General features: G+C 43.4%; 107 protein-coding genes and 1 tRNA gene (2 of these 108 cut by a window edge). 57 read left to right on the plus strand and 51 right to left on the minus strand.

Going from position 1 to position 115,343, the window contains the following annotated elements; genetic code table 11:
* On the minus strand, positions 1-2,224 hold the 5' portion of the coding sequence (locus ACT3ID_RS08485) for a WD40/YVTN/BNR-like repeat-containing protein (protein WP_491541585.1). Its footprint begins 1,007 nt before the window's first position; only the first 2,224 of its 3,231 coding nucleotides appear in the window; the start codon lies at positions 2,222-2,224; its stop codon lies off the left edge, out of view.
* Positions 2,225-2,452: 228 nt separating this feature from the next.
* Here ACT3ID_RS08485 and ACT3ID_RS08490 point away from each other — a divergent pair, with 228 nt between their 5' ends.
* From ACT3ID_RS08490 to ACT3ID_RS08500, 3 genes are all read left to right on the plus strand, one after another.
* Positions 2,453-5,677, plus strand: a complete 3,225-nt coding sequence (locus tag ACT3ID_RS08490) for a SusC/RagA family TonB-linked outer membrane protein (RefSeq protein ID WP_491541586.1) — start codon at positions 2,453-2,455, stop codon at positions 5,675-5,677.
* A 53-nt stretch (positions 5,678-5,730) separates the two neighbouring features.
* Positions 5,731-7,047, plus strand: coding sequence for a RagB/SusD family nutrient uptake outer membrane protein (locus ACT3ID_RS08495; RefSeq protein WP_491541587.1), 1,317 nt, complete (start codon positions 5,731-5,733; stop codon positions 7,045-7,047).
* A gap of 90 nt (positions 7,048-7,137) precedes the next feature.
* A complete protein-coding gene (locus ACT3ID_RS08500) occupies positions 7,138-10,338 on the plus strand; it encodes a WD40/YVTN/BNR-like repeat-containing protein (protein ID WP_491541588.1) in 3,201 nt (1,066 codons plus the stop codon).
* A 62-nt stretch (positions 10,339-10,400) separates the two neighbouring features.
* Here the strand turns inward: ACT3ID_RS08500 and ACT3ID_RS08505 are convergent, their stop codons facing one another.
* From ACT3ID_RS08505 to ACT3ID_RS08515, 3 genes are all read right to left on the minus strand, one after another.
* Positions 10,401-12,065 (minus strand): M14 family metallopeptidase, encoded by a 1,665-nt coding sequence (locus tag ACT3ID_RS08505; RefSeq protein ID WP_491541589.1) that lies wholly within the window; start codon positions 12,063-12,065, stop codon positions 10,401-10,403.
* Between the two features lie 178 nt (positions 12,066-12,243).
* A complete protein-coding gene (locus tag ACT3ID_RS08510) occupies positions 12,244-14,841 on the minus strand; it encodes a M14 family metallopeptidase (RefSeq protein ID WP_491541590.1) in 2,598 nt (865 codons plus the stop codon).
* 49 nt (positions 14,842-14,890) lie between these two features.
* Positions 14,891-16,150: an amidohydrolase family protein gene (locus tag ACT3ID_RS08515; RefSeq protein ID WP_491541591.1), complete on the minus strand. Its 1,260-nt coding sequence runs from the start codon at positions 16,148-16,150 to the stop codon at positions 14,891-14,893.
* A 181-nt stretch (positions 16,151-16,331) separates the two neighbouring features.
* On the opposite strand from ACT3ID_RS08515, the gene ACT3ID_RS08520 reads away from it, so the two are divergent.
* On the plus strand, positions 16,332-17,558 hold the full coding sequence (locus ACT3ID_RS08520) for an FtsX-like permease family protein (RefSeq protein WP_491541592.1): 1,227 nt from the start codon (positions 16,332-16,334) through the stop codon (positions 17,556-17,558).
* Positions 17,559-17,699: 141 nt separating this feature from the next.
* Here the strand turns inward: ACT3ID_RS08520 and ACT3ID_RS08525 are convergent, their stop codons facing one another.
* From ACT3ID_RS08525 to rpmB, 7 genes are all read right to left on the minus strand, one after another.
* A complete protein-coding gene (locus tag ACT3ID_RS08525; RefSeq protein WP_491541593.1) occupies positions 17,700-18,152 on the minus strand; it encodes a MarR family winged helix-turn-helix transcriptional regulator in 453 nt (150 codons plus the stop codon).
* Between the two features lie 202 nt (positions 18,153-18,354).
* Complete coding sequence (gene tyrS, locus ACT3ID_RS08530; protein WP_491541594.1) at positions 18,355-19,569, minus strand: tyrosine--tRNA ligase; 1,215 nt, start codon at positions 19,567-19,569, stop codon at positions 18,355-18,357.
* A 7-nt stretch (positions 19,570-19,576) separates the two neighbouring features.
* A complete protein-coding gene (locus ACT3ID_RS08535) occupies positions 19,577-20,146 on the minus strand; it encodes a CvpA family protein (protein ID WP_491541595.1) in 570 nt (189 codons plus the stop codon).
* A 13-nt stretch (positions 20,147-20,159) separates the two neighbouring features.
* Complete coding sequence (locus tag ACT3ID_RS08540; RefSeq protein WP_491541596.1) at positions 20,160-20,615, minus strand: GatB/YqeY domain-containing protein; 456 nt, start codon at positions 20,613-20,615, stop codon at positions 20,160-20,162.
* Between the two features lie 116 nt (positions 20,616-20,731).
* Entirely contained in the window at positions 20,732-20,905 is a 174-nt protein-coding gene (locus tag ACT3ID_RS08545; protein WP_491541597.1) for a DUF4295 family protein, read from the minus strand.
* 15 nt (positions 20,906-20,920) lie between these two features.
* Positions 20,921-21,085, minus strand: coding sequence for a 50S ribosomal protein L33 (gene rpmG / locus ACT3ID_RS08550; RefSeq protein ID WP_491541598.1), 165 nt, complete (start codon positions 21,083-21,085; stop codon positions 20,921-20,923).
* 81 nt (positions 21,086-21,166) lie between these two features.
* Complete coding sequence (rpmB, locus tag ACT3ID_RS08555) at positions 21,167-21,412, minus strand: 50S ribosomal protein L28 (RefSeq protein WP_491541599.1); 246 nt, start codon at positions 21,410-21,412, stop codon at positions 21,167-21,169.
* A 289-nt stretch (positions 21,413-21,701) separates the two neighbouring features.
* Here rpmB and gyrB point away from each other — a divergent pair, with 289 nt between their 5' ends.
* Both gyrB and gyrA read left to right on the plus strand, forming a co-directional pair.
* Positions 21,702-23,633, plus strand: a complete 1,932-nt coding sequence (gyrB, locus tag ACT3ID_RS08560; protein WP_491541600.1) for a DNA topoisomerase (ATP-hydrolyzing) subunit B — start codon at positions 21,702-21,704, stop codon at positions 23,631-23,633.
* Positions 23,634-23,750: 117 nt separating this feature from the next.
* Positions 23,751-26,207 (plus strand): DNA gyrase subunit A, encoded by a 2,457-nt coding sequence (gene gyrA, locus ACT3ID_RS08565; protein ID WP_491541601.1) that lies wholly within the window; start codon positions 23,751-23,753, stop codon positions 26,205-26,207.
* Between the two features lie 266 nt (positions 26,208-26,473).
* On the opposite strand, the gene ACT3ID_RS08570 is transcribed toward gyrA, so the two are convergent.
* The 6 genes from ACT3ID_RS08570 to ACT3ID_RS08595 all read right to left on the minus strand — a co-directional run bounded on the left by ACT3ID_RS08570 (position 26,474) and on the right by ACT3ID_RS08595 (position 34,148).
* Positions 26,474-27,262, minus strand: coding sequence for a hypothetical protein (locus tag ACT3ID_RS08570; RefSeq protein WP_491541602.1), 789 nt, complete (start codon positions 27,260-27,262; stop codon positions 26,474-26,476).
* 128 nt (positions 27,263-27,390) lie between these two features.
* Positions 27,391-28,338 carry an L-lactate dehydrogenase gene (locus ACT3ID_RS08575; RefSeq protein WP_491541603.1) on the minus strand — a complete coding sequence of 316 codons (948 nt, stop codon included), beginning with the start codon at positions 28,336-28,338 and terminating at the stop codon, positions 27,391-27,393.
* Positions 28,339-28,353: 15 nt separating this feature from the next.
* Positions 28,354-29,307: a helix-turn-helix transcriptional regulator gene (locus tag ACT3ID_RS08580; RefSeq protein ID WP_491541604.1), complete on the minus strand. Its 954-nt coding sequence runs from the start codon at positions 29,305-29,307 to the stop codon at positions 28,354-28,356.
* A 388-nt stretch (positions 29,308-29,695) separates the two neighbouring features.
* The gene (rsmG, locus tag ACT3ID_RS08585) at positions 29,696-30,310 is read right to left on the minus strand and encodes a 16S rRNA (guanine(527)-N(7))-methyltransferase RsmG (RefSeq protein WP_491541605.1); all 615 of its coding nucleotides are present in this window, start codon (positions 30,308-30,310) and stop codon (positions 29,696-29,698) included.
* A gap of 57 nt (positions 30,311-30,367) precedes the next feature.
* Positions 30,368-32,257, minus strand: a complete 1,890-nt coding sequence (gene mnmG, locus ACT3ID_RS08590) for a tRNA uridine-5-carboxymethylaminomethyl(34) synthesis enzyme MnmG (protein ID WP_491541606.1) — start codon at positions 32,255-32,257, stop codon at positions 30,368-30,370.
* A 172-nt stretch (positions 32,258-32,429) separates the two neighbouring features.
* Positions 32,430-34,148: a SulP family inorganic anion transporter gene (locus ACT3ID_RS08595; protein ID WP_491541607.1), complete on the minus strand. Its 1,719-nt coding sequence runs from the start codon at positions 34,146-34,148 to the stop codon at positions 32,430-32,432.
* A 100-nt stretch (positions 34,149-34,248) separates the two neighbouring features.
* On the opposite strand from ACT3ID_RS08595, the gene ACT3ID_RS08600 reads away from it, so the two are divergent.
* Together ACT3ID_RS08600 and ACT3ID_RS08605 are read left to right on the plus strand one after the other, a co-directional pair.
* Complete coding sequence (locus tag ACT3ID_RS08600; RefSeq protein WP_491541608.1) at positions 34,249-34,713, plus strand: sugar phosphate nucleotidyltransferase; 465 nt, start codon at positions 34,249-34,251, stop codon at positions 34,711-34,713.
* A gap of 7 nt (positions 34,714-34,720) precedes the next feature.
* Positions 34,721-35,059, plus strand: coding sequence for a sugar phosphate nucleotidyltransferase (locus ACT3ID_RS08605; RefSeq protein ID WP_491541609.1), 339 nt, complete (start codon positions 34,721-34,723; stop codon positions 35,057-35,059).
* A 38-nt stretch (positions 35,060-35,097) separates the two neighbouring features.
* On the opposite strand, the gene ACT3ID_RS08610 is transcribed toward ACT3ID_RS08605, so the two are convergent.
* Entirely contained in the window at positions 35,098-35,418 is a 321-nt protein-coding gene (locus tag ACT3ID_RS08610) for a hypothetical protein (protein ID WP_491541610.1), read from the minus strand.
* Between the two features lie 138 nt (positions 35,419-35,556).
* Positions 35,557-36,468, minus strand: coding sequence for a c-type cytochrome (locus ACT3ID_RS08615; RefSeq protein ID WP_491541611.1), 912 nt, complete (start codon positions 36,466-36,468; stop codon positions 35,557-35,559).
* A 131-nt stretch (positions 36,469-36,599) separates the two neighbouring features.
* Between ACT3ID_RS08615 and ACT3ID_RS08620 the strand changes: the two genes are divergently transcribed.
* The 3 genes from ACT3ID_RS08620 to ACT3ID_RS08630 all read left to right on the plus strand — a co-directional run bounded on the left by ACT3ID_RS08620 (position 36,600) and on the right by ACT3ID_RS08630 (position 38,954).
* Positions 36,600-37,217 carry a hypothetical protein gene (locus ACT3ID_RS08620; RefSeq protein WP_491541612.1) on the plus strand — a complete coding sequence of 206 codons (618 nt, stop codon included), beginning with the start codon at positions 36,600-36,602 and terminating at the stop codon, positions 37,215-37,217.
* Between the two features lie 52 nt (positions 37,218-37,269).
* Positions 37,270-37,878 carry a hypothetical protein gene (locus tag ACT3ID_RS08625; RefSeq protein ID WP_491541613.1) on the plus strand — a complete coding sequence of 203 codons (609 nt, stop codon included), beginning with the start codon at positions 37,270-37,272 and terminating at the stop codon, positions 37,876-37,878.
* Positions 37,879-37,949: 71 nt separating this feature from the next.
* On the plus strand, positions 37,950-38,954 hold the full coding sequence (locus ACT3ID_RS08630) for an amidohydrolase family protein (RefSeq protein ID WP_491541614.1): 1,005 nt from the start codon (positions 37,950-37,952) through the stop codon (positions 38,952-38,954).
* Between the two features lie 27 nt (positions 38,955-38,981).
* Here the strand turns inward: ACT3ID_RS08630 and ACT3ID_RS08635 are convergent, their stop codons facing one another.
* From ACT3ID_RS08635 to ACT3ID_RS08650, 4 genes are all read right to left on the minus strand, one after another.
* On the minus strand, positions 38,982-39,989 hold the full coding sequence (locus ACT3ID_RS08635; protein WP_491541615.1) for a cytochrome d ubiquinol oxidase subunit II: 1,008 nt from the start codon (positions 39,987-39,989) through the stop codon (positions 38,982-38,984).
* A gap of 36 nt (positions 39,990-40,025) precedes the next feature.
* Entirely contained in the window at positions 40,026-41,345 is a 1,320-nt protein-coding gene (locus ACT3ID_RS08640) for a cytochrome ubiquinol oxidase subunit I (RefSeq protein ID WP_491541616.1), read from the minus strand.
* 1,181 nt (positions 41,346-42,526) lie between these two features.
* Positions 42,527-43,018 carry a VOC family protein gene (locus tag ACT3ID_RS08645; protein ID WP_491541912.1) on the minus strand — a complete coding sequence of 164 codons (492 nt, stop codon included), beginning with the start codon at positions 43,016-43,018 and terminating at the stop codon, positions 42,527-42,529.
* Positions 43,019-43,022: 4 nt separating this feature from the next.
* A complete protein-coding gene (locus tag ACT3ID_RS08650; RefSeq protein WP_491541617.1) occupies positions 43,023-43,877 on the minus strand; it encodes an SDR family oxidoreductase in 855 nt (284 codons plus the stop codon).
* A 299-nt stretch (positions 43,878-44,176) separates the two neighbouring features.
* Here ACT3ID_RS08650 and ACT3ID_RS08655 point away from each other — a divergent pair, with 299 nt between their 5' ends.
* The 21 genes from ACT3ID_RS08655 to ACT3ID_RS08755 all read left to right on the plus strand — a co-directional run bounded on the left by ACT3ID_RS08655 (position 44,177) and on the right by ACT3ID_RS08755 (position 61,061).
* On the plus strand, positions 44,177-45,652 hold the full coding sequence (locus ACT3ID_RS08655) for a flavin monoamine oxidase family protein (protein WP_491541618.1): 1,476 nt from the start codon (positions 44,177-44,179) through the stop codon (positions 45,650-45,652).
* A 229-nt stretch (positions 45,653-45,881) separates the two neighbouring features.
* Complete coding sequence (locus ACT3ID_RS08660; RefSeq protein ID WP_491541619.1) at positions 45,882-46,394, plus strand: ComEA family DNA-binding protein; 513 nt, start codon at positions 45,882-45,884, stop codon at positions 46,392-46,394.
* A 4-nt stretch (positions 46,395-46,398) separates the two neighbouring features.
* Positions 46,399-46,830, plus strand: a complete 432-nt coding sequence (locus tag ACT3ID_RS08665; RefSeq protein ID WP_491541620.1) for a hypothetical protein — start codon at positions 46,399-46,401, stop codon at positions 46,828-46,830.
* Between the two features lie 235 nt (positions 46,831-47,065).
* Positions 47,066-47,554, plus strand: a complete 489-nt coding sequence (locus ACT3ID_RS08670; protein WP_491541621.1) for a MarR family winged helix-turn-helix transcriptional regulator — start codon at positions 47,066-47,068, stop codon at positions 47,552-47,554.
* 14 nt (positions 47,555-47,568) lie between these two features.
* Positions 47,569-48,483, plus strand: coding sequence for an AraC family transcriptional regulator (locus tag ACT3ID_RS08675; protein WP_491541622.1), 915 nt, complete (start codon positions 47,569-47,571; stop codon positions 48,481-48,483).
* An 83-nt stretch (positions 48,484-48,566) separates the two neighbouring features.
* Positions 48,567-49,211 carry a hypothetical protein gene (locus ACT3ID_RS08680; RefSeq protein ID WP_491541623.1) on the plus strand — a complete coding sequence of 215 codons (645 nt, stop codon included), beginning with the start codon at positions 48,567-48,569 and terminating at the stop codon, positions 49,209-49,211.
* A 34-nt stretch (positions 49,212-49,245) separates the two neighbouring features.
* Positions 49,246-49,455, plus strand: a complete 210-nt coding sequence (locus ACT3ID_RS08685) for a DoxX family protein (protein WP_491541624.1) — start codon at positions 49,246-49,248, stop codon at positions 49,453-49,455.
* Positions 49,456-49,458: 3 nt separating this feature from the next.
* The gene (locus tag ACT3ID_RS08690; RefSeq protein ID WP_491541625.1) at positions 49,459-49,653 is read left to right on the plus strand and encodes a hypothetical protein; all 195 of its coding nucleotides are present in this window, start codon (positions 49,459-49,461) and stop codon (positions 49,651-49,653) included.
* Positions 49,654-49,684: 31 nt separating this feature from the next.
* A complete protein-coding gene (gene wrbA, locus ACT3ID_RS08695) occupies positions 49,685-50,329 on the plus strand; it encodes an NAD(P)H:quinone oxidoreductase (RefSeq protein WP_491541626.1) in 645 nt (214 codons plus the stop codon).
* Between the two features lie 84 nt (positions 50,330-50,413).
* Positions 50,414-51,316, plus strand: a complete 903-nt coding sequence (locus ACT3ID_RS08700; RefSeq protein WP_491541627.1) for a DsbA family protein — start codon at positions 50,414-50,416, stop codon at positions 51,314-51,316.
* 84 nt (positions 51,317-51,400) lie between these two features.
* A complete protein-coding gene (locus ACT3ID_RS08705) occupies positions 51,401-52,717 on the plus strand; it encodes a GAF domain-containing SpoIIE family protein phosphatase (protein ID WP_491541628.1) in 1,317 nt (438 codons plus the stop codon).
* 73 nt (positions 52,718-52,790) lie between these two features.
* The gene (locus ACT3ID_RS08710; protein WP_491541629.1) at positions 52,791-53,174 is read left to right on the plus strand and encodes a hypothetical protein; all 384 of its coding nucleotides are present in this window, start codon (positions 52,791-52,793) and stop codon (positions 53,172-53,174) included.
* Between the two features lie 28 nt (positions 53,175-53,202).
* A complete protein-coding gene (arsN2, locus tag ACT3ID_RS08715; protein WP_491541630.1) occupies positions 53,203-53,652 on the plus strand; it encodes an arsenic resistance N-acetyltransferase ArsN2 in 450 nt (149 codons plus the stop codon).
* A 52-nt stretch (positions 53,653-53,704) separates the two neighbouring features.
* On the plus strand, positions 53,705-53,959 hold the full coding sequence (locus ACT3ID_RS08720) for a thioredoxin family protein (protein ID WP_491541631.1): 255 nt from the start codon (positions 53,705-53,707) through the stop codon (positions 53,957-53,959).
* Between the two features lie 11 nt (positions 53,960-53,970).
* Positions 53,971-54,945 carry a permease gene (locus ACT3ID_RS08725; RefSeq protein WP_491541632.1) on the plus strand — a complete coding sequence of 325 codons (975 nt, stop codon included), beginning with the start codon at positions 53,971-53,973 and terminating at the stop codon, positions 54,943-54,945.
* Between the two features lie 75 nt (positions 54,946-55,020).
* The gene (locus tag ACT3ID_RS08730; protein WP_491541633.1) at positions 55,021-55,560 is read left to right on the plus strand and encodes a sigma-70 family RNA polymerase sigma factor; all 540 of its coding nucleotides are present in this window, start codon (positions 55,021-55,023) and stop codon (positions 55,558-55,560) included.
* A gap of 144 nt (positions 55,561-55,704) precedes the next feature.
* Entirely contained in the window at positions 55,705-56,514 is an 810-nt protein-coding gene (locus tag ACT3ID_RS08735) for a CheR family methyltransferase (protein ID WP_491541634.1), read from the plus strand.
* Between the two features lie 232 nt (positions 56,515-56,746).
* Positions 56,747-58,147: an FAD-binding oxidoreductase gene (locus tag ACT3ID_RS08740; protein ID WP_491541635.1), complete on the plus strand. Its 1,401-nt coding sequence runs from the start codon at positions 56,747-56,749 to the stop codon at positions 58,145-58,147.
* 956 nt (positions 58,148-59,103) lie between these two features.
* Entirely contained in the window at positions 59,104-59,721 is a 618-nt protein-coding gene (locus tag ACT3ID_RS08745; RefSeq protein WP_491541636.1) for a type IV toxin-antitoxin system AbiEi family antitoxin domain-containing protein, read from the plus strand.
* Positions 59,714-60,628 (plus strand): nucleotidyl transferase AbiEii/AbiGii toxin family protein, encoded by a 915-nt coding sequence (locus ACT3ID_RS08750; protein WP_491541637.1) that lies wholly within the window; start codon positions 59,714-59,716, stop codon positions 60,626-60,628. The genes ACT3ID_RS08745 and ACT3ID_RS08750 overlap by 8 nt, the downstream gene beginning before the upstream one ends.
* A 109-nt stretch (positions 60,629-60,737) precedes the next feature.
* Positions 60,738-61,061: a hypothetical protein gene (locus tag ACT3ID_RS08755; protein WP_491541638.1), complete on the plus strand. Its 324-nt coding sequence runs from the start codon at positions 60,738-60,740 to the stop codon at positions 61,059-61,061.
* A gap of 264 nt (positions 61,062-61,325) precedes the next feature.
* Here ACT3ID_RS08755 and ACT3ID_RS08760 read toward each other — a convergent pair.
* A tRNA-Asp gene (locus ACT3ID_RS08760) sits at positions 61,326-61,399 on the minus strand.
* 221 nt (positions 61,400-61,620) lie between these two features.
* On the opposite strand from ACT3ID_RS08760, the gene apaG reads away from it, so the two are divergent.
* Positions 61,621-62,013, plus strand: a complete 393-nt coding sequence (gene apaG, locus ACT3ID_RS08765; RefSeq protein ID WP_491541639.1) for a Co2+/Mg2+ efflux protein ApaG — start codon at positions 61,621-61,623, stop codon at positions 62,011-62,013.
* 93 nt (positions 62,014-62,106) lie between these two features.
* Here apaG and ACT3ID_RS08770 read toward each other — a convergent pair whose 3' ends face one another.
* The gene (locus ACT3ID_RS08770) at positions 62,107-62,595 is read right to left on the minus strand and encodes a glutathione peroxidase (protein ID WP_491541640.1); all 489 of its coding nucleotides are present in this window, start codon (positions 62,593-62,595) and stop codon (positions 62,107-62,109) included.
* A gap of 147 nt (positions 62,596-62,742) precedes the next feature.
* On the opposite strand from ACT3ID_RS08770, the gene ACT3ID_RS08775 reads away from it, so the two are divergent.
* The 3 genes from ACT3ID_RS08775 to ACT3ID_RS08785 are packed head-to-tail and all read left to right on the plus strand — an operon-like array spanning position 62,743 to position 64,546.
* Positions 62,743-63,477 carry a hypothetical protein gene (locus tag ACT3ID_RS08775; protein ID WP_491541641.1) on the plus strand — a complete coding sequence of 245 codons (735 nt, stop codon included), beginning with the start codon at positions 62,743-62,745 and terminating at the stop codon, positions 63,475-63,477.
* Between the two features lie 5 nt (positions 63,478-63,482).
* Positions 63,483-63,788, plus strand: a complete 306-nt coding sequence (locus ACT3ID_RS08780; protein WP_491541642.1) for a hypothetical protein — start codon at positions 63,483-63,485, stop codon at positions 63,786-63,788.
* 32 nt (positions 63,789-63,820) lie between these two features.
* The gene (locus ACT3ID_RS08785) at positions 63,821-64,546 is read left to right on the plus strand and encodes an MBL fold metallo-hydrolase (protein ID WP_491541643.1); all 726 of its coding nucleotides are present in this window, start codon (positions 63,821-63,823) and stop codon (positions 64,544-64,546) included.
* A gap of 107 nt (positions 64,547-64,653) precedes the next feature.
* Here ACT3ID_RS08785 and ACT3ID_RS08790 read toward each other — a convergent pair whose 3' ends face one another.
* Positions 64,654-65,739 (minus strand): mannose-1-phosphate guanylyltransferase, encoded by a 1,086-nt coding sequence (locus tag ACT3ID_RS08790; RefSeq protein WP_491541644.1) that lies wholly within the window; start codon positions 65,737-65,739, stop codon positions 64,654-64,656.
* A gap of 227 nt (positions 65,740-65,966) precedes the next feature.
* On the opposite strand from ACT3ID_RS08790, the gene ACT3ID_RS08795 reads away from it, so the two are divergent.
* Together ACT3ID_RS08795 and ACT3ID_RS08800 are read left to right on the plus strand one after the other, a co-directional pair.
* Positions 65,967-67,265: an LVIVD repeat-containing protein gene (locus ACT3ID_RS08795; protein WP_491541645.1), complete on the plus strand. Its 1,299-nt coding sequence runs from the start codon at positions 65,967-65,969 to the stop codon at positions 67,263-67,265.
* 1 nt (position 67,266) lies between these two features.
* A complete protein-coding gene (locus ACT3ID_RS08800) occupies positions 67,267-68,001 on the plus strand; it encodes a hypothetical protein (protein ID WP_491541646.1) in 735 nt (244 codons plus the stop codon).
* Positions 68,002-68,005: 4 nt separating this feature from the next.
* On the opposite strand, the gene ACT3ID_RS08805 is transcribed toward ACT3ID_RS08800, so the two are convergent.
* The 8 genes from ACT3ID_RS08805 to ACT3ID_RS08840 form a co-directional block, all read right to left on the minus strand.
* On the minus strand, positions 68,006-68,248 hold the full coding sequence (locus ACT3ID_RS08805) for a tetratricopeptide repeat protein (RefSeq protein WP_491541647.1): 243 nt from the start codon (positions 68,246-68,248) through the stop codon (positions 68,006-68,008).
* 255 nt (positions 68,249-68,503) lie between these two features.
* Entirely contained in the window at positions 68,504-69,601 is a 1,098-nt protein-coding gene (locus tag ACT3ID_RS08810; RefSeq protein WP_491541648.1) for a sensor histidine kinase, read from the minus strand.
* A complete protein-coding gene (locus tag ACT3ID_RS08815; RefSeq protein WP_491541649.1) occupies positions 69,601-70,284 on the minus strand; it encodes a response regulator transcription factor in 684 nt (227 codons plus the stop codon). Before ACT3ID_RS08815 ends, ACT3ID_RS08810 begins: the two co-directional genes overlap by 1 nt.
* A 310-nt stretch (positions 70,285-70,594) precedes the next feature.
* Positions 70,595-71,197: a Holliday junction branch migration protein RuvA gene (ruvA, locus tag ACT3ID_RS08820; protein WP_491541650.1), complete on the minus strand. Its 603-nt coding sequence runs from the start codon at positions 71,195-71,197 to the stop codon at positions 70,595-70,597.
* A 214-nt stretch (positions 71,198-71,411) separates the two neighbouring features.
* Positions 71,412-71,990: a crossover junction endodeoxyribonuclease RuvC gene (ruvC, locus tag ACT3ID_RS08825; protein WP_491541651.1), complete on the minus strand. Its 579-nt coding sequence runs from the start codon at positions 71,988-71,990 to the stop codon at positions 71,412-71,414.
* Between the two features lie 126 nt (positions 71,991-72,116).
* Positions 72,117-72,596 carry an ankyrin repeat domain-containing protein gene (locus ACT3ID_RS08830; RefSeq protein WP_491541652.1) on the minus strand — a complete coding sequence of 160 codons (480 nt, stop codon included), beginning with the start codon at positions 72,594-72,596 and terminating at the stop codon, positions 72,117-72,119.
* A gap of 617 nt (positions 72,597-73,213) precedes the next feature.
* The gene (locus ACT3ID_RS08835; protein ID WP_491541913.1) at positions 73,214-74,617 is read right to left on the minus strand and encodes an alanine/glycine:cation symporter family protein; all 1,404 of its coding nucleotides are present in this window, start codon (positions 74,615-74,617) and stop codon (positions 73,214-73,216) included.
* Positions 74,618-74,665: 48 nt separating this feature from the next.
* Entirely contained in the window at positions 74,666-75,133 is a 468-nt protein-coding gene (locus tag ACT3ID_RS08840) for a DinB family protein (protein WP_491541653.1), read from the minus strand.
* 148 nt (positions 75,134-75,281) lie between these two features.
* Between ACT3ID_RS08840 and ACT3ID_RS08845 the strand changes: the two genes are divergently transcribed.
* On the plus strand, positions 75,282-76,046 hold the full coding sequence (locus ACT3ID_RS08845; RefSeq protein WP_491541654.1) for a type III pantothenate kinase: 765 nt from the start codon (positions 75,282-75,284) through the stop codon (positions 76,044-76,046).
* Between the two features lie 232 nt (positions 76,047-76,278).
* Here the strand turns inward: ACT3ID_RS08845 and ACT3ID_RS08850 are convergent, their stop codons facing one another.
* On the minus strand, positions 76,279-76,953 hold the full coding sequence (locus ACT3ID_RS08850) for a MarC family NAAT transporter (protein WP_491541655.1): 675 nt from the start codon (positions 76,951-76,953) through the stop codon (positions 76,279-76,281).
* 118 nt (positions 76,954-77,071) lie between these two features.
* Here ACT3ID_RS08850 and ACT3ID_RS08855 point away from each other — a divergent pair, with 118 nt between their 5' ends.
* The 3 genes from ACT3ID_RS08855 to ACT3ID_RS08865 all read left to right on the plus strand — a co-directional run bounded on the left by ACT3ID_RS08855 (position 77,072) and on the right by ACT3ID_RS08865 (position 79,636).
* Positions 77,072-77,548 (plus strand): GAF domain-containing protein, encoded by a 477-nt coding sequence (locus ACT3ID_RS08855; protein ID WP_491541656.1) that lies wholly within the window; start codon positions 77,072-77,074, stop codon positions 77,546-77,548.
* 25 nt (positions 77,549-77,573) lie between these two features.
* On the plus strand, positions 77,574-78,068 hold the full coding sequence (locus ACT3ID_RS08860; RefSeq protein ID WP_491541657.1) for a DUF4920 domain-containing protein: 495 nt from the start codon (positions 77,574-77,576) through the stop codon (positions 78,066-78,068).
* A gap of 116 nt (positions 78,069-78,184) precedes the next feature.
* Complete coding sequence (locus ACT3ID_RS08865; protein ID WP_491541658.1) at positions 78,185-79,636, plus strand: M20 family peptidase; 1,452 nt, start codon at positions 78,185-78,187, stop codon at positions 79,634-79,636.
* 11 nt (positions 79,637-79,647) lie between these two features.
* On the opposite strand, the gene ACT3ID_RS08870 is transcribed toward ACT3ID_RS08865, so the two are convergent.
* Entirely contained in the window at positions 79,648-80,682 is a 1,035-nt protein-coding gene (locus ACT3ID_RS08870) for a methyltransferase domain-containing protein (protein ID WP_491541659.1), read from the minus strand.
* A 155-nt stretch (positions 80,683-80,837) separates the two neighbouring features.
* Here ACT3ID_RS08870 and ACT3ID_RS08875 point away from each other — a divergent pair, with 155 nt between their 5' ends.
* A complete protein-coding gene (locus ACT3ID_RS08875) occupies positions 80,838-82,727 on the plus strand; it encodes a serine hydrolase domain-containing protein (RefSeq protein ID WP_491541660.1) in 1,890 nt (629 codons plus the stop codon).
* Positions 82,728-82,991: 264 nt separating this feature from the next.
* Here the strand turns inward: ACT3ID_RS08875 and ACT3ID_RS08880 are convergent, their stop codons facing one another.
* Together ACT3ID_RS08880 and ACT3ID_RS08885 are read right to left on the minus strand one after the other, a co-directional pair.
* Positions 82,992-83,753, minus strand: a complete 762-nt coding sequence (locus ACT3ID_RS08880) for an ABC transporter ATP-binding protein (protein ID WP_491541661.1) — start codon at positions 83,751-83,753, stop codon at positions 82,992-82,994.
* 50 nt (positions 83,754-83,803) lie between these two features.
* On the minus strand, positions 83,804-85,360 hold the full coding sequence (locus ACT3ID_RS08885) for a hypothetical protein (RefSeq protein ID WP_491541662.1): 1,557 nt from the start codon (positions 85,358-85,360) through the stop codon (positions 83,804-83,806).
* 111 nt (positions 85,361-85,471) lie between these two features.
* Between ACT3ID_RS08885 and ACT3ID_RS08890 the strand changes: the two genes are divergently transcribed.
* Positions 85,472-85,720: a hypothetical protein gene (locus ACT3ID_RS08890; RefSeq protein WP_491541663.1), complete on the plus strand. Its 249-nt coding sequence runs from the start codon at positions 85,472-85,474 to the stop codon at positions 85,718-85,720.
* A 6-nt stretch (positions 85,721-85,726) separates the two neighbouring features.
* Here ACT3ID_RS08890 and ACT3ID_RS08895 read toward each other — a convergent pair whose 3' ends face one another.
* The 4 genes from ACT3ID_RS08895 to uvrA form a co-directional block, all read right to left on the minus strand.
* Entirely contained in the window at positions 85,727-86,497 is a 771-nt protein-coding gene (locus tag ACT3ID_RS08895) for a ThuA domain-containing protein (RefSeq protein ID WP_491541664.1), read from the minus strand.
* An 83-nt stretch (positions 86,498-86,580) separates the two neighbouring features.
* Positions 86,581-87,681 carry a flavin-containing monooxygenase gene (locus tag ACT3ID_RS08900; RefSeq protein WP_491541665.1) on the minus strand — a complete coding sequence of 367 codons (1,101 nt, stop codon included), beginning with the start codon at positions 87,679-87,681 and terminating at the stop codon, positions 86,581-86,583.
* Between the two features lie 216 nt (positions 87,682-87,897).
* Positions 87,898-88,479, minus strand: a complete 582-nt coding sequence (locus ACT3ID_RS08905) for a porin family protein (protein WP_491541666.1) — start codon at positions 88,477-88,479, stop codon at positions 87,898-87,900.
* A gap of 268 nt (positions 88,480-88,747) precedes the next feature.
* Complete coding sequence (gene uvrA / locus ACT3ID_RS08910; protein ID WP_491541667.1) at positions 88,748-91,654, minus strand: excinuclease ABC subunit UvrA; 2,907 nt, start codon at positions 91,652-91,654, stop codon at positions 88,748-88,750.
* A gap of 144 nt (positions 91,655-91,798) precedes the next feature.
* On the opposite strand from uvrA, the gene ACT3ID_RS08915 reads away from it, so the two are divergent.
* From ACT3ID_RS08915 to ACT3ID_RS08925, 3 genes are all read left to right on the plus strand, one after another.
* Positions 91,799-92,440 carry a CPBP family intramembrane glutamic endopeptidase gene (locus ACT3ID_RS08915; protein ID WP_491541668.1) on the plus strand — a complete coding sequence of 214 codons (642 nt, stop codon included), beginning with the start codon at positions 91,799-91,801 and terminating at the stop codon, positions 92,438-92,440.
* Positions 92,441-92,564: 124 nt separating this feature from the next.
* Entirely contained in the window at positions 92,565-93,995 is a 1,431-nt protein-coding gene (locus ACT3ID_RS08920) for a pyridoxal phosphate-dependent decarboxylase family protein (protein ID WP_491541669.1), read from the plus strand.
* A 269-nt stretch (positions 93,996-94,264) separates the two neighbouring features.
* Positions 94,265-95,503, plus strand: coding sequence for an aminotransferase class I/II-fold pyridoxal phosphate-dependent enzyme (locus ACT3ID_RS08925; RefSeq protein WP_491541670.1), 1,239 nt, complete (start codon positions 94,265-94,267; stop codon positions 95,501-95,503).
* 662 nt (positions 95,504-96,165) lie between these two features.
* On the opposite strand, the gene ACT3ID_RS08930 is transcribed toward ACT3ID_RS08925, so the two are convergent.
* Together ACT3ID_RS08930 and ACT3ID_RS08935 are read right to left on the minus strand one after the other, a co-directional pair.
* Positions 96,166-97,533: a DEAD/DEAH box helicase gene (locus ACT3ID_RS08930; RefSeq protein WP_491541671.1), complete on the minus strand. Its 1,368-nt coding sequence runs from the start codon at positions 97,531-97,533 to the stop codon at positions 96,166-96,168.
* A gap of 90 nt (positions 97,534-97,623) precedes the next feature.
* Complete coding sequence (locus tag ACT3ID_RS08935; RefSeq protein WP_491541672.1) at positions 97,624-98,571, minus strand: CPBP family intramembrane glutamic endopeptidase; 948 nt, start codon at positions 98,569-98,571, stop codon at positions 97,624-97,626.
* 88 nt (positions 98,572-98,659) lie between these two features.
* On the opposite strand from ACT3ID_RS08935, the gene ACT3ID_RS08940 reads away from it, so the two are divergent.
* On the plus strand, positions 98,660-99,334 hold the full coding sequence (locus ACT3ID_RS08940) for an SOS response-associated peptidase (protein WP_491541673.1): 675 nt from the start codon (positions 98,660-98,662) through the stop codon (positions 99,332-99,334).
* A gap of 42 nt (positions 99,335-99,376) precedes the next feature.
* On the opposite strand, the gene ACT3ID_RS08945 is transcribed toward ACT3ID_RS08940, so the two are convergent.
* Positions 99,377-100,261, minus strand: coding sequence for a mechanosensitive ion channel family protein (locus ACT3ID_RS08945; protein WP_491541674.1), 885 nt, complete (start codon positions 100,259-100,261; stop codon positions 99,377-99,379).
* Positions 100,262-100,413: 152 nt separating this feature from the next.
* Here ACT3ID_RS08945 and secG point away from each other — a divergent pair, with 152 nt between their 5' ends.
* Positions 100,414-100,800, plus strand: coding sequence for a preprotein translocase subunit SecG (gene secG, locus ACT3ID_RS08950; protein WP_491541675.1), 387 nt, complete (start codon positions 100,414-100,416; stop codon positions 100,798-100,800).
* An 84-nt stretch (positions 100,801-100,884) separates the two neighbouring features.
* Here the strand turns inward: secG and ACT3ID_RS08955 are convergent, their stop codons facing one another.
* Positions 100,885-101,832: an NADP-dependent oxidoreductase gene (locus ACT3ID_RS08955; RefSeq protein ID WP_491541676.1), complete on the minus strand. Its 948-nt coding sequence runs from the start codon at positions 101,830-101,832 to the stop codon at positions 100,885-100,887.
* Positions 101,833-101,870: 38 nt separating this feature from the next.
* Positions 101,871-102,467, minus strand: a complete 597-nt coding sequence (locus ACT3ID_RS08960) for a short chain dehydrogenase (RefSeq protein WP_491541677.1) — start codon at positions 102,465-102,467, stop codon at positions 101,871-101,873.
* A 217-nt stretch (positions 102,468-102,684) separates the two neighbouring features.
* Between ACT3ID_RS08960 and ACT3ID_RS08965 the strand changes: the two genes are divergently transcribed.
* Entirely contained in the window at positions 102,685-103,158 is a 474-nt protein-coding gene (locus tag ACT3ID_RS08965) for a hypothetical protein (RefSeq protein WP_491541678.1), read from the plus strand.
* Between the two features lie 143 nt (positions 103,159-103,301).
* On the opposite strand, the gene mnmE is transcribed toward ACT3ID_RS08965, so the two are convergent.
* The gene (gene mnmE, locus ACT3ID_RS08970; RefSeq protein WP_491541679.1) at positions 103,302-104,711 is read right to left on the minus strand and encodes a tRNA uridine-5-carboxymethylaminomethyl(34) synthesis GTPase MnmE; all 1,410 of its coding nucleotides are present in this window, start codon (positions 104,709-104,711) and stop codon (positions 103,302-103,304) included.
* 238 nt (positions 104,712-104,949) lie between these two features.
* Between mnmE and ACT3ID_RS08975 the strand changes: the two genes are divergently transcribed.
* Positions 104,950-106,389: an amidohydrolase gene (locus ACT3ID_RS08975; protein ID WP_491541680.1), complete on the plus strand. Its 1,440-nt coding sequence runs from the start codon at positions 104,950-104,952 to the stop codon at positions 106,387-106,389.
* Between the two features lie 101 nt (positions 106,390-106,490).
* Here the strand turns inward: ACT3ID_RS08975 and ACT3ID_RS08980 are convergent, their stop codons facing one another.
* Positions 106,491-108,356, minus strand: a complete 1,866-nt coding sequence (locus ACT3ID_RS08980; RefSeq protein WP_491541681.1) for a peptide MFS transporter — start codon at positions 108,354-108,356, stop codon at positions 106,491-106,493.
* A gap of 199 nt (positions 108,357-108,555) precedes the next feature.
* On the opposite strand from ACT3ID_RS08980, the gene hutU reads away from it, so the two are divergent.
* From hutU to ACT3ID_RS09005, 5 genes are all read left to right on the plus strand, one after another.
* Positions 108,556-110,226 carry a urocanate hydratase gene (gene hutU, locus ACT3ID_RS08985; RefSeq protein ID WP_491541682.1) on the plus strand — a complete coding sequence of 557 codons (1,671 nt, stop codon included), beginning with the start codon at positions 108,556-108,558 and terminating at the stop codon, positions 110,224-110,226.
* Positions 110,227-110,446: 220 nt separating this feature from the next.
* Positions 110,447-111,433 (plus strand): aldo/keto reductase, encoded by a 987-nt coding sequence (locus tag ACT3ID_RS08990; RefSeq protein ID WP_491541683.1) that lies wholly within the window; start codon positions 110,447-110,449, stop codon positions 111,431-111,433.
* Between the two features lie 105 nt (positions 111,434-111,538).
* On the plus strand, positions 111,539-112,912 hold the full coding sequence (locus ACT3ID_RS08995) for an amidohydrolase family protein (protein WP_491541684.1): 1,374 nt from the start codon (positions 111,539-111,541) through the stop codon (positions 112,910-112,912).
* Between the two features lie 17 nt (positions 112,913-112,929).
* Entirely contained in the window at positions 112,930-113,415 is a 486-nt protein-coding gene (locus tag ACT3ID_RS09000; protein ID WP_491541685.1) for a nuclear transport factor 2 family protein, read from the plus strand.
* Between the two features lie 67 nt (positions 113,416-113,482).
* Entirely contained in the window at positions 113,483-113,953 is a 471-nt protein-coding gene (locus ACT3ID_RS09005; RefSeq protein ID WP_491541686.1) for a DUF456 domain-containing protein, read from the plus strand.
* A 73-nt stretch (positions 113,954-114,026) separates the two neighbouring features.
* On the opposite strand, the gene ACT3ID_RS09010 is transcribed toward ACT3ID_RS09005, so the two are convergent.
* Positions 114,027-114,416, minus strand: a complete 390-nt coding sequence (locus ACT3ID_RS09010; protein WP_491541687.1) for a VOC family protein — start codon at positions 114,414-114,416, stop codon at positions 114,027-114,029.
* A 242-nt stretch (positions 114,417-114,658) separates the two neighbouring features.
* Here ACT3ID_RS09010 and ACT3ID_RS09015 point away from each other — a divergent pair, with 242 nt between their 5' ends.
* Positions 114,659-115,036, plus strand: coding sequence for a GxxExxY protein (locus ACT3ID_RS09015; protein WP_491541688.1), 378 nt, complete (start codon positions 114,659-114,661; stop codon positions 115,034-115,036).
* Between the two features lie 197 nt (positions 115,037-115,233).
* Here ACT3ID_RS09015 and ACT3ID_RS09020 read toward each other — a convergent pair whose 3' ends face one another.
* On the minus strand, positions 115,234-115,343 hold the end of the coding sequence (locus ACT3ID_RS09020) for a class I SAM-dependent methyltransferase (RefSeq protein WP_491541689.1). It continues 538 nt past the right edge of the window; the window shows 110 of its 648 coding nt (coding positions 539-648); its start codon lies off the right edge, out of view — the gene reads right to left on this strand; it ends in the stop codon at positions 115,234-115,236.

Genomic DNA, 115,343 nt, shown 5'->3' on the forward strand with positions numbered 1-115,343 from the left:
CTACCACCAGATCCTTGTCACGCTCGTGAACGGCCAAGTCAGTTATGGGCACAGCCGGGAGGTTTAGTTGAAGAGGTTGCCACAATTCTCCGTCATCAAACGAAACATATACTCCCGTCTCGGTTCCAGCGTAGAGCAATCCTTCTTTATTGGGATCCTCACGAATTACGCGTGTAAAATCTTGATCGGGAATACCGTTCGTAATTTTAGTCCAGCTTTGCCCGTAATTATCTGTTTTGTAGAGCATTGGCTGGAAATCATCAAACTTGTAACGGGTAGCAGCCAGATAAGCAGTACCGGCATTATGTGGTGATGGATCGATGATGCTGGCCATTGTCTCGGGCATTCCTTCGGGTGTGACTTCTGTCCAGCTGTCGCCGTTATCACGACTCACGTGAATGAGCCCGTCATCGGCGCCCGTCCAAAGTACACCCGGTTCCACAGGCGACTCTGCGAACGTAAAAATAGTATTATAGTATTCGACGCTGGTGTCATCTTTGGTAATCGGTCCGCCCGATTCGCCTTGTTTTGATTTGTCATTTCGCGTCAAATCTTCGCTAATAGTATCCCAGCTCTTGCCTTCATCATCCGATCGGTGAACAAATTGCGAAGTAGCATATAGGATGTCGGGGTTGTGTGGTGAAATATAGATCGGAAAGGTCCATTGGAAGCGATATTTAAGATCCTCAGCTCCGGCCCCCATGGGATTTTCCGGCCACACGTCAATACGATCGCTCTGCTGAGTGAAATCATTAAATTTGTTAAAATAGCCGCCGTAACTGCCGCCGTATGTGACATTCGGATCTTCAGGATCGGGAGCGATATAGCCGCTCTCGCCGCCGGCTACAGGGGCCCAGTCGCGTTCGTCAATGCCGTAATCAGCAGTGCGGCTTTTTATGCCTACCGTGCTGTTATCCTGCTGGGCACCATAAATGCGATAAGGAAATTGGTCGTCGGTAATTACCTGGTAAAACTGGGCGGTAGCATATTTATGATATGACGACCAGCTTTCCCCATCATTATAAGAGACCTGCCCACCGCCGTCATCGGCTACGACCATTCGGTTACTATCATTCGGATCAATCCAGAGGTCATGATGGTCGCCGTGCGGCGTACCTTTGCGGTCAAATGACTCTCCGCCGTCGGTAGATTTGTAAAATCCAACATTCAGGACGTAAACCTCGTTCTCGTTTTCAGTGTCGGCTACAATGTGGGTATAATACCAGGCACGCTGGCGCAATTCGCGATCATTATTAATCAGCTGCCAGGTTTCGCCGCTGTCATCGGAGCGGAAAACACCGCCATTATCGCTCTCGATAATAGCCCAGACGCGATCGGAGTTGACCGGAGAAATAGCTACGCCAATTTTGCCCATTAGTCCTTTGGGCATGCCCGGACGCTCCGAAATATTCTCCCACGTCTCACCGCCGTCGGTACTTTTATAAAGTCCGCTGCCTTCACCGCCGCTCGACATCTCCCAGGGATTACGATACGCTTCCCAAAGTGAAGCGTACAAAATGCGGGGGTTGTTTGGATCTACTTCAATATCTACAGCACCGGTATTCTGATTGTGATATAGTACTTTTTCCCATGTGTCGCCGCCATCGGTCGTTTTATAGACGCCACGCTCTTCATTGCCTTCAGTACCAAAAGCGTGTCCCATTACAGCTACCCAGGCAACATCCTCATCTTTGGGATGAACGGCAATCTCACCGATAAAGTGAGATTCCGGCAGTCCGATATGCTCCCAGTTTTTACCGCCGTCGACAGATTTGTACATTCCGTCGCCGGCCGACATATTTCCGCGGATGCAGGTTTCGCCCATTCCAACATATATTACATTGGGATCAGATGGAGCTACTGTTACAGCTCCGACAGAACCCGTTTTGAAATCACCGTCGGAAACGTTGTACCAGTTAGTACCACCGTCGGTGGTTTTATACACCCCGCCACCGGTAAATCCGGCGTAGTAGGTATGGGGCTGATCAGAATGCCCACTAACTGCTACCGAACGCCCGCCGCGAAAAGGACCGATGTTGCGATATTCCAGCTCCTGCATAAAAGAGTCTTCAAAAGTAACCTCCTCTACATTTGGATCATGATCATGTTCTCCGAAGCGCTGAGCTTCGGCAGAAAATGAAATTCCTAAAAACAGGATACAGCAAATAATAGATGCTGTGATTCGTAATGTGCTTTTTGATTGATTGATGCTTTTCCCAAACATAATCCCCGACTCTATATTATTGTTGATTAAAGATGCAATGTATAAAAAATCATTTACCGTGTGAGGTAAAAAGTTGTGAAGCTCTAAGTAGTTAAACCCTAAGAAAAATTTGACATAGTGAATTATTATTTACAAGTACTAGCTCATATTAAAATTTTTTAACGGAAGGACAAAAATAAAGAGCACCAGCAGGGATGGGCTCTTTTCTAAATAAAAAGGGGATACAAGATGTATAAAAAAACAATACTGATATGTGTAGGATTATTATACATGATAACTACAGTTGCTTTAGGACAAGGTTCTGTAGAGGGGACCGTAACTGAAGCGCGTACAGGTGAAACTTTGCCTGGAGTGAACGTAGTTATCGAAGGTATGTCGATTGGAGCTTCGACAGATGCTGACGGTAACTATACTATTAGTAGTATAGATCCTGGCACTTATAACCTGCAGGCTAGATTTGTAGGATATACAACACAGTCTCAGGAAATTACTATCAACGGCGATGAAACCATTACGGTAAATTTTAAACTGAGACAAAGCTCAGTCAATTTAGATGAAGTAGTTGTTACTGGTGCTGGAGGGCCAGTCGAAAAGAGAAAGTTAGGGAACTCTATCGGGAGCATTGATGCGGAAGATCTCGAAACAACTCCAATCAATAATTTCTCTGATGTAATACAGGGAAGAGAACCGGGCATGGTGGGTTTGCCTTCCGGAGGAGCTACTGGTGAAGGTTCCAGGATTAGAATTCGCGGCTCTGCCAGTCTTTCTCAGAGTAATGAACCACTAATTTATATTGATGGAGTACGCGTTGATAATGCCGGGGGTTTTGGTGGACTTGTGGGTAATGACGGAGGGTCTCCTTCACGTCTGGACGATATAAATCCGGATATTATTGAGCGGGTGGAAGTTCTAAAAGGTGCTGCAGCAGCAACCCTTTATGGGACAGAAGCTTCGAATGGAGTTATACAAATTTTTACTAAAAAAGGTGCAGTGCTCGATAAGCCTCAATTTAACTTAAAAATTGAAAATTCGGCTATAAAATATCCGGGTAATATTATTGATCCCAATACTGGCTATGCCATGGATCAAGCGACAGCTGACAATATGGGTGATATATATAATACCGAACTGCAACCATTTGAACTGCATGAAGAACCATTTGTTGCAGAAATGTTTGAAACAGGACACTCCCAGACTTATAGTACGTCTATTAATGGAGGTAGCCCTGGTATTACCTATTATGTTAGTGGACGCTGGACGGATGAAGATGGCCCTTTTGCTGCCGACCAATGGCCGGGTATGCCAGATGGTACAGAAGCAAAGGTGCAGGATACGAACACTAAAATGCAGTTTAATTCAAACGTAAATATTTATCCCAGTGATGAACTGCAGTTTCGTATAACGACGGGCTATAGCGATGTTCAACACTCTACGTGGCCTCTCAACAATAATATACAGAGTCCGACATCACTGGCTATGTTGAGTAAGCCGCAGTTATCTTCACCGGACAACTATTCCGGCATCATTGCATTTGCCACTGTGGCGGAGGGTACGCAGCTGACGTTTGAACAAGATGTTCAGCATTTCAATGGGAGCGTAGGTGCAAATTATCGGCCTATTGATCAACTAAATGTTGATGCTACCTTCGGTGTTGACTTCACGAATCAATTTAGTGAATTCAATCGCCCGTTTGGCTGGAATATCAGTAACTTTACCTCCGATAACGTAGACGGAGAACGAAGTTTTTCCGATCGCAACAATTTGGAGATTACCGGTGACTTGAAGGCTACGCTTAGCAATACCCTAAGTTCTAAATTTGAATCTACTTTTATTCTTGGAGCCCAGAGTTTTATCAGTCGACAGCAAATTTCTTCAGGTAATGCGGTTGGGTTTCCGGGTCCGGGTCTGACGGTTAGTAATGCAGCGGATGAACAAACTCTCGATGAAAATATTTTGGAAGAGGTTAATGTTGGTGTCTTCGGTCAGGAACAGATTGGTTTTAACGATTACCTTTTCGGAACAGTCGGGGCACGGTTGGATGCAAACAGTGCATTTGGATCGGAGTTCAATGTAATTGTTTATCCTAAAGCCTCTCTCTCCTTTATCCCTACCGATGCGTCGTTCTGGGAAGGTAATGATGATGGAGTTATTAATTCGCTGCAGATACGTACAGCTATCGGACAGTCGGGACTACAACCGGGAGCTTTTGATGCCCTGACTACTTACGAATCCTTTTCATCAACATCAGGAGCCGGTATTGCTCCGGAAAATCTTGGGAACCCCAATTTGAAACCCGAAATATCCACTGAATGGGAGTTGGGTACAGAGATGGGACTTTTCGGAGGCCGGGCTGGTCTTGAGGCTACTTACTGGAACCGAAGTGTAACCGATGGATTGGTTGCCCGACAGTTTCCTGTCAGTGGGGGATTTGTTAACACACAGCTTGATAATATCGGAGAGTTGTCCGGAGAAGGTGTGGAAATAAGTCTAGATGGAACGCCTATTTCGACGCAAGATCTGCAGCTTAGGTTGTTTGCCAATACTGCCTACCTTTATGAGCAGGTTGAATCGCTGGGTGGTGCGCCGCCGATAAAAGTAAGCGGAAGTTATACCCGGCACCGTAACTTTATTACGGAAGGCTATGCCCCGGGATCGCACTTCGGTGCTAAATTAATGGATGTACCGGATGGTTCGCTGCCGGTTGACCTTAATGGCGACGGCCAGCCGGATACGGAGCAAGAGCTTTTGTCTTTGCTTAGTGGCTCAACATCAGACTTTTCAACTGCTTGGTTTTCAAATCTTCCCTCTTCAACCTCGTCAGTACTGATTGTAGACGAAGACGGCGACGGTGATTTTTATGACCATTATCTTGGTAAGCCGACCCCCGATTTTAGTGGGTCGTTTGGGGGTGGAGTTGATTACAAGCAGTTTAGCTTAAATGTGATGTTCGAATATAAATTCGGCAATTATTACGTCAATAATCTGGGACAGGCTTTTCGGAGCGCTAACCCGGCAATTGGTCGAAACACGCCTGGGTCAGCAGAGGTAGATCGAGATTATGCAACTGGTGGAGTTGATGAGAATTATAATCCTCAAAATGACCCGGAAGTTCGGCTCGACGCTCTTAAAAGCTGGATAAATAATTATCTAGGACTTGCACCTTTCCAAGGTTTGAATTGGGTGCAAAAAGCGGATTACCTGCGATTTAGAGAGTTAAGCTTTACCTATCGCGTCCCTTCCGATAAGCTTGCCCAGCATGGGATTCGCAAGCTTTCTTTTACTGCTTCAGGCAGAAATCTTGCCCTCTGGACCGCCTTTGACGGGGATCCTGAAGTTAATGAGGTTGGCCGAGGTGCAGGCAGCCAACTTGATCAGAACTTTCTGAATGGGGTGTCGACGCTTGGTATGCCAATACCGCGCCGCGTTTCCTTTAGTATAAACCTTGGATTTTAGGAGGGGATATTAATATGAGATATTTAAAATTTTTGAAACCGATGAGTGCTATTATGAAACAATGCAGAACTTATATCTTACTAGGAGTAATATTATTTGCTGTAGGATTGTCGGGATGTGACATCCTGAATGTGGATAATCCGAACAGTCTGGTAGAGGAAGATGTGGATAATCCGGTAACGGCCGAGTTTCTTGTGAATGGTTCAGAAGCAAAGGTTGCCGACGGTGTCAGTGGTTACCTTGCTGTATATTCTACGGCCTCTGACGAATTGAACTGGGTAGGAAGTTTCGATGCCTGGAATGATGTCATGATTGGCAACTTCAATGATCGCACCAATCAGTTTGTTGACCAGGAATATCCGACTATTTCGCAGGCACGTTGGTGGGCCGATGATGTAATAGAACGATTAGAAACATTCGACAGCGAAGGTACACTTTCGGATAAAACACTGCTGAGTCGCGCCTACCTCTACGGAGCTATCACATATGTTACCATAGCTGATATGTTTGATAACTTCGTATTCACAGAACGTGCGGAAGGTGGACCTCCGATTGGTGAAGAAAACATGGTGCAGCTTTATGATACTGCTATTGATTACATCGATAAGGGACTGGCCATTAGCGGGATCAGTACAAATCTTGAAGCGGCCCTCAAAGGTATGCGGGCACGGGCTAATTACTCCAGGGCAATGTGGAAAAAAATGAAACCATCGGTTAATACTTCTGATCCACTGATTAACAATTCCGATGCAGTTTCAGATGCTCAGGACGCACTGGCTGTTATGGAGCAGGATTATAAGTATCAGCTGGAATTTTCTCCGAGCACGCTAAATAATTATGCCGCCCAGCAGACAAATAACCGGAATGAATTGGTGCTGAATCCTTCTGTATATATCATACCGGATGATGACGGAAGAAAAATAAAGGATATCAGTGATCCTGATTCCAGTATTAAGATACAGGATCCCATAGATGATATTCCCGATCCGGCCGCTTACAATATTATAAGGGAGTTTACGCTGGCAGGTCAATATGCCCCATTAACAGTGGTTTCTGCGCGAGAAATGCACCTTATTCTTGCCGAAGCTGCGGCCGCGGGCAACACCAGTATTGATTTTGAAACGCAAATCAATGCTATTCGCTCTCTGGAGAACCTGACCAACTACAACGGGCAGATCCCTCAGCTGGAGATGCTGAAACACACGCGCCAGGTAAATCTCCTGCTGCAGGGGCGCAGGTTGCACGATTTATATCGTTTCGGCGAATCTTCTCCCCAATGGGAAGCAAATTCTACGGCGGAGAGCAGTCCGGGGACCTTCTTTCCTATTTCCATTACGGAATGTAGAGCTAACGAAGAGGTAAGCTGTTAACAATCATCTTTTTTTAATACCAGAATTTTATGGCACTGTCGGAGCAATCCGGCAGTGCTATTTTTTAATACCAACTAAATAGGAGTAGCTGTGAAAAAAAGAATAGACCAATCGAATACAGTAAAGGGAAAATTTAAAAGTTTTTGGCTCTTCTCTATTTCGTTGCTTTTGGTTCTGTTTTTCTGGACGGGTGTTGAAAATACCGCGGCCCAGGAGCAAGAAGAGAATGACCAATATTCAAAGGAGCTTTACCAGGCGATGGACTGGCGAAATATTGGTCCTTACCGGGGTGGAAGAGTCACTACCGTATCCGGGGTAATTGACCAGCCGGATACCTATTATATGGGAGCTACAGGAGGAGGAGTCTGGAAAACTACCGATGGCGGAGAAGTATGGAAGAATATCTCTGATGGATACTTTAATACCTCTTCTGTCGGAGCCATCGGAGTTTCAGCCTCCGATCCGAATGTCGTTTATGTTGGCATGGGAGAAGCACCAGTACGGGGCGTGACGACTTCTCACGGTGATGGAGTCTATAAATCGACCGATGCCGGTAAAACATGGGAACATATGGGACTCGATAATACGCGTCAGATATCACGAGTGCAGGTTCATCCCGATAATCCGGATCTTGTGTATGTAGCCGCCCAGGGTAGTCCGTATGGAGCCAATGAAGAACGAGGAATATACCGCTCTAAAGATGGCGGTGAGACATGGGAGCTGGTCTTGCATATTGATAAAGATACCGGCGCCAGTGATATGAGTGTAGATATGACTAATCCCAGAGTAGTATATGCGGCTTTTTGGGATCACCGACGCTATCCGTGGAAAATTCGTAGTGGCGGCCCGGGCAGTAGCATCTGGAAAAGCACAGATGGAGGAGACAATTGGGAAAAGTTGACGAATGGATTACCCGACCTGATGGGGAAAATTGGAGTTTCAGTTTCCAGAGCGAATAATAATCGCGTATTTGCAATTGTTGAAGCCAAAGACGACAAGGGCGGGCTTTATCGTTCGGATGATGCGGGGGAATCCTGGGAATTGGTTAACAAGCAGCGGGTAATACGTGCCCGGGCCTGGTACTATATGGATGTTAAAGCGGATCCGCAGGATGAAGAAACTGTTTATATCATCAATGCACCGCTTATGAAATCAACCAATGGCGGAGAGTCGCTTTCGGAAATTGAAGTGCCTCATGGTGATGTGCATGACCTCTGGATTAATCCCGATAACAATAAGAATATGATTGATGCCAATGACGGGGGAGCGAACGTGACCTATAATGGAGGTAAATCATGGTCATCCCAGGAAAATCAGCCAACGGCGCAATTTTATCGTGTAAATACAGATAACAGATTTCCTTATCATGTTTATGGAGGTCAGCAGGACAATAGCACCGTAGCTATTGCTAATCGCACCAGTGACAGCGGTATTGGCTGGAAAGACTGGTATCCGGTAAGCGGTTGTGAAAGTGCCTATCTTGCTTTCGATCCGGATGATCCCACGTTGGTGTATGGTGGATGTTATCAAGGTATCATAAATGAGTATAATCATGATACCAAAGAGATTAAAAATGTAATGGCCTATCCTTATTTAGGACTTGGTACTAATCCAAAGGAACATGAATATCGATTTAACTGGAACGCACCGATCGTAACATCTCCTCACGATCGCGATGTGATTTACCATGCCGGTAATAAGTTGCTAAAAACATCGGATCGCGGCATCAGCTGGGAAGAGATCAGTCCCGATCTCACTAAGAATATCGAAGAAAATCTCAAAGAAGGTGGTGAACCGATAACGGTAGAATCAGCCGGTGGAGAAATATACCACACTATTATGTATGTAGAGCCTTCTGAGCACGAACAGGGGACCATCTGGGTAGGCACTGATGATGGGCTCGTTCATCTGACTCGCAATGAAGGAGAAAGCTGGGAGAATGTTACTCCGGATGGAGTGGATGATGCTATGATCAACTCTATTGAGGTATCGCCCCATGATCCGGCTACCGCCTATGCCGTGGCCACAAGGTATAAGTTCAATGATTTCACGCCGCATATCTATAAAACAGAAGATTATGGGCAAAGTTGGGAGCGGATAGTAAATGGTATTGAAGATGAAGCCTGGGTACGGGTAGTCAGGGAAGATAAGGAGAAAGAGGGGTTACTGTACGCCGGCACCGAATTGGGCATGTATATTTCGTTTAATGGTGGAGAAGCTTGGCAGCCGTTTCAGAATAACCTTCCTGTTGTTCCGATCACGGACTTGCAGATACGACGGAACGACTTGGTTGCTTCTACCCAGGGACGTGGGTTCTGGATTTTGGATGATTTGAGTCCTGTTCAGCAGATAAGTGATGAAGTGGCTAATTCAAGTTACCACCTGTTTGAGCCAGGACTTAGCTATCAGGTGGATGGCAGTCAGGGAGATAATCCTCACCAGGGGAAGAATCCACCCAAAGGAGCGTTAATCTATTATACCCTAAATGAAAAACCCGATACTTCTGAGACTACAGTCAGGCTGGATATATTAAATGACGAGGATAAAATTATCCGGACGTATGCAACGGGGAACGACGAGAAGTTTAATCACCAAAATAAATCCGGAGACAAACCGGAAGAAGTATCTCTGGATGAAGGAATGAATCGTCTGGTCTGGGATTATCGAACTTCGGAAATGACAACCGTGCTGGACTATTTTATCTTCGGTAATACTGCCGGATATGAAGTAACTCCCGGAACCTATACGGCCCGTTTGTCTGTTGGTGATTGGACTTCGGAAAAGGATTTCGAGGTAAAGGCTGATCCCAGAATAGAATCGTCAACGGATGGATACTCCGAAAAACAGGAGCTGCTGGCAGAAGCTTTTGACACTGCTGATGAAATTCATACCTCAGTGAATAAGATGATTTCCGTTCGTGAACAAGTAACTGATCTCATTAAGCTTACAGAAGACCAGCCGAATGGCGAGGCTATCGGTGAGAAAGGTAAAGAGTTAAAGCAAAAGCTTACCAAATGGATAGAAACGGTCATTCAGCCTAAACAGGAAACCTTTCAGGATGTAATTAATTTCCCGAACAAGCTGAATGCACAGTTTCTGCATATCTATGGAATAATAGATTCCAGTAATCCACCGATCACAGAGGGGGCAAAAACCCGGTTAAATGATCTGAAAGATACGTGGAAAGAACGTAAAGAAGCCATGCAAAATATTCTCGAAGAGGATGTTACGGAATTTAATGCCATCTTTGATGAGAATAACATTCCGGCAGTAATTACAAGCATGAAGTAAATTAGTGTTCAATAATAATTGGAAGGGCGGTATCTCTGATTGCCGCCCTTTTTTACTTGATATTACTCCAGCGTAATCGTTTCCCGATCAACTCCGCCCTTTTTTGACCATACCTCAATAGTTGCTTCCGTTCCTTCGGGAGCCACAATTTCCCATTCTCCATAATAAAAGCTTTCAAAATCAGCACCTCTTGTTCCACGTAAGAAAGGAAACTCAAGAACCTCGTAATCCTCATCTCTGTCTTCACTGGTGCTAAGAGTCAATTCTACATCTTGAGACTGTCCGATAATACGCGCTTGCTCCATTGAAGTATCCAGGTATCCCTCATTAACAATTTGAGCGCGTATATGCCATGTATTGTCTCCTGACGATTGTACCTCTACATCTCTGACTTTCACCAAGGGTGTTAGTAGTCCGCGAACTTTGGCAAACTCTGCCTGGTCTAAGGCAATCTTTTTGAAATAAGGTCCCGGCGGCGGATTTCTTAGCCAATATTTCGTGAACCCTCCAAGCTCGACTTCTCCGAGTGAAGGGTGTTTATAAGATTTCCAATCTACATATTTTTGATCAGCCAAGGCGGGGTCTTCTTCATTTTCATCAAGCCATTTCAGGACGCGCGATTGTACATCGGGTCGGCGATATCTTCCGGGAATAGCAAACAAAGGTTTGTCGCGGGGAATATCTCCCCAGCCAACCTCATTAACAAAATCTTCCATAGTCCATAATTCTGTTGTTGTAGAGAATATCCCGTGATGGAGATATCCCCAGTCCACAAATACACCATGTCGTGTATTTTCTTGTTCCGGGGCCGGAAGATTGGGATCGATAGTGGTGAATTCGTGATAAATAGAAGCCTGCGGATAAGTCGTTATTTCTGTACCCATTCCGAGAATGGTAGTATAATCCTTCAAATCTTTTCTGGGAACGTCTTTGGTTGGCCGGGCAGAAAAAGGCCGTAGGTGAACTCCACTGGTTGTGTGATAAGATTCAATCATGGCTATATTCGGGTGATGAACGATAAATTCAGCTATATTTCGTGAGTTTGTCTCATCCAGTGGATAGTCGCCCGCACCCCTATACTGACCGTCATCGGAAGACCAATGCCCCGGGTAGTTTCGATTGGTAATAAATCGTGTAACCGGCGGATCGTTGTTAACTTCACCATCGCCGTCATTGTCTATTCCCTCTTGATAGAGATCATAAAAAGTGCCGATGGAATCATCTTCTGCTCGTTCCACCATAATCCGCGGATCCTTTTCATATGTCTTCCACTCACCGTCGGGATTTTCCACCCGCATATTTAATATTTCCCCGTCACCGTCAATATCTTCGGGTCCATCATCACCGTTTTTGCCTCTTTCGTAAAGCCTGTCTGCATTATCAATCTCCATCGGATCCCAGTCTATATTACCTGTTATGTAGGCTTCTGCACCATCGGGATTTGCCAGTGGCAGAATATAAAGCACGCGGGTATCCAGCAGTTCGGTTACTTCGGGATCTTCACCATATTGAGTTAAAAAGTAATAGGGGAGAAAAGTTGCCACTTCACCGCCCATTACTTCAGTGTCGTGTTGGTTGCCATCAAAATAAGCGGCTGGTTTTTCGGATGCCGGGCCGGTGTCTTTGTTGGTGATTTCAATAAGCCACATTTCTCTTTTACCGGTAGCTGTCTCACCTATTGAATAGAGCTCCACCAGATCAGGATAATCTTCGGCGAGCTGATTCAAAAGTGTAACTGTTTCTTCATAGGTATGATAGCGAAATTCGTAATTGCTGAAGTTATCATCTTGGGATAAAACCGTTTGAGGTATTATAAATATGCTTAAACAAAATATAACAACAACAGTGTGAATTCTGTTTTTCAAAGTCATAGTGAGGTAATCTTAGGATATGGTTTCAGAGTCATTAAAGCGCTGGACCAAAGAGCAGGCTGTTTAAAAATATCAGATTTGTACCGTACCAATAACCGCGATAATTGATTGGCTCGGCCAGATATATAACACGACCTTGTCCTACAGGATGATCTACTACATAGGGTTTCCCGGCAATCTTTTCCTTATCGTCTTCGACCATAAAGCCGTCCAAAAGGATGCCTTGGGTTTCCTCCGAATAATGGGCCAAAATTTCTGCATCGGAATCTTCCCTAACATCATAAAGCAGGACGTTTGATCCCCGGGCCGCAAATTCTTTGTCAAAGCCCACCGATAGCAGTGGACGATCTACGTTAATATCAGGTTCCCAGGCCATCCATTCTCCGGGAGGAGGAGAATCATAGGTGATCCATTCTGCTTTTAGTATGGTGCCGAAGGTTTGATCCGCACGTTCATTAAAGGTGATATTTGTTCCTAGCAAAGAATCTTTTGAAAGGGCTAAGCCTGCATTTTTTGCAGCTATCACGGTACCGCCATTCTGGACATAGTCTCTAATATTATTCAGATCCAGTGACTCTTCATACCGGTCTCCGTCGGGTAACACGATAGCTGTATATTTCGACAGATCGCCATTTTCAAGAATGCCTTTTCTAACCGAGCTGAAGGTGAAGTTGAAATCAACTTCAAGGGTAGTGCGAATACCCGCGTATATGTCCCCAAAATCGGCGGGGTCGTCGGCAAGTACTGCCACCAATGGATTAGGGATATGCTCAACAAGTTCTACATTTCCGAAATCAACTCCGGCATTATTAACAGGGCTGTCAACTTCAACTAATTGAGCTCCGAATTTTTCAGCTAAATCATTGATCTTATCGTTTAGTCCAGATCTGTTTCTTTTTGAGATGACAGCAAAAGACCCTTTGTCATATTTTGTACCGTCGTTTACAAAAGGTCCTTTGAAAACGCGTACTTTATAATCATCCTGCATAAGATTGACGGCCACTTTATAGCTGGACTCTTTACCAGCGGGTAAGATATACCCGTACGGGTTCGCTGTTTCAGATTCTACTATGGTGCTCTTCACATCAATGGATTCATAATCCTCATGTTGTATTGTAGGAATATCCTGATCGATAGTATACGCGTTGACGCCAAAAAGCAGAGGTAGATTTTGGACCTGGGAATCATAAAAGGGTGATTCTCTCTGATTACGGGGATCTACCTGCGGAACAGGCGTTTGCTGTGTCGGATCCAATATAGAGCGGGCAAGTCTGCTGTAGGGCTGAACAAAATCTATATAGTAAGTATCGGTCGGGAACTCCCGTTCTGATTTTGAATTAAGATCCAGAAATGGACGGCCTTCCACAGTAAATGGTTCGCTCGCTTTCTTAATTTCAATTCCCTGTAAATCCAGCCGATCAAGCAGGCGTTTTAATTTCGTTTGATCCACATTTGTTTCTTCAGCGGGAATAACGGCCCCTTGTACATTTGCTTCCCTGGCTTCTTCCGCACTGTTTACCGATAAGTTATACGCATCTTTTAGAAGCTCCTGTTTATTTTCGCTGAGGTTCTTCATTACGGCACGAGTGCCGATGATATGTCTTTCTATCCCTCCTTTTATGGTTGCTAATGATCCATCCGCACGGCGTACATCAGGTACTCCACCGATACTTTCAAACATCTGTCCGCTGATAGAAGGACCCAGAAGTCCCCAGGTAATTCCGTGACCTAAATACGTAATACCTGCATAGTGCATACCACTGGACATGCTAAATCCCTTTTCACCGAATTCTTTCTGAGCAATATCAAGGGATCGATTCGCCCACTTTCGATTACTCTCGGGCCACATCGGATGATCTGGCGGTCCTGTTGGAGTCATAAAGAAAACAGAAGGACAACAATGGAGATCGAGCATGGTTTGTGGTTGCCAATCGACAGAAAGTTCGGCCATAGCTCGTGTTTCAGGAGTTACGAACCATGTAAAATCACGGTTGATATCGATACCCCAAACATTGCCGTCACTTTGCAGGCCCCATGGAGTCCGGTTTTGTTTCGAATTTGGATCAACGGACGAACCCGGCACGTTATAGATTTCAAGCCATTCTACTGTTTTAGCATGAGCGTCGGGATTCGGCATGGGAGACATAATTACTAACAGCTCGTCTCGCATCTTTTGGGTTTCTGCATCTTCTTTGGTAGCAAGATCGTAGGCAATCTGCATAGAAGCCTCAATACCGGGAAACTCATTGGCAGCGTCCAATACATAGATATAAAGTATGGACGGCGTCTCTGAAGAAAGTTGTTCTACTTCAGCATCGGGCAGAGGATCGGTACGTTTAGTCAGTTTTTTTACTTGCTGTTTGATATCTTCTTTGTTGGCTAGATTTTGTTCACTGCTTACGAACAGAAGCGGAAAATCTCTTCCTAAAACACTCTGCCCATATGTACTATACTCTACTCTCTGGGATTCACTGCCCAAGTGCTTGTAATATTCTTCCAGCTGTTGCGTAAGGGTGAATTTGCTTCCGAGTTCGTATCCCAAGAATTCAGAAGGAGAAGTTTGTCCCCGGGCAATATCGGATGTAAATATTAGTGCTAATGCGATGATTGCAATGGTACGGTATAACTTCATAAGAATTCCCGAAGTTTTGTATTAATGATTGGTTATAAAGTATCAGGAGCTAATCTGTTATCCCAAAAGGAAGACGATTGCGGACAATATTTCCGTTGGAAATTATCACAATTACATCCTGCAAAGACTGGATATCTTCTAATGGATTTCTTTCGATAACTACAAGGTCAGCATCGTATCCTTCAGCAATCCGGCCGGTATGATCGTCTACTTCTAAAAGTTTTGCTGCTAGTGAGGTACATGAGCGAATAGCATCCATATTAGACATTCCCACATCTACAAAATTGGCCGCTTCCATAGAGACCCGATTAATGCTTTCAGGCCCATATCCGGAGTCGGTGCTTGCAACAATATTGATGTCATGGTTCAGGGCCATTTTTATGGTTTTTTCCATGCGGGGCAGCATATGTAGGCCGCGAATGGTTGTAACGGGATGATCATAATCACCACTAGGCTCGGTCAAATCTTTAACAGTTGTATAAGTCGGCACAAGATAAGTGCCTTGTTTTTTCATCAGTTTTATTGCTTGTTCACTCAAATAGGTGCCGTGCTCAATGCTTTTTACTCCAGCTCTAACTGCAGCCAAAGAGCCTTCTGCCCCATGGGAATGAGCCATAACCGGAATATCTGCTTTTGTTGCTTCGTCAACGATAATGCGCAGCTGCTCTTCGGCGTATACCTGCTTGCGTGGATCTGTTTCAGGAACGCCCGCCCGTTCTGTTGCCCTTGTTTTTATGACTTGTGATCCGCGGTCAATATTAACTTGCACGAGCTTGCGCAGACTTTCTTCTGATGTTACCCCATCATAAAGTGCCGAAAAACGATTGTCAGCAAGTAAATCTTCACCCAGCTCCGGTTGAACAAAAGTTCCTGCCGCCACTACTTCTGGTCCCGGTAACTTGCCTTCTTTAACTAGGTTGTTAATGGCCACGTCGCGATACGAGTCAGAGCCAGCTGTCCGCAGGGTTGTAACTCCGGACTTAAGAGCTCTTTTAGCAGTTTCCATACTGGAAATATGGGTATGTGCGTCGATATAACCCGGCAGGACATACCGACCTGCAATATTGATGACAGAGTCGGCCTCAGGGGATCTCGTTGCATTCGGTTGCACTTCTGTGATTTTTCCGTCTTCAATTATCAGGTTGGCATTTTCAATTTTTTGTCTGTCAACACCATCTATTAATGTCGCATTGATTAATGCTATTCGCTGAGGATGTTCCTGAGCAGAAACAGAGTGGGAAGAAAAGAATATGAAAATAAACAGCACCAGCGCCATCAGCTTTGGTGAAAAGAGTTGATACCTAGGCATTTTAACCCCATTTAATTGAATTTATTAATAATAAAGCCAAAAAAAGAATCAAACATTAATTAGCAATGTAAAAAAATATGTAGGCTGGGCTATGAAATCTGCAAAGAATCCGTAGGTGCAAGTATCCAATAAACCATCAGTGATCATGGATAACCTATATTAATTTCCTATCTTTTGATTTATGAAAACAAATGGCTTTATAGCACGGCGCTACCTTTTTTCGAGAAAGCATATATCTCTTATTTCGACGCTCACCATCATTAGTATTATTGGTGTTACCATTGGTACGGCATTGCTTATAGTGGTGCTATCGGTGTTCAATGGTTTTTTTGATGTGATTCAGGGGTTTCTGCTTCAGAACGATCCCGATATTCGGATAGAATCGGCAGCCTCAAGCTCCTTTTTATATACGGGTGATATGAAAGAAAAACTGTCGGGGATCCCCGAAATTACAGCCACTGCTTCGTACGTAGAAGAGAAAGCGTTATTGGCCCATCGCAATGGTCAACAAAAAGTTGTAGAGGTCAGGGGTATTGATCCCGCGGAATATTTTACGGTAAATGATTTAAGCCAGAATGTAACTTCGGGTAATGTTGATCTAGAGGTAAAAGATAAAAGACCCGGTATGATGGTAAATGAAAAGCTGATGGCGGAATTAGACCTCAAGGTTGGAGATGAAGTCGCTTTGTTAAGTGCTGCGGGAATGCGTAAATCCTTAACCCAATTTTCTCTGCCTCGTTCTTACCGTTTTCAAATTAGAGGGGCTTACTCGCGACTTGAAATCACCGAAGGTCCGGCTGTCTTTATCGATAAGATGGCCGCCCAGCGCCTGTTCGAGATGAGAGGTGCTGTTTCAGGAATCGATCTGCGTTTAACGGATACCGATGAATCGGAATCTGTGAAAGAGATGCTGCAGTCAAGACTGGGGCCAGATTATACATTTTCTACCTGGTATGATCTACAGCGTCCGCTGTATGATATTATGTATCTTGAGAAATGGAGTTCGTACGTCATCTTAATGATTATAGTATTGGTAGCAGTATTGAATATCATCGGATCCCTAACTATGATCGTCATTCAAAAGAATCGTGATATTGGCGTATTGCTTACCATGGGGTTTACTCCATCGGATATCAAAAATATTTTTGTGCGGCAAGGATTATATATCGGGCTGATCGGCTGCCTTATTGGCGGGGGAATGGGGCTACTATTGAGCTGGCTGCAAAAACAATACGGACTTATAAAACTCTCTTCGGCTTTTATTATTGATGCCTATCCGGTTAGTATTAACTACCTGGATGTGAGTATTGTCTTAGCTGGTAGTTTGGTTTTATGTCTGTTGGCCAGCTGGTATCCTGCGCGAAGAGCATCGCAAGTTGAACCTGCAGAGGCGATACGTTACGATTAGAGGGATTTTCTGCAACAGACCCTAAAACTTTGGGTTATCAGGTCAAGAAAGGAGGGAATGAGCGTTCAAACTCATTCCCAAGGGATATATGGAGTCACATTTAGGGAGTGATTCTAATATATTAACTGTCTGGTCAGTTAATTATTGTGTTCCCTGTAAACCTAATTTTTTGCATATGGATGAAAGCTGTTCCAGTTCATCATCAGATAGTACATTAAATTCTTCTTTAATACGTTCCAGGTGTTCTGGGAAGTAGGATGAGATAAACTTTTCGCCTTCATCGGTCAGGTGAATGAGCATTGAGCGGCGATCGCTGGGGTCTTGCTGTCGTTCTACCCAGCCGCTTTTTTCCAGATTATCAATGACTAAAGTAATATTCCCCCCGCTTTTGAGCAGCTTTTTGCCCAGCGCTTTTTGATTCAATGGGCCCAGATGATGAAGTGCTTCAAGTACACCAAATTGGGTAACGGTCAAATCAGCTTCTGCATGGTGCTTGTTAAGCCTGTTGTTAAGTGAGTCTGTGGCCCGCATCAGCTTGATGAAAGCATTTAGAACTTTCTGCTCTTTTTCACTGCCTTCGTAATGGGTTCCCATATCAGGAGATAATTATATTCACAGGATTGTTCATATCAAATATACAATTTGTATAAAGCAATCCATTATAGCTGTGTTTTACAGACTATGCAGACTTTTAACTGATATAACCCGACATGCTTTATGAAAAGAATATGTGAGGAATAAGTGATACGTAACGCGTGATAAGTTCACCTGTTTTTCACGTATTACGAATTATACTCTACTTGCTTTTAACAATGGCATAATTTCGCTTGCCAACCTTAAGTGTAAACTCAGTATCCTCCTTAAACATCACGCTGTATCCTTTGTCCGAAATTTTTTCATCATCAATAGAGATGCCACCTTGCTTGATCAGGCGCTTTGTTTGACCATTGCTGGAGGTAAATCCCGCATCGGAAACAATATCCAGCAAACGAACTTCGGTACCGGCATCATACTCCAGGGTGAGAGCATCATCGGGAACTTCGTTGCCAACTATCGTTTTTTCGAAATGTTTGCGTGCGGCTTTAGCCTTCTCTTCTCCGTGATACATGCGTGTGATTACCAGAGCAAGTTCATGCTTGGTATTCCGGGGGTCTTCTTCGGCTTTTTTCTTGTATTTGGGCAGGTCATCCACATCGATATCAGAAAGTAGCTCAAACCAAGAGTAGATCAAATCATCAGGAATAGAAAGAACTTTGCCGTACATATCATTGGCATCTTCTGTAATACCGATGTAGTTATCGTAGGATTTTGACATCTTCTTTGTGCCATCGGTACCGACCAGTAGCGGCATCATGAGAGCAATTTGAGGATCCTGACCAGCATCTTTCTGAAGCTCACGTCCAACAAGCAGATTAAATTTCTGATCGGTACCGCCTAGTTCTACGTCCGATTGCAGATGCACGGAATCCTGTCCCTGTGCCAGGGGATATAAAAATTCATGGAGTGAGATAGGCTCATTATTTTCGTAGCGCTTCGAGAAGTCATCCCGTTCGATCATACGAGCAACCGTCAGCTTTGATGTGAGCTTAATAACATCCTCAAAATTCATATTGCCCAGCCACTCGGAATTATAGACAATGGTTGTTTTGGCTTCATCCAGAATTTTTGTGGCCTGGTCAAGATATGTTTTTGCATTTTCCTCGATCTCTTCGCGCGATAAAGCGGGTCGCGTTTCGTTTTGGCCGGTCGGGTCGCCGATAAGAGCGGTAAAATCCCCAATAATGAGAATGGCTTCATGGCCTAAATCCTGAAACTGACGCAGCTTGCGCAGAATAACTGAATGGCCGAGGTGTAGATCGGGACGCGTAGGATCACATCCCAGCTTCACTTTTAGCGGCTTATCTTCTTCTTTCGATTTCTTGAGCTTTTCAATGAGCTCCTCTTCGGGCACAATTTCAACAGTGCCTCGTTTAATAACTTCAAGTTGCTCTTCTACAGGTGAAAACGCCATAATATATCTAGGGATTACTGTTTTTTTCTGAAAACGGAAAGTTTTCTATTGGATTATAGTTTTCGAGAGTTTTTTTGATGGTAGCCGTGAAATCTTCGGCTCCGGGATAAATAGAGGCTACAGCATCATACGCCCAGGGGGCGACATAAACTATATAAGGATAAGTCGCAGAATCTTGCCGGGTTTCTTCTGATGGGATGTTAAATCCAGCAAGAATCAACAGGATTGCACTAATTACAATACCACTTTTTATAAACCCGAAAGCAGCCCCGGAAAGCCTGTTAATAAAATTCAATTTGATGGTTTCCAGGAATTTCCGGCTTACATATGCCACCAGATGTACAACAACCAGTGTGCTGATAAAGATGATCAGCGCCGATACAAATGGGACAACAGAAGATTTCGGCTCAAAGAAGGGGCTGATGAACTCACCAACCGGTTCCATATATTGGAAGGTCAAAAAGACGGCAAGGATAATTCCAACAACACTTAAGACTTCCTTGATTAATCCATTTACAAAGCCGCGATAGCAGAAATATGCAATCGGCAGCACTATCAGGAAGTCCAGAATATTCATAGAATGTTAGGGATCAAGAAAGTTCCTCTTTAACAACCTTACTGACTACTGATCCTTCGGCTTTGCCTTTAAGTTCCTGCATCAATGCACCCATAACTTGTCCCATATCAGACATATCTTCTGCACCGAGTTCATCTATTTTGTCACGGGCAATGTCACGCACCTCATCTTCTGAAAGCATTTCGGGAAGATACGACTCGATGATCTCCAGCTCATCTTTTTCGGACTCTGCCAGGTCGCTTCTATCGCCTTTTTCAAACTGTTCGATAGATTCTTTTCGCTGTTTGGCCGCTTTCATCAGCACTTCGATCGTTTGCTCGTCAGAAAGAGATGCCTCACCTTGTTTGCGTTCGCTTATTTCACGCTCCAGTAGTTTTGATTTCAAAGAGCGCAACACACGCAGTCGGTCTTGGTCTTTATTTTTCATGGCCTGTTTGAGGTCGGCCATGATCTGGTCTTTGATCGGCATAAACAGAAAATTATATAGTTAGTAGTTAATAAAGATCGGCTGGAAATATCCTCATAAAAAAAGGTTCCATCCGCCGAAGCGAATGCAACCTTTTTCCGGCAAGCAAAGATAAGGTGCTAGTCTTCTTTATTTTCTTTGATAAAATCCCGCACGTTATCTTCGTCGATGATGGCTTCTTTGTAGGCGTATTTGTCATTGGCCGTTTTTTGAGCCACAATCACCTTTGCCATGCGCCGGTCAGAGGCTTTTTCTTCCAGTGCTTCGGTTCCGAATGTTTGCTTCTTAGCCATAATTCTAAAGTATTACTATTTAACTTCTTTGTGAACGGTATGCTTGCGAAGTACCGGATTGTATTTCTTCAGTTCTAACCGGTCGGGTGAATTTCGCCGATTTTTGGTGGTATGATATCGAGAAGTCCCCGGTGCTTCGGTGCATTCCAAAATTACTTGTATTCTGTTTCCTTTCGCCATAATAGTTGTTTCTGGGTTATTAGTTATTTGTTATTGGGATGATTCTGTCAAATAACCAATAACAGTTAACCGATAACTAATTTATACGTCTTTTATGAGAGTTCCTTTTTCGCGGGCCTCTTTCAATACAGCGTGAATTCCCTTCTTGTTAATTGTACGAAGCGTCTTTGCTGAAACCTTTAATGTAACCCATCGATCTTCTTCAGGGATGTAGAACTTTTTCTTTTGAAGGTTTTGCTGAAACTTATGCTTCGTCTTATTATTGGCATTAGAGGAACGATATCCGTTTTGAGCCCCCTTGCCTGTAATGTCATCTTTGCGTGCCATTGTAGAACAATCTCATTAATTTTTTGCTTTTCTCAGATAGACGGGAAAAATAGGCTTATTCCTAAAAAAGATCAATGTTTCTTTTAGAGAAAATTTTTTTACATATTAAGCATGGTTCTGGGGGAACAATAATCAACACAGGCGCTAGTGGTTCTGTTATATAAATTAGTTTTACGAGCATATCTCTGCATTCGGCAACTAATATCATCGCTTTCTTTGATTTTGCCGATTTATGCCCTATTTTCAGGCGTCTTCATCACTATTTTCAACCCCATTCATATCTAAATTTATGGCGAAAGCGAAAGGATCGGATTACAAGGCAGAAAATATACAGGTATTAGAAGGGCTGGAAGCTGTTCGTAAACGTCCGGCGATGTATATCGGAGACACCGGGCAGCGCGGGCTTCATCACCTTATAAATGAGGTGGTGGACAACTCCATCGATGAAGCTATGGAGGGCCATTGCGACCAGCTTGATGTTATTATTAATGAAGATGGCTCTATTACTATTATAGATAACGGACGTGGTATTCCTGTCGATGAACATCCCAAAATTAAATTGCCTGCCGTTGAGGTTGTATTAACAAAATTGCATGCCGGCGGAAAGTTTGATAAAAACACATACAAGGTATCCGGTGGATTACACGGCGTTGGTGTGAGTTGTGTGAATGGTCTTTCATCACATTTTTATGCTGAGATTCACCGTGACGGTGAAATTTACGTGATGGAATTTGAGCATGGTAAAACCGTTCAGCCGCTCAAAGTTAAGGGCAAGACTGATAAGACAGGTACGAAGATTACTTTTACGCCCGATCCCGAGATATTTAAGCAAACAACGGAGTTCAAATATGACATAATTGCTGAGCGCATGCGGGAGCTGGCATTTTTGAATCCGCAAATTACGATTAATCTCCGTGATGAACGTGAAGAAGATGAAGAACTGGAAGAATCGTTTCATTATGAAGGAGGGGTGAAAGACTTTGTCCAGTATTTGGATGAAGATCGTGAGCCAATGATGCCCGAACCCATTCTGATTGAGGGTGAGATTGATATGATACCTGTGGAATTGGCTATACAGTATAACGGTAGCTATTCACAGAATGTCCATTCCTACGTTAATAATATTAACACGCGTGAGGGCGGTACGCATATTTCTGGGTTCCGTCGTGCACTGACGCGCTCGCTAAAAAAGTATGCTAAGGACAATAACCTTATAAAAAGTGATATTAATATTTCGGGCAGTGACTTCCGCGAAGGAATGACGGCTGTACTGAGTGTAAAGGTACCGGAGCCTCAGTTTGAGGGACAAACCAAAACAAAACTGGGTAACTCTGAAGTACAGAGTGCCGTTGAGGTTATCGTCTATGAACAATTGAACGAGTATCTTGAACGGAATCCCAAAGTCGCTAAAAAGATATTAGAAAAAGTAATACTGGCTGCCGAAGCACGTGAGGCTGCTAAAAAAGCGCGCAAGCTCATCCAGCGTAAGAGTGCAATGAGTGGTGGTGGACTGCCTGGTAAACTGGCCGATTGTTCCATCAAAGATCCTAAACAAAGTGAGATTTATCTGGTAGAGGGTGACTCTGCGGGAGGATCCGCAAAAATGGGACGTAATCGAAGTTTTCAGGCCATACTTCCCCTGCGCGGTAAGATTCTGAATACCGAAAAGGCTAAAATAAATCGTATCCTGGAAAACAATGAGATCCAGGCGATGATTACAGCTCTGGGCGCCGGGGTAGGACATTCCGAAGAGGACTTTGACCTCGAAGAACTGCGGTATCACAAGATCATTATCATGACTGATGCCGATGTGGATGGATCACATATTCGGACATTGCTGCTCACTTTCTTTTATCGATACATGAAGCCTCTGATCGAAAATGGTCATGTGTATATTGCTACTCCGCCGCTGTACAGAATTACCGACAGTCAAGGCAATATTGAATATGCGTGGGATGAAGAAACGCGCGAAAAGCTTGTGAAAAAGCACAGAAAATCCCGCTATAAATTTGATGTATCTCGTTATAAGGGACTCGGTGAGATGAATCCCGAGCAGCTCTGGGAGACCACGATGGATCCGGAAACCCGAACGCTGCAAAAAGTAACGGTAGATAATGCTGCTGCAGCGGATAAGCTTTTCTCAAGGTTGATGGGATCTGATGTGCAGCCCCGGCGCGAGTTTATCGAACGCAATGCCAAGTATGCTACACTAGATATTTAATATGTGCTAAAGTGTTCGAGTGTTAAAGTATTAACGCCTTTAACATATCCGCATTTTAACTCTTAATGCCACCAAAATAATTTTATAGCTACTAACTTTTAACACTGCTAAATATCCATGGCTAGAGATAAAATTGTACCTATTGCGATAGAAGATGAGATGCAGTCGGCCTATATCGACTATTCGATGTCGGTGATTGTGTCTCGTGCCCTCCCCGATGTGCGGGATGGTTTAAAGCCGGTTCACCGACGTATTTTATACGGCATGAGTGAGCTGGGTATGTTACATAACAGAAATTATAAAAAGAGTGCCCGTATTGTGGGTGAGGTACTGGGGAAGTATCACCCGCACGGCGACTCTGCCGTTTATGATTCAATCGTGCGAATGGTGCAGGATTTTTCGTTGCGCTATCCGCTTGTAGACGGTCAGGGTAACTTCGGATCGATTGACGGCGACTCTGCAGCGGCCATGCGTTATACTGAAGTCCGCATGGAACGCATTGCCGAGGAGATGTTGACCGATATTAACAAAGAGACGGTTGACTTCCAGGACAACTTTGACGATACGCTTCAGGAGCCGACAGTGCTTCCCGGTATGCTACCGAATCTGATTCTTAATGGAGCCTCGGGAATTGCTGTGGGGATGGCCACAAACATGGCCCCTCATAACCTGGATGAAACGATAGACGGAATTATTGCCTATCTCGAGAATCCGGATATTGAAACTGAAGAGCTGATGGAGCATATACCGGCTCCGGATTTTCCGACAGGCGGAATTATTTATGGCTATGACGGAGTAAAAGAAGCTTACGAAACAGGACGTGGAAAAATTACGCTCCGTGCACGATGCACAACTGAAGAGCTGCGTCGCAACCGCGAGCAGATTGTTATTACTGAGATACCGTACCAGGTTAATAAAACTACGCTGATCGAGAAGATCGCGCGGCTGGTACAGAACGAGAAGATCGAAGATATTACTGAGATTCGCGATGAGTCGGATCGCGATGGAATGCGTATTGTGGTGATTTGCAAACAGAACGCGAATACCGGTATTGTTCTGAATCAGCTGTACAAGTATACACAGATGCAGACTACATTCGGTGTTATCAGTCTTGCCCTGGTGAATGGACGTCCGAAAGTGATGTCGCTCAAAGAGCTGATTTATCACTATGTGGAGCATCGTATTGAGATCATCATTCGCCGTACGCTCTATGATCTAGATCAGGCCGAATCACGTGCACACATTCTCGAGGGATTAAAAATTGCCCTTGACGATCTGGATGAAGTTATTAAAACGATTCGCGCTTCTGATAGTCCCAGTGAAGCAAATGAAGCACTCCGTAAGAAATTTGCATTGACTGATATCCAGGCTAAAGCGATTCTGGATATGCGTCTGCAAAAGTTAACAGGCCTTGAGAGAGATAAAATTGAGCTTGAGTACAACGATATCGCGGAGAAAATTGCGGATTTCAGAGAGATACTCTGGAATCGCGATCGCCAGAAGGATATTATCAAAGAAGAGCTTCTGGATATAAAAGATCGCTACGGCGATCCGCGGCGTACACAGATTGTGCATTCGGCCGAGGATTTCAATGTTGAAGATATGATTGCCGATGAGGATGTGGTTGTTACCATATCCAACAAGGGATTTATCAAACGGATGCCTGTCAGTGGCTATCGTCGACAAAAACGTGGCGGTAAAGGAATGAAGGGAACAACCACGAAAGATGATGAATACGTAGAGCATCTGTTTGTGGCTACCAACCATAATTACATCCTTTTCTTCACCGAAAAGGGACAGTGCTACTGGTTGAAGGTATATGAAATTCCCGAGACTTCCCGGACGGCACGTGGACGTGCGATTGTCAATTTGATTGATATTGATAAGGATGATTCCATTAAAACATTCGTACCGGTGAAGACACTGGATGATGAGGAGTATATCAATGACAATTATATCATGATGGCGACCAAAAACGGCAAGGTCAAGAAAACGACCCTTGAAGCTTATAGTCGTCCACGTCGCGACGGTATTATCGCGATTAATATTGCCGATGATGATTCATTGCTTGAAGCCGCACTCACAAATGGCGAAAGTAATGTGATACTGGCCAATCGAAAAGGCCGCGCTATTCGATTCCATGAAGAAGAGGTTCGTGACATGGGCCGAAACACATCAGGTGTAAAAGGCATGGATCTGGGCGATGATAACGAGCTTGTAGATATGGTAGTCCTCAAAAATACGCATGAGGCTACTGTTCTGGCCATCTCTGAGAACGGCTACGGTAAACGCTCAAAAGTTGAAGACTATCGCGAGCAAAGCCGTGGCGGTAAAGGTGTTATCACCCTGAAAGTCACCAAGAAGACCGGAGATCTGATTGCCCTTAAAGAGGTCTCGGATATTGATGACCTGATGGTTATTACCGAAGGCGGCAAGGTAATCCGAATGAATTGTGGTGATATCCGAACGATGGGCCGCAACACTCAGGGCGTGCGTATTATGCGTCTTGATACGGAAGGACAGATTGCCGCTGTTACACGGGTCGTTAACGAAGAAGAGGATCAAACGGTGTAACATCGTTGAGCTTTCCTAAACTTTCAAAGTTTAGGAAAGCTACGGCACTAAATTTAAACCCTGACAGAGTTAACAGCTTTAGTCAGGGTTTTTTATTTATAAGAGGACTTGTAATACCACCTATATCGTGCTGTCCCGAAAGCTTTCGGGATCAGCATTTGTAGGCAATTGTTCTTTAGAAGCTTTTAATACAATTCTAGCAATAGATCCTCATCCGCCAGCCGGCGGACAGGGTGACCCCCGGTATTGCAAGACCTCTCACAATACTAATCATCAAAACCCGGCCGCTTAAACTTATGTGCATTGGGAAACGTTTTTTCTACATCATTTCTTATCTGCTCCAGGAGTACTAACATAGACAAGAGGTCATCTTCTTTTTCTGGAAACTCTTTCAACAATCCGCCCCAGGCCGCGATTGATCGATTGATTCCTGATAAAGCTACTTTGGCTGAGCCGTTGTAATCGGTTTGAATGGAATGGATATTTTGACTGATATCATCTGCTTTGCCTTGCAATGCCCGCATTATTTTTGCAGAAATTTGATACTGATACCATTGGATAATCTCTGTAAAATCTTTGAGTGAGTCAGCCGTATCTGAAACTTTCTCTTCAGGAAGATCAAGTGATGCCAACTTTTCTAACTCCTCACTTTTATCATTAAACAAACTTTCGGAATCATTGAACCAACTAGATGCTTTTTGGGCATATAATCGTGCTTTTTGTGCTGCTGGATGCTGTTCTGTCTTCTTTCTTTTCTCTTCCTCTTTTTCAGTATCCAGATCCTTGATATCTAGTGTATCCCATTCTATATCTAATTCATTAGCTGCATCTTCCAGAAGTTGAAATGTAGTTTGGAACAGATTTTTCATCTGATTCCAAAACTCTTCATTCTTCATATCGCGGGATTCCGAATCCGGAAACTGTTTTTCTTCTGTGGCAAATAAAAAGCACTTAGAAGTATAAGGGCATCGTTCGCACCAGCGATCACAGTAGTTATAAATTCCCTCAATGAAGTTTGAGTCATTCGCCATCCTTCTGAGCTCATCTTGATCCATAAGAAGAGTTACTATATGATTAAAAATGGATACAACTTTGTAACAGCTTAAATATGAAAAATTATTTTCATCATTTCTCCACCTTGATCTAAGCAGTATGTTGATAAATAAGCGATAAGAGAATTTGTTTAGTGTAACTCAATTCCGGAGAGATTCTCTTTCAGTACATGTGCTGATTGCTCCAGTCCGGCAATTTCATCATCATTCAGATCAGGAGTAATATGATTTTTCACGCCTTCTAATCCAATTACACTCTGCAGGCTCATGCAAACATCTCGTATACCATATTCTCCATTCCAATAGACACTTACGGGAATCACGCTTTTTTCATCTTGTAGAATGCCTCTTACAATACGTGCAATGACAACCCCGATGGCGGAACTGGTAAATCCTTTACGTTCGATTATTTCATAGGCTGCATTTTTAGCTTTTAGGAATAATTGTTCAAAGGCCTCTTGGTCATACCTCTTCCCCATAATAGTGTTATGTATGAGCGGTTTTCCACCAATATTTGCCTGGCTCCAGATCGGTACTTCGGAGTCACCGTGTTCTCCCAGGATGTAAGCGTGTACCGATTGCGGATCCACATCATAATAACTGCCGAGAAGTGAACGAAATCTAGCAGTATCAAGCAATGTCCCCGTACCGATAATTCGGTGAGGCTCTCTATTACTTAGTTGTTGAGAAATAAAGGTAAGGATATCAACAGGATTTGTAGCTATAATGAGAATAGCATCGGGAGCATACTTATCAAGTTCAGAAATTATGTTATTGAAGACAGAGGCATTTCTGTTTAGCAGTTCAAGCCGAGACTCATCCGGTGATTTCTGTCCAACTCCGGCTGTAATAACAACAACCTGGGTATCCTTTAAATCTTCATACGTTCCGGCACGTACTTTTACATTTCCCACTAAAAGTTGACCATGCATTAGGTCCATGGCCTCACCCTCAGATTTTTCTTTGTTGAGATCGACCAAGATTATTTCACTGGCAATGCGCTGGTTGAAAAGAGCATAAGCGGCGGCCACTCCAACATTTCCGGCACCCACAATAGCTATGGATTTTTTCTGAATCATAATAACAAAGCATGTTTATTTATTCACATAGTTGTTCATCATTTCTTCCAACAATTGCTTCCTTTTTTCTATTAAACGATCGGGACCAATTATTTTAACATCCTTTGGAAATTGAAGCAGCCATTCGTTGATGAAATCCAAATTATCAAACAAAAATTTTATCCTAAATAAATTAGGATTATTTTCTTTTTTATTAATTATTTTAGCCGGCAGATTGGCCTGAAATCGCTTTAAAGCGGATGAAGATACATCTACTATTATTTTCTCCGAACTCTCGTCAGAACGGAAAATAAGAGCTTCTGCGTCGATTTTGCCGTACGGAGTAAAATTTTCGTCCAAAATTTGAATATCTGACATGCGATCAAGCAAAAAATTGCGGATGTCATTTCTTTTATGTGAGTGGCCGATAACATTCCAGTGATCTCGATAGAAAACGATAATATAGGGATCAATTTTTCGGCTTGTGATTTTGTCATCCGATTTTGATCGATAATCAAATTTTATCGACTGGTTTTCAGAGATTGCGTTGCTAATGACATACCAATCACCGCCCTCCATTTTTTCGGCTCCATAATTCAGGTAGGGGTCTACGACTGTCCGCTCTTCCAGCGATTCCATAAATTCACGGAGATCCTCTGGTACTACTTCCTTGATTTTTAGCTCAACGCCTTTGGCATCTTCCACCAATTTATTATCCACTTGTGATTTGACAAAATTCAGTCCCACCATAATGGTAGCCAACTCTTTGGAGGTAAACATCAGAGGTGGAATCTTGTACCCGCGCATAATTCCATAGCCGTTGTACTTGTCATAGGTTACCGGCACATTCATTTCTGATAGTGAGTTAAAGTCCCGGAAAACCGTACGACGACTCACGTTAAATTTTTCGGCAATTTTATCCACTGTAATACGACTATTCGATTGCTGAAGCATAAGGATAAGCTTCATTCTGCGCTCTGAGCTATTCATTGTTTTGTTATATTGGGTTACTAAAAAGACTCTTGAACAATAAGATAATTGAAATTTTCTAGTGTTCTAACCGGATTTTTTGTCCCAAACTTATTTGCCTTTGTTGGAGGATAAGTTCATCCTGCACTTTCTCACAGAAAATCCATCACAGGAGCTTTTTTCTATGAGTGTCGATACTGGTGGTTGGCCAGAAACTGTTTAGTAAGCTAGAGCAATAAATTTCAAACGATAAATTGATGTTGTCCTTTGTTACTGTTCGGTATACGATCAGTGCCGGACGACAATGGTGAGTGACCTGCGTGGTGAAGAACGCCCGCCGCGAAGAGAGCACGGAATCGAGCGCTGCGAAGAAATGGATAGGAGCGGAAAAAAGCGGAGAGTTATGTTACTAACTGCGGGAAGCTATTACGATTGCTTTATCACGATAAAAACCAGATAAACCGGAAAGGTCATAGCTCTCAATGGTCATTGATTGAGGAAGGTCTTTGAGTTCATCTTCAAAATCTGCTCCTTTATAAAAAACCATTTGCTGCCATGGAAGGCCGGATGTCATTTTAAAGAGCTCATCTATTTTAAATGCATGTTTAGATATCAGCAAAAATGACTCATCGTAACTGAAGTTTTCGATTGATCCATCCACAATGCCGATGTTTTCGAGCCCTAATTTTTTAGCCATTTGCTTCATAGCCAGGCATTTCTTGCTCACTAAATCATTCAGAACAAAGTGTTTCTGAGAGTGAGTGATGGCAAGCGGAATTCCCGGAAGTCCGCCTCCGGTTCCGGCATCCACAACTATTTCATTCTGTTTGAAAACATCAAAATGTGATAATAGTAGTGAATGTCGAATATGCTCCCATACTGTTTCACGTGAAACACTTCGGCTTACGAGATTGATACGTTGATTCCACCAAAGTAGTTGGTCAAGATAATCTTCTAGCTCTTTTCGATGATTAGAGACTAATTCGTCGACAAAACCTATTGTTCCACGTGAAACCTTTTCCATTTTGATCCGTTGATGTTCCACGTGAAACAATTATAAGAGGTTTGAATTGCGGTGTAATTAATTGTCGAGATAGACCATCAGAACAGAAATATCACTCGGGCTTACTCCGCTGATTCTGCTCGCTTGTCCTAACGTTTCGGGTCTGATGCGATCCATCTTTTCTTTCCCTTCAGCAGAGAGGCTATTGATTTTTCCGTAATCAAGCTCTTCGGGAATGAGCGTGTCTTCCTGCTTTTTCATCTCTTCAACCATCTCGAACTCTTTTTCGATATAGCCAGAATACTTTATTTGAATCTCGACCTGCTCGAATACGAGTTCGTCGGTTGTTATTTCAAGCGCCTTTTCTTTGAGTTCGGGATCAGCTTCCAGAATGTTGAAGATAGAAAGTTCCGGACGTGGAATCAGGCTTTTGGCTTTCACCGGTTGGGAAAGAGTAGAGGTTCCGCGTTCTTCAAGCATCGGATCCATCTTTTCTGGATATACCGTGTAGTCAGCGACGAGATCATGGATTTTATCAATAGCCTCTTTCTTTTTCTTGAACTTCTCAAAGCGCTCGTCAGAGGCCAGGCCAATTTTATGTCCGAGCTCAGTTAATCGCAGGTCAGCATTATCCTGACGCAGAAGAATGCGGTGCTCGGCCCGTGAGGTAAACATGCGGTAAGGCTCTTCGGTACCTTTTGTAATCAGGTCATCAATAAGTACACCAATGTATGCTTCGGAGCGCTTAAGGATAAATTCATCTTTCCCCTGGACTCTGCGCGCAGCATTAATTCCAGCCATAAGTCCCTGGCATGCTGCTTCTTCGTAACCTGTGGTGCCATTGATTTGTCCGGCGAAAAAGAGTCCTTCTGTTGTTTTTGTCTCCATGCTTCGGCGAATCTGATATGGAGGGAAATAATCGTATTCAATTGCATAGCCGGGACGAAGCATAACCGCATCCTCAAAGCCGGGAATAGTGCGAAGCGCTTTGTATTGTACATCTTCAGGCAGTGAAGTGGAGAAGCCATTCAGATACATTTCGTATGTATTCCATCCCTCGGGCTCAAGGAAAAGCTGATGACTATCTTTATCTGAAAAGCGGTTGATTTTATCTTCAATGCTGGGGCAATACCGCGGACCGGTAGATTCGATCGTGCCATTAAACATCGGGCTGCGATCAAATCCGGAGCGGAGCATATCGTGTACGTTCTCATTGGTAAAGCCAATCCAGCAGGTCAACTGCTCTTCTCGCGTCGGTAAAAAGTCAGTCATAAACGAAAAAGCGTGCGGCTCTTCATCGCCGTACTGAACTTGAAGCTTTTCGTAGTTAATAGAGCGTCCGTCGATGCGAGGAGGCGTGCCTGTTTTAAGCCGACCGACTTCGAAGCCGAGATCTTCAAGGGCGGCAGAAATTCCTATGGATGCGCGTTCTCCCGATCGTCCTCCGCCAAAGTTTGTCTCTCCGATATGGATGAGACCATTTCCAAAGGTGCCGGTCGTAAGGATGACCGATTTAGCTTTAAACTCTTGGCCTGTTTTTGTGCGTACTCCTGTGGCGCGTTTACCATCCTCAGTGGTGAGTACATCTACGACATTATCCTGACGGAAATAGAGATTTTCTTTCTTCTCTAATTCTTTTCGCATAGTCTTACTGTAAAGGGCGCGGTCGCTTTGACAGCGGGGACTCCACATAGCAGGACCTTTACTTGTATTCAGGACTCGGAATTGCACGCCGGATTTATCAGCAACAGTGCCCATAAGCCCGCCAAGGGCATCAATTTCTCGGACAAGCTGGCCTTTAGCTACGCCACCTATGGCGGGATTGCAAGACATTTTAGCAATGGAATCCAGGTCCATTGTAATGAGCAGAGTTTTAGCGCCCATCTCTGCGGCAGCACCAGCGGCTTCACTTCCAGCATGTCCGGCACCTACCACAATTACATCGTAATCAGGATAAAGAGATTTCATATAGTGTAAGTGTATGTTTTTATTACACTTAAGTAGTTTAAATTTAGGTGGAGAGATGGAACTGTTAACGTTGCAAGCTCCGGTTTAGTCTGTCCACCTTCATTGATTGATAGTCTCCAAAAATAACGCTTTTATCAGAAAATGTTTAACGGCTAGTAAATTTGATAAAGGATCATACCAAATGAGATTCTTCTTCGGTTTCGTGCTCCAGGCTTTCTACAGCTTTGATAAGATTGAGGTAAAAATGCTCAGGACCAATAACATCATCTAGTCCGGATCTTTTGAAAGCATCACGAACCGGTCCTTTAACACCAGCAAAAATTACCTCGATATTCCTGCTCTGATAATCATCAACCAATTCTTTGAGAGCGTGAAGGGCCGTGGCATCAACTTCATTTATTCCGATAGCGTCGATAATTACCTGATCAAGATTCTTGCCGCTCTCTGTTTCCAGTTCTTCTAGTTTTTCTTTCATATAAGGGATGTTTGCAAAATAGAGTGAGGCATCGATGCGCACGATAATGGTATTGGTTTGGGTGAGTCCCTCGGGATGACGTTCTAAATCGCGATATTGATTAGTATCGGGCAGACGTCCCAACATTACTATATTGGGATAGCTGCTCCTGTGAATAACTATGCCAAGAGATATCAATACTCCGACTCCAATACCTTCGAGGATACCTAATGCCAACGTAGCTACAAAAGTAACCGTCAGAAGTATGAACTCTCGGGTGCGAACCTTCCAAAGGAATTTTGCTTCTCCAAAATCTACGAGTCCAGGTACGGCAGTAATAATGATTGCGGCTAACACCGTTTGTGGGAGATAACAAATAAGAGGTGTTAAAAATAATACCGTCAATGCCACAAGCGCTGCGCTTACCAGAAGTGAAACACTTGTTTTTGCCTGGTTTTCGTCATTAACAGCAGTTCTGGAAAAACTGCCGGCCACAGGATAGGCATTGAATATAGATCCTACCATATTAGAAAGCCCGATGCTAAAAAGCTCTTGATTGGAATCGACTTTGTAATCCAGATTTCGCCGCACCATTGCTTTTGCCAAGGCGATGGATTGTGTAAAGCTTAGAAAAGCAATAGCTAATACAGTAGGTATGATCTCCCAAAAGGGGATTTCAGCTACAGCAGGAAATTGCGGTGCGGGATATCCCTCTTGAACACTGCCTACAATATTAACTCCGGACTGATCAAGTTCGAAATACCAAACAATGATAATAGCAAGAATTACAGAAATTAGTTGCGAAGGGATGCGGGGATTAACCCGTTTTAAAACTAAAATAAAGATAATGCAGCCTGCACCAATAAAGAGGGTTGGCAGGTGGATGCTTCCGAAGTTATTAATAAGATCAGAGATGACGGTATAAACATATTTGCTGCGTTCTAATTCGACACCAAGTAGATTTCCAAGCTGACTTACACCGATAATGAAGGCTGCAGCGGATGTAAATCCACTGAGTACGGGTTGAGAAATAAAGTTCATCACAAAACCCAGTCGAAAAACTCCCATCAAAAATTGAGTAGTGCCAACAAGGAAAGCAGTGGCCAGTATGTATCCTATAAATTCATTGCTGCCCGGTTCGGCCAGGTTTCCAACTCCGGTAGCAATCAAGATAGAGATAATAGCAACGGGACCAATTGCAAGTTGACGGGAAGTGCCAAAAACGGCATATATGGCCAAAGGAACGATTGAAGCATATAACCCGTAAACAGGAGGTAGACCGGCCAGCATAGCATAAGCCATACTTTGCGGAATCAGTAAAATACCGACTGTTAGTCCGGCGCGAATATCTTTTTTTAGATAGGAAGAGTTATAATACCGAAGCCAGTCGGTTATAGGGATATAGCGATCAAGCAGGGTTTTATCCCTGTTTAGCATATTTAAAGATGCACTTTTTGATAGTGTTTGGAAATTGCTATCAATTTAATTAGCAATTAAGTAAACCATATCATTCCACTGAACCAGTCTAAAAAGCGTTATGAGTGAAATTACAAAAGCAGTCATTCCCGCCGCCGGATTAGGAAATCGAATGGAGCCGATTAGTAACTACTTGCCCAAGCCGATGCTCCCGCTCGGGAAAAAACCTGTACTTCAACATATCATTGAGGAGCTGAAGGGGGCGGGTATTGAAAAAATTGCGATTGTCACACGTAGTGACTACGAGGCTATTTTTGATTATTTCGGTGGCGAATCGACCATAACCTTTATAGAAGATAATACAAGGTCCGGACCCGGCGGGGCGATATTAAAAGCAGAAAATTTTATCGGTGATGATGAGTTTCTGGTTGTTTTTTCCGATGCTCCAATGCTCGGGAAAAACAGAACGAGATATCTCAAGAAATTGATAGACACCAAAACTAGTAATGAATTAAAAGGATTACTTTCGATTTATCCGATCTCAGAATCAGAAATACATTCCAGGGGGGGTAGTTTGTTTCGATGAGCAGAAGGTGACGGCTGGTGAAGTTGTACGGCTGACAGATATCCTCGAAAAACCTTCAAAGGATCAGGAGTTTAATTTATGGGCATCGGCTTGCCGCTATATTTTTGATGTTGAAATCATCGATTTATTGAAATCAGTATCCCCTGATGATAACGAGGAGCTTCAGCTAACACCAGCTATTCGTAAGTTAATTAATAAAGGAGGCTCAGTCGGTGGATATCCTTTGCAGGATGATTTGGAGCGGCATGATACAGGAAATTTTGAGGATTACTTTTATGCATTCCGGAAATTTAGTCAGCATGAGGATTTTAAAGGAGCCGACGATCCTCAAATAAAAAAGCCCTAACCGTTTATGATCAGGGCTGTAAATTTATAAAGGAGTTGTTACCCCTGTTCGGCATCCAGATATTTTACCACGGCACGCCAGACAGCATCCAACTTGTCTTCCCCTTCATGTTCATAGCTGGTCTCATCATCCACAGTAATTCGACAGAGCTTATCTTGGATAAGTACACTGTGGCCTAAATCTTCTTCGATTTTAATGACAACAGGCATAAGCCATTTCCAGGATTCGTGGAATTTCATATCCTCAACAGCAAGAAAAGCCAGCGGGATATCCTTAACATCTTCCTGCTCAATTTTGATAGTGGATCCCATCAAATTTTCAATGAGACGATTACCATTGTTTGCTTCTTCTTGTGTCATAATCAATATGTTAAATGAATTATTTCTGAATAACTTTGTCCTAAGATACACAAAATAAAAAAGCTCGCAACTGCTTAGTTGCTTCTAAAAGAAGACAGCCTCCGGATGTTAGAAAAGTAGAAAAAGCACAAGTGGTGACTAATCAATGTCAAAATCTTCAGCACGCCACGGTGTTGTGCGGTCACTGTATTTCTGACTTAAATCAATGATATCCTCCTGGGTGATTTCTGGTAGATCACTCTCACTTTCTTCCCGCAGATAATTAAGAATTGCGGCCATTTCAGCTGCACTCAGTCGTGCCTTGAAAGATGGCATAACCCCTTGATAGGTTTGTCCATCGACTTCAATTTCTCCTTCCAATCCGTTTAGTAAGATACGAATTGATACTGATTTATCACCGGTTATCCATTGGGTATTTACAAGGGGCGGAAAAACATTGTCAGAACCTTCGCCATTGCTTCCATGACAGCCACCGCAGTTTTGAGTGTACAAGTTTGCACCATTCAGAAGGGTGGGATCTCCCGCTTCATTAAAAGGTATCTCTGTTGGCTCACCTACGTTTGGAATTACCTCACACATCTTGGCAAACCGTTCTGAAAGCTGTCTGTTTATTCGTGCCAATGACTGTTGATCCATGGCTTTATGCACGCTGGCTATCCGTTCATGCATTTCTTGCATCTGGAGATACCATTCGCCCGTCATGAGAGTCTGCATATGCCTGCCCATATTTTCTTCGGACATCATTTTATCTCTTTGCATATCCCGCTCTTTATGCCAGGCCACCATCTGTTTGTGATTGTTATGTAACTGTATGCGCATATTTTGTACTGCGCTATAAAGTTGATCGAGCTCTTTTATTGAATCTTCACTTTCTGAGTTATAGCCCTGTTCTAATTCTTTGTAAAGCTCATTTATAGACTCATAGGTTGATGCTAACTGGTGATGCTGGCTTTCGGTTAAGTTATCCGAACCCTCTGATTGACATGAAACAAGCAGGGAAAAAGCGGCAACGATAATCAATGTAAAGGTTGATTGGAATAAATAATTCATAAGTGTAAGGACTGATTGCTGAAGAGGTAAAAAGGCTATCAATGAATTAAAATAGTCATACTGAAACACAACTGTTTATAAAACGTAGGTTCTTGGCAACTGAAAATGAAAACTAAGCAATATCATTTACTATGCAGAACCTCCGTTCAATTGTAATAGTTATTGTTCTACTGGGATTGAATTGCACTGCTTCAGCTCAAGAAACGCAAACATTAATTAGCGGTGATGTTACTCACGGTGGATTTGGTGCACCGGTAATAAAAGTCAGCGATGTAGCAGGAGAGACTGGTCTCTGGGTTGGTGGGCGTGGCGGATGGATGTTAAATATCGATGAACAGAACGCTCTATCGCTGGGGGGAGGTGGGTATGGATTGGTAACAGACCACAGTATTCTCGATTCTAACTTTGGTGATCCCGACGCGGATTATTACGCACTGAATGGCTATGGCGGATTTGAACTGGAATACATCAATCGTCCACACCGTCTAGTCCACCTGACGTTTTCTTCTCTCATTGGCGGTGGCGGATTCATGATCAGGGATGATGATTATGATAAACAGTTTGATGATCCGGATCCCTATTTTGTAGTGGAACCGGGAGCAAACATCGAACTTAATGTCACAGAGTTTATGCGAATTGCTGCCGGAGTTGGTTATAGATATACCAGCGGCATCAGTAGAGCCGGCTTTGACGATAACGACTTCTCAGGTATTAGCGGGTCGTTTACTTTTAAGTTTGGCAAGTTTTGATTCAGGGATTTCCAGCCAGGAGTATTTTTAATTCGAAAAAATTACTCAACCAATGAAAAAGCTGATACTATTTGTCGCAGCATTAATATTGATACATCCAGCAAAAGGATTTGCACAAGAAACAGAAACGCTGTTTTCAGGTGATGTTGATCATGGTGGTTATGGTGCTATGGTTTTCGGGATGACCTCTGTGAACGGTGATTTTACCTATCTGCGGGGTACACGAGGAGCCTGGGTTATTAATTTGAATGACAGAAATACCGTAAACCTGGGACTTGCGAGATATCGTACACAAAATAATTTTGAAGCGGCCAACTGGACTCGACAGGATACACCCCAACCAGAGCTGGATACCGACTATGGCGGATTTGTGGTGGAGTATGTCCACCATACTAATCATCTTTTTCACGTTAGCGTGCAAACACTGGTGGGATCAGGAAGCGTTAACTATGAAGACACCGATTTTGACTTTAATCCTAATTCCGACAGCTACTTTGTATTGCAACCAGGTGTGAACTTAAATTTGAATGTGACTGACTGGTTTCGCCTCACCGGCGGCCTGTCTTATCGATATGCGGGAGGTGTGGATCTTGAAGGAACCAGCGATAAAGAGTTGTCCGGTATTTCCTCCTTTTTTGCCCTGCGATTTGGGTGGTTTTAATAGCTAATATTTCTAACAGAAGACTCGTCAAAACAATGAAGAAGACTTTTTTCCTTATCACCATTTGTTTCATGATTATTCTACTATTGGGATTTACAATAATTCCAGATTCTTATTCAGATGATTACGAAAAACCTGTTTCAGGGGCGGATACTCTTATTGACCATCACACCCATATTTTTAGCCCGGAAGTGCGTAAATACCTTGAAGAAAATGTAGAAGGTGTAAATGACCTGCCGCCGTTAGGTATTGAACAATTAAAGAAGACGATGGAGCGGGATAATGTAGACGAGGCCGTTATTTTGTCAAATGCTTATTTTTTCTCTGATTCAGGTGAAGTATCCGGAGATCAATTCAAAACTTTACAGTCCGAGAATGATCGTGTAGCTGAAGCTGTATCAAGGTATCCCGACAAGTTGGTCGGCTTTTTCAGTATCAATCCACTTTCTGATTCCGCTTTCGTTGAAATTGAGCGCAATGCTGCCAGAAATAAATTTGCTGGTATTAAACTTCATTTTGCCAATTCAGGAGTCGATTTGCGAAATCAGCACCATGTGAAGCGCCTGGCAGGTATTTTTAAAGCGGCAAACTCATATGATCTAGGAATAGTTGTTCATATGCGAACGACAGACGAACCGTATGGTCGAGAGGATGCTCGGATTTTTGTGGATAAGATTCTTTCGCAAGCACCAAAGATCCCAATTCAGATTGCTCACATGGCGGGATGGTCAGGTTACGATGAGGCTACTGACCAAGCCCTGGGCGTTTTTGCTGATTATATAGCTAAAGGGGAGTTGAGGGATCACATTTATTTTGATTTATCTGCTGTGATTAAACCGGTTTCTGAAAGTAAAAAAGATGACGATAAAGAAGCAGAATCGCAGTGGTATCCCCAACAGCGATATGAACGGCTGACCGAAAGACTTCGAACAATTGGAATGGAGCGGATACTTTTTGGTACGGATTGGCCGGAGTGGATGCCCGCTAACTATAAATCAGATATAGAAAAAAAGTTGCCGCTTACCGAAAGTGAATTGCAGATTATATTTTCAAACCGAGCCCCATGGGTTAGGTAAGTTGGATCTAACCGTAATATCAATCCGTCAGACATCTTCTCTGCGAAATTGTTCGCCTTTAAAGACCTTCATCAGGTAGTACAGTGCGGGTAAGATAATACAGGCACCGATGACGAGGGCAATGACCAGCTGCAATAATGCTGCATCGGGAGCAGCAGCATTAAACAAGGATAGGTGTCCACCCTGCAAATTTATTACAACCGGATATTGAATGCTGAACCACCCAATCAAAATCATGAGAACCTGAAATCCGGTAACCAGACGTGCATAAATCGCCCGCCTGCGGTTCAGAAAAAATGTAAGTACTGGCAGACTTAAGGTTGCAAGTATAATACAGGTAATGGCAACTGGTGAATCCAAAAATAATGACAGCAGGGGAAAACCGGAAAAATAGGCGACTATAAAGATGAGGAGACCGGATAAAACTGTTGCTGTCTGTAACTTTTTAGCAATAGCTATAAATTCCTGGCGTACATCTACATCTTCACTTTCGGCGATCATGAAGACAGCGGCCAGATAAGTAAATATGCTGAGGGTAAAAATGCCAACAGTAAACGAAAAGCCGTTAAGCCAGGGCTGCATAAATGCATCATAAAACAGATCGGCATTGGTATTGATACGTCCAAGCATGATGGCACCGGTAATTACACCCAGGAAGAAGGGGGCTATAATGCTGGAAATCTTAAAGATCCCTTCATACAGCTCAATACTCTGATCCCGGATAGCATCATAGTGCATAAAAGCAAAAGCTGTACCCCGCAAAATAATGCCAATTAAAAGCAGTACAATTGGTATATGGAGATAGGTGGACAAGACCGAATAGATGGCAGGAAAACCCATAAACAAAATTACAATGACCAAAATCAGCCAGACATGATTGGCCTCCCAAACAGGTCCTATGGCATGCGTGATCTCCTCGCGGTTCTCTTTCTTGGTGATCATCTGGAGGACACCGGCTCCGAAATCAGCACCGCCGAAAATCACGTAAAATACTAACGAAAGAGCCAGAAAGAATGTGGTTATTATCAGTAGCATACCGCGGCTCAATTATTTCTATTGTGATTTACAGGATCATTCATAGTTAACGGAATCATACTTATCGGGTAGTGTGATAATTTGTCGATACATTAGCCAGACCAAAACGGCAGAAAGCAGCAGGTAGACGCCAGTAAATAAAAAGAACGGGTACTGCAGTCCCGGCATACTGGTGACGGCATCTTCCGTTTTCATAATCCCGTAGATAATCCACGGCTGACGTCCCACCTCGGTAACAGTCCAGCCCGCTTCCACTGCAACAAAGCCCAGCGGTGTGGCGATAACCAGCAGCCAGAGCCACCACCGGCGCGAAAGCAGATGCGGCCATTTCCACTGGAAAAGCAAAAATAATAATCCGATAACTGCCATTATGATACCTGCCCCTACCATAATTTGGAAAGCTACATGTGTGATAAGCACGGGCGGCCATTCATCGCGCGGGAATTCCTCGAGCCCTTTGACCTCAGCATTAAAATCCCCATGTGCCAAAAAGCTGAGCATGCCCGGAATACGAATGGCATAGGGCACTTCCTGCGTTTCTTCATCCGGTAGTCCGCCGATGACCAAGTCTGCCGGAGCCTCCGTTTGAAAATGCCCCTCCATGGCAGCTAGTTTTATCGGCTGACGGTCGGCCACATCTTTGGCAGCATAATCGCCGGTAAGTGGTTGCATGATAGCGAATATAGCTCCTGCTGTCAGCGCAATTTTTATTGCCTTTTTGTGAAATTGGCTGTTCGGATTCCGCAACAACAAGAATGCATGCAGTCCTGCCACAGCAAAGCCTGTAGCAACAAAAGCAGCAAATGTCATATGGAGTGCCTGTGAAAACCAAGCATCGTTGAACATAGCGGCAACGGGATCTACATTTATCGCGCGACCGTCAACCCAGTCGAAGCCGGCAGGGCTATTCATCCAGCCGTTGGCTGCAACTACAAAGATGCCGGAAGCCACTCCGGAGATTCCAACTACGACGCCCGCTGTCCAATGTTTCCAGGGGCTAAGCCGATCCCAGCCATAGAGAAATAATCCCAGTGCAATAGCTTCTACAAAAAAGGCTGTCCCTTCCCACGAAAAGGGCATCCCGAAAATGGGTCCGGCGTGTTCCATAAATGTTGGCCATAGCAGTCCCAGCTCGAAAGAGAGTACTGTACCTGAAACAGCGCCCGTTGCGAAAAAAATAGCTACTCCTTTTGACCACGCTTTGGCTAAATCCTGGTACACCTGTTTTCCGGTGCGGATCCATTTATACTCGGCGGCTGCCATCAGGAAAGGCATCGCCATCCCAATACAGGCAAAGATGATATGGAATCCGAGAGAGACAGCCATTTGTAAACGGGCGGCGAGCAGGTCTTCCATGCTGAAATGTGTTTTAAATTGATTGTCGATTTCTGAGTTTCAGTGAATCGACCAACTCTCTTCAATAAATTTAGTGAAATTGATCAATAGTTATAAGATGATTCTCTTTGACCCCCTTGTTTTCACAGCTGCCAACTTCACGGACAAAATCATCTAAATCCCCGGCAGCTGTTTACATTAGGGGGTGTGCCCCTCTAAATTTTATTTGAGTACAATGTATCCTTTTACAAGAACCCGCCCCGGCTCGTTCCTCGGTACCCTCGGGTGGAGGGGACTTTTCAGCTGCCAGCTAGGGTTTTACGGCCTAAGAATTGTGTGCTGAGGTCAAAGAATACGGGTGTGGATTTTGTACCGGTAACTTCTTAATAAACAGGCACGGAAGTAAATGGACCATTAAAATCCACGTATTCTGCAGGCCGAAACCGAATTCACAATTCTTCAGCCTTGACTTTTAGTACCTTTTGTGTCAAGACAAAAGGTACCCCCTAACCGTAGTTTGGCGACAAAGATTGAATAAATTAATACGCACGAGTCCGGGTTTGTCCCTTTATACTGTAAGTTATATAAGCTCGGTTATTGAGAGAAGATTATCTGGACTGATCTGTAACTAAAAACCTTCAAGGAGTTTATATCTTGTTCCGGTGCTCTGCGTCTTGGTTTTTCTTCTTACATTTGCTGTGAGAGGGCTGTTCTTCCGCATTTTGCTTGAAAGATGATTATGCTTAAGGAGTGATTTCTCATCTCTATCTATTTGTTCATTTTTTGTGACCAAAAAACGAACCAAAAAAGTCTCTGGGGAATCGTAGATTTTTTGCTTACTAAAGCAGGAAAACGGAAATTGCTTTTCCACATTTGTCGTTATTATGAGTAGTCTTTCCCGCGATTCCCCCGAACCCCCTCTTTTTTAAACCTGCGAGATTGTCATCGCGAGCTCTATGGGTTAACAGGCCTTGGCGATCCCCAAGAACTAAATCAGGAGATTGCTGAAGTTAGAGCTTAATCTTCAGAACCACCCCTCTTACATCTCCTCCGACAGCTGTCGGAGGAAAATTTATTGCTGAGGATACAATTCGTTAAAAATGTTCATAGGTACTTTTCGACTTCAGCGGATCATCAGTATTAAATCAATGGAGCTCTGTGGGTAAGTCTCACACCAAGCTGCGCAGATCCGCAGCTCAATATTATTCCAGCTCTTTGAGCAGACCCTGCAGATCCAGCGGGCGGGTAACCATTTTAACAGACCCATCTTCATCATACTCCCATTCATCTCGGGGCCGATCCCAATAAAGTTCCAGGCCGTTGCCATCGGGATCATTCAGATAAATAGCCTCCGATACGCCGTGGTCGCTGGCTCCTGTAATTGGATAGTTTTTATCCCGTAATCGCTTATAGATTTCTGCCAGATCTTTCCGGGTGGGATACAGAATTGCTGCATGATACAAGCCGGTGCTGCTTTTAGGAGCAGGCGATCCGCCTTTGCTGTGCCAGGTATTTAATCCAATATGATGATGGTAGCCACCGGCCGAGATAAAAGCGGCATTTTCTCCGTACATGGTTGTGAGCTCGAAGCCGAGTAACTCGCGATAAAAAGCCAATGCCTGATCCAGGTCAGCTACTTTCAGATGCACATGTCCGATTCGTGTCCCGGAAGGTGTTGTATAGTCGTTGTTCATTGTACTACTCAAAATAGTCTTTAATAAAATCCTTAATATCCGTTGGTTCCCGTCCTAACAGTTGTTCCAGGTGATCGTAGGTAAAGTTAAGACCTCCATTTGCAAACGTGCTGGCTACCATCATAGTCATTGCCTGCTGATCGTCCGGCAAGTCGACCTGCTTCAATTCATCTTGAAATTTTGATATTGGAACATCCGAATAGGTGATCATATTTCCGGAATTGTCGTTGATCATATGGGTTATTTCAGGAAGAGTATACGCTTGATTGGACGTTATCTCGTAGATTTCATCTTGGTGTTTTTGGGGATTTGTGAGTGCGTTGGCCAGGGCTTCGGCCATTTCTGTACGCATGGCAAGGTTAATTTTTTGTCCGTCTGATGGAAACCGCCACTGCTCGGTTTCAAGTGCATCACCCAGAAAGAGGGGCAGAAATTCTGTATAGAAGGTATGGCGGAAAATACTGTACGGAATACCTGAATCTTTAATTAACTCTTCTGTTTGGGCGTGATCTTCAGAAAGGGGGCTCAGTTTTTGATCAGCCTTTACTAAACTTGTATAAAAAATCTGATCGATTTCGTGTTTCTGCGCCGCATCTATAACACTCTTGTGTTGTTCAACCCGGCCTTCTAATGAACTTGCCGAAATCAACAGAAGTATATCAATACCATTTAGAGCCTCCTCCATTGATGAATAATCATTATAATCTCCAATTCTGATTTCCACATCCTTAGCTTCAAGCTCTGCTCCCTTTTCCTGGCTTCGCACAAGTCCTGCAAGGTTTACGTCTGGATTTTTATCCAACAAAAAATTGATGGTTTGTGACCCTAAATGCCCGTTTGCTCCGGTGACTAAAATCATAAATGATGAAGTTTGTTTGAATAGGTATTTGATGTTTTTTCAACCGGATAAACAGCTGTAATCGTTCCTGCTTAAATAAATTGAAAGGAGATAGGAAAGTTAGAATTAAGGAATTTATTATATAATAATCTTAGGACTTTTTAACTAAAAAAATATGACATCATACCCATTATTTGTTAAAATGTTTAAGGATTATCATTAAAGAAATATATGATATCTGCTTTAGGGTATGGACAGGGTTGGAGTTGATAACGATGAGAACATCTGAATAGGTAATCTATAACAAAAGAGAGTAAGCTATGGATGATGGAGAAAGCAATATATCGAGAAGACATTTCTTGCAGCAACTGATGATGGGATTTGGAGCTGTTGGTACGGGGTTGGTTTTACCTGGTTCAATATCCGGCCAATTCTCTATATCAGGCAAAACAACAGATCCCCAGAATGTATTGGTTCTTGGAGCCGGGCTAGCAGGACTCGCTGCAGCTTGGGAGCTGAATGAAGCCGGACATAATGTGACGGTGCTGGAAGCCCGGCAGCGTCCCGGCGGACGGGTTTCTACCATACGAGAGCCATTTGCGGGTAATCTATATGCCGAAGAAGGAGGTGCGGCTTTCTCAAATACCTATACTCACGCGATTAAATACATTGAAAAATTTGAGCTTGAACGCGCACCGTGGGAGCTACCCGAGAACCCCGTCTACCACCTGAATGGAAAGCGATTTACCACCTCTGCAGAACAGCAAGTTGAATGGCCCTACGAGCTGACTGAGGAAGAACAGCAGTTAGGGCCAATGGGTATTGTTGAGAAATACATTATCAATACTCTGCCGCCTGAAATTTCTGAGCCCAACTCTTGGGATGAAACACCTCTGGTGAAGTTGGATAAAGAGTCTCTGGCCGATTATATGCGCTCCCAGGGTGCCAGCAAAGGAGCCGTTAAGCTTATACAAAATACTCAGTGGTTTGGTGCAGTTCCTGATAGAACTTCGGCACTTTCAATGGCGGTGTCTGATTTTGGTTTGTTTATGGGAGCACCGCCGTTTGTATTGGTGGGAGGAAATGATCAGCTGCCCCGAGAAATGGCAAAGTCGCTAGGGGATATAATAAATTACGGAGTAAAAATAACTGCCGTGAAAGATCAAGAGGATGGTGTTGAAGTGATGGCAACAGAGTCCGGCAATCAAGTTAGCTTTGACGCTGATAGAGTTATCTGTACATTTCCTGCAAAAGTGCTTGATAGAATAGATTTTGAACCATCGCTTCCCGGGAAAAAGAAAGAGGCGATTGATAATATATCCTATCTTGATATAACCAGAACATATCTGCAGGTTAACAAGCCGTATTGGCAGGAAGAGGGTGTATCGGGAATGGCCTTTACTGATCTGCCGGTTGGTCAAATTAATGCCTATCCTGGTGAAAGTGAATCGATACTGGAAAGTTATGTCGCAGGTACATCTGCAGGTGAGTATGGAAAACTTTCCAAAGAAGAACTCATAGAAAAAACCATAGAGGGACTAGATAAAGTTCATCCGGGAATTCGCGATCACTACCAAAAGGGCAGTGGATATGTGAAAACCTGGAGTGAAGATCCATATGCGTTGGGCGGACCTAGTTGGCCGGCGCCCGGTGAAGTCACCAGTTATCTTAAACCTTTGCAAGAACCTCATGGACGTATTCATTTTGCCGGCGAACATACGTCGATTTTGAGAAGCACAATGGAAGGAGCGCTGCGCTCCGGAGCTCGTGCTGCAAAAGAAGTACATGAGGGCTGATAACATTTATGACTATTCTTTAAGAAGGCCGAGAAGTCAGAGTGGGGGTAAACGAGCTGAAAAAAGTTAATGATGCAAGAGATAATAGATCCAAGCGGCTGCATTGATCGTTTTCTTCTTTTCATCCTTTAACAAGCAAGCATGCCAAACATACTGTCAGGTTTGGTGCAGAAGCCTTATATTCTTATTTAGATTTAATCTATCTTTAATTCAATCTCATAATTCAAGCATGATATTTAGTAAAAATATTTCCAGAGTACTGCTGGTATTACTGGCACTCACATTTACAGCCTGCGGCGGCGGAACAGAACAAGAAAACGCAGAAGAAACAGATACTCCGACAACAACTACCCAAGAAAATGCGGCACCTGCCGATAAGCTAAACGTGAATACAGTATCGGGAGAAGAGTTTAGAACCATTCCGAATGTCGGTGATAAAATGGTGCACGAGTTTGAGGAATATCGTCCCTATGTAAGTATTCAGCAGTTCCGCAAAGAGATCGGAAAGTATGTCGACGAGGACCAGGTAGCGGCATATGAAGAATACATATTTGTTCCCATCCACCGAAATGACAGTGATACGGCCACGTTGTTGCAAATTCCGGGTTTGGATGAAAATGAAGCTGAAGAATTAGTTGCGGGCCGTCCGTATGATTCCAATCAGGAATTCTTTGATGCCCTCACTTCTTATGTAAATGATGAAGAGTTGGAAACGGCCAAAACATACGTCGAAGCTGAATAGACTAATGCCAGAAAAAAATGTATTGCAGCAGCTGCGCCAGTTTTTACTGTGCGTAGTTGCTGTTATTTTTTTGATGACTGTTTTTGAGCTGATTCTGCTTGACCATACGGAAGAGCCCCTCCAGTGGATTCCCTTTGTAGTCTCAGGGGCGGGATTGCTGGCAGTCTTCGGTGCCTGGATAGCGCCAGGGCAAGCTACGATCCGCATATTACGCTGGATGATGATAGCTGTGGCTTTGTCCAGCTTTGTGGGAATATATCTGCATTTCCACGGAAATTTGCTTTTCACCCGTGAAATCAATCCGTCCTTTTCTCTTTACGAATCTATCTGGCCTGCCATGAAAGGATCATATCCGCTGTTGGCTCCTGGCATTTTGTTCCTTGCCGGAATACTCGGAGTTGCCGTTACGTATCGCCATCCAGCTCTGGAAGATTAGTTGGCATACCTGTCCGTCTAATAGGAGATCCATCTCGTCATCCGAAACAGCGAGTGTTTGCCTTCCTGCTATGATCCAGTTTCGTCAGGTAGGGTCGAGACGAATAAACTGGTATGGCATAGTATCTGAAACATCTTCTTAAGTAAGCTGACCCCTTGAAAAAAAGATAAAGATTTAAGTTATTACAACTGATGTAACTACAACAGTTGTTGAGACAAAAAAAATATTAGTTGATATGGAATTCAAGAAAGCAATAAAACAAAAGCAATTTCCCAGCCCGCAGATTGAAGCAATGTTAAATGTTGTGTACACCGCCAATCATTTTGAGAACATTATGCGCAAGCTGTTAAGTGAGTTTGACCTGAGTCATGAGCAGTTTAATGTGCTACGCATTTTGCGGGGGAACCATCCCGATGCGTATGAGCTGAATGAAATACGGGACCGGATGCTCAACAGCTGGAGTAACGTATCAAGACTTGTTGAAAAGCTACGTAAAAAGGGGTACGTGACAAGACAACCCAAGAAAGAGAACCGGCGAAAGGTAGAGATCAAAATAACGGAAGAGGGGCTGGAATTTCTGGGAAAGGTGGATAAGGAGTTAACCACGGATGAGTTGATGGAACAGACCTTGGATCCGGAAAAAGCTGAAACGCTTTCATCTCTTTTGGATGAAGTCAGAACGAATCTCGATGAGGCATTTAGTCCATCTGATCAAGTAGAATAAAAGCGTAGTTGATTATGCTTAGTACTGAAAAATCTATTCCCAAAGTTACTATTAAAGACACTGTGGTCGCACTTGATAACCAAGAGGTTTGCGGGACAGAAAAGGATGGGAGTGAGTATTTAATTTTGAAAAGCAGACGCGGTCTTTACGCAGAAAAACCGCACCAGTCTGATTTTTATAGTTTATCTATCGCTTTAAATGGCAGCTGCACTCAATTAATAAATGAGAACAAAGTAAGTCTTTCTCCGGGCCGCTTGCTGTTTATTACTCCCGACGATATTACCGAAACGACGAAATACAGTCGGGATTTGGACATCAGACAAATACTATTCACGAAATCATTCTTATTGGATGCCAACGTGTCTCGTGAGATCCTGGATGAACTGCTTTGGGTTGATCCGGCGAAGCCCCCGATCTTTGAGTTTGACAGCAATGCTTTCAAAAAAACGAAATACCTGTTTGAAAAGTTAGCCGAGGAAGCCTACTTATCACAATCTTATCACCGGCAGATTTTACGCAGTGGTATCATTGAGCTGTTGTACAGAATAAATCGTCTGAACAAATCGTGTCTTAAAAAAGGAAACCACACAACATCGCAAGCCAATCGTATATTCAAAGAGTTCAAGAATCTTGTTGATGAGCATTTTACAGAGAAAAAGAAAGTAAGTGACTATGCAGAGTTACTGCACGTCACGCCGAAACATCTTAGTGAAGTCGTTAAAGAAGAGAGTAGTTTCACGGCACTGGAGCACATTCATCAGCGCATTATAAGAGAGGCGAAAAATCAGCTCATCTATACCGATAAATCGGCTAAAGAGATAGCATATCACTTAGGATTTAATACGCCCTCCCAGTTTGGTCGCTTTTTTAAGCGGAAAGCCGGCCAGAGCCCTATCCAATTTCGGAATAGCCGAAAAACTGCACACTAAACCCGAAAAATTGTCATTTATAGGCTGATAATCATGAATTAGTTTATTGTTGAACTAAATTTTACACAACAGTTGTCTCAACAATGAACAAATTCATAGCACTGCTTATTGCTTTAATAACAGTAGTCAAGATATCGGCAGCTCAACATCTGCAGCAGAATTTGTTGAGTGGTGCTGATAAGATGGTTTTTCAGACAACCTTCTCCCAGCATTGGAATCAAAGATCTGATATCCAGATCGATGGATTGGCTTTCTTCAACAGATTCTATGCACCGGAAAAGAGAAAATTTGATGAGGCTGTAATTCAAACATCTGTTACGGACTCATTCAGCGAGCATTTTAGCGCTGGTCCCAATCTGTTTTACAGTAATGTTGCCGGGTTGCAACCTGGAATGTTATTAGGGGCAAAATTCCAGCTGGCGGGGATTGATATCAATCTTAGGCCCCAGGTAGCGTATAACGTTCCTAATACGGCCTTACAAGGTGGGATTGCTTTACTGATCCGAAAAATAATCCCACTCAATTACCAATGGGAAATAGGTGCGAACGCATTTCTGATGGGGTCCTGGCTTCGCTTTGAAACTCATGATCGAAGTATTATTCAGGTCCGAATTGGTCCGGTGTACAGCAAGCAGTTTCAGTTTGGATTGAGTTATGATCTGGATCAATACAGTTCAGAGATATTACAGGAAGACCAAATCGGATTTTTCATACGAACACTTTTATAACTCAAAAATCGAAATTAAAACTAGATACACAACCATGTTTAATACAAATCAACAAAATAACCTTCAGTTAATAGCACGAATTCTACTGAGCAGTATTTTTGTGTTCTCCTTTATCAGTAAAATGACAGGCTGGGAGGGAACCATACAGTTCATGTCTGCTAAAGGAATTCCACTTCCGTCCATATTAATTCTGGGTGCTATAGCTACAGAACTGGCGGGAGGTTTAGCCCTGATAACAGGATAAAGGATGAAAGAAGCGGGCATTCTGCTGGCACTCTATTTGATTCCTACGACTCTCATATTTCACAATTTCTGGGCAATGGAGGGTCAGCAGTTCCAGATGCAGCTACTGCACTTTCTGAAAAATGTATCCATCATGGGCGGACTCTTACTGCTTACTGCTATGCAGACGAATCCCGCAAAAGCTACTGTTGAACAATAATTAAAACTTAATTACTTAAACGTTTACTACGATGACTGATTCAATAAATATCTCAATCATTTTCTACAGCATGTACGGACACATTTATGAAATGGCCGAAGCGGTATCCGAAGGCGTCAGCTCAGTTGAAAGTGCAGAGGCCCAAATTTACCAGGTGCCCGAGCTGATGCCGGAAGATGTCCTCAAAGACTCTGGTGCATGGGAAGCCAAACAAGCTTTTGATCACATTCCCGAAGCGACACCAGAGATTCTGGAGGAGTCAGATGCTGTAATATTCGGAACCCCTACCCGCTTCGGTATGATGGCTGCACAAATGCGGCAGTTTCTTGATCAAACCGGGAAACAGTGGGCTGAAGGTGCACTTACCGGCAAAGTCGGCAGTGTGTTTGCTAGTGTCGGCGGTCAGCACGGCGGACACGAAACGACGATACGGAGCTTCCAAACGACGCTTCTTCACCATGGCATGGTCGTTGTGGGCGTGCCCTACTTTGAAGATCGTCTCAATGAAATGGATGAGATATCAGGAGGTACGCCATATGGAGCTACAACAGTTGCTGGTCCTACAGGTAGCCGTATGCCAAGCGGAAATGAGCTGGAAATTGCCCAAACACAAGGTGCTCATGTCGCAATGACGGCACTTAAACTGACTCACGAAATTGCTGAACCAGCTGAGTAATTTCGATCAATCAAGTCAGGGAGCGGTTGAATAAAGTAGCCGTTCCCGACTAAAACTAAGGCAAATTAAAAGAGGAAATAGAATATGAGTAATTCAAAAGTAGAACTAACCCAATTTACCGATCCTGTCTGTACCTGGTGTTGGGGAAGTGAGCCGATCATCAGAAAACTTCAAACACATTTTGGAGACCAAGTAAAAGTATCCTACATCATGGGCGGACTGGTCGAGGATATCAGAGAGTTCTATGATAGAGCGAACGATATTGGCGGTGATCCGGAAGAATCCAATGAAAACATAGCAAAGCACTGGCTGGAAGCATCAGAAAAACACGGTATGCCTGTCAGAACAGAAGGATTTAAGCTTTTTACGGATGAAAACCCCTCCTCATACCCGCAGAATATCGCCTACAAGGCGGCACAAATGCAAAATGAGTATCTGGCCAAAAAGTTCTTGCGCCGATTAAGGGAAGCTACAGCAACAGAAGCTCGTCAGACAAACCGGCGCGACGAGTTGGTGGGCTTGGCAAGCGAAGTCGGCCTTGATATAGCATCATTTGTAGAACACCTAGAAGATGGATCAGCACAGCAAGCTTTTGAGGAAGATCAGCAAAAAGCTCGAAAATACCGTGTTCGGGCGTTCCCCTCATTCCGATTGTCATACAAACATGAGAATATGATACTTCACGGATATCAATCATATGATACACTCACGAAATTGATTTATAACATAACAGATAGAGCAGTAAAGGAACGTAATATTTCAAAGTCGGAAGAGGCGATACTTGACTTTATTGAGCGTTTTGAGTCTGTTGCTCCTGTAGAAATAAAAACCACTTTTGGTCTTGATGATCAGGAGATGAAATCTTTTGTAGAACCGCTGCTCAGAAGGAATGAAGTAAGAAAAGTCTGGGCAGGAAATGGTTACCTGATCAGATCAAAGCAAAAAGCGATGGCATGTGATCCGGAATCAGGCGTTTGCAGTAAGTGATTCTCAGTATATAGGCCAGCGTTTCGTCTTTCCATTTTTTCATTCGTCGTAGTATTGTAAGACTAATGCCAACATAACTATGAAATGATGGAAGTCGTATCACCCAAAACCGTTCAATATTCTGAAGATAACATTCAAGAACTGATTGCAGAAAACAAGAAACTGAAAAGGTCGGTTGATGAACTGTCGATGTTGAACGACCTTGCATTTTCCATCAGTGGTAAGAAGGACAGCAAAAAAATCATGCATACTATCATTGAGCGCTCCATTTGCATGATTGCAGCCCAGCAGGGGAACATTACATTAGTTGATACAAACAGGAATGTATCCGGGAAACTGTTGGTAAGAAGTACATGTAGTACTAAAGAGCATGCAGTGCTATCTCCTGGTAAAAAAATCCTTACATGGATACGTAAACATCAAGAGCCTTTGCGTATAAATGATCTTCAAAAAAATCAATCATTTTATAATTCAGAATGGGATGAATCCATAGACTCCGTTTTGGCAGCCCCATTACTGGTTCGCTCCAGGTTGTATGGGGTACTGACAATGTACAATAAAAAAAGTGCAAATGGATTTACTGACGAAGATCAACGTCTCCTTTCTATAATTGCATCTCAAACGGCCCAGATCATAGAAAATGCTAAACTACATGAAAAGCAAAAGAACTTTCAGGACATTCGGGAGGATATCCGCGTGGCAGCTAAGATTCAGAAGCAGTTGTTACCTGGTAAATCGCCCGATATTGAATCCTATGATATTTCCGGGAAAACATATCCTGCTCAAACCATTGGTGGAGATTTTTATGATTTTATACAGCTGGGAGATTATAGGTGGGTGATTACTTTAGGAGATGTAAGTGGAAAAGGACTACCTGCTTCTTTATTAATGTCGAATATACAAGCCCATTTACGGGGTAAAATACCGTGCACTTTTTCACCTGCTAAATTATTGCAATCGGCCAACGAACAACTCTTTGAACATTCGGAAGTAAATAATTTTGCTACAGTATTTATAGGAGTATTAGATACGCGCACTCACACTCTTACCTACTCAAATGGGGGACATGAATTTCCTTTCTTGATTAAATCGGATGATAACTTCAAGCGTTTAAAAACCGGTGGTATACCTATTGGTATGATTAAAGATCAGGAGTATGAAGAGGAAAGCCTGAGGTTGGATCCCGGTGATAAACTGATCGCTTATTCTGACGGAATACCCGATAACCGGGATAATAACGACAAATGGTTTGGAGAAGAGCAGCTAACAAATGTGTTGCTCGACAATCAGCATCTAACTGGGAAAGATCTTCTTGAACTCATCTTTAAATCTAGCTTCAGCCACAGTGGTAATGGACATCAGTTTGATGATATGTCGGCAATTGTAGTCGAAAGAAAATAAAAATCTGCCATCCCTTCGTCTTTTCAATTTTGCATTCGTCTTAAAGGTGTAAATCGAAAAAAACAACAGACCAATGAATGCAAAAATTAACACCGCAGCTCGATTTATGATATCGGTCTTTTTTATCGTTGATGGAATATCATTAATGAATGCTTTTCATCAGGCAAGCTCACTGACAAATATTTCCGAACAAACCTTCTTCTTTATCCTAGGATGTATCCAGCTGCTGGCTGCTCTTTTCCTCTTTCTCGGATATAAAGTAACTACTTCGGCAGCAGTTCTTGTGGCCGGTACTTTGGCAGGCATTATTCTCCAAAATAGTGTCATAGATGTACTTCAAAGTCTTGCGGTTGCAGCAGGACTGGTTTTGTTGATCACCAACGATGCCGGGGAAAGGTTCTGGGAATATGCCCAAGTCGATATCGAGAACCTGCCGGATTATAAAGTAAAATTGTAATTCTAAACCAAATACAACATCACAGACCATGGATATTAAAGATAACATAACTCTTGTTAGAGCTGATTTGAATGATTTAGCTGCTATTCAGGATGTTCTCACCAAATGTAAACTGCCAAGCAGCGATCTCACCAATCGGCACCTGCAGCATTTCTACATCCTGAAAAAAGACAGGGAGGCTCTGGGTACTGTTGGATTAGAGATTTACGGGAAACACGGATTTCTCCGGTCGCTGGCAACCACCGAACGAATCAGAGGAAAAGGCTTTGGAAAGCTACTGGTAAATAGAATTGAGCAGTATGCCCGGGAAAAGAATCTTAATGACATCTATCTGCTTACTACGACTGCGGAGGACTTTTTTGCCGAGCGGGGATATGCAAATGTAAGTCGAGATAACATCCCGCAAGAAGTAAAGAAAAGCGAAGAGTTTTCATCGATCTGTCCCGACAGCGCAGTATCAATGGTAAAGAAATTATGACCGCAATGAGGTTCAACATCTAAACTAATCCGAACTATAAAAAACAAATATTATGAGTGTCGATATCAAAATTTTGAAATCAGCGTGTTGTACAACCGGCGGATCTATTCAGCAGGAACTGGAGAAGGCTTCAGCTAGTGCTGGTGTAGATATACGCCTCGAAACACTATCTGAATTGAAGGAAACGATGAAATATGGAACAACAAATTTTCCATCAATCGTCGTGGACGGAGAAGTCTACAGATACGAAGAAATTGATGGTGCCTGGGGTCTGGAACAGATACTTAAAAAACATTCAAATGCATAAATTTTAGAGCTATGGAAACTTTCTTTGATCAATTTATAGCGCTCGCAGATTATCTGGTTTATGATTGGATGGCGGTATCAGGTGAGCAATGGTATGCCGAGTCGCTGCATTTTTTTATCGCGAACTTTTCAAAAATATTTGTCCTGCTTGTTATAGCCATCTATATAATGAGCTTAATTACGGATTATCTGTCCTATGACCGTATTGGGGCATTTCTAGAAAAGAACAAAACGCTGGGCTCGGGAAATATTTTGGCAGCCGTACTGGGAGCTGTAAGTCCGTTCTGCTCTTGCTCATCGGTCCCTCTTTTTGTGGGGATGATGCAGGGACGTGTCCCACTAGGGATCTCCCTTTCGTTTTTGATTACTTCGCCGCTGGTGAATGAGGTGGCCATAGCCGTTTTTTGGGCAACCTATGGCTGGAAAGTAACGGCTATTTATGTGGCATCGGGGATTATTCTCGGTGTGGTCGGAGGTATCCTGCTGGAAAAATTGGGCTTTGGACGATACGTAGCCAATTGGATCAAAGAGCTCGATTACAAAGAGACAAAAGTGCAGGAAAGTACTAAAAGCTTTACCGATCGTTTGGTGGCGACACATCGCGAGGCTTCTTCAACGGTACTCAAACTCGTCCCGTATGTATTTGCCGGTATGGTAGCAGGCGCTTTCATTCACGGGTATGTCCCCGCAGCCTTTTTCCAGGAATACCTGCCGGATAACAATTTAATAGCCGTTCCACTATCGGTGATTATGGCTATTCCGCTTTACCTGGATGCCGTAAGCATATTGCCGGTCATCGAATCGCTGGTAGGAAAGGGAGTTCCGCTTGGGACCGCTATTGCATTTATGATGGGGACCATCGGTTTGTCGCTGCCCGAAGCACTACTGCTAAAAAAGGTGATGAAGATGAAATTGCTGGTAGCCTTTTTCACCACTATTGGAATAGGAATGATTTTGTCAGGATACTTCTTCAACCTTGTTCTATAATTTTGTATTGACTTTATCGTAAAAATACGATAAAATAAATTGATCGATTTAAAAAAGCCCATAATTTGCAAATCAATGACAGAACAGCTCTGGATAGAACATTCGGATAATATCTGCAACTATTTCAAGAAACGAACCGGTGATCGGGCGCTTTCCTGCGATTTGATGCAGGACACTTTTACAAAGGTTCTCGATAACCGGGATCAGCTGGAGTATGTAGAAAATCACCAGGCCTGGCTGTACAGGATAGCCCGCAACAGGCTGATCGATTACACCAGGAAGAAGAAAGAGGCGGCTCTGCCCGATTCCACAATACCGGATGAAAGCGAGTTGGAGGAGAGTAAGTCCGATATCGAAGGTATTACCGAATGTCTGCATGAGTTAATCCGGGAGTATGATGAAGATGAGCAGGAGATACTGATCAACGTGTTTGAAAAGTCACTGACGCAAAAAGAGGTCGCCCAATACTTGGATATCCCCTACAGCACCTTCAAGTCGCGTATTCAAAAAGCCCGTCAACAAATAATAGAAGAATTCAACAAACGCTGTTGCCACCTGAAGCGTGATAGAGAAGGGAACATTATTGGATGTGTTCCGATGCAAACATCTAAGTAGAAGTTGGATACTGGAGGTTGGTGGTTTTGAGGAATCATCATAGTTCAGAATGTTAGTTATTTTTATTCATCAATGAATTATAGTAAACATGATTAACTGGTGATCCTCTAACATCCAACTTCTAACCTCTAATATTCTCAAAGCATGTCCTCCGACATCAGCTTTCTCCAGTGGGCTCTGCCAAAGATGGGCTACCGGTGGGACGGTTTTCGCAAGCCGCGGGGACAGGTGCTCAAACGAATCCAAAAGAGGATGCAGGAGCTGGAGCTTTCCGGCGGATATGCCGAGTACCGAGAATATCTGAAAAAGTATCCTGCAGAATGGAAGGTACTGGATCAACTGTGTGATGTTACGATCAGTAAGTTCTTTCGTGATCGCAAGCTGTGGAACTTTTTGCAGGATCGGAATATTTCAATTTTGTTAAAAGAGAAGGAAGAGCTTAGTGTATGGTCGGCCGGCTGTTGCAACGGGGAAGAGGCTTACAGCTGTGCCATCGTTTTCAAACAGTTAAAGGAAAGGTCAGAAGTTGAGGGAGAAATCTCCATTTTGGCTTCGGATCGTAACGCAGAGGTTCTGGATCGGGCACGAAAAGGCATCTATCCGGCCGGCGCGCTAAAGGAGCTTTCGGATGAGGAGGTGAGAACTTGGTTCCATAAAAGAGAAGAAGACGGAGAAGAAAAATATAAGATCAGGAAGCAATTGGCTAAACTTGTTACTTTTGAGCAGCGGGATATCCGGCAAAGTATTCCGAAAGGTACATTCGATCTGGTTTTTTGTCGCAACCTGGTGTTTACCTATTTCGACAAAATAGAACAGCTGCGGTTTTTGGATAGGCTAAAATCTCGGCTTCATCCACAGGGATATCTGGTGATTGGAGCCAACGAAAACCTCCCGGAAACCGATTGGCTGCAAAGGGTGAGCAAGGCGTATCCGGTTTGGAGAAGCATGGAATAGTAATTGGCTAATAGAGAAAACGCCAGGTTTCTTACTCACAATCTTGAAATATCCCAATCCCAAACAATAGCATTGCAATAATCTGGGGCGTGCGAATAAAAATGAATACTCTAACCATTTGTTTATAATTGATTTAGTGTTAGCTTGAATTAACCAGGTTAGGAAAATAAAAGCTTATTGATTGCTTCTTTCTTAACCCTCCCACCAATTCATTTAAAAAGTAGGAACTATCATGTTAGAACTAGGAAGAGAAAAAGTTGAAGAGTTAAAAAATAGAATAGAGGGAAGAGTCGTATTACCGACTGATTCAGATTACGACGATGTGCGTGCTATATGGAATGCAATGATTGACCGGAAGCCTGCGATCATAGTTCAATGCAAATCGGCAGAGGATGTATTACATGCCGTTCGTTTTGCAAAAGATAATAGCCTGGAGCTTTCTGCACGTGGTGGCGGTCATCATATTGCCGGCAACTCAATAGCTGAAAATGGGCTTACAGTTGATTTTTCAAATATGCGAGAAGTTCGTGTGGATACTGATCGAAAACGTGCATATGTCCAGCCCGGATCCACGCTAGGTGATTTTGACAAGGCAACCCAAGCCTATGGGTTGGCTACTCCTACAGGTATTAATTCTACAACAGGTGTAGCAGGTCTGACACTGGGTGGTGGTTTTGGATGGTTGACCCGCCAGTATGGAATGACTATCGACAATCTGGTTTCGGCCGAAGTAGTAACCGCAGATTGTATTCAATGTAAAGCAAGCAAGGATGAAAACACCGATCTGTTTTGGGCACTACGGGGTGGAGGTGGTAATTTTGGAGTAGTAACCGGATTTGAATTTGAGCTGCACGAGGTAGGGCCAGAAATATTTGCAGGTCTTCTTGTATTTCCCTTCGATCAGGTTACCCAGGTGATGAATCAATATCGAAATTTCATCAATGCAGCACCTGAAGAACTCAATGTCTGGGTGGTAGTTCGTCATGCACCACCACTGCCATTTCTTCCCGAGGAGATACATAATAAAATGGTATTAGTGTTGGCTGTATTTTATAACGGAGAGAACCAAAAGGGGGAGAATCTGATCAAGTACCTGCGCAAGTTTGGAAATCCTGTTGGTGAACATTTTGGGGTTCAGCCTTATGTTCAGTGGCAGCAGGCTTTCGATCCGCTGTTGACGCCAAGAGCCCGAAATTATTGGAAATCACACAACTTAATAGAAATCAGCGATGGATTAATTGAGGCAGTGAATGAGTATGCTCAAACCATGCCAACGTTGCAAACCGAAATATTTATTGGCTCTGTTGCAGGTGTAACCAACGATATTCCCTCCACTTCCACTGCATATGCCAGCCGGGATGCTAGATATGTTGTTAATGTGCATGGAAGGTGGGAAAATCCACAGGAGGATCAAAAATGTATTAGCTGGGTGAGAGAATTCTTTAGTGCCACTGCACCTTATGCTTCGGGTGGTGCTTATGTCAATTTCATGACTGAAGATGAAAGTGATAGAATTTCGTCAGCTTACGGCTCAAACTACGACCGGTTGGTAGAGCTTAAGAGCAAATTTGATCCAGAAAATTTATTCCATATGAACCATAATATTAAACCAAGAAAGTTGAAGAAAAAATAGATCTTGAGTGGTTCAAAGGAATCATCTTATATACTAGTATTAGCCAGCGAAACAGGCTGGCTAATACAGATACAATTAATGAATAGATTATCATAATAATTGGTAACTGCTAAATAGGGTAATAACCTTGCCTTACATATTTATTTAGTTGTTAAAACACTTATAACAGAGAGGTTTTCTCAGGGTAGCAGGTTCATTGGTCCCACATGAGTGACAAACACTTTCTTGATAGTCTGGATTTTGAAAATCCATCCAGACTGAAAAGCAGCTTTGACAATAAGGATGTTCAACATCCAAAGGAATATTAGTTTGGCATCGAATACAGTACCCGTATTCACCATTACTCTGTATTTGATTATGTCTTGATCTGGAATAGGATCGATTAGATCCTACCAATTCAGAAGAATCTATGATAGAAAAAGCTTCTTGTTTGGCCTTATCAAACAGATCCTGATCGTTATTTCTTTGAATAAAAACTCCCATCTCACGATTATTCCGCTGAGAATAGGCATACATGTTCATCGAACCAATCACCATATTTTCTTCATTGAAATAACATTTCGCATGAAGGTTGTGACAGTAAAGTAATTCCAAGTTGGGAATGTCAGCAAAGGCGTAAAATTCATTACTCTTAAGTCATTTCTTACCAAATACTATCGTAATATTTACACCTCGACTGGAAGCCTCCACCATTCTTTGATAAAATGTCTCTGAAAGTTGGTAATAAGGTGATATAAGTATGAGCTCTTTTTTAGAATAGTTTATTATTTCTTCTATTCTAGATGAAATGCCAATAGTAGTTAAAAATTCGGCCATTGCTTGAACATTAACTAAGAAGTCCGGCAGAACTTAGAAGTAGGGCACAGCAAATTCAATTAAATCTTCTTTGTAAAAGAATTTGCACATATGTACAAAAACGCATACACTTATAAATAAATGTATGCAAAATTGTGCACATGTATGTTTCCGATGAAAAGATAAATGAAGCCATAAAGATTTTTAAAAAGCATGGTGGTATACTCAGAACCTCAGAAGCCCTAAATGAGGGAATATATCGCCGTACGCTTTATCATATGGACGAGGAAGGGCTTCTTAATAAGCTCGAGCGTGGTATGTACAAACTTGCAGATACTGATATGCTTGCCAATCCTGATCTGGCGATTGTAGCTAAGAAGGTTCCGAAGGCCAGAGTTTGTCTTATTTCAGCTCTGGATTTTCATGAGATGACAACTGAAATTCCGCACAAAGTTCATATAGCTCTTCCCAGGACCAGTCGAGATCCTACGCTTGACCATCCACCAATTAAGGTTTATCGGTTCTCAGGTGGAAGCCTTACCGAGGGAATAGAAAAACATAAAGTAGATGGAATAGAGGTTCAGGTATATAATCCGGCCAAGACGATTGCCGATTGTTTTAAATTCCGGAATAAGATAGGACTTGATATCGCTATGGAAGCTCTGGAAGAAGGAATAGAGCAGGGGAAAGCAAGTTACAGCGATATTCTGAAGTATGCCGAAATTTGCCGTGTTAAGACTGTTATAAAACCATATCTGGAAGCTATAGCACATGGATAAGCCTACCCAAAGTACAATTGACTCTGTTCACCAGCGGCTTCTTAATAAGGGTCGTGAAACGGGTCGCCCTTTCAATGAATTGTTGCAATATTATGCCATGGAGAAATTTCTTCTCCGGATGAGTAAACTGCCGAATGCTAAGGATTTTGTCTTAAAAGGGGCTCTTTTGCTCCGGGCCACTGGTATAACAGATATTCGGCCCACACGAGATATTGACGTACTTAAATATGGGGATAGTGCAATCCCAGATCTTGAGAAAAATATGGCTGAATGTTGCAAGATTAATATTGAAGGAGACGGATTAGAATTTGACCCGGCTAGTGTTGAGGGAGAAGAAATTAGAGAACAGGAGGCATACGATGGAGTACGGATAAAAGTCCGCGGTAACTTGGGGAATGCCCGAATCACTATCCAGATTGATATCGGTTTTGGGGATGTTATAACACCGGAACCGCTTTGGGTTGAGTATCCAACGATACTTGATAGCAATAAGCCCAGGATTCAGGCTTATACATTGGAAAGTGCGATTGCCGAAAAGTACCAGGCAATGGTTAGTTTAGATTTGGCCAATAGCCGGATGAAAGATTTCTATGATATTTACTTTTTGTCCGAGAATCATTCTTTTGAGGGACCAAAACTACAGAAGGCAATTGAGGAAACTTTTAATCGAAGGGAAACCGATATTCCTGGAGTGGTACCGATCGCGTTAACACCAGCTTTCTTTGAAGATGATACTAAGGTAAGTCAGTGGAAGGCATTCCTTAGCAAGATATCTGATGATCAGGTTCCAGAAGATTCCCTAAAGGTGGTAAATAGGCTTAAGAATTTTCTTTGGCCGGTGAGTGAAGGAATAAATCAAGATGAGCCATTAAAAATGAACTGGACCGAAGAAAAGCAGTGGAAATAATTAATCAAGTTTTAAAATGTTATGGGACATCCTGATGAAGTTTTCATAAAAAGGATAAGAGAAAAACTTTGGTAGGAAGGAGCCAAAATTAGAAAGTTCCATTTCATTAGTGACTTGGATACTTGAAAATAAAAGGGAATTTTTAACTAATGATCAGAACCTTACACAAAATTTATTGACAGGTTTAAACTATTTGTTGGATGATACCCAATTCCCATCTGAAAAAGAAAGGTTAGAGATGTATGATTTTAAAAATAAAAAGGATTATATAAGACGATTACCAGATTTAAAAAAGAAATCTTCTAGATTGGCAAAACAGCTATATAGTTACTATTCCAAACTTGGTAAAGATATTCCGGAAATTTTGTATAAATGGAAGCAGGAATCAAAATCTTCTAATTTGCCAGAATTGCAAAGAATTTGGGATTCATAGGTAAAATTAAACATTTGTGAATTATGGATAAAAGATAATTAATTAAAGGATTATAAAATCCTGTAGAGGTTATTGAACTTGAATCTTTCAAGGAAACTGAATTCGCACAAAAAAAGAAACTCTTTTGAAAGAATATTGAGAGAGGATACTTAGATTTAGACTGTCCCCCAGCTGTCCCGAGAAGAATATTAGGGTATTTGGATGGGATGATGTTAAAAACAAAAAAGCCGCTAACTCCTTGGGAGCTAGCGGCTTAGCCATTTGCGATCCGGACGAGATTCGAACTCGCGACCTCCTGCGTGACAGGCAGGCGTTCTAACCAGCTGAACTACCGGACCGTGTAAAGAAATATGTCAAAGTGGCCAGTGATCAGCAGGTGGTCGCTGGCTTGCGACTTTTCCGAAACATCGGGATTTCTGCTGAAATACCTGACCGAATTGAGCTCCAAATATAAGAACCTTATCCGACTCATGTCAAATTAGTTTTCTCTCTTTTTTATCTTTTGATTAGGGCATTGAATTTGATTACCATAGAAAAAAATAAACTGTTTTTATTGCCTATGTATCAGCCCACTTTTGTTGAAGTTTCTCATGATGTCAGCGTTGAAGTAAAGCCCATGTATATGGAGGAAGAATCAACGCCAGTAGCGAATAAGCACGTTTTTGCCTATTTCATTACAATCCAAAATATGGGTGATCAGGCCGTTACGCTTCTACGGCGACACTGGGAGATCAAAGACTCTTCTGGTGACACTCACGAAGTGGACGGTGAAGGAGTTATCGGTGTGCAGCCGACTATTGAGCCGGGCGAAAGTCATGAGTATAATAGTTTCTGTGTGCTTAAATCATATCATGGGAACATGCGAGGCTATTACACTATGGAGCGAGAGGATGGAAAGCTGATAAATGTTCGTATTCCCAGATTTCTGCTAACGTCGCATGTATTGAACTGACAGCTGTCTATACCATAAAAAAAGGAGGACCGTAAGTATCAGTTACGGCCCTCCGTCGGGATGGTGATGGGATGTATTAGGGATACATCATATCTAACTGTTTAGTTCCGTTTCTATTGCCCTTAAAATTTCTTCACTTTCTGGTTCGGTGTCACTTCGAAATCTGTGCTTGAGCGTTCCATCTTTGCCGACCAGAAACTTTTCAAAATTCCATTTGATTTCTCCGGTAAAATCCGGGTTCGAAGCAGATGTCAGATATTCAAACAGCGCATGCTGATCATCTCCCTTTACAGACACTTTCGAGAACATCGGGAAAGTGACATCATAATTGACCTTACAAAACTGTTTAATCTCCTCGTCCGTTCCGGGTTCTTGCCCTCCAAAATTATTGGCGGGAAAGCCAAGTACTTCAAATCCCTGATCATTATACTGCTCATAGATAGCCTGAAGACCCTCGTACTGGGGAGTATATCCACATTCGGATGCGGTGTTAACAATCAGTAAAACTTTTCCTTCAAATGTTTCCAGGGATGTTTCTTCTCCATTAATGTTTGTAGGTTTGAACTCATAAACCGTATCCATAGTTGTGTTGGTTGCGTTGAACGACATCATAAAAATTATTATCAGTAATCCTGCGGTTTTCATAGATTTGGAAATATTTATTAATTCGGAGGCTACATTATGAAATGTGAATATCCACTTCATCATTCCCAACTACTCAGAGGTAAGATGAATAAAGCTGTTATTTTCTTTATTGGATTACTCTTAACCTGCTTATCTGCGGATCAATTGTACGCACAAATGTTTTCAGTGGGAGAAAGGGGGCCGCGATTCGATATTCCTCAGACAGAATTTTATTTGGGATTGGAACCGATGGAGGTAACTTATCACGGAGTGGATGTACAAGAAGTAGGTGTGTTTGAATTTGAGGGATCCGTCATTCGTCTTGGATATGCGGGATCCGGCGTTGACTTTTTTATGGGGGTCGGCGGGAGTATTACAGGTATTGATGAGGCATCATATTTTGACGCGGGAGGTAATATAGATTTTGGTCTCACCATCTATAGAAATGAGCATATAACCCTAAAGCTACCGCTCCGGGTTGCATCCCGATATACGAATATTACAAATGAGCAGGCCTTGCAATTTCCCAGATTAAATAGATTCCGCTTTGGTAGCCTTACAGCCGGCGCGGGAGCCCAGGTTTTAGCTCGTCCTGTGAGGAACGTTCGCCTTAAAGCAGGAGCAGTACCCAATTATGGTTTTGCATTTGCCTCGGATGGCTTTTTTGGCGGTTCGCTTGGAGCTGTGGCCGCACACGGACGGCTTTATTTTGATCGCTTGTTTGAAGATGTTGGTTTATCGTTCGGATATAACTATGACCTGCGTAACTATGATATCGATGAAGATCGTTATGATTACCGGATAAATGGACACAGCCTGGAAGTCGGAATTACATTCTAATAAATATGAAAACAGAAAAATTACTCTTAGAGCTCGAGCAACTTGTCGAACAACTCGGCTATACTATCCGCAAAGAGAAAGGAACATTTCGCGGTGATTCATGTGTGATGGAGGGCGAAAAGTTGGTTGTTCTCAATAAAAAGAAACCTGAACAGCAACAAGTGGGTCTGTTGGCACGTGTGCTGAAAGATAAAGAGCTGCAGGATATTTATATCAAGCCGGTCATTCGTAAAGAGCTTGAAGCTTTGTGGGAGCGATTTGATAAATTTAAGGACAGCGAAATCGGAGAAATGGATATTGAGCTGGAATAATGCGTTTAACTTTTCTAGGAACCGGAACTTCAATGGGTGTGCCCGTTGCCGGCGGATTTAACAAAGAAAATATCGACGGTGATCCCCGGAATATTCGATGGCGGTGCTCGGCGTGGATTCAAACCGAGGAGTCATCAGTGGTCATTGATACGGGCCCCGAGTTTCGCCTGCAGACTATAAGATCGGGACTTTCAGAGATCGATCTGGTGCTGATCACCCACGAGCATATGGATCATATTGCCGGACTCGATGATCTTCGGCCGTTTTGTTATAAGCACGAGCAAACGATCCCGGTTTACGGAAGCAAAAGTTGCTTGGAAGCCATCCGCCGCCGCTTCGAGTATATGTTTGGTTCGGACCGATATCCCGGTGCCACACAAGTCGATTTGAGAGAAATTGATTCTGCGATAACATTTCAGGATTTGGAAATTACCCCGTTGCCTGCCATTCACGGAAAGGTGACGGTGATGGGATACCGGGTAAATGATGTATCGTATATAACGGATGTAAAAGAGTTGCCGGCTTCAACCAAAGAGCTGATAAAGGGATCAAAAGTGATGGTATTGGATGGTCTGCGCTGGAAGCCGGAGCATCCCACCCATATGACTATTCCCGAAGCAGTGGAGGTAGCCAATGAGCTGGAAATCCCTAAGACCTATCTCTGCCACATGAACTCTTATGTGAATCACGAGGAGTCCAACAAGCGCCTGCCCGAGCACGTTCGCCTTGCCTACGACCAGCTGACGATTACGGTTTGATGGGAATAATGAATATCGAACAAGGGATGTCGAATACTGAAGTTTATGGGGTATGTATTCTTCGTGTAACTTTGTGTGTCCTTTGTGTTACTTTGTGAAACAATAGTTCACAAGAACTTTTTTAGCTCTTCATTATTCCGAAGTTGCTTAACAATCTTCTTCACACCCTGCGATTGATCCAGCTTACAAACCAGAATAGCATCTTCCGTTTCCACAACAGCAAGATCATTGACTCCCACCAGGGCAATCATCTTGTCACTTTGGCTGTGAATCAGATTGTTTTTTGAATCAGCCAGTGCGGCCGTAGACGTTTGAATAGCATTCCCATTTTCATCCTTCTCCCGCAGCTCATAAACGGCCCTCCAGCTGCCCACATCATTCCATCCAAACGAACCCGGAACAACAAAAACGGAGCCCGCTTTTTCCATAATGCCATAATCGATAGAAATGGAGGGACAGCCCTCGTAAAATCTATCGATGGCCTCTTTTTGATCACCCGACTCCAAACTACCAGCTAGCGTTTGAATCTGTTTATCAATCTTTGGAAGGTGTTGTGCAAACTTGCTGAGAATGGTAGATGCTTTCCAGATAAACATGCCGCTGTTCCACAGAAAGTTGCCGGCATCGAGAAACTTCCGGGCCGTTGCTTCATCCGGCTTTTCACGAAACTGATTCACTTTTCTTACTTCGTGACCCTCATGTGATTCTGATGAATCCTTATCAAATTCGATATAACCGTATCCGGTTTCGGGATGATTGGGCTTGATGCCTATCGTGACTAATGCATCATCTTCTTGTGCCTTGGCGTCGGCCGTTTTAAGTATAGAGATAAACTTTTCGGGCTCCGAAATCTGGTGATCGGCAGGCAGTACAACCATAGTACCACCCGGATCCCGGGCCTGAATAAGGGATGCGGCCGCGGCAACGCATGGAGCAGTATTACGAGCTACAATTTCACCTACTATATTTTGCTCCGGCACATCCGGGAGCTGCTCCTGTACCAAATCTACATATTTATCATTCGTAATTACCCACACGCGCTCGGCCGGTATTAATGAATCTATACGATCGACCGTGGATTGCAGCATAGTGCGATCGCCGAAAATATTTAAAAATTGTTTGGGGCGTGCTTCGGTGCTTTTTGGCCAAAACCGGGTGCCGGTACCGCCGGCCATAATAACGGCGTGTAGCATGAATGATGAGATTTAATTAAAAAAAATGAGTTTTAAAAGTTACTCAAAATTCAGCCAAGAAGGAAAGTTAAGAGTAACTTATCTGTCGGTTTAAGAGGGATAGAGGGATGAGATTCCATACTGGCTAGTCACCGGCGATTTGAGGTGTGTATTGAAAATAGCTGAGGACAAATGAATCCTATGCTGGTGCTTACAATAACGGAGATGCAAAACTAAATATCAGGGCTATGAAAGAAGAAGAGTATTTCGGGTTATCTATTTGGAAGATGTCGGGCGCTATTTTAAGTCTGATCACCATGTTAATGATATTAGGATGTGATGATCAGCGAATGCAGACCGTGAAATGGACAGAATATGAGCCTGTTTACATGACAGAGCAGGAGTTTATGAGCGCAGTAGATATGGAGGAATCACGGGAGCTTGAAGAACCGGGAAAAATATATTTTTATGATCAATATCTGTTTATCAATGAAGTAAATGAGGGTGTGCATGTTATCGACAACAGCGATCCATCGGCACCTTCAAAAGTGGGATTTATCAATATTCCTGCTAACAAGGATATCGCCGTAAAGGATGATCTGTTGTATGCTGACTCCCAGAGCGATCTGCTTGTTTTTGATATCCAAAATATTGAGGATCCGCAACTGATCACCCGCAGAGAGGATGTTTTCAAAAGGTCGGCAAATGAGGCGCCGGGCGTTCTTCACAGTCAGGTTGATCCCGATAAGGGAGTTGTTGTGGATTGGGAGCCTGTAGAAGTTGAGGAGGTTTGTGAGGGAAATTGCGCAGGTACTCGGCCAGATGGATGGATTACCATGGAGGATGCTCAGTCATTTAATAGTACCGGAGGTGCTTCAGGCGTTGGTGGATCGATGGCACGATTTGTCATTACCGGTGATTACCTGTACGCCGTAGACATGCAAAATTTGCTGACCTTTGATATTACTGAGGAAGAACCGCAGCCAGCCAGCAAAGAGAATGTGGGATGGAATATCGAGACTATCTTTTCCACTGATAACAGTCTCTTTATAGGATCGCAAACCGCTATGTATATCTATGATATTTCATTTCCGGCAACTCCGGAGCAGCTTTCAGTCTACAATCATTTTACGGCCTGCGATCCGGTTGTGGTTGAGGGAGATATCGCCTATGTAACACTCCGAGACGGTAATGGATGTGCTCGTGCGGTTAACCGGCTGGAAGTAATCGATGTTAAAGATAGATCCAAACCCAAATTAATGGCCGACTATGAGATGATAAATCCGCATGGGCTGGGGATTGATGATGGAGTATTGTTTATCAGCGAGGGAGATGCGGGGCTCAAAATTATGGATGCCGGGGATCCGCTCAATATTAAACAGCTTCGTCATATCAAAGATATCAAGACGTATGATGTTATTCCTTTAAATAACCTTCTGATGGTGACGGGACCGGACGGAATCCACCAATACGATTACAGCGATATTGAGAATATCGAGCATTTAAGTACCATTAACGTCACCGAAAGCGAAGAGTCCTCAGACTGATATGAAAAATTTCTTTAGGTACTTCCTTCCCGCTCTCGTTTTTTTTCTGATGATGGGCTGCCTCCCCGCACTGACGATGGCGCAACCAGAGTCGGGACAAGAGGATGTGGTTTACCTTACGGACGGCAGCATTCTGCGCGGGCAGATTATAGAGAATTCAAGTGATGAGGTTATTAAGCTTGAAACGGTGGGAAGAAATGTGCTGGTGATCGATATGGAAGAGGTAGAGAGGATAAGCCGTGAAGAGATTCCCCGTGCGGAGCACTACAAGTCATCCGGATATTTCAACCATACAGGTATGGCTGTCCTGCCGGGGACAGAGTCGACGACGGTGCGCTTTCAAATGGTTAATGGCTATCAAATTGGTCCGAAGTTTTCGCTTGGTCTGGGGATTGGTTTTGTGCCTTATAACGATCCACTGGGACTAATTCCATTATTTATGGAAGGCAGATACAAATTTAAGAAGGCCAATACAACCCCTTTTTTATTTCTTAGAACTGGTTATAATTTTACTGTTTTGGCTGATGAGAACAGGGAGCTCGAAAGTCAAACTGGTGGACTCAATTTAAATCCTGGAATTGGACTGGAATTTCATCACGCAACATTCGGATGGTATTTGACGGCTGGATTCAATGTCGATAAGGCTTCATTTGAAGAGCCGCTCTGGAACAATAGAACGGTGGTTACGGATCTTGGCTTTCGTCGGCTGCAGGTCGGAATCGGATTGATGTTTTAAATGACTACTGGGAGCTGTGCGACAGGTAGTTAGCTCGTATCACGCTGATTAGATCCTGTGCAGATTTGGCATAGGCCGTATTCGGATAATGTTCAATAATTCGCTCTGCCGTGTAGATAGCCGCAATATATTGCTCTTCTTCCACCAATGACCGAGCCAGTTTCAGCGTTGAATGCTGTGGGTTGGACCCCGTAGCGGTTATCAATCCTGTAACAAGAAAGATGGCGTTGTTTATAGAACTTTTCATGAAGTTTATTAACAGGTTGCAGAGCAGTTTATTATCTGTAAAGTGTATTATCCCGTCAGATTGAATAGTAAGAAGCAGAGCTCCATTAAAGCCTGAAGATGAATCATCAGGCTAAGAAGCAAAAAAAAAGCTCACTTTAAGTGAGCTTCTCTCAAAGTTCTTAGCCCACGGAATCATCCGTGGGTAAAAGTAGCTATTATGGGTATAGTGAATTAATGAAATAAATTTTAGGATGATTTCTTACCTCTTAATTTACTATTCATCAATAGCCTCGGCTGCAGCGGGCGTTCGGTTTGTTTTACTGAGTGTGAAGCTAAATGTTGAACCAACACTCGGTGTGCTTTCAATAAAAAATTCCTCATCGTGAGCTTCCATAATATGTTTTACGATAGCTAATCCCAGTCCTGTGCCGCCTTTTTCTCGGGATCGAGATTTATCCACCCGAAAAAAACGTTCTGTCACGCGTTCAATATATTGCTGACTGATGCCGATGCCGGTATCTTCAACATAAACCAAGATCCGATTTTCGTCTTTAGAATATGGTTTTGTGCCAACCGTGACCCGTCCATTTTTTTTGTTGTACTTAATCGCATTCTCCACAAGATTTACCAGCACTTGTTTGATTTGATTTCGATCAGCCGTAACCAATGTGTTCTGCGGAATATTCTCTGTCTCCAGGATGATATCTTCTTTTTCTGCTTTGTATTGCAAATTATCAACAACATCAGTTATAACTTGCCCTAAGTAAATATCCTGCACTTCCGACTTTAATTCGCCCGTCTCCAGTTTCGATATCTCCATCAAATCTTTGGTAAGATAAATGAGCCTGTTGACATTTCGCTGTGCCTTTTCCAGGAACTTCCGATTCACGTCTTCGTCATCGATCGCGCCGTTAAGGAGTGTTTCAATAAACCCCTGGATAGCAAAAATTGGTGTTTTTAGCTCGTGAGAAATATCCCCAATAAATTCCTTACGATAATTTTCAATACGATTCAGCCGCTGTATCTCACGCTCAATGGTTTTGCTGGCACGGATCGACTGTTTTATAAGATAGTCGAGTTCATCATGACCTCCCGACTCAAGATCTTCGTAATCACGAAAATGCTTGCGATTAATATTACGATTGATCTCATTCAGTACTTCCAGTCGGTGGAATTGAATTTTATAAATAGTGAGATAGACAATGATAAATGTCAGAACAGTCATGATTCCACCAAAAAGGATCGAAGAGTCAATGGTACTACTAAAATAAAGTAGAGAGGCACCGGCTGTGAGCAAGCCGGTAAGCAATCCCGAATACAGAGCGCTTCGAAATGCCAGTCGAGAAGATTTCTTAAAGGGATTTCTCTTCATTATTCTTTGAAACGATATCCAACACCTTTAACAGTTTCAATATACTCGTTACCAAGTTTTTCGCGGATCTTTCGGACATGCACATCCACTGTGCGATCCACTACATAAACATTATTGCCCCATACCTGGTTCAGAAGAGTTTCGCGATCCAATACCTTACCCTTACGGCTGGCCAGGAAGTAAAGCAGTTCAAACTCTTTGCGAGGCAGCTGAAATTCTTCATCATCTCCACGGGTGACGATATAGCGGTCCTTGTCGATAACAATATCGTGAACTTCAATTTTATCCGTCATTTCATGGGTTTCTTGAAAGCGCCGCAACACAGCTTTGATGCGGGAGATTAGCTTCGTAGTGCTTATCGGCTTTGTGATGTAATCATCACCACCTTTATCCAATCCTTCCACTTCAGTCTTTTCGTCTCCACGGGCAGTAAGAAATATGATCGGAATATGTCCGAGTTTTGAATCGTCACGCATTCGCTCGACCACTTCAAATCCATCCATTTTTGGCATCATAATATCCAAAAGCACCAAGTCGGGATGCTGCTTCCGGGCCATCTCGATCCCTTCCAACCCATCTTCAGCCTTTAAAACGTCGAAGCCTTCTTTTTTGAGGTTATACTCGATAAGATCGAGCAGGTCCTGTTCGTCATCAACAACGAGAATGGTTTGTTTGTCAGACACGGGTGGAAATTTTTTAGCTTTGTTTAATTAACGTAAGGAAAATATTACTAAAATTTTACGTAGGAATACTACAAAGCGGTAGCCGCAAATCAAACCAAAAGCCTGTTAAATAATTGTTATGAATAGGGGGCTTCCGTCCGGCCGCTGGATTAGCGGTCGGGCGGGTGAAGGGGACAACTTTCTATACACCAAATTGGCAAAACCAGTTGCCCGAAGGACCAAACTCCGCGGCTGAATGTGCCGTGGGGCGGCTAAGAGTAGAGATTATAACCCACCGGACGGCAACCCCACCCGCCCGATGGGGTAGCGGTTATTTCTCCATTTGTGATAAGGCCTTCTTAACCAGTTTTTGCACGTCCCCATCCACCGATTCCTCCTTAGCAGCAATTTCAATCGACTCCCTGGCATCGCGCTTTTTGAAACCCAGCGACTGCAGAGCCGAGATTGCCTCATCTTTAACATTACTTGGAATTTGAGATGTGCTGCTGGGCGAATACGTCGCATCCACCATCTCCGAAATCTTATCCTTGAGCTCCAGGATCATTCGCTGGGCCGTTTTTTTGCCGATGCCTTTTATCTGCGACAGTGCCGATTTATCCTCTTGCACAATGGCCCCCGTAATTTCCTGGGCTGGCAGGCCGGATAGAATAGTAAGTCCCAATTTGGGACCGACCCCTTTAACGGTAATCAGCAACTCAAAAAGATCTTTCTCTTTTTGATTGATAAAACCAAACAGGCGTTGGTCATTGTCCGTCACATGATGATAAACCAGCAGTTCAATCTCTTCTCCCTCGGCAGGCAATTCGGCAAATGTCTGGTTAGAAATTTCCAGCTGATATCCAACATCCCGTACATCTACAATGAGCTGTTCAGGCGATTTAGCGTGAACCGTTCCTTTTAAATAGGCAATCATCTGTTTTGGTCTACTGTTAAACTTCTATTGATGTAGGTCATCCCGAGGAACCAGACGTTGTCTGGGACGAGGGATCTCAAAAGTTGAAGAAGTAGCTAGCCTTAAAACATTTGAGATTCCTCTTCATTCAGTAACCCCCTGAATTCATCGGAATGACAAAAAAAACATATAATAGTTTGGCATAACTGTTACAATATCTCTGAAGTCCTACTACTTATTTTACCCGATCCGGGTTATTAGCTACAAAATCGGCCCAGCTCGACTTGCTGTTATTCTGGTGTAATTTTTTTTGGGATTTGGGAGTCTGCCCGGGAATATTGTTCTGTTTCATTAGTTGACACCAAGCCACAGCCAAGGCATCGGTGGCATCATTAGTAAGATTCTCATCCGGCAGCGAAATCATCTTTCGCAGCATATAGGCCACCTGCTCTTTGCTGGCGTTACCATTGCCGGTGATCGACTTTTTCACCTGCTTTGGGTAGTATTCCGTAACCGCAATATCATTGTTCGTAATAGCCAACATAGCTGCCGCCTGTGCCCGTCCCAATTTAAGCATGGCCAATGGATCTACACCATAGACAGGTGTTTCTACAGCGCATGATGTGGGATTAAATGAAGAGACAATATTTGAAATTTCATCGAAGATATACTGCAGCCGATCGGCGTGATCATCCATATGAGCCATTTTCAACACGTCGCAACGCATTGCTACCAGTTTGCCTTTTTTCTTTGTAAGAATAGCGTAACCGGTAGTGCGCGAACCAGGGTCAATACCGAGAATAACGTCAGACATGTATTTGGCAGATTGGTTTAATTTCTTGAAATATAACAGAAAGGTGCTTTCATTCCATATTGCAGAAATAAAAAAAGCCCCGGCAGGGGAACCGGGGCTCAAAGGTCTTAACCTATGCTTAGAAAGTTACTTTGCAAGCGGTGCTTGCTTTTTCGACCTTTTGAAGAACTGTACTAAGTGATCATGTCCAAATTTTGATGCTAGAGTCAGGGCTGTGTTTCCGTTTTCATTACGGATAGATATTTTTGCGCCACGCTCCAAAAGTTTTTTGGCAACATAATATTGGCCCGACTCCGCCGCTATCATTAACGCGGTGACACCATTTTTATTTTGTTTGTTTACGTCTGGATTGTGAGAAAGAAGTATGTCCAGAATGCGCATATTTCCAATCTTGGCTGCCACCATCAAAGGCGTATTCCCTTGCTGGTCAACGGTGTCAATATCAGTATCCTCAGCAAGCAGAACGTTTATGCTTGTGTAATCGATATTCTTGATGGCAGTAAAAATGTTATCTTCAATAGTATCAGTGTTGGAATTTGCCTTAATACCAGTAATCGCTACAAGAGAGATACTGATGGTTAAGAGCAATCCTTTAATGAGTTTCATATAGTTATTAACAGTGATGTTTTTTAATTAGAAAATGTTTTTTAAGAGATGTTGGCTCCCTTAATTGAACATGGTAAAAATACGCAGATCGGCACCTAAAAGTTACAGTTAGAAATGAATTTTGTATAAAAAGAAAGGTTTAACAGCCGAAAACCAGAAGCCTAAATAATTAAGGATTATTCGCACACAGTATTAATAATAACTTATTTTCCTTCATTTATGGCCAAAATGCCTAAATAAGTAAAAAGGATTGGGATATTAAGAAAGTGTAAAGATGCGAAAAATTCGTGCGGAGTGGGAGAAGTTTTTCATGCCGTAATTATAAAATCGTGTCCAATATATAGTTAAACACGTCGGACGTTACGATATTTTTTGACGCCCCAAAGTACATAATGTACATATGGAAACAATAAGTGATTGCCGGCGCGGGTAATATCATCGAGTGGCCAAAGAAGCATCCGTGAATAATTTGTCCGTTTTTGTCAGGATCTATCTGTCATCAGCAATGACTAGCTGAGAAATAGTCTCTGGTTATTCCGAATACTTTCCATTGACTCGTCAAGTGTTTCTTCAGCATTAAAAACCGGCAACACAACAGATACTCGAGGCCTGCTCATTTAATCATACATTTCCATGGTATCAATACGGGAGAAGTAATCCTGGGCTACTTCTTTAACTTTGGGTGCAAGTACGATGGTAGAGATCATTGTTGGGATAGCCATTAGGGCAAACATACCATCAATAAGGTCGATTACCGCACCGATTGATGCAATCGATCCGAAAATAATAGATCCAACATAAAAGTAATTATACCAGTGTTGACGTTCGGCACCAATTAGGTATCCAAGACATTTAGTTCCGTAATACGAGTAAGTAAGCATGGAACTGATAGCAAAAAAGACGACGCAAATAACCAGCAAATAAGTGCCAATTTCGGGCAATGCTTCGTTGAAAGCATTTAGCGTGAGCGTTACTCCGTTGGCTTCGGTAGATTTCCAGACACCGGTAACCAAAATTGCAAGGGCGGTCATAGTACAAGTGATAATCGTGTCTATAGCGGGACCCAACATAGCAACAAGCCCTTCACGAACAGGTTCTTTGGTCTTCGCCGCCCCGTGTGCCAGTGCTTCAGTTCCAAGGCCGGCTTCATTTGAAAATACGCCACGCTGTATTCCAATCACAATGAGTGACCCCACGGCACCGCCCATTACTGATTTACCGGTAAAAGCATCGGTGACAATGAGTCCCAGATAGTGGGGAATTTCAGTAACATGAGCGGCTAAAATAGCGATTACGCATCCCACGTAGATGATAACCATTGCTGGAACCAGTCGTGAAGTTACTTTTCCGATCCGGGTAATGCCACCAAAAATAACGATTGATACAAGTACAACAAGAACGAGACCTGTAATCAGATCGCCGCCCATATGTGCATTGGCAGCTACCCATCCCTGTGGTATGTAAATCGAATCGCGTAGAATCTGTGTTAACTGATTGGCTTGGAAAATAGGTAATGGTCCGAAAATACCTGCAAAAGCAAATAGAAAAGCCAACCCTTTCCACACTGGTTTCCAGAACGAGGAAGCCTTCTTGGTCAGTCCTTCTCGAATGACGTACATGGGACCGCCCTGGATTTTTCCGGCTGTATCTTCTCCACGATATAAAATGGCCAAAGAACAGGTGAAAAATTTCGTTGCCATTCCCACAAAAGCACTTACCCACATCCAGAAAAGTGCACCGGGTCCGCCCATGAAGATAGCTACGGCCACACCACTGATGTTTCCCATGCCTACTGTAGCAGCAAGAGCACTGGAAAGTGCCTCGAAGTGGGAAATATCTCCCGGATCATCGGGATCATCATACTTTCCGCGGAGAATATTCAAGGCATGTTTAAAGTATTTAAATGGGGCAAAGCGAGAATAGATCAGGAAGAATACCCCGCCGCCTACCAGCAAGTAAACCAGCGGCATACCCCACATAAAGCTTGAAAATTCGGATAAAATCTGTTCTATAAATTGCAGAGCAGAACCTCAGTAATTTAAGTTGGAAAATTTGTGCAGAAGAATATACTAATTTGTGCGGCTAAAAAAGATAAAGTCGGTGGCCGGCGGTGCAATATTTGCATCTCGTAACAATTTGGCAATCTGTGCCCGATGATGTTGTCCATGAATAATCACGTGATGTAGAATATCCGAGAGGGGCGTATCAAATGAAGTGCCTTTTGAGTTTTTATACGAGATGATACGATCCAGTTCAGATCGGTTTGCTTTAATAAGCTGCTGCCACTTTTCATACAGTGTCGTAATTTTTTGCAGGGCAACAGACAGATTGTAATCCGGCCAAACTTTCAGATCACCTAAAGGCTGACTCTCAATTCTGCGATACCAAAGGTCCTGAGCCCCGGCGATATGTGCAAAATAATTTACAGCCTGTTCGGAAAGAGGAAAATCGGGGTTATCTTGCAGGCTCAGCACTATCTGTTCGTTTGCCCAGTTATCGTAGGAAAATAGCCGTAAAAGTTGATCCGATTGATCCATGTACATGTGTTTTATTTGCTTGCTAAGGGTTGATCATATCAGAATCAAAGCTATTATACAAATTTTGATGTAGATTTAGCGCATACTATTTTTATGCCTCTTTTATGGGAGTTAGGGAGGGGCAAAATAAGAACTTAAGTATTACATTATGCTTTTAGCTTTAGATATCGGAAATAGTAATATTGTCATTGGGGTATCCAATAATGGTAACTGGATGCGGCAGTGGCGAATCCAAACTGATGATGACAAGACAACCGATGAATATGCTGTTCTATTCAGAAATCTTTTTCAGGAAGCAGACTTGAATTATGATCAGTTTGAAAAAGTTATCATCTGTAGTGTTGTCCCACAGTTAACCCAGGCTATCGATGAAGTTTTTGAGAAACATTCGAATACAAAGCCCTTAATTTTAAATAGTAATGTTGAAACGGGAATCAAGGTAAATACAGCAAATCCAGAAACAGTCGGCGCCGATCTTATTGCTGATGCTGTAGGAGCTTATGATGTATTTAATGAAGATTGTATTGTTGTGGATTTCGGAACGGCAACAACCTTGATGGCAGTACAAAATCCCGGCGAAATGATAGGCGGTGCCATTTGTGCGGGGATCAAAGTCACTATCGATGCACTGGTGGGGAAGGCGGCCCAGTTGGCCCAGATCCCGATCGAGCCCCCGAAGTCAGTCATTGGCCCCAATACGATGGAGGCGATGCAATCGGGGCTTGTGCTTGGACATTTCTGCATGGTTGAGGGATTAATAAACCGAATGAAGAAGAAATTAGGTTCGGATTCAGTCAAGGTAATTGCCACGGGCGGACTTTCGGAGAAAGTGGGCGCTCATACAGATTATTTCGATGTAATTGACCCGATGTTAACCCTGGATGGGCTGAGGTTGATTATGGAAAGGCAGTGAGGCAGATGGCAAATGTGAGACGGCAGATGTGTTGAACTTGGATGGGTAGGATTTTTAAAGATTTGCTGGATGAAATAATTGATAAATCACAAGCGATAAAATCCTGCTCATCTTGTTAATCCAGCTTACCGTGCTTTCAAATTGAGAAAACAGATTATTTACTGTGAGAGGAATAGCCATTATTATCCGTCTCACATTTGCCGTTTGCCGTTTCACATTTTACCGTCTGCCATCACACCCCGAAAAATCTTGAGATCCCATTTAAAATAAATTGTACCCCGATCGCCATTGCGATAAAACCCATCATGCGGGTAATAGCGCCCATTCCTGTAGGACCTATGTATTTGGCAGAGAAAGGTGCCAGGCGAAGTACGCCATAAGAGATCAAGGCCACCAAAAGAACTGCTGCCGTCATAATTATTAGATCCATAATGCCTGTAGCCTGCGAAGCAAGTCCGATTACGACAGCGATACTTCCCGGGCCCGACAGCATAGGCATGGCCATGGGACTAAAAGAAATATCCTCTTTTAATTTGGCTGCTTCTTCAGCTTCTTCAGAGAGTTTACGTTCTGTGTCACTGGGGTTAAGCATTGCATAAGCTGCACGAAGAATAATAAGTCCGCCGGCTATACGAATGCCCGACAGACTGATGCCAAAAAAGCTCATGATGTAATTCCCCGCCAGCAAAAATATAGCGAGCACCAGAAACATGTAGAGCGATGATCTTTTAGCTATAGCACTGCGTTCACTGGCGGAATTATGCTCGGTAAGCGATAAAAATACAGGCATTGCAGCCAGTGGATTGGCCACAGAAATAATAGAAGTGAAGGCTGCAATCAAAAGAGTGGTGGAACTGGAAACATAATCCACAAAAAAATTGCTTTGGGTCAGTATCTCTTCAAACATAGCTGCAAAGATAGGAAATCACTATTAAAATGTTAGACACAAAAATGAAGTAAAACTTTTCAAATGCTAAATTTACCCTTAGCTTTAGGGGCTGATGTAAATGAATTTAAAAGGAGTTATGAGTAGAGAAGTAATAGAAGAAAATAAGATTCTGATAAGTCGTGTAAAGAAAATTGTCGATAATCCCGAGCAGACGCGGGATGAAAAATTGCAGGACATTTGTCAGGTGCTTGCTGATGAAATTGATGTCTTTGACTGGGTTGGGTTTTACCTGATTGATCCAGATGCGGAACAGGAATTAGTGCTCGGTCCATATGTAGGCGAAGCCACCGATCATACGCGAATCCCATTTGGGAAAGGTATTTGCGGACAGGCGGCCGAGACAAATGAGACGTTTGTAGTACAGGACGTGAGCCAGGAAGATAACTACCTGGCCTGCAGCGTAGAAGTTGAGGCCGAAATTGTGGTGCCTGTTCGAAAAGACGGTGAGTTTGTTGCCGAACTGGATATCGATTCGCATACCCGAAATTCAATGACGGATGACCATCGAGTACTGCTTGAAGAAATTTGTGATATTGTATCCGAGCTATTTTAAATCCTAACAAAAACTGATAGTACCAATGAAAAAAATACTGTTAGTTGTTTTTGGATTACTCTTTGTAGCCAATATTGCTATTGCCCAGGAAAGTGATGAGGCTGTTCAACTGTCTGAACCGGTGGAGACCGGAGAAGACTACGAAGTTTATGGCTCCGAGTTTCCTGATGATGCACAGTTTTTTACGCCCGGTTATTTGATAAGAAACAGCAATGTTTTCGAAGGACAGGAAATAGCTACAAGAGGCACTATCAAACAGGTATGTCAGAAAAAGGGATGCTTTTTTATTCTCACAGATGGTGAAGATGAGGCCCGGGTAACATTCAAGGACTACGATTTTTTCATCCCCACAAATACGGCCGGCAAAGAAGTCAGGCTTGTTGGCACGTTTGATATAAAAGAGCTTTCCGAAGATGAGGCGAAACATTACGCCGAAGATGCTGATGAAGATCCTAATGAAGTTGAAGGCCGACAAGTAGAATATCAGATAGTGGCCACTTCTGTAAAAATTTACAATTGATATCTCATCTCTTAACTCTTGCCGCATCTGTTTCTCTAGCGGAACTGCCGGAGTTAAATTTTTCTATTGTGCATGCAGAATATTTGCATTAATGCCTTCTGATTAAATCTTTTGCGATGAATATTTATCATCCGTCTATAGCTATTATCCTCAGCATTTTACTCATCGGTTGTGGATCAACAGAGAATGTTGAGAGGAAGAGTGAGCGGCCTGATTTTTCCCATAAGATTGAAGAAGATAAAGTTATAGACAGGCTTAGTCAGGCTCTTCAGTATCAAACAGTTTCGCTTGAAGATACTGCAGAAATCGATTACGGTGCTTATGAGAACTTCATTGAATTCCTGGAGGGAAATTATCCCAACCTTCATGAAAAGACCCAGCTTACCCGTATTGGGGAATATAGTCTGCTCTATAAGTGGAAAGGCAGTAAAGAGGATCTAAAACCCGCGCTTATGATGGGGCATTATGATGTGGTGCCTGCGAAAGCCGATACGCTCTGGGAACAGCCTCCTTTTAAAGGTACTATGGATAGTGGTTTTGTCTGGGGGCGTGGGGCGCTGGATGATAAAGGAGGGATCATGTCTGCTGTTGAAGCAGTGGAGTATTTGACAGCAAGGGATTTTCAACCCGAACGAACAATATACCTTGCTTTGCACCACGATGAAGAGGTGGGAGGGGTGCGCGGAGCCAGAAAAGTGGCCGATCATTTGGAAGAGGAAGGGGTAGAACTGGCTTATCTGTTAGATGAGGGGCTGCCTATTGCCGAAGAGATACTTGATAATGTAGATGTACCCCTTGCCATGATCGGAGTTGCTGAAAAGGGATCGGTCAATATTGAACTTACCTATCGTCAGGATGGCGGACATTCCTCTATGCCTCCCCGTTCAACGGTTATTGGCACCTTGAGCCGGGCGGTTAATCGAATCGAGCAAAAGCCGATGAAAGCCAGTTACAGTGGTTTAATTAAAGAAACATTCGATCCACTGATTCCTTACATGTCATTTACGCAGCGTTTGGCTTTTAATAATACGTGGCTGTTCGGGGGAATCATCAAGAGAAAGTTGAGCAACAATCCGGCGACGAATGCGGCACTGCGTACTACAGCGGCCAAAACTATTTTTGAGGCCGGATTCAAAGAAAATGTTCTTCCAATTGAGGGACGGCTAATCATCAATTTCAGAGTGCATCCTAATGATACCATAGAAGATGTGAGGGAATATGTGCGCGATCGAATTCGAAATGACAACATCCACATTCGCGTGCTTGACCGTGCCCGCAATCCGTCCCCCGTTTCTGATACCCGTGCAGCACCATATCAAATGCTCCGAAGTACAATTATAGAATCGTTCGATCAGGCTCTTGTAGCTCCCTCGCTGTTTGTCGCGGCCAGCGATTCGCGCCATTTTCATGATCTGACTTCCAACATCTATCGCTTTCGGCCTATTCGCGCAAATTATGACGACCGGCCGAGAATTCACGGCATCGATGAGCGAATCCGCGTTAATAACTACCTCGAAATGATACGTTTTCATATTCGTTTTATCGAAAACGGTTCAGTCGAGCTGTAATAAAAAACGTATCAACGTACTTTGCAGATCAATCCATTATGCGCTTTAATGTATCCGGCGCGCAGGATTTCAAAACCGTGTTCCCAGGCATAAAGACCCATCTGGTAGATATCCATTAGCTCGCGATAGCCATAATTCATGTAATCACTCATCACCGTATAAAAGGCTTTGCTGCGCAGCTGATTACGGGGCGTTGTCAGGATGGCGTAGCCGTTCGGCTTCAAAAAACGTCGGTGCATCTCAAAAGCTTCATGTTTGTATTCATCAGGAAAGTGTTCGATTAGTCCGATGCTGACCACAATGTCAAACTCTTTGCCATATTTCAGGTTGCGGATATCATCCACAACGAAATCAATATTCAGCTCTTCTTTGTAATAGATTTTGTGGTTGCCAGTGGCGGGATTGTTGCCAAGGAAAGGATACTGTGCTGGAAACTTACCGAAACGATCAGTTTTGCAGAACTCGTCGTAATCCACCAGCACAGCGTGTCCGCCGGGATATTGCGCAAGCAGTTGCATCGCCTCGTATCCATCAGCCGCGCCCAAGAAAAGTACCTCCGGCTTTTCAACATCCAGTCCTTCAAACAAGGCACGCTTCCCGCGTGGATCCCAGATGGCGTCCTCCACACGATGCACTTTATTCCAGACCAACAGCTGAATAAGCTCTTCCAGCGCTTCGCCGGCACCATGAATATCCAGCTGCATCAGGTGCTTCCAGATATCTGAACGAGCCTGCTGTTTTTCTGTTGGTACATCTTTTATAAAAAGGCTGTGAAATGATTTGTTGAAATGTTTCCATCCCTCTTTAACGGGCATGCGTTCGTCATGCTCTTCCTCCCACATCTTTTTACCTTCAGCCCATTTATCCACTTTGTATGGTCGATCAACGTCGTCCCAGGAAAGATTTGACCAGTCGGTATAACTTACATCCTCAAACACATCGGGCGGAGTGTTACGGAGATCGCGGACATGGGTGGGGAGACGTTCAAAGAATCCAACCTCGTGTTTGGCATCTGCTGATGATCTTTTAGAAATAGATGAGTTCATAACGGCGGAGCTTTATTATGCTAACTATTTCATTATAATTAACTGAACGATTAAAATCATGATAGTTAGCACAGAGATAGCATTAAGATTGAAACTTCAGAGATGAAGTTTCGTGCATTATCCGTTGGCAAATTTAATGTAATGGGATTAAAAAAATGATACGACATTTCTTGGCTATTCTTTTTCCGCTTCTTCTGTTTTCTGCGGCGGAAGCACAAACACCGTGGCCCGATTCAACAGCACTTGATGCTTACATGGATGGATTGGTTAACACCTATATGGAAGAAAATAACATTGCCGGAGCTACAGTCAGTGTTACAAAAGATGGAGAGCCAGTGCTCCTTAAGGGGTATGGTGAAGCGGACGTGAAAAATGATATTGGGGTGGATCCGGACAGTACGCTTTTTCGGATTGGGTCAATCTCAAAGATGTTCGTGTGGACAGCCGTGATGCAGCTGGTTGAGCAGGACCAGCTGGATCTGGATGAGGATATAAATCAATATCTTGAAGATTTTCAGATTCCCGATACCTATGAGGAGCCTGTTACGCTACGGCACCTGATGACTCATTCGGCGGGTTTTGAAGATTACGTCATAGGTCTCTTTGCAAGGGATACAACCCGGCTTCGTCCGTTGGGAGAGATCTTGTTTGCAGAAATGCCCGCTCGAGTACGTCCGCCGGGAACTCATTCCTCTTATTCCAATCACGGTACAGGCATGGCCGCCTATATCGTGGAGCAGGTTTCCGGGATGGAGTTCGAAGACTATGTTGAAGAACGCATTTTCGAGCCGCTGGAAATGAATCAGAGCACCTTTCGCCAGCCACTTCCATCGGATTTGAGTGATCAAATGTCAAAGGGATATGCTTTTGAAGGTGGTGAATACAAAGAGAAGGATTTTGAATATGTGCCCCTGGGACCGGTAGGTGCGGCCAGCACAACGGCCGCCGATATGATCAATTATATGCAGGCGAATTTGCAGTATGGTCAATTTAAAGACACTGCAATATTAGATTCTGCGACCGCTGCCTTAATGCAGAGCCCCGCGTTCCGGCACGCTTCTAGTGTAAATCCCATGCGGCACGGTTTTATCGATATGAGTCAAAACGGTATTGAAATCATCGGTCACGGGGGAGATACATTCTGGTTTCACTCTTTGATGGCGCTTTTCCCGGATCAGGAGGTGGGATTTTTTATCTCGTTTAACAGTGCTGCGGGCGGTAGTGCTAAGGGAGAGTTGTTAGAGGATTTTGTCGATTACTATTTTCCTGAAGATGACCTCGCTGTAGATACATTAAAAATGGGTGAGGAAGAGCTCCAGCGATTTGCAGGCAATTACCGCGGAAATAGATATCCGCATGAGCGATTTACTTATCTGTTGGCACTTTTGGGATCAGACGAGATAAGTGCGACAGAAGAGGGAATGTTGAAAACGATGGACAGCGGAGAGGCTAACTACTGGTTCCCGGTGGACAGCCTGACATTTCGCAACACTGAAAACTCTGAGCTACTTGCTTTTGAGGAAAATCAGGAAGGGGAAATTACACATATGTTTCGCAGTGGGTTGCCTATCATCGCCTTTGAAAAAGTTCCTTATATATCCGGACAAACGCTCCACTTTATCCTTTTCGGCGCGGCTGCAATAGCATTTTTAGGAACGCTCATTTACTGGCCTTTGGCTTATGGCATCCGTAAGCGATACCGGCCGGGTGCCAAAGCACGTCCTCCACTATCACTGCCCAAAAAAGCTGCAGCCTGGATGAATGCATTAGTAATTCTGGCATTTTTCGTCTGGGTGGGAGTATTGCTAAGCCAGGGGAATGGAGAGGCTATTGTGTATGGGGTTGCAGGTTCTCTTAAAGCAGCATTTACGCTCCCATTTCTTTCTGTCTTTTTAACTATCGTAATGGGCTACAACACGTACGAAATGTGGACTTACGGGGAGAGTGGAATATGGAGCCGGCTTTGGTATACGATACTTTTTGTGCTGTCTGTGACTATGCTTTGGCAGTTATATTACTGGAATCTGCTGGGTTTTAAATTTTAACCCAAATATTCACGAAGATATATGAGATGAAGGGGTCAATCTTATTATTACAATCATGTAAAATTAATGAATTCCTCTAACCTGCTATCTGTCATCGCGAGGAAGTGTAGTTGCGACCGCGGCAATCTCCCAATGTTGTGTTATTTTCTCGTCAGGGGATTGCTGCACTTCACTCTTCCGAAGGCATTCGGAACGCTTCGCTCGAATGACAGTCCTAATTTCCTAGTGAATGGTCCGGGGCATAAACATGATGGCGCGGATTTGTTAAAGCCACTTTAATACATTGTCCTGAGGTTGTTCAACCTGCACATAGCTTTCGAAAATTTCACTGAGGCTGGAATCTTCTTGTAACTCTTTGCGGCTTTCCGAATCCAGATACGCAATAACTTTTTGGTTGTGCAGGATAGCGATATCATCGCACAGATTTTCGACAATTTCCAGAATATGGCTGGTGATAACAATGGTAACTCCTTTTTCCTGAAGATGTTTGAGAATTGTTTTCATCCGACCGATAGAAATAACATCGATGCTTTCAAACGGCTCATCCAAAAAAAGGATCTTCGGATCACTTAAAATAGCCGCGCAAAAAGATAGCTTTTTACGACTGCCTGCAGAAAGTTTATTAATTTTTGCGTGTTCAAACTCCGCCAGCCCCAGATAATTGAGCAGCGAGTTTATCTTTTCTTGCCGTGTTTCTGTGGGAATTTCATAGACATCGCAGATGTAATGCAGAAAATCGTGACTCGTAAAATGCTCAAATAGCAAGGGCGGCTGTAGGACAGAAGCAACCTGTTGCTTGATATCCAGATCATTGGTTTCATTCAGTTCCAGTCCGTTGATAAAGATTTCTCCGCTGTCATAATCCAGCAAACCGGTCAAGATACCAATCAAAGTACTTTTCCCAGCGCCATTAGGGCCAATCAGCCCAAATATGTTACCTGATGGCACTGACAGCGAAAAATTATTCAATACATCCGTTTCACCGTATGCCTTGTCAAGATGCTTTATTTGAATAGCTCGTTTCATAATTAGCACATCAAATTGGAAGTTGTAAACTTTCTTTGGATACAATTTAACTATTGATCCGCATCGGCCCACACCTGATGCAGTATATGTTTGTCAAAAGCTCTTACAAGCACATCCATATTCCGCCAGAGATAGATACTGATGGCAATAATTAAACCACCCATTACCCAGAGCCTGTAAATTTCGAGATCCCCAATCGGAGCAAATACGGCATAGCCGAGGCCAAAAATCAGGAAGATCATCATGAATGTCACTTTTTGCGAAATAATGGGATGCTTAAAACTGAATGAAGTATAGTTGGCTTTTTTGTAGTGATAAAAAGAGGACCACAGAAATACCAGCGTAAAACAAACAAAGAAAAAGGTATTGGCAATATAGATTTCGATCACAGATCCCAGCTGTGGCAAATAAAGAATTTCTGCAGTTGTAATAAGGTAAAAAATAAGCAAGGGCACTACGATAATCCCCAAAAAACGTTCTTTCAGTTGTTTTTCAAACAATTCTGGAAGCTGTTTGTGCAGCAAAAATTCTTTGTTCTCATATCCGTACATGTTGGCCATTCCCATCGCCAGAAGTGCAACTGGTATCGCCGCCAGCATTGTGGGAATAAGCAGACTGCTGTAATAGTTGTTGCCGAGCTGAAGCAGAAGCGGAATATAAACGGCAGGAATCAAAGCAATGGTTAAAAGCTGTAGTCGATTATATGGGTGGGCAAGAACATAGTAATAGAACTTACCGGCATTCTGTCCCAGCCATCTCTTCAGGAAATGCCACAGGTGATTTCGTTTATAAATTTTACGCTCTTTAACCGGTTGTTGCAATCCCTCCCGTGTCTTTAAGAAATGGTCACGCGAAATTAGCAAGATCAGCAGTGCGCAAAATCCATAAATAGCGGAGGCAACAGCCAGATTATACGAGCCGATGGCGGTGTATTCCAGCAGTCCCCCGGGTGTATAAAACAGGTACTCGTTTAAAGTGGTAACACCGGGTAAATATTGCGATACAATGACTTCAAACTGGCGGGAGATTATGGCAATGGCCTGTATAGTCCCAAAGATCAGGAAAAGGGCGCTGAATACGATGATCTTGAATCGTTTTTCCACAATTTTAAGGAACCGGTGCTTAATAGAAAAAATAATGGCGTAATTAAGCAGCACGGCCGCAATAACGACCGGTACATACATCAGATTCTGGATCTGCATTAGAAGAAAAACCAGCCAGGTAAAATTGTAGATCAGGTTAAGGGGATGGAAGAAGCCCATCAGATTGAGATGCCAGCTCAACTTTTTGACGGGATAACCATAGGCCAGTAGTTTGCGATTTTCTTCCATATTCAGCAGGCGCGTGCTGGTAAAAGAGAAATGCAGAATCCACAGCACGTTGGCAAAAATGAGAGTGATAAGCCGGTGAATTTCAGGTGTCAGCCATGGCATAGTGCGGGCAACAAGAGGATTCTGATCAAAGAGGACGATGACCAGAGCCGAGCCAAGCAGATTAGAAAACAACACCAGCAGAAAAATGATATATCCCACCATTAAAAAAGTCTGGAATTTGGATAGCCGATCTAAAAAGGCCGTCCAGTTGAGATATATCAGCTTACGCAGCATTTCTCTATCTATTTTTATAAGTAGTTACAGAAATGTTCAAAATACTATTTCGGGAATCAACCTAACAGTCTTATCTTTTGGAGTGATATATAAAACGATGTGAAATGATTTATGACATCCAAAAACACGCTCAAATATATATTTATAGTTATTGTGATTGCCTTGGCGGGATTGGCTCTGGCTGATGCACTTGGCTATTTTAATACCAAAAATTATACGGCGGTACCACATGGTTCACACAACCATTATGTGCCGGATGATCGCGATCCGAATGTGCCAATCGACGATTTTCCGCAGGAGGAGCCAGGACCGGGAGAAAAAATTACACCCACCGGACAAATTGTCCCTGTTGATCAGTAGCAGGTTTTAGTTCGATCCGAGAGTATATCGTATGCCGCCTTCAAGATGCTTTCGAAACAATGGCTCAGAATAACTTTCGGATGTGTGTCCGCCACCGGTGTAAAAAATGCGCCCTCCTTCAAATTCATGATACCAGGCAATAGGGTGATCTGTTCCATTTTCTCCACCTTCGTAGCTGGACTCCTCCAGGTTTAACAGCACGTTTATATCCGGATTGAGATCCTTGAAATTATACCACTCATCGGTGCGGATCCACTCGTCTGGCAGGAAAGAGGTTGAGGGGTGCTCCTTATCCAAGACGCTGATCGATGCTTCCTGCACTTCGGGATGGCTCTCGAAATACGCACCTACCATTTCGCCGTACCACGGCCAGCCGTACTCAGTGTCCGATGCCGCATGAATGCCGACAAATCCGCCACCACTTTTGATAAATTGCTGGAAAGTCTCTTGCTGTTGATTGTTGAGTATATCGCCGGTTGTATTGAGAAAAATGATGAGATCAAAATTAGCCAGGCTGTCGGATTGAAAATAAGCTGCGTCTTCGGTGTGGATAGTAGCAAACTCATTTTCTGAGGCGATCTCCTGAACAGCTTTTACGCCGTCGTCGATAGATTCATGGCGATAACCTTCGGTTTTGGTGAAGATGAGAATGGAAGATGATTCCGACGTAAGTACTTTTTTTGTTTCCGCGTCTATATCTGAGCAGCCGATGGCAAGAGATCCAAGAATTAACGCCACAGATAACATCAACATTAAACGGGTGTGAGTAAATAACATACTTAGATAATTGAGGTAATGTTCAGGATTTATAACATAATGAGATTCTTAGATCTATCAACGATAAATTTGATAGGAAGGGGTTATGGGTTAGCAATTTGATCTGCAATCTGTTTTGCTTCGTGCGAAATTTCACGCAGTACGCCGGTAGCCTTGACCTGAAATCCGCAAAAGAATAACCCCCTGCTTTCTCCGTCGGCAACCGATGGGGTGGATTTTAGGAATTTTTCCGTGGCTGGTTTGTATCCTGTTCCCAAAATTACAGCATCAAAGCAATGGCGTTTACCGTCTGAAAATAGCACTTCATTACCCTCAAATTTTTTAATATCCGGAAATACTGCTGCAGCTTTTTCCTTAATCAGTTTAATTGTCCCAACATCAATCAAAGGAATACGCTGCTGATTTTTGATTTGTGTAAACGGACCGTCTTTGGATTTGCGAAGCCCTAGTTTGTTGAGGCTTCCAAAGACGATTCTGAGTATCGGAGCCGTCAGCAGATCTGCCAACCGGCATGGAATTTTTGACAGTGGTATGGCAATGGCAAGGATGGGAATACCCAGTAGGTCGCGCGGAATAACATTAACAGAACTGCGTATCGAAAAGGCGACCTGGGCTCCATTCTCATGCAGATCGATAGCTATTTCTCCAGCCGAATTCCCGAAACCGACTACAAGCACGCTCTGATCTCGGAAAAAATGTCCGCAGGAATATTCAGAAGAATGTAAAATAGATCCCGGAAATGTCTTTTGTCCCGGCCATGAAGGTATGTTGGGCCGATTGTTGTATCCGGTGGCAACCACCAGGTTTTCCGAGCGGAATTGATGTTTTACCGTACGAATTTTCCAGTGGCTGCCTGAATATTTTGCTGATATAACTTCCTCATTAAACTGCGGATGCAAATCAAAATGCTGGGCGTAGTCGTTAAGATATTGTATTATCTGACGACGCGACGGATAGGTTGGATAGTTTTTCGGATATGAATAGTAAGGCAATTCCGAATGATTTTTATCGGTATGCAGGTGCAGCCGCTCATAATGCCGGTGCCAGGAAGCACCAATTTTATCACTTTTTTCCAGGATCAGGAAATCACGTCCTTTTCTTTTTAGACAGGTTGCAACGGCCAGTCCTGCCGGACCGGCACCAGCTATAATTGTTTCGGTACGCTGTACGGATGAACCAGCCACTTTACTCTCTCTTTGAGGCGGTTAGTTTTCTTTTATATAAAGATATAATACCGCTAAAAAAGAAGCCAAAAACTCTTTCTGCCAGTTTTTTCAGTCGAATGAGTGGTTAAATAGAAAAGATAACTGCAGGAAGTTTAAAATGAGAAAAGCTGATTTCTGTAGATTATTTAAAAAAAATCAAAAGGCTCCAGAATGGAGCCTTTTGAAAATCTTACTTTATAAGCTGATACCGGCCACAATAGAGAATACGCTGTTTTTACCTTGACCGTCTTCATATGCATCCACAAAACCAAAACCGTACCGGAGTCCGATATTAAACTCTGTTACTCCTGCATTAATATCAACACCGCCACCTATGACACCACCAAAATCTGTTTGGGCATCATCAACATCAATACTAACGCCGCTGCCGGATACTTCGCTATTAAGCGAAAATCCTGCATAGGGACCTAAATAAATATGTGGCTGGATTGGGCCGGGTAGAAAACTGAATTTAGCAAGGACCGGAACTTCCACATAATCTGATTTTAGTGTAGCACCACCCTGTTCATAGCCTTTTTGCGTATATAAAACCTCTGGTTGAATTGAAAAAGGACTCATTGGGACACTAAAATCAGCATAAGCACCCACCATAAATCCGGTTCTGGAATCTGGTTCAAAACCATCGGGCAGATCATTATAGTTGGAAAAGTTAAGCCCCGCCCGGAGGCCAATATCTGCCTGCGCATTGGCTTGTTGAACAGATAAGGCTGTTAATAATCCACATAAAATAAATATTGATAAAAGTGACTTCTTCATAATATCTCCTGTTTGTTAGGATGAATAAAAATCTACGTCCGTAGAGGAATTTCTAAGAAGATATTACAAAATATAACTACAACCTCCATAGCTTGTGCTGAAGATTGAGCTTGGAAAGCAAACTTAACTGTGAGGATCTGTGCGGATTTGTGGCAAAACGTCGTGTCCTCCAACCAATTCTTTGCTCATCTTCATAAGAGGAGTGTTATAAATAACACTCTGCGCAACTTTGCGCCCTCTTTGTGAAACTTAGTATAGAGCCTTTGACCTACAGCACATCCTGCAGATACTTTCCCGTATAGCTTTCATCTACATCAGCAATCTCTTCAGGCGTACCGGTAGCCACAATTTGTCCGCCGGCAAAACCGCCTTCTGGGCCGATATCAATGATATGATCGGCGCATTTGATCACATCCAGATTATGTTCAATAATTATAACACTGTGACCATTATTAACCAGCTCATTGAACGAGTCGAGCAACTTAGCAATATCTTCAAAATGGAGGCCGGTTGTTGGTTCGTCAAAAAAGTAGAGGGTATGATTGCCGACCGACTTGCCCAAAAATTTTGCCAGCTTTACACGCTGTGCCTCACCGCCGGAAAGCGTCGTTGCACTTTGTCCCAGCTTCAGGTATCCCAGACCGACATCCTCGAGTGTCTGTAATCTGGTGGTGATACGATCCTCATCCACAAAAAAGTCGATAGCCTCAGAGACCGACATATTTAGCACGTCATGAATATTTTTGCCGCGGTATTTTACCTGCAGTACATCCTTGCGATATCGTTTGCCACCGCATTCTTCGCAGGTGAGCTCGATATCGGCCATGAACTGCATCTCAATCGTTTGTACGCCTTCACCCTGACATTTTTCACAGCGTCCGCCGGGCACGTTAAACGAGAAATGCCCGGGCTCATAGCCCATAATTTTGGCTTGTCGCGTATTGGCAAACAGATCGCGAATACCGTCAAATGCTTTGGTGTATGTAGCGGGATTAGATCGCGATGAGCGTCCGATCGGCGACTGATCCACCATCTCAACAGAATCAATATTGTTCAATCCGGTTACTTTTCGGTGATGACCAACTTTATCGTTATAGGTTCCCAGCTGATTTTGAATAGCAGCATAAAGTGTATCATGCACCAGGGTAGACTTGCCCGACCCACTTACGCCCGTCACGCAGATAAGTTTGCCGAGGGGGAATTCTACATTCAGGCTCTTGAGATTGTTTTCCATAGCGCCTTCCAGAACGATCGTATCACCGGATCCCTCACGTCTTTTTTCAGGCACTGGAATCTTTTTAGTTCCGTTAAGATACTTGCCGGTAAGGGTTTTAGATTCCAACAAGTCATCATAGCTTCCTGTATAAGTGACTTCACCGCCGTGAATACCTGCAAAGGGGCCAATATTTATGATGTTGTCGGCCGATTTGATCATCTCGGGATCGTGCTCTACCACAAGTACCGTGTTGCCGATGTCACGCAGTGATTTCAAAATATTGATCAGCCGGTCGTTATCGCGTGGATGTAATCCAATGGTTGGCTCATCAAGCACATAAAGACTACCAATTAGTGAGCTGCCCAGCGAATTGGCCAGGCTGATCCGCTGTGACTCACCACCGCTAAGTGTTTTTGCCAGCCGGTTCAGCGTTAGATATTCAAGCCCTACCTCATCGAGATATTTTAGGCGTTTTCTGATTTCAAACAGTACCTGGTCGGCCACTTCTTTCTCAAACTCAGTAAGTTCCAGATTTTCAAAAAACTCACGTGCATGTCCGATGGTCATTTCGGCGACTTGGCCGATATGTTTATCATTGACTTTTACATATAAGGCATCTTGGCGAACACGATATCCTTCGCAGTCGGGGCAGCGGCTGTATCCGCGGTAGCGTGAGTAAAATACGCGCATATGCACCTTGTATGACTGACTTTTAACCTCCTCAAAAAACGGTCGAATACCGATATATTCGTCTTTGCCTTCCCACAGAATTTTTTTGACCTCATCGCTTAACTCTTGGTACGGGGTGTCAATCGGCAGGCTGTAGCGGGCAGCAACTTTGATGAGGTCGCGCAGATGACGGCTGAACTTTTCTCCGCTGTACGGCGCGATGGCACCGTTACGAATCGTTTTCTCAGGATCAGGAATAACCAGGTCTTCATCAATTCCAGCTATTTTTCCAAATCCTTCACAGGTGTCACAGGCCCCGAATGGATTGTTAAAAGAGAACATCTGCGGTTTGGGTTCGGTAAATTCCATCCCGTCCATTTCAAACCGCTCGCTGAAATTCAGCTCTCCATACTCGCTGATTGGTGAGCTTTGGCTAGATTCTTCCAGGGATCCATCTCTGTCCCCTCCTTGGGAGGGGAACTCTTTAATTTTTTCAGGGAGATCGGCTTCACGTATTTTAACCGAACAACGTCCACGTCCCTCGTGAAAGGCAGTTTCCAGCGAACCGGCAATGCGCGCTCGGGTATCGTCATCACTTTTAAGAATTAATCGATCCACCAACACGCGGTATTCATCAGGATTCATGTTGTCGGTATCCACATCGTCAGCAGTCAAATCCAAAATCTGTTCATCTTTGATATGTAACAGGCGCGGATACCCTTTTTCCTTCAGTACCCGGAGCTCATCGTCCAGCTTTTTTTCTTCGTGTTCAGGGATGGAAAAAAGCACATAAAACTTAGTGCCTTCCTCAAACTGGCGGTGTAGCTCTTCAATGGCAGTTTTGGTACTGTCCTTTTTGACCTCACGTCCTGACTTCGGTGAAATGGTACGACCGATGCGTGCATAGAGCAGGCGCATGTAGTCATAAATTTCAGTTGTAGTACCTACTGTTGATCGCGGATTACTGGAGGTTGTTTTCTGTTGAATAGCCATGGCAGGAGAAATTCCCTGCATGTAATCAACATCCGGTTTATCCATTCGGTCCAAAAACTGCCGGGCATAACTTGAGAGACTTTCTACATATCTGCGCTGTCCTTCGGCATAAATAGTGTCAAAAGCCAAACTTGATTTTCCCGATCCTGAGACGCCGGTAATAACCGTCATCTTGTTCCGGGGGATCTCAACATCGATATCTTTGAGATTGTGTACACGCGCCCCTTTGACAATGATGGGACGTTCTTCAGTTGACTTTTGTTTGGTGCTTTCAGAGGGAGATTTGGTCTGTGACATTCAGTAAATCTTTACGTTTGTATAAACGGGTAAAGGTAAGAATTTTATGGCAAAAAGTGAGGTATTGTTCGCATTGAACATTCAATGGTAACATGCTTATAAAAAGATACGTTCAAGTAAAAAATGGATAGAGAGGAGTCGATAATGGAGAACGAAAATCAAACAGAGAGCTGGCTTTTGGCAGTGGAGGGTGCCTTATTATTTATTGGGATTCCACTGCTGATGTTTTGGGAATTGATACCAATACCAAAAATTTTACTGCTGATTATGGTAGCGGGATATTGCGGATATCAGCTTTGGGGCGATTCCGAATTTAGCCGTGGAATTTTGACCCGGAAATTTACAGAAGATGTGAGCAAAAATATCCTGATCAGAACACTGTTCGTCATTGCTGCTCTGGTTGTTCTTGTTTGGATTCTTCACCCCGGGCGATTTTTTGCGTTTCCTTCTGAACGTTCTCTCTGGTGGATGCTTGTAATGATTCTATATCCATTTCTCTCGGCATTGCCGCAAGAATTCATCTACCGGACGTTTTATTTCCATCGTTACCGCCAGCTCATACCTTCAGAGAGTATGCTCGTGTTTACAAGTGCTATCTTATTTGCGTTTATGCACATTGTCTATTTTAACTGGTGGGCAATTGCTATTAGCTTTGTCGGCGGACTCCTATTTGCAATTACCTATATGCGCACGGAATCGTTGTTCTGGGTTACCATTGAGCATACTATTTACGGTTGGCTTGTTTTTACCTTGGGTTTAGGCAGGTATTTTTATGAAGCGCTTTAAGTACGAAACGAGATGAGTAGTTAGCTATTTCTTAAAATGAAGCTAGTGTCTCCAAAGGAAGAATCCTATATTCATGGTTTCGATTTAATGATGTAATCATAAGCGTTTTCATAAAAACAGCTCCATGAGTCTCGACGTTTCTCCGCAACAGTTTGATCAGTGGATAAAACAGGCTGGAAACTTAGTTACTAAATTTTATTCAGAAATGGATGAGTCACCGGTTTTTGCCGGAAAAACACCCGCCGAAGTCCAAAAATTGCTGAAAGAACCACTTCCTAAAAATTCCGAAGATATTACTGAGCTGCTGAATGCAGTAGGTGACAAAGTACTCAAGACCATAACGAATAGTAGCGGCCCCCGGTATTTCGGATATATTACCGGAGGTGGGAATCAGGTGGCTGTATTGGCTGAATTGATTAAGGCTTCGCTTAATCAGAATAATCTAAAATGGCATTCGTCGCCGGTCAGTACCGAGCTGGAACGGCTGGTGATGCGCTGGGTGGCAGAGTTCATCGGTTATCCCAAAAGCAGTGCCGGAGTGCTGCTTAGCGGGGGATCAGTAGCGAATTTTAACTGCATGGCGGTGGCACGTAAGATAAAAGCGCCTGCTGACATCTCTGGTGAAGGATTATATGGCTCGAAACCAATGACAGTGTATGTTTCGGAAGAAGGGCATTCCAGCTTTGATAAAGCGATGGATATGCTGGGACTCGGTAAAAATTACTTACGCAAAATTCCGGTGGATAATCAGATGCGTATACATCCCGAGGAGTTAGAAAAGCAGATACAGGCCGACAAAAACAGAGGTTTTCATCCTATCTGTGCTATTGCCGTAGCAGGGACAACAAACTCTGGCGCCGTGGATAATTTAAATGAGGTGGCGAAAATTTGCCAGCAGCACGATCTGTGGTTTCATGTTGATGCGGCTTACGGCGGCCCGGCGGCCAAAGTTGAAGGTGTTTCTCATTTGTTTGAAGGTATTGAAAAGGCAGATTCGGTGGTTGTAAATCCCCATAAATGGATGTATGTGCCTTTTGAAGCTGGGGGAGTACTGGTAAAAGATCCGGATCATCTTCGCAAAACATTTAGTACCATTCCCGATTACCTAAAGTCCGATGAGCAGAATGGAGGGCGTATCGATCTTATGGAATACAACCTGCCGCTGACGAAGGAATTTAAGGCACTTAAAGTTTGGATGACTATCAAAGCTTTTGGTGCAACCCAGTTACGGAAAGAGATAGCGGCCGATATTGAAAAGGCACAATATTTAGTAGAATTGGTAGAGGATAATGACCAGCTGGAAATGATGGCCCCGGCGCCACTGTCGATTGTTTGTTTTCGCTATAATCCAGGTGGTTTGGATCAAAATAAATTAAATGAGCTTAATGATCAGATCGTCAACAATATAGAGGATGACGGACGCGTGTTTTTAACCGGAACAAAGATTGATGGAGCTACCGCACTGCGGGCTTGCTTTATAAATCACCGTACAAAAAAATCAGACGTGGAATATTTACAGGATGTTGTTTTAGATATAGCAGGGTCTTTGGAATAATTAGCTAGTAATAGTTTCTGTTAACGATTTCTTTTATTGAAATCGGTTAAAGAGTATTGTACTATTCAGCAAAGTTTAATAGGTGATTTGTTGAGCATTTAATATAAGGTCAACAGAAACAGGTACTTAAGGGATGTTCGATGGGAGTACCTTATTTTTGACAATAAGGCTTTTTTCATTACCTTTTTTAATTGTTTTTTCACGTTGAGCTCTTGTTGAAAAAAGTCATCTACGCAAAATCAAATCAAAAGATATAGTTTGGCAGTTTTATGGATTTATTTGATAAGCTTCAGAGCAGACCAAGCCCGTTAGGGGAATTTACTTCAGATGGTTATGGCTATTATACGTACCCTAAGCTAGAAGGGCCATTGGGGCCGGTGATGGAATTTAATGGTGATGACGTCATTGTGTGGAGCATTAATGATTATTTGGGGATCGGAAGCAATGAAGAAGTAAGAAAGTATGATGCGGAGATTGCCCAGGATTATAGTCTGAGCAGTCCTATGGGAGCTCGTTTGATGACGGGTAATACTTCGGAGCATGAAAAGCTGGAGGAGGAATTAGCTGATTTTGTACATAAAGAAGATGCTTTTCTCCTGAATTACGGCTATCAGGGCATCATGAGCGTGATTCATGCTTTGGTTGATCGCAAAGATTTTCTCATTTATGATGAGCTCAGTCATGCTTGTATTGTAGATGGCAAGCAGTTGGCGATGGCCGAAAAATATGTATTTCAGCATAACGATATTGAAAGTTTTGAAAAGCAGCTCAGACGCGCCCATCGCAATAAGCGTGATGATTCTGCCGTATTGGTTGTCACCGAAGGTGCGTTTGGAATGACGGGCGATCTGGGAATATTGAAGGAGATGATTGCTCTCAAAGAGAAATTTCCGTTCCGTTTGTTAGTGGATGATGCTCACGGCGTAGGAACGATGGGTGAGGATGGTTCAGGTACGGGGACACATCTTGGTTGCCATGACGGAATTGATCTTTATTTCGGAACGTTTGCCAAAGCGTTTGCTTTGATCGGTGCTTTTGTTGCAACTGACGATAAACGCGTTGTTGAATTTCTGAAGGCAAACGTTCGAAGTCAGATATTTGCAAAGTCGGTACCTATGCCGATAGTTAAATCCGCTCGCAAGCGTTTGCAGTTGATTCAGGATAATCCCCAGTGGAGAGAAAAGCTCTGGGAGAATACAAATATGCTGCGCGGTGGGTTGCGTGACCTGGGATATAACGTGCTGCCCGCTGAATGCCCGGTAACGCCTGTGCTTACGAAAGGAAGTACAGATCTTTGTACAACAATTATGAGGAAGCTGCGCGAAGAACACGGAATTTTTGTCAGCGGGGTCGCTTACCCGGTAGTGCCTAAAGGAACAGTACTCATCCGCCTGATTCCGACGGCCGCACATACCGAAGAACATATTCAAAAAACGCTCGACGGGTTTGAGGCGATAAAGGATGTGGCACTTGCAGAAACCAAAAGCCAGCAGAAAATGACTGCCTGATAAAGGCAAAGACAGAAAACTTTTAAAGCCCCCGCTACTTAATTGTGGCGGGGCTTTTTTATAAGTGGGTATTGAGCCGTTTTTCCCAGTTAACCATTCTTTAATTTTATCTCATCCCGATCTCTTGCTTTGGAATACAACACAGCTCAACCCGGTGCCGGGAATTGCATCTGGTGATATAGTAGCATATAGATCCACCAGCCGCAAAACCAGCGTGCAGGCGGAATTAGAGTTATCTTGCTCGTTACATACCTCTGGTGCGTAACGAAAATTTTATCTGATTCCCAGCTTCTGTGGTCATTCTCACTAGAAGCTCCTGCTTCGTAATGCAATTGTCTGTTGGAAATGGAATTTCTCATATCCGTTCCGAAGCTGGATCTTCAGTTCGAGGTTGAAACCACAAAGTGTAACAAATGCCTTTCTTCCCCTGCGATAGTAGTGGAAGAACAAGAAGGGGTCAAAAATAGAGCAGTGTAGTCTGAAGAGAATACTTTTACCCTAAGAACTTTGAGAGAAGCTCACTTAAGTGAGCTTCGGTTTTTTTGCTTATTAGCCTGATGATTTATCTTCAGGCTTTAAGCTACCAATTACCAAAACAAAAAAGCCCCCTCACTTAACCGTGAGGGGGCTTTTGCTTTAAGTGTGGTAATTAACCGTCTTTTCTAGCTAAACAATTTTTTAATTAAGCCCATTACGCCGGACTCTTCCTCTTTTTCTGATCCGTCGCCTTTACGTCCACCGCTTAGTTTTTCATAACTGGGACGCGGAAGTTGTAGCTCATCATCTTTTTTATGCTTATTGCCGCGACCGTTCTGGCTGCCTTTGCGGTGTGCTTTTTTCTTTTTCCCTTTGCCTTTCTTTTTCTTCTTCTTACGCTCCTGCAGCTTCTGCTGTACCTCATCAGGCAGCGAAAGCTCTTTGGGAGCTTGACCAAGGGAATTTTCCAACTCATTGATATCGCTGCGATCCTGTTTCGAAACCAGTGAAACCAGTCGCGAAGCTTTTCCGGATCCCACCAAATTTGCTCGATAGCGATACTCATCGGGATTGTTGGGCACATCGTAGTTGATGACCTGTGTCACACGATTAAGGTTGAGTTCAGCGGCAGGAATATCAGCAACTAACAGATACTGTACATCCCCATTTGTAAAATTGGCAAATCGCTGAGACCGCTTTTCATCAGACAGCTTGCCGTGCAGGCTCGTAGCTTTAAGATTTCGTTTGCGCAGTATTCGATACAGCCGATCGGTTCCACGCTTTGAGGCTGTAAAGATTACGCAATTATCTGTAGGTGTTTCCTTAATATGAGCCATCAATGTGGAAATTTTCATACGATTTGGCACATAGATGTAGCCCTGATTAAGACTTTGGTCCACTTTTGGTGGTTCTGTCAACATACCGGGCTTGTCTTCAAACCCGATGCCGACCGGATCATCCAGATATTTTTTGGCCAGCTCTTTTACCTCATCATTAATGTCATCAGCATAGATGAGCGTTTGATGTTCATTCAAAACACGTTTAATAATATTTTTGATCTTTGAATGCAGATTCAGCGAAAGCATCTCATCTGCTTCATCAATAACTACCAAGTCGACATCCCGGAATATAAACCGTAACTCCTGGCACACATCCAGCAGGGGGCCCGGATTGCCGACAATCACTTCAACCTTGCTTTTCAAAGCTTCGGCCTGTTCCTCAAAGTCACCGTCCATATCAACAGATGCACATTCGATTTCGGCGTGATAACCCATTGCCCAAACAAGATTATCTATCTCTTTTGATTCTTCGGGATTGGGAGTTAACACTAAAACCGATGTTCCTTCTTTAGGATCTTTTTTATCGATCTGTTGAAGGGCCGGTATTACAAAAGAGGCAATTTTGCTGCTTCCGGGTTTAGCTTTTATTAATGCATCTTTTCCATCCAGTATAACAGGAATTGCTTCTTCTTGTAATTCTGTAAGTTCAGTATAATTAACATCTTCAAGCCCACTCATGATATTGGGGCTCAACGTCATTTCTTCAAACTTCAACGTCCTCACCTTTCATTTTATTAACGTTTGCTTCTTCATGCATCGCTTCAAAAACAAACGATGCTAATCAAGTGGCAGAATATACAAAATTTATAAGGCTTGCTCATCTGATTTCATAGCTAATTGTTCGTCTTTCTTAAATAATTCTGCGACAGCGAGTTCGCCTTCTGCCCACTTAATATAAACGCAGGAACCCCCTACTATTATTGCCATACCTAGTAAACCCACCAAACCGGCTTCGGGACCAAAGGCACCGCCCGTCCAAAGTTCAGGACCGTCTTGACGTATACTAAGTACTGTTATTTCTATTGTTTTACCACTCACAGGAAATCCCAGCACACCGGCCATTACAAAATTCCAGCTGAAATGTAATCCCACAGAGAGAGCCAGCCTGCCGGTTAAAACATATGGCACTGCTAAAACAACGCCAGCCAAAATGATATTGAATGTAGATATCAGTGATGCATTGGGATTGGAGGCGTGCATGATTCCAAATATTGAAGAGGTTATTAGAACCGCAATTATCAAGGCTCCTCGGCGTCCAAGAGACGGATAACGAAGTCCCTCTGTAATATTCAGAATCTGATAGCCGCGTGAAAAAAGTTCTTCATGAAATCCTACAGCCAGCATAGCAACAAAGAAGCCAGCTATTCCCAATCCAAAGGAACTTTCCAGGGGAAGATTCCAGCCATAACCTGTAAATGTGATCCATCCCGCCTGCCATTCTATAAGAAAGATGACACCTTGAGCTGCTGCGGCAATTCCGGTACCGATCAAAAATTCTTTACCCCAGGTTTTATTGAAATCAATTCCATATTCAGTAATAGGACGTTTATCAAAATAGCGTGCGGCAATCCAAACGCTGATAATAACACCAATAAACATCGGAATAACAGAAAAGAGAATGGATAGGCCGGGCATGAAATAAGAAATACCGGAAGATATGCCCCATGTAGTGGCAACCAAGATTAAAAGCTGGAACAGAAGTCGCCAACCTGCTCTTAAACGCTGTTCGTTTTCATTGATGAAGATATTCATAAGAAGAAACATTAGCAGTTTTGAATAGGTTACATTAATATAAAAGGCACGTAAATCTACAGGAAAAGATGAAGGAAACCATATTTTTATGAGTGACAGATTTGTATTTGAGGCTTCTCAGGAAGATGTAGAACAAAAATTCGGGGTTTCTACCGAGAGAGCGGATTTTTTTGAATCAGAATATAACATTGCACCCGGTGCACGTATCCCCGTTGTTTATCAGGAAGATGGGGATCGTAAAATATACAGTTTTAACTGGGGATTGATACCGCCGGATGCCGATATGGAAATGGAGGGCGATGAAAATTATGAAGTGGCTTTGGAAGAACTGGAGGAAAATGAATGGTTTTCTGATTGCTTTGAAAAGCGCAGATGCTTAATTCCTGCCAACGGGTTTTATAAATGGAAATTTACTGAAAAGAAAAGTACACCTTTTTACATTCGTCTTCTGACAAACGAACTAACAGCGTTCGCTGGAATTTATTCCGTTTGGAAATCTTCATCGGGACGTAATGTCTATTCCTGTGCCATGCTCACAACCGAAGCGAATGCCTTGGTGCAGCCTGTGGATGATCGTATGCCAGTGCTGTTAAGTCCGGACCATTATGAACGTTGGTTATCTAAGGATGAGTTAAGCGATACGGACCTTGAAAAGATAATGAACTCCTACTCATTAACCGAGCTGGCGGTCAATCGTGTATCAGAAGATGTCAATGATCCCGAAAACAACAGCCCCGAACTGATACAGCCCATTCCAAAATAAGATTGCTGATGACCACTGATTATGCAGATTAAGCAGAAGAAATCAGCGATTCGTGATGCGCATAGTGGGATAGGCCAGATCGATGTCATCATGTTCCTCAAATTTTCGCAGGATGTCTTCCCATATTGATTGTGATACACTCCGTCGCTGCCTGGGATTTGTGAGATGACGTATGGTCAATCGGATGCCGCTGTCCTGAACATCGGTATAGACAATTGGAGTCAAATATTGATAATAAATAAGATATGATTTTTTAGCTCGCAAAACCTGTTCCTGTGCCTGTTCTACGAAATCCCGCAGCTGTTCATCAGCGATTTCCTGCAAAATTTGCTTGGCTTTTTCCCAATCGCTCTCGAACGTGACAAGTACTTCCAGTTCATTCCAAATGAACTCAAAGTCGCTGGTGTAGTTGGCCAGTGATGCTGAAAATATTTTATGGTTTGGAACGTGTACAACGCGTCCTGTACTTTGATCGGCGTGAACCCAGTTGCCGATTTCCAGAACAGTAAATTTGAAAACGCGGATATCAATGACGTCGCCTTTTATATCCTCAACCTGGATACGGTCGCCAACATCCAGCGGTTTACGCCAGAGGATAAAAATCCATGCTGCAAAATCAGTAACCGGATCCCGAAGAGCTATAGCCAAACCGGCCGAGAGTAATCCCAAAAACGTCGCAAGAGATTGTAATCCCTCAAACCAGATCCTTCCGACAACAAGAAAACCCACGAAAACCGAAACATAGGTTAAATTTTTGCGCCATTTATACCGGACTTTGGCCTCAGGTATTTTCTTATTGATGATACGAATGGCAATAAACCAGATTAGCCATATTAAAACTATGGCAGCGACAGACAGGATAATCTGGTAGGTAATGCCCGGGGAATTTTCTATGAATTGTGTGACTTGATTAGAGATATCCTGCACAGTAGAAAATTAATTGATTAACAAAATAAAACTGATTTTTAACGGTTACCTAATACCACTGAAAACAATAAATGGTGTATATCATTATTGTAAAGAAAAGGAATTTTGGATAACTTTACCGATCTGAAAATACTGTCATATAGATTCACATTATGCTCTATTATATAATACTAGGTACCATAACGATAATTTGTATTTTGTTAGTCATTGTTGTGCTGCTTCAGCCTGGCCAGGGGCAAGGATTGGCTGGCGGCATTGCCGGTGGAATGGCCGGTGGCGGTGGATTGGGTGCTCGACGCACGGCTGATCTGCTTTCCAAATCGACTAGCGTGTTAGGCGGCGCGCTGCTTGTGCTTTGCGTGCTTGCTAACTTTGCTATTGATCGCGGCGGAGCCTCAGAAAGTGCCGTACAGCAAAGTGGAGTGCCTGTTGAACAGCAGCAAAACCAATCACCTTCTGCTGTCCCCGAATTACCACAAAATCAAAACAACCAAGGTGGAAGCAGCGATGATGGCGGATCCGGTGACGGAAATAACTAAGAAGGAAATCTTAGGAATTTAATAGGAAAAGCCCGATTCCAGATAAGAGGAGTCGGGCTTTTCTGTATTTTTGTCATATCTATCCTAAGGGGCAATGACAATCTTTCCGGTGGTATGTAGCGTTTGGATCTGCTCGAGTGCTGAGGCTGTTTGTCCCAATGTATATCTATTAGTGACTGGCACTTCTATTTGTTCGGTTTCAACGAGTTCCCGAAGATGATCGAGCTGACGAGAATGAGGTTCAACAAAAACGTATTCGAAATCGATATCCGGATCAATATTATCGCCTCTGTTAAGAATAGAGACTAGTTTGCCATTCTCTTTTAGCGCCGGAAGGCTTTGCTGCAAAGTTTCACCACTGGCGCAATCAAAAATCAGATCCACTCCTTCCGGTTTTATTTCGTTAAGGGCCTCACCGACATCATTATTCTTATAATCAATGGTAGCGTCTGCGCCGAGCTCATTCATAAAATCTTGATTTTGTTTGCTTGCTACGCCAATAACATAAGCATTTTTGGCCTTAGCCAGCTGAATGCCCATACTGCCAACACCACCCGATGCTCCGAGTATTAAAACCGTTTGATTCTCCTCGAGGTCACCGGCTTCGTACATCGATTGATAGGCAGTAAGGCCAACCAGTGGAACACACGCGGCTTCTTCATGAGGGATGGTTTTAGGCTTACGGCAGAGATAGCTTTCGGGAATTACGGTATATTCGGCAAAGGTACCCCATTGTACAAAAGGACGACGGGCATAGGCATATACCTCATCTCCAATATCAAAACGCCGGGCTGCGAAGCCTCGATCTTCAATTACGCCCGACATATCCCATCCTGGAATAAGCGGAAATTCGTGGGGCATGGCGTTGTCCAGATGTCCTTGGATGACAGACGCATCCACAGGATTTACACCCGCTGCTTTGATATTGACAAGTACTTCACCTTCTCCGAGATCCGGAAGTTCAATGGTGTCAATATTTACATTGCTGTGTTCGCCAAACTCTTCAAAAAAAGCTGCTTTTGTTTGTGCCATGATTAATCTGCTTTTGGATAGCGATTCTGATGAGACGGCTACCAGATTTTAATAACCTGACCGCTTATGGCTCCCAAAACACTTTTTCGATATCCTCTTACTACCCTTTCCATTGCAACAGGATTATGACCGGGAAAAGCATCGAAAAGTTCCGGTGAATCTTCGACCACACCCGGACTCACAGCATTGATTCGAACATCATTTTCAAGCTCCATAGCGGCTGACACAACAAAGCTGTTGATAGCCCCATTAACAGCAGCAAGATTGGCCGAAGCATATACCGGATCATCAGACAGGATGCCGGATATCAGCGTAAAAGATCCCTTGGGGTTGATATAATGCTGTCCTTTAAGAACCAGAGTAATCTGTCCAAGTAACTTGCTCTTTAATCCCACTTTAAAATCATCAGTAGTCATTTCTTTGAGCGGACCAAAATGGCCGGCTCCGCTTGCACTGATAAGAGCGTCAAAAGTCCCAACTTGTTCAAATAGATTTTCAATTGTTTCGGGTTTCGTAATATCAGCGTGGATATCACCACTACTGGAACCTACTTTTATTATTTCATGATCCTGTTCAAAATCTGCGGTTACTTTACTACCGATTGTACCGGTAGCGCCAACGATAATAATTTTCATAATGGAGGTTTTTGTTTGATCTGATTTTGCTTTAAGTCTTAATAAACTCTATAAAACTGAATATAGTTTGATGAAAATTTTGTCAGGGCTTGTTGGCATATTTCGGCTGATATTATTGATTGGATCTGAACGAATTAATGAGCAGAATACGCAATGTAAAGGTAGAAATGGATTAATCCATGTAACAAACCTTAAAACTAAATTTATCATTTTGACTATGAAGAGAGTAAGTTACACAATAGTTGTTCTTATTTTTTTGATCGGAATTACCGGATGCGGTGATGATGGATCAACATCATCAGAAAGCGAGTTGAATGGATTAGCAGTAGTATTAGAACGAACCGGGGATGAAGAGGTAGAAGTTTCTCAAGGATCCTTTGCAGATGCCGATATAGGTACAGTACGTTTCTGTTATGAAGGTGAAGGATGTGAAGAAAGCAGTGGAGGCAGTACCGAAAGCTGGGGTGGTCCGACAAGATACATTATGGAAAGTTCTGACCCAGGAAAACAGGCCGTTGGTGTTATCGTTGAGTTTGAAGTTAATGCCGGAGAAGGATTTGCCGAAATAGTGAGAGGAGAATCTTATGAAGAGGAGGGTTTTCCACGCTTTGACGAAGGAGAGGCAGTTGAAACAATTGATTCTTTTAGCGAGGGAGATGTCATCGAGTTTACTTATGGAGAAACTGATTAAGAAAAAAAAATTAGCCCCGGATATTCTGGTCCGGGGATATCATTTTGTTGATTTGCTGATCTGATCAGTTTGCTATTTCAACTTTTGCAAAACTTATCTGCATGATCCGGTGATTCTGCGTTATCTGCGTTATCCGCGTTCTATTACTTACCGATACAGAAGCGCGAAAAGATAGAATCCAGAATATCTTCGGTGGTAATTTCGCCGGTGATTGTACCCAAATCTTTAAGCGCCGAACGCAGGTCGATGGAAAGAAAATCGCCGGTCATGCCCTGATCAAGTGCCTGTAAGGCACTTCGTACATTTTCCTGGGCACTTTGAAGTGCATCACGATGTCTGCTGGAAGTGACCAATAGGCTCGATGAGTCATATTCTTTATTTTCGAGGGCGCGCTGCTTCATCAGCTTTTTGAGCTCGTCGATCTTTTCTCCCTCAAGCGCCGAGATTTTCAGATCATAATCAATACGTTCATCTTCCACATCCAGGGCAATGTCATTCTTCGTGCCGATGAGCACGAATGGTGTTTCTCCGGCACTTTTTTGAAACCTGGCTATATCTTTGCGCTCTTCCGGGGTCAGCTCGCGGGAGAGATCCTTTAGATACACAGCCAGGTCGGCTTTCTCAAAGGCCTGCTGTGAACGTTTTACGCCTTCGGCTTCAACGATATCTTCCGTTTCACGGAGTCCGGCAGTATCGGTAAGAATAAATCGGAGTCCGTCGTAACTCCAGTCCACGTCAATAGTATCACGAGTGGTTCCTGCAATTTCCGTAACGATAGCCCGGTTTTTACCTACCAAGGTATTCAGCAGGGTTGATTTGCCGGCATTGGGCAGGCCAATAAAAACAGTTCGAACACCATGTTTGACTAACCGACCCGTTTCATAGGTAGCCAGCAGATTATCAATCTCTTCATCCAGCTCTTTGAGGAGTCGTTCAAGTTCCTCCTTGTCAGCGAACTCGACATCTTCTTCCACAAAATCCAATTCCAGCTCTACCATGGCGGTAGCATCGATAATTTGCTGGCGGAATTGCTTGATGTGTTCACCAAGTTGTCCCTCCAGCTGTTGATGGGCAGCATCCAGTGCCTTTTTACTTTTCGCATGGATGAGATCAGCGACCGCCTCGGCCTGACTAAGTTCCATCTTTCCATTTAAGAAGGCGCGCTGTGTAAATTCACCGGGTTCGGCGGAGCGAATATCCAGATCCAGCATTGCTTCCAAAACGGCTTGTGTAACCAGTACACCGCCGTGACAGGAAATCTCAACTGTTTCTTCTCCTGTATATGATTTGGGAGAATGAAAAAGCGTAGCCAGTACCTCATCGACAACCTCTCCATCGCCATCTAAAATTTTCCCGAAGTGTACGGTATGGGAATCCTTTTCTGTTAAATCAGCTCCCTGGAACGCTTGGTTGACAGTTGCAATTGCATCTTTCCCGGATACACGAATTACGGCTATGCCGCCTTCCCCAACAGGAGTGGCTATGGCAGCGATAGGTTTTCGCTCAGTAATTTCGGATTGTTTGTTTTCAGATGTAGCTGGCTTGTTTTTCATAGATACGAATATAAGGAGTACGTGAAGATTAATCAGTACTATATAGCATGATAGCTTCGAGGTTTCAGAACCAGTCTAAAGCAAATAGTGCCGAAGTGAAGTTCCTGTAATTTTACGTGCAAATAACTTTCTTGTGAATACCATCTTACAATCGTTAAGAGAAGTATTCCCTGATTTGCATTTTACCACCGTTAGTGGCTTATTTTGAATACATTTTAATTATCTAACCTTAATAATTATGAGAAGCCTTACTCTTTTTATTGTTCTTCTGTTTACCACATCTGCAGCTGCTCAACAAGATATTACCAATGAAAATAAGCAGCAGGTGGTTAGCTCTATCAATAATCACGCGTCAGCTCTTACTGATCTAAGTGATGCTATTTGGGAACACGCAGAAATTGCCTTTAAGGAAAATCAATCTTCTGAAGCGTTAGCCTCATTTGCTGAAGATCAGGGTTTTACTGTTGAACGTGGAATAGGGGAAATCCCTACCGCATTTACTGCTGAATATGGAAGCGGCGAGCCGATTATCGGAATTATGGGAGAATTTGATGCTCTGCCGGGATTATCCCAGAAAACGGTGCCCCACAAAGAACCGCTTATAGAAGGCGCTCCCGGCCATGGGTGCGGTCATAACCTATTTGGAGTTGCTTCACTTGGCGCCGCTTTAACAATAAAGGAGTTAATTGAAAGTGGTGATCTTGAGGGGACGATCCGGTTTTATGGTACCCCGGCAGAAGAGAAGTTTTTTGGCAAATTATGGATGATTCGGGCCGGAGCTTTTGACGATGTAGATGTAATGATGGACTGGCATCCCAGCGACAATACCGAAGCAGATGTCCAAAGCAGTTTAGCCCTGGTTGATTTTTTGGTTGAATTCCACGGTCAGTCTGCGCATGCTTCGAGCGATCCCTGGAATGGGCGTAGTGCCGGTGATGCGCTGGAACTTTATACCGATGGCATCAATATGTATCGGGAACATGTAAAGCCAACTGTGCGAATTCATTACCATATACAAGATGCCGGAAAGGTCGTCAATGTTGTCCCTGATTATTCCAGAATTTGGGTCCGTGTCCGGGATACAAAAAGAGAAGGCATGCAAAAAGTCTGGAAAAGGGTAGAAGCGATGGCCGAAGGTGCAGCAGTAATGGCAAATGTAGATCATGAAATATCGCTTATCTCTGGTATTCATGATATATTGGTGAACCGTACCGGAGGAGCAGCGCTGCAATCGAACCTTGAGACGCTGGGAACGATCGATTATACAGAAGAAGAACAAAATTTTGCTAAAGAGATACAGGAAGCTACCGATAGTGAGGTTGTGGGAATAGATATGGAAATAGAACCACTCAAAGAGACAGCCGAGCACCCCGGTGGAGGTTCTACTGATGTAGGCGATGTTAGCTATATTGTACCTACAATTCGTTTGGGGGCAACAACAGCACCCAAAGGGACGCCGTGGCATTCATGGGCAGTGGTCGCAACTTCCGGGATGTCAATCGGGCACAAAGGTATGCTTTATGCATCCAAAGCGTTGGCTATGACCATGGTTGATTTATTTGAAAAACCCGAATTGGTCAAAGAGGTTAAGGCTGAGTTCAAGGAAAGAAAAGGTGATTATGAATATGAGGGAATGATACCGCCCGGACCTCCGCCACTGGATTTTGAACAAGATTGAGATAAAAAAGGCTTCCCAATCGGGAAGCCTTTTTTTTACCGTACCCTCAGACCGCTGATTTACGGTCGGGCGGATGAGGAAAATTCGTACCTTTTTAAATATTATTCTACATCACCCATCAAGCGTTTTACAGGTGGTGCTGCAAGCAGGGCAATGATTCCGCCGCCGCCAACCATTAACGCTACACTCCAGAAAAGACCGGATGGTTCAAGCGTTTCAAGTTGCCCCGCCATAAGACCAGCGAACAAGTTACCAAGTGCAGCGGCCACAAACCAAACACCCATCATCTGGCTTACAAGGCGTTCCGGCGCTAGTTTAGTCATAGAAGAAAGACCGACCGGAGATAAGCAAAGTTCACCACAGGTGTGTAAAAAGTAGGTGACGATTAGCCAAACAGGAGCAACAGAATTTGGGCCAGTGGCGTTAGCAGCTCCCCAGGATATTACAAAAAATCCTGCAGCCAATCCCAGAAGACCCAGTGCAAATTTTACGGGTATAGAGGGGTTGGCATTTCGACTAGCTAACCAAGTCCAAAGCCAACCGAAGACGGGGGCAAGAATTACAATAAATAGCGGATTGATGTTTTGAAGCATACTTGCCGGCATTTCCCATGTGGTGACAAGCTGGGTAGAAACGTAATACGTAAAGCCGATTAGCAGTAGTGAAAGACCTGCTACACCAGCTTTGCCCACCCACCAAAGATTATCTCGTTTGAAAATTCGCCAGCTGATATATCCGAGGGGAAGAGCGATAAGTAGTGCCGGTAAAAAGGCTCCAACTTGACTGATCAATCCATATGGGCCGAAGGTGCGATCAGTTTCACGTTCTGCAAATAGGTTTAAAGAAGATCCCGCTTGTTCAAAACCACTCCAGAAAAGTGCAGCAAGGATGAAAAGCCAAAAGATGACAAACAGCCTTTTCTTTTCTAAAGAAACTTGAAGGCTTGGCATGAACATTCTTACGGTATTAAGGATCAGAAATGCTATAACTGTAATTCCAATGCCGATTTGATACGAAAATATCGTAGGTCCCCAGTAAAAAGATGCAACGTAATATCCCGCGGCAGCTAATAAAACAACTCCCGCGATCCATTTCGGGTTGTTTATCAAATAAGCAAAAAATATGACAGCTATAAGGGCTACGCTGGTGCCAAGCGATTGTGCGAGCTGTTGAAGAGAAATACCGATAACGCCCGTATTCATCAAAAAGCTAAAGAGGACAATAACTGCCGTACAGATGCCGGTAGTTAACCAAAAGTTTCGATTGCGTCGGGAAAGTACTTCCTGGCTATCGTCGACTTTAAGTCGACCGGCGTCTCCCAGATTTTTTTCTCCCACTTTGTAAGAGATGAGTCCGAGCAGCATGCCGATACCGGCCAGTGAAAACCCCCAGTGCCAGTTATAGCCTTCACCAAGAATGCTGCAAAGTGTGGGACCCAAAATAGCACCGAAATTGATCCCCATATAAAAAATGGAAAAGCCGGCGTCGCGTCGGGCACCGCCTTCGGGATAGAGCTCCCCAACCATCGAGCTTACATTCGGTTTCAAGAGGCCGGTTCCAACTACAATAAATACAAGTCCCAGGTAAAAAGAGGGTTCATCCGGAAGTCCTACCAACGGACCGGCCATCGTAAAGTGACCTAAGGCAATGATACATCCGCCAACAAAAACACTTTTCTTCTGGCCCCATAACTTGTCGGCTACCCAGCCGCCAGGTAATGCCAATACATATACAAAAAAGGTATAAAGGCCATAAATAGCAGTAGCCCTTCCATCGCTAAAGCCGAGCCCGGGGTTGTCTCCCGTTACGGCTGCTGCCATAAAAAGGACAAGCAGGGCGCGCATTCCGTAATAACTGAAACGCTCCCAAAATTCTGTAAAAAATAATGTTGATAACCCCCGGGGATGGCCGAAAAAATCGTTTTTTTGATCGGCAGTCTCTACCGTTGATGTTTGTTCATTTGCCATTGGGTGGTGAGTTTATTTAGAATTGCGATTTCCCAATAATTATTTTGATTCACGCCGTGCATGATAATTAAACCGATATAGTGAAGCAACTTTTTCATATTTCGGATTGTGTAGTGCGTAAGTGATTGATAGAATTGGAATACGCAATACGGTTGATATTTATTACTTTTAATAAAATCCGAAGAAAAACATACTGGCAATGAGCACAGGTAAAGGCGTTGTTGAAAATATAAAAGCACCAACCGGAACCGACTTGCAGTGCGAGGGTTGGCACCAGGAAGCTGCCCTGCGCATGTTGATGAATAATCTCGATCCGGATGTAGCCGAGAAGCCGGACGAGCTGATTGTTTATGGTGGAGGCGGCAAGGCGGCGCGCAACTGGGAGTGCTACCACAAAATTACGGAGACGCTAAAGCGGCTGGAGAATGATGAAACGCTGTTGGTACAGAGTGGAAAGCCGGTGGGCGTATTCAGAACGCATGAAGAAGCTCCCCGCGTGCTTATTGCCAATGCACACCTGGTGCCGAAGTGGGCTAATTGGGATGAATTTCGTCGTCTCGATAAAAAGGGATTGACTATGTATGGTCAGATGACCGCTGGCTCGTGGATTTATATCGGTACGCAGGGCATTCTGCAGGGGACCTACGAAACCTTTGCCGAATGTGCCCGACAAAAGTTTGACGGTACGCTGGAAGGAAAACTTTTGGTTACAGCAGGACTCGGAGGAATGGGCGGCGCGCAGCCGCTGGCCGCAACGATGAACGGTGCTGCATTTATCGGCATCGAAGTAGATGAGAAGCGGATCGACCGGCGCGTGGAAACCGGGTATTGCGATGAAAAATGCACTAGTCTTGATGAAGCGCTGGAAAAGGCGTTGGATGCTAAGGAAAAAGGAGAAGCATTGTCGATCGGCTTGCTGGGCAACGTGGCTGAAGTATTGCCAAAGATGCTGGATAAGGGAATAATTCCCGATGTACTTACCGATCAAACGTCAGCTCATGATCTCCACAAGGGCTATATTCCCGCAGGCATGTCACTGGAAGAAGCCGCCGAAGAGCGAGAGTTAAATCCGGAGATGTACCAGGATGCGGTACTTGATTCGATGGTGACGCATGTAGAGACGATGCTTAAAATGCAGGAGAAAGGAGCCATCACTTTTGATTACGGCAACAATATCCGCGGACAAGTAGCTGATAACCGGGGTTTGGATGAGGCCTTTAACTTTCCGGGATTTGTACCAGCATTTATTCGTCCGCTGTTTTGTCGTGGATCGGGTCCGTTTCGCTGGGCAGCACTTTCCGGCAATCCCGAAGATATTTATACGACTGATCAGGCGGTACTCGAAACCTTCCCGGAGAAGGAATCGCTGAATAGGTGGATCAAAAAAGCCCAAGACCAGGTGCAGTTCCAGGGTTTACCGTCGCGTATCTGCTGGCTTGAGTATGGTGAACGTGCGGAGATGGGTGCCAAGTTCAACTGGCTCGTGAAAGAAGGTAAAGTAGATGCGCCGCTCGTTATCGGACGAGATCACCTGGATACGGGGTCGGTGGCATCCCCTAACCGTGAGACCGAAGGTATGAAGGATGGATCGGATGCTATTGCCGACTGGCCGCTGCTCAATGCAATGCTGAATACAGCCAGCGGAGCCAGCTGGGTATCACTGCATCATGGCGGTGGCGTAGGAATCGGTTATTCGATTCACGGCGGAATGGTGTGCGTAGCTGACGGTACTGAAATGGCAGATGAACGACTGGAACGGGTTCTTACCAACGACCCGGGTAGCGGGGTCATGCGTCATGCCGATGCCGGTTACGATGAAGCCATCAAAACGGCCAAAGAGCGCGGTGTGGACCTGCCGATGGTAGAGTAAGATAGAACGCAGATTATTGGATTTATTAGTGCGCAGGTTTAAGCCGCGGATTTACACGAATGAGAATTTTTATCAGAATTCTTTATTCCCCTTCTTTTGTGAATTCGGGAATGAGTCAGCAAAATGTATTGAGCTTGAAAAGCGGGTGTCATCCCGTCCGCCAGCCGGCGGATCAGGATTCATAGATAAAACTCTGTTTAAAAACTTTAAATAAAAGCATATGAATTACAGATCGTTTGATGATACAAAAGTGGCTGAAGTTGGATTGGGAACCTGGCAACTTGGCGGAACAGAATGGGGAGACATCTCCGATAAAGAGTCATTGAAGTTGTTGAAAGCATACGTAGAAGCCGGAGGTAATTTTATTGATACTGCCGATATTTATGGTGGTGGACGCAGTGAACGTCTTATTGGTAAGTTTATAGCTGAAAGGGATGAAGAGTTGTATGTGGCTACCAAGCTGGGTCGCCGAGAGGATGGTGATAACGGCTGGCCTCAAAATTTTACTTATGATTTTATAAAAAAACATATCGAGGATTCATTGGAACGGCTTGGTGTTTCAGAGCTTTTCCTGGAACAGTTTCATTGCATTCCCAAAGAGCAGATGGAAGATGGAAAAGTATTTGAGCATCTTCGTAAAATGCAGGACCAGGGACTGATACGCCACTGGGGAGCCAGCGTAGAGACAATCGAAGAGGGGCTCATTTGTCTCGAATATGATGGACTGGCCTCGTTGCAGGTAATTTTCAATATCTTTAGGCAGCACTTGGCTGATGAACTATTTGAAAAAGCCAGGGAAAAGGGAGTTGCAATTATTGTCCGGGTACCGCTGGCTAGCGGATTGTTGACCGGGAAATTCAACAAATCAACAACGTTCCCTGAAAACGATCATCGAAATTTCAATGCCAACGGGGAGGCATTTAATGTTGGAGAAACCTTTTCCGGTTTACCTTTCGAGAGGGGAGTAGACCTTTCGCAGGAAGTAGCCGAAATGTTGCCGGGTGAGATATCGATGGCTCAGGCTGCTTTGCGATGGATTCTCGATCATCCGGCGGTTACAACGGTTATACCTGGAGCTTCAAAGACTTATCAGATTACGAGTAACGTTAAGGCTTCAGCTCTCGATCCACTGCCGGAGGAGATACATCAAAAACTGCGAAATCTATACGATGATAAAATACGCCCGGCTATTCGAGGCGAGGTATAAAATAAATTCATTTTATATTGGAATATAGCTAATATGAATGATACACTTTGACAAGAAAAGGATTGGGACTGATCTTAATTCAGAATATTTTTAGGGATAAATAAAATGGCTTATAGAATACTAGCTTTTCTGATAGCAGTATGTTTTGCAACAGCTTGCGGACCTGACATTCCGGCCGACTTGATTATTTCCGATGCAAATATCATTGATGTTGAATCCGGGGATATCACAAAGAATAAGACTATTGAGATACGGAATGGTGAAATTGCTGCTATACACGACGCCGGTGTGGAAATTACTGCAGATGATTCCATAAATGCATCAGGCAAATATGTAATACCCGGTCTGTGGGATATGCACGTGCATTTCCGCGGTGGCGATACATTGGCAGCCGAAAATAAAGAGCTGCTCGATCTTTTTATTGCCAATGGGGTGACGACAGTGCGCGATGCGGGCGGAGATATTACCCCGGCTATCCTCGAGTGGAAGAAAGAGATTGAAAACAGTGAGTTGACAGGTCCACAAATTTTTACCTCGGGTCCTAAAATTGATGGTGCGGATCCCTCCTGGGCGGGATCGATTGAGCTTACATCGGTTGATGGGGTATCGGCGGCTTTTGATTCTCTGGAGTCGCTGAACGTTGACTACGTAAAGCTTTATGACAGCACCATACCGGCCGATGTATATTTGGCGGCGATAGAAGAGGCCGAAGGACGGGGGATGCTGGTTACGGGACACATGCCCTTTACCGTTAATTTTACTGAAGCCGTAGCAGCTGGGCTTGATGCCACAGAACATATGTATTATGTGTTGAAGGGGGCATCATCCAGTGAAGAAACAATTACCAAAGCGGTCCGCCAGGGAGAGTATGGTTTCTGGTCAGCACTTTCTGAAATTATCAAAACGTATGATGAGCAAACTGCCCGTGAAACTTATGAACAGATGGCTGAGACTGGAACCGGAGTTGTCCCTACGTTATATATAGGAAAAGTGCTGGCGTATTTGAATGAGGAGGATCACAGTGAGGATGAATATCTGGAATATATCGGTGAAGGAATTCAGGAAACGTATCAGGGACGTCTGCAGTCCGCGCGTAATCAAAGTGAAGAAGCTACTCAGCGACGCCGAAATTTGGAAGAGCGATTTGTGAATATGATTCCGGATATCCATCAGGCCGGAGTGCCGATATTAGCCGGATCAGACAGTGGTCCGTACAACTCTTTTGTCTATCCCGGGATTTCTCTTCACAAGGAATTGCAAGAGCTGGTAGCAGCGGGTTTGACTCCATTGGAAGCATTGCAAACCTCGATAATCAATGGCCCCGAATTTTTCGATGTTGATAATCGGTATGGAAAAATCCAGATGGGATATGCTGCCGATTTGGTGCTGCTAAACAGTAATCCGCTTGAAGAGATCAAAAACACCGAAGATATTCATACGGTAATAGTACAGGGTTCACCGGTCGAACCATCACTTTAACTCTTCAGTAAGATAACATGGGAAAATATTTATGGAATTTAGCGCTGACTGTTTTATTGCTTTTTATGATAACAACAGCAGCAACAGCCCAGAATACGAATGAGAAAAAAGCAGTTTTGGAAGCGGTGCAGACAGTTTTTGATGCTATGGCTGAAGCCGATTCGGCCAAAGCTGCCTCTGTTTTTCTTGAGGGAGGTCATACTTTTCGTGTTGACGAGCAGGGCAACATATCATTAAACGAAAATAGTGCATTCGCCCAAAGTATTGGCAACTTTAAACAGCAAGTGGTGGAGCGTATGTGGGATACGCAGGTTTTGGTGGATGGAAATATAGCCATGGCGTGGACTCCATATGATCTCCATGTTGACGGACAGTTTTCCCATTGTGGAACAAACCTCATCTCTCTGATAAAAACCGATAACGGATGGAAGATTTCAGATATCACTTATAATGTTAAGCGGGAAGCATGTGAGGAAAGTCCGCTCGGTCCACTTGAGCAGTAAGTTTTGCAACACTTCTTTTTGCTTTTCGTCTGATAAGAATGTCAACATCTCATTAACTATTGCTCCTATGGAAACCTTACTTGTCATTATTGGAGGAATCTGCATCATTGCCGGCTTTTTGGGATCGTTTGTCCCTATCCTGCCCGGTACACCAGTTACCTATTGCGGATTGATAGCGCTGCAATTGGCTCATCAGCCGTTTACTGCAACCTTTCTGATCGTATGGGCGCTTATCGTTGTCGCGATCATGATATTAGATAATGTGATTCCCGCCTATGGCACTAAAAAATTCGGTGGATCACCCTACGGAATATGGGGAAGCATTATCGGGTTCATTATCGGGATTTTCTTCTTTCCGCCTTTCGGGATGATTGTTGGTCCGCTGGTTGGGGCGTTTGCCGGAGAATTGCTGGGCGGGAAATCTTCCGACCGGGCACTGAAATCAGCGATTGGATCATTTGCCGGGCTGCTCGTAAATACGCTAATGAAAGTTATCGCCAGTGGAGTAATGGCTTATTATTTTATAACCGCTTTTTAAGGATTTATCGGTAATGTCTGATACGTAATACGGAATGCGTAAAAAACCTGCATCAACGAATAATTAAATAGATTCATAGTGAGGCGGCTTCATTGACTTCTATCCAGTAGCCATCAGGATCGGGGAAATAGACCTGCCGGACTCCATCGGCGCGGGTGGTAATGTTTCCGGCCTTGCCTTTTGAATTATGTGGCTTAACATCATGCGATTTTAAATGGTCTAAAAATTCATCGAAGCTTACCAGTTTCAGGGCTAGATGAACTCCAACGTTGGTTTGAATCTCTTCTGTTTCTCCCTCCACAACATGTAGCTCGGTTCCGTTACCCAGCGAAAACCAGCGGATATGAGGTTTTTCCGTGCGGTTTTTGATCTCATTGAGATCAAGCACCTCGCTGTAAAATGATGCACTTACTTCAAGATCGGAAACTTTTATGGTGTAATGGTCAAAAGTCAGGTTAAACATTTAAACTAAATCCGGATTTGTAATATTTAATTCAAAGGTAAAACTAATCTGCGCGCTCTGCGAGATCCGCGGGAAAATAATAGAGTGATAAAGTTTGCTCCCGCAGATTCCGCTGATTACGCAGACCTTTTTATTCCAGCAGCTTGTAACATTCATATCTGAATTCTTGTGAGATCCATAGGTAGTAAAGAGTCACAATTCAACATTTTTGCTTTATTTATTTAATTATTGCAGATTTTCTTATGACTGAAAATGAACTTTCTTATATCATCAGGGGTGCTATTTTTGATGTTTACAATACGTTAGGTCCGGGATTACTGGAATCTGTTTATCAGCATACTTTAGCGTATGAGTTAGTGGACAAAGGGCTGAATATCCAAACCGAAGTAGGTGTTCCGGTTTTTTATAAAGATCAAAAAATGGATTTAGGTTTTCGTATGGATATTCTGGTTAACAGAAAAGTGCTCGTTGAGTTGAAATCTGTAGAGCAATTACATGAAGTTCATCATAAACAAGTGATTACCTACTTAAAACTTACTGATCTTAAACTTGGGCTTTTGGTAAATTTCAATGCTAATGATATTTCAAAATCAATATATAGAAAAGTGAATAATCTGTAACCTCCCGCCGATTACGCAGATTAAGATCACTAATATCCCGTGAACTTTTGTTAGTAACTTTACTGAAATAAATTCAGTAAAGAAGCTTTCTTCTTTTAAAATATGAGGTTTTACATCTGCGCACTCTGCGAGATCCGTACTTAGCTTACGTCCGCAGATTCCGCTAATTACGCAGATTAAATTCATTTTACACTTAATTAATCAGATTTCTGGAAAATAATCACCCGGTCGTCCGGAAAATCCACTGAAGCATCCAGGTAATCGGCCAGCCAGCGGAATGTATCCTTCGAGAAAAAAGTAACATGAG

The organism is Fodinibius sp. GM108 (assembly GCF_058386985.1).

Excerpts from the sequence above, each read along its gene's own strand:
- uvrA (WP_491541667.1), bottom strand. The coding sequence starts at position 91,654 with ATGTCACAGACCAAATCTCCCTCTGAAAGCACCAAACAAAAGTCAACT.
- ACT3ID_RS08725 (WP_491541632.1), top strand. The coding sequence starts at position 53,971 with ATGGAAACTTTCTTTGATCAATTTATAGCGCTCGCAGATTATCTGGTT.
- ACT3ID_RS08625 (WP_491541613.1), top strand. The coding sequence starts at position 37,270 with ATGAAAAAGCTGATACTATTTGTCGCAGCATTAATATTGATACATCCA.
- ACT3ID_RS09015 (WP_491541688.1), top strand. The coding sequence starts at position 114,659 with ATGACTGAAAATGAACTTTCTTATATCATCAGGGGTGCTATTTTTGAT.
- ACT3ID_RS08690 (WP_491541625.1), top strand. The coding sequence starts at position 49,459 with ATGAAAGAAGCGGGCATTCTGCTGGCACTCTATTTGATTCCTACGACT.
- ACT3ID_RS08795 (WP_491541645.1), top strand. The coding sequence starts at position 65,967 with ATGAAAGAAGAAGAGTATTTCGGGTTATCTATTTGGAAGATGTCGGGC.
- ACT3ID_RS08680 (WP_491541623.1), top strand. The coding sequence starts at position 48,567 with ATGAACAAATTCATAGCACTGCTTATTGCTTTAATAACAGTAGTCAAG.
- gyrB (WP_491541600.1), top strand. The coding sequence starts at position 21,702 with ATGGCGAAAGCGAAAGGATCGGATTACAAGGCAGAAAATATACAGGTA.
- ACT3ID_RS08710 (WP_491541629.1), top strand. The coding sequence starts at position 52,791 with ATGAATGCAAAAATTAACACCGCAGCTCGATTTATGATATCGGTCTTT.
- ACT3ID_RS08790 (WP_491541644.1), bottom strand. The coding sequence starts at position 65,739 with ATGCTACACGCCGTTATTATGGCCGGCGGTACCGGCACCCGGTTTTGG.
- ACT3ID_RS08905 (WP_491541666.1), bottom strand. The coding sequence starts at position 88,479 with ATGAAGAAGTCACTTTTATCAATATTTATTTTATGTGGATTATTAACA.
- ACT3ID_RS08875 (WP_491541660.1), top strand. The coding sequence starts at position 80,838 with ATGATACGACATTTCTTGGCTATTCTTTTTCCGCTTCTTCTGTTTTCT.
- ACT3ID_RS08845 (WP_491541654.1), top strand. The coding sequence starts at position 75,282 with ATGCTTTTAGCTTTAGATATCGGAAATAGTAATATTGTCATTGGGGTA.
- ACT3ID_RS08840 (WP_491541653.1), bottom strand. The coding sequence starts at position 75,133 with ATGGATCAATCGGATCAACTTTTACGGCTATTTTCCTACGATAACTGG.
- ACT3ID_RS08940 (WP_491541673.1), top strand. The coding sequence starts at position 98,660 with ATGAGTGACAGATTTGTATTTGAGGCTTCTCAGGAAGATGTAGAACAA.
- ACT3ID_RS08965 (WP_491541678.1), top strand. The coding sequence starts at position 102,685 with ATGAAGAGAGTAAGTTACACAATAGTTGTTCTTATTTTTTTGATCGGA.
- ACT3ID_RS08645 (WP_491541912.1), bottom strand. The coding sequence starts at position 43,018 with ATGAACAACGACTATACAACACCTTCCGGGACACGAATCGGACATGTG.
- ACT3ID_RS08980 (WP_491541681.1), bottom strand. The coding sequence starts at position 108,356 with ATGGCAAATGAACAAACATCAACGGTAGAGACTGCCGATCAAAAAAAC.
- ACT3ID_RS08890 (WP_491541663.1), top strand. The coding sequence starts at position 85,472 with ATGACATCCAAAAACACGCTCAAATATATATTTATAGTTATTGTGATT.
- ACT3ID_RS08545 (WP_491541597.1), bottom strand. The coding sequence starts at position 20,905 with ATGGCTAAGAAGCAAACATTCGGAACCGAAGCACTGGAAGAAAAAGCC.
- ACT3ID_RS08975 (WP_491541680.1), top strand. The coding sequence starts at position 104,950 with ATGAGAAGCCTTACTCTTTTTATTGTTCTTCTGTTTACCACATCTGCA.
- rpmG (WP_491541598.1), bottom strand. The coding sequence starts at position 21,085 with ATGGCGAAAGGAAACAGAATACAAGTAATTTTGGAATGCACCGAAGCA.
- ACT3ID_RS08540 (WP_491541596.1), bottom strand. The coding sequence starts at position 20,615 with ATGCCGATCAAAGACCAGATCATGGCCGACCTCAAACAGGCCATGAAA.
- ACT3ID_RS09010 (WP_491541687.1), bottom strand. The coding sequence starts at position 114,416 with ATGTTTAACCTGACTTTTGACCATTACACCATAAAAGTTTCCGATCTT.
- ACT3ID_RS08870 (WP_491541659.1), bottom strand. The coding sequence starts at position 80,682 with ATGAACTCATCTATTTCTAAAAGATCATCAGCAGATGCCAAACACGAG.
- wrbA (WP_491541626.1), top strand. The coding sequence starts at position 49,685 with ATGACTGATTCAATAAATATCTCAATCATTTTCTACAGCATGTACGGA.
- ACT3ID_RS08805 (WP_491541647.1), bottom strand. The coding sequence starts at position 68,248 with ATGAAAAGTTCTATAAACAACGCCATCTTTCTTGTTACAGGATTGATA.
- rsmG (WP_491541605.1), bottom strand. The coding sequence starts at position 30,310 with ATGGAAAAGGTTTCACGTGGAACAATAGGTTTTGTCGACGAATTAGTC.
- ACT3ID_RS08510 (WP_491541590.1), bottom strand. The coding sequence starts at position 14,841 with ATGAAGTTATACCGTACCATTGCAATCATCGCATTAGCACTAATATTT.
- ACT3ID_RS08615 (WP_491541611.1), bottom strand. The coding sequence starts at position 36,468 with ATGAATTATTTATTCCAATCAACCTTTACATTGATTATCGTTGCCGCT.
- ACT3ID_RS08610 (WP_491541610.1), bottom strand. The coding sequence starts at position 35,418 with ATGACACAAGAAGAAGCAAACAATGGTAATCGTCTCATTGAAAATTTG.
- ACT3ID_RS08750 (WP_491541637.1), top strand. The coding sequence starts at position 59,714 with ATGGATAAGCCTACCCAAAGTACAATTGACTCTGTTCACCAGCGGCTT.
- tyrS (WP_491541594.1), bottom strand. The coding sequence starts at position 19,569 with ATGGCGTTTTCACCTGTAGAAGAGCAACTTGAAGTTATTAAACGAGGC.
- ACT3ID_RS08595 (WP_491541607.1), bottom strand. The coding sequence starts at position 34,148 with ATGCTAAACAGGGATAAAACCCTGCTTGATCGCTATATCCCTATAACC.
- ACT3ID_RS08955 (WP_491541676.1), bottom strand. The coding sequence starts at position 101,832 with ATGGCACAAACAAAAGCAGCTTTTTTTGAAGAGTTTGGCGAACACAGC.
- ACT3ID_RS08630 (WP_491541614.1), top strand. The coding sequence starts at position 37,950 with ATGATTATTCTACTATTGGGATTTACAATAATTCCAGATTCTTATTCA.
- ACT3ID_RS08490 (WP_491541586.1), top strand. The coding sequence starts at position 2,453 with ATGTATAAAAAAACAATACTGATATGTGTAGGATTATTATACATGATA.
- ACT3ID_RS08880 (WP_491541661.1), bottom strand. The coding sequence starts at position 83,753 with ATGAAACGAGCTATTCAAATAAAGCATCTTGACAAGGCATACGGTGAA.
- ACT3ID_RS08580 (WP_491541604.1), bottom strand. The coding sequence starts at position 29,307 with ATGAATAGCTCAGAGCGCAGAATGAAGCTTATCCTTATGCTTCAGCAA.
- ACT3ID_RS08995 (WP_491541684.1), top strand. The coding sequence starts at position 111,539 with ATGGCTTATAGAATACTAGCTTTTCTGATAGCAGTATGTTTTGCAACA.
- ACT3ID_RS08655 (WP_491541618.1), top strand. The coding sequence starts at position 44,177 with ATGGATGATGGAGAAAGCAATATATCGAGAAGACATTTCTTGCAGCAA.
- ACT3ID_RS08700 (WP_491541627.1), top strand. The coding sequence starts at position 50,414 with ATGAGTAATTCAAAAGTAGAACTAACCCAATTTACCGATCCTGTCTGT.
- ACT3ID_RS08620 (WP_491541612.1), top strand. The coding sequence starts at position 36,600 with ATGCAGAACCTCCGTTCAATTGTAATAGTTATTGTTCTACTGGGATTG.
- ACT3ID_RS08740 (WP_491541635.1), top strand. The coding sequence starts at position 56,747 with ATGTTAGAACTAGGAAGAGAAAAAGTTGAAGAGTTAAAAAATAGAATA.
- ACT3ID_RS08495 (WP_491541587.1), top strand. The coding sequence starts at position 5,731 with ATGAAACAATGCAGAACTTATATCTTACTAGGAGTAATATTATTTGCT.
- ACT3ID_RS08850 (WP_491541655.1), bottom strand. The coding sequence starts at position 76,953 with ATGTTTGAAGAGATACTGACCCAAAGCAATTTTTTTGTGGATTATGTT.
- ACT3ID_RS08860 (WP_491541657.1), top strand. The coding sequence starts at position 77,574 with ATGAAAAAAATACTGTTAGTTGTTTTTGGATTACTCTTTGTAGCCAAT.
- ACT3ID_RS08780 (WP_491541642.1), top strand. The coding sequence starts at position 63,483 with ATGAAAACAGAAAAATTACTCTTAGAGCTCGAGCAACTTGTCGAACAA.
- ACT3ID_RS08745 (WP_491541636.1), top strand. The coding sequence starts at position 59,104 with ATGTATGTTTCCGATGAAAAGATAAATGAAGCCATAAAGATTTTTAAA.
- ACT3ID_RS08570 (WP_491541602.1), bottom strand. The coding sequence starts at position 27,262 with ATGGATCAAGATGAGCTCAGAAGGATGGCGAATGACTCAAACTTCATT.
- ACT3ID_RS08770 (WP_491541640.1), bottom strand. The coding sequence starts at position 62,595 with ATGGATACGGTTTATGAGTTCAAACCTACAAACATTAATGGAGAAGAA.
- ACT3ID_RS08915 (WP_491541668.1), top strand. The coding sequence starts at position 91,799 with ATGGAGAACGAAAATCAAACAGAGAGCTGGCTTTTGGCAGTGGAGGGT.
- ACT3ID_RS09005 (WP_491541686.1), top strand. The coding sequence starts at position 113,483 with ATGGAAACCTTACTTGTCATTATTGGAGGAATCTGCATCATTGCCGGC.
- ACT3ID_RS08935 (WP_491541672.1), bottom strand. The coding sequence starts at position 98,571 with ATGAATATCTTCATCAATGAAAACGAACAGCGTTTAAGAGCAGGTTGG.
- ACT3ID_RS08865 (WP_491541658.1), top strand. The coding sequence starts at position 78,185 with ATGAATATTTATCATCCGTCTATAGCTATTATCCTCAGCATTTTACTC.
- ACT3ID_RS08635 (WP_491541615.1), bottom strand. The coding sequence starts at position 39,989 with ATGCTACTGATAATAACCACATTCTTTCTGGCTCTTTCGTTAGTATTT.
- ACT3ID_RS08675 (WP_491541622.1), top strand. The coding sequence starts at position 47,569 with ATGCTTAGTACTGAAAAATCTATTCCCAAAGTTACTATTAAAGACACT.
- ACT3ID_RS09000 (WP_491541685.1), top strand. The coding sequence starts at position 112,930 with ATGGGAAAATATTTATGGAATTTAGCGCTGACTGTTTTATTGCTTTTT.
- ACT3ID_RS08575 (WP_491541603.1), bottom strand. The coding sequence starts at position 28,338 with ATGATTCAGAAAAAATCCATAGCTATTGTGGGTGCCGGAAATGTTGGA.
- ACT3ID_RS08650 (WP_491541617.1), bottom strand. The coding sequence starts at position 43,877 with ATGATTTTAGTCACCGGAGCAAACGGGCATTTAGGGTCACAAACCATC.
- ACT3ID_RS08660 (WP_491541619.1), top strand. The coding sequence starts at position 45,882 with ATGATATTTAGTAAAAATATTTCCAGAGTACTGCTGGTATTACTGGCA.
- rpmB (WP_491541599.1), bottom strand. The coding sequence starts at position 21,412 with ATGGCACGCAAAGATGACATTACAGGCAAGGGGGCTCAAAACGGATAT.
- apaG (WP_491541639.1), top strand. The coding sequence starts at position 61,621 with ATGTATCAGCCCACTTTTGTTGAAGTTTCTCATGATGTCAGCGTTGAA.
- ACT3ID_RS08665 (WP_491541620.1), top strand. The coding sequence starts at position 46,399 with ATGCCAGAAAAAAATGTATTGCAGCAGCTGCGCCAGTTTTTACTGTGC.
- ACT3ID_RS08920 (WP_491541669.1), top strand. The coding sequence starts at position 92,565 with ATGAGTCTCGACGTTTCTCCGCAACAGTTTGATCAGTGGATAAAACAG.
- ACT3ID_RS08800 (WP_491541646.1), top strand. The coding sequence starts at position 67,267 with ATGAAAAATTTCTTTAGGTACTTCCTTCCCGCTCTCGTTTTTTTTCTG.
- ACT3ID_RS08520 (WP_491541592.1), top strand. The coding sequence starts at position 16,332 with ATGAAAACAAATGGCTTTATAGCACGGCGCTACCTTTTTTCGAGAAAG.
- ACT3ID_RS08925 (WP_491541670.1), top strand. The coding sequence starts at position 94,265 with ATGGATTTATTTGATAAGCTTCAGAGCAGACCAAGCCCGTTAGGGGAA.
- ACT3ID_RS08830 (WP_491541652.1), bottom strand. The coding sequence starts at position 72,596 with ATGAAACTCATTAAAGGATTGCTCTTAACCATCAGTATCTCTCTTGTA.
- mnmE (WP_491541679.1), bottom strand. The coding sequence starts at position 104,711 with ATGAAAAACAAGCCAGCTACATCTGAAAACAAACAATCCGAAATTACT.
- arsN2 (WP_491541630.1), top strand. The coding sequence starts at position 53,203 with ATGGATATTAAAGATAACATAACTCTTGTTAGAGCTGATTTGAATGAT.
- ruvA (WP_491541650.1), bottom strand. The coding sequence starts at position 71,197 with ATGATTGCCTATTTAAAAGGAACGGTTCACGCTAAATCGCCTGAACAG.
- ACT3ID_RS08525 (WP_491541593.1), bottom strand. The coding sequence starts at position 18,152 with ATGGGAACCCATTACGAAGGCAGTGAAAAAGAGCAGAAAGTTCTAAAT.
- ACT3ID_RS08730 (WP_491541633.1), top strand. The coding sequence starts at position 55,021 with ATGACAGAACAGCTCTGGATAGAACATTCGGATAATATCTGCAACTAT.
- ACT3ID_RS08535 (WP_491541595.1), bottom strand. The coding sequence starts at position 20,146 with ATGAATATTCTGGACTTCCTGATAGTGCTGCCGATTGCATATTTCTGC.
- ACT3ID_RS08775 (WP_491541641.1), top strand. The coding sequence starts at position 62,743 with ATGAATAAAGCTGTTATTTTCTTTATTGGATTACTCTTAACCTGCTTA.
- gyrA (WP_491541601.1), top strand. The coding sequence starts at position 23,751 with ATGGCTAGAGATAAAATTGTACCTATTGCGATAGAAGATGAGATGCAG.
- ACT3ID_RS08705 (WP_491541628.1), top strand. The coding sequence starts at position 51,401 with ATGATGGAAGTCGTATCACCCAAAACCGTTCAATATTCTGAAGATAAC.
- ACT3ID_RS08600 (WP_491541608.1), top strand. The coding sequence starts at position 34,249 with ATGAGTGAAATTACAAAAGCAGTCATTCCCGCCGCCGGATTAGGAAAT.
- ACT3ID_RS08990 (WP_491541683.1), top strand. The coding sequence starts at position 110,447 with ATGAATTACAGATCGTTTGATGATACAAAAGTGGCTGAAGTTGGATTG.
- ACT3ID_RS08640 (WP_491541616.1), bottom strand. The coding sequence starts at position 41,345 with ATGGAAGACCTGCTCGCCGCCCGTTTACAAATGGCTGTCTCTCTCGGA.
- hutU (WP_491541682.1), top strand. The coding sequence starts at position 108,556 with ATGAGCACAGGTAAAGGCGTTGTTGAAAATATAAAAGCACCAACCGGA.
- ACT3ID_RS08960 (WP_491541677.1), bottom strand. The coding sequence starts at position 102,467 with ATGAAAATTATTATCGTTGGCGCTACCGGTACAATCGGTAGTAAAGTA.
- mnmG (WP_491541606.1), bottom strand. The coding sequence starts at position 32,257 with ATGAAATCTCTTTATCCTGATTACGATGTAATTGTGGTAGGTGCCGGA.
- ACT3ID_RS08685 (WP_491541624.1), top strand. The coding sequence starts at position 49,246 with ATGTTTAATACAAATCAACAAAATAACCTTCAGTTAATAGCACGAATT.
- ACT3ID_RS08515 (WP_491541591.1), bottom strand. The coding sequence starts at position 16,150 with ATGCCTAGGTATCAACTCTTTTCACCAAAGCTGATGGCGCTGGTGCTG.
- ACT3ID_RS08735 (WP_491541634.1), top strand. The coding sequence starts at position 55,705 with ATGTCCTCCGACATCAGCTTTCTCCAGTGGGCTCTGCCAAAGATGGGC.
- secG (WP_491541675.1), top strand. The coding sequence starts at position 100,414 with ATGCTCTATTATATAATACTAGGTACCATAACGATAATTTGTATTTTG.
- ruvC (WP_491541651.1), bottom strand. The coding sequence starts at position 71,990 with ATGTCTGACGTTATTCTCGGTATTGACCCTGGTTCGCGCACTACCGGT.
- ACT3ID_RS08885 (WP_491541662.1), bottom strand. The coding sequence starts at position 85,360 with ATGCTGCGTAAGCTGATATATCTCAACTGGACGGCCTTTTTAGATCGG.
- ACT3ID_RS08785 (WP_491541643.1), top strand. The coding sequence starts at position 63,821 with ATGGGTGTGCCCGTTGCCGGCGGATTTAACAAAGAAAATATCGACGGT.
- ACT3ID_RS08895 (WP_491541664.1), bottom strand. The coding sequence starts at position 86,497 with ATGTTATTTACTCACACCCGTTTAATGTTGATGTTATCTGTGGCGTTA.
- ACT3ID_RS08855 (WP_491541656.1), top strand. The coding sequence starts at position 77,072 with ATGAGTAGAGAAGTAATAGAAGAAAATAAGATTCTGATAAGTCGTGTA.
- ACT3ID_RS08670 (WP_491541621.1), top strand. The coding sequence starts at position 47,066 with ATGGAATTCAAGAAAGCAATAAAACAAAAGCAATTTCCCAGCCCGCAG.
- ACT3ID_RS08810 (WP_491541648.1), bottom strand. The coding sequence starts at position 69,601 with ATGAAGAGAAATCCCTTTAAGAAATCTTCTCGACTGGCATTTCGAAGC.
- ACT3ID_RS08720 (WP_491541631.1), top strand. The coding sequence starts at position 53,705 with ATGAGTGTCGATATCAAAATTTTGAAATCAGCGTGTTGTACAACCGGC.